Below are 115343 nucleotides of genomic sequence, written 5' to 3' on the forward strand. Positions count from 1 at the left end.
CAGAGTTATGGACAGCCCCTCTCCCGGCGTCGCTTCGCTCCGCCACCCTCTCCCCAGTGGGGAGAGGGGCTGGACGTGCCAACCAGTCCCGCGGCGCGTCGTCGACCAGCGTGTCGACGCCGGCGTCACGCCACCAGCGGATCAGGCTGGCCGCGGCTTCGCGGTCGATTAAAGCTGACGCCCCTACCATCGCCGATACTAAGGTCCCCGGTTGACGCTCGGGTCAACCGACTGCATCGGTTAACCGCTACCAGTCGTGGCCGAGGTGCGACGAAGCGGGGCCGTAACGAGGAACAGCGAATGAGCGAACGCGAAGCGATGCCCTATGACGTGGTGATCGTCGGTGCCGGCCCGGCAGGGCTGAGCGCAGCGATCCGCCTCAAGCAGCTTGCCGAGGCGAACGGGCAGGAACTGTCCGTCTGCGTGCTCGAAAAGGGCTCCGAAGTCGGGGCGCACATCCTGTCGGGTGCGGTCGTGGATCCCGCCGGGCTCGACGAATTGCTGCCCGACTGGCGCGAGACCTGCTCGCTCGCTCAGACGCCGGTGACCGAGAACCACCATTGGGTGCTGACCGCGCACAAGAAATACGAATTCCCGCACGCGCTGATGCCGCCCTTCATGAACAACAAGGGCACCTATACCGGCTCGCTCGGTAACCTTTGCCGCTGGCTGGCCGAGCGGGCAGAGGGTCTGGGCGTCGAAATCTTCCCCGGCTTCGCCGCCGCCGAAATTCTCTTCAACGAGGACGGATCGGTGAAAGGCGTCGCGACCGGCGACATGGGCGTCGCGCGCGACGGCACGCACAAGCCCGATTACCAGCCCGGGCTGGAGCTCCACGCCAGATACACCTTCTTCGCCGAAGGTGCGCGCGGGCATCTGACGAAAGAGCTGAAACGCATCTTCAATCTCGATGCGAACTGCGAACCACAGGTTTATGGAATCGGGCTGAAAGAACTCTGGGATATCGATCCGGCCAAGCACAAGCCGGGCAAGGTCGTGCACACCCAGGGCTGGCCGCTTACCGATGCCTGGGGGGGTGGTTTTCTCTATCATCAAGCGAACGGCCAGGTCGCGCTCGGCTTCGTGGTCGCACTGTCCTACAAGAACCCGCATCTGTCGCCGTTTCACGAATTCCAGCGCTGGAAGCACCATCCGGCGATCAGGGAAGTGCTCGAAGGCGGCAAGCGCGTGTCCTATGGCGCGCGCGCGATCAATGAGGGCGGCTGGCAGTCGGTGCCGAAGCTCGTCTTCCCGGGCGGTGCGCTGATCGGCTGTTCGGCCGGATTCGTGAACGTGCCGCGGATCAAGGGCAGCCATACCGCGATCAAGTCCGGCATGCTGGCCGCCGAAGCGGCGTTCGACGCAATCCGGGCCGAGCGCTCCGCCGACGAGCTTGCCGCCTATCCGGAGGCGCTGGAAAAGAGCTGGGTCGCCAAGGAGCTGAAGAAGGTCCGGAACGTCGAGCCCGCGATCGCCAAGTTCGGCGGCACGGTCGGCACGCTGGTCGCCGGCATCGACATGTGGATGCGGCAGCTTGGGGTCGGCCTGCCGTTCACCTTCAAGCACAAGCCTGACCACACCAAGCTGTGGCGCGCCGACCAGACGCCGAAGATCGACTATCCCAAACCTGACGGCGTGATCAGCTTCGATCGCCTGTCGTCGGTCTTCCTGTCGAACACCAATCATGAGGAAGACCAGCCGATCCACCTGACGCTGAAGGACGCGGACGTGCCGATCGGCTATAACCTGCCGGTGTATGACGAGCCGGCGCAGCGTTATTGCCCGGCCGGCGTTTACGAAGTGGTGGGACAGGACGAAGGAAATCCGCGGTTTGTGATCAACGCGCAGAATTGCGTTCACTGCAAAACCTGCGACATCAAGGATCCGACCCAGAACATCAATTGGGTCGTGCCGGAGGGCGGTGGTGGACCGAATTACCCGAACATGTAGCTTCTCGCTTGCTTTGGCCCTGCTCGCATCGTCGGGCGCGCAGGCGAAGAAGGTCACCGTTGCCGACTCTTCGTCGCTTCTGCAGGCCTATGCCCGGGCGCGGCTGGCAGGCTCGGACGGCGCTCTCGAAATGGCCGCGCGCGCCTATTCGACGGTGCTTGCTGCCCGGCCCGACGATGCCGAGATTGCGGCGCGCGCCTATCGCCAGGCGTTGATCGCGGGCGACTTTCCGCTGGCGCTGAAGGCGGCCGCCGCGCTCGACAAGGCCGGCGTGCTCCCGCCTGACGGGCAATTGCTGTTCCTGTCGCGCGCCCTGAAGGTCAAGGATTGGCCGGCTGCCAATGTCGCGCTGGAGGCGCTGGGCAAGGACGGCAGCTTCGATTTCATGGTCCCTGTGCTCCGCGCCTGGGTGGCGCAGGCGAGCGGGAAGGGCGACCCGTTCGCAATCCTCGACGCACCGACCGGGAGCGCGCTGACGTCGGCGCTGGGATCGGAGCAGCGCGCGCTGATCCTGATCGCGTCGGGCAAGCTCGACGATGCCGCGACAGTCGCGCAGGCTCAGGCGCTTGCCGCCGGCGGCGGGTCGGCGGCGCTCAAGATGGCGGTCGCATCGGCGCTCCAGAACGCGGGGCGAAAGGAGTCCGCGCTGACGCTGCTGCGCGGCGATGATCCGGTCATTGTCGCGGCGCGATCGCTGGTCGAAGCCGGTAAACCGCTGAACGTCGGCACGCGTGATGCGGCCGGCGGGATTGCGGCCCTGTTGGTGCGTGTCGGCGAAGCGATCCAGTCGGATCCGCGTTCGCCGGTCGGCCTGACCCTTGTGCGGCTCGCGACGTATCTCGATCCGACGAACGACGGCGCGACGGTGATGCTCGCGCGGCTCCTCGCCAATGTCGGCCAGCCGGAGTCTGCGCTCGCGCTTGCCGGGCAGGTCGGCCCCGATAGTCCTTATTCCGGCGCCGCAATCGACACCCGCGTCGGTATCCTGACCGAGCGCGGCCAGCGCGAGCAGGCGCTGGCGCTGGCTCAGGCCAAGAGCGATGGGCCGGACGCGACGCTCGCCGACATCGTGCGCACTGGCGACTTGCTCGAATCGCTGGACCGGCATGCGGACGCGGCCAAGGCCTATGATCGCGCGATCGCGCTTGCCCAGAAGACGCCCGAAATGGCCGACAAGCTGTGGAGCATATGGCTGCTGAAGGGCGGCGCGCTGGAACAGGGGGGCAATTGGGCAGAGGCGAAGCCGGCGCTCGAAAAGGCGGTGCAGCTTGCGCCGCTCCAGCCAGTCGCGCTCAATTATCTGGGCTATGCGCAGCTCGAGCGGCGGGAGAATGTGAAGGCCGCGCTGGCGATGATCGAGCGGGCGAGCCAGCTCAAGCCCGACGATCCGGCGATCACAGACTCGCTTGGCTGGGCGCATTACCTGGTGGGCGATGTCGCCAAGGCCATTCCGACGCTTGAAAAGGCCGTCCAGGCGCAGCCAGGGGATGCTACGATCAATGAGCATCTGGGCGATGCCTATTGGGCCGTTGGCCGCAAATACGAAGCGCGCTACGCCTGGAATGCCGCCGCGGTGTTCGCCGACACCGCCGATGTCGCGGCCCGGGCGAAAGCGAAGGCGGACGGCGGCTTCACCCCCGCGCTCGCCGCGAAATAGTTTTCGGCCGGAGTTGACCCGCTCTTAACCCGATTTGGGCAAAGAGCCGCAATGGCCCGGCGAGCGCACGCAATGACCGATTTCGATGCGGTCATAGTGAAGAACACGGCGCGCTTTCTGCTGCCGCTGGTGATCGCGAACAGTTGGGCCGCGCTCGTGGTGAGCGGCGTCGCCTGGAGCGAATTCTACCCGGTGCTGCTGCTGTTCGTGTCGACGGCGGCGATGTTGGGCGGCGGGCTCTATGTCGGCTGCCGGGGCGTGTACCGCGTGATCGGGAAGGGGCCTTTCCTGTGCATCGACAGCGCGGCCTGGGTTGCGCTTGGCGCTGGGTGCCTAATCCTGCTGCTGCCGGGCTTTGGCGCATTCAAGCAATTGCTTCTTTCGCAGCGCGGGTTCGTGTTCGATGCCGCCCTGGCCGGGCTGGAGCGCACAGTGTTGGGCGGCGCATCGGCCTGGCAGCTGACCCACGCGCTGTTCGGCAGCGTGTGGCCGACGCTGATCATCGGCCAAATCTACTCCTTCTGGTCGTTGATTTTCATGGCTTTCCCGATGGCCATTCCGTTCGTGACGCGCGACGGCAGTCGGCGCGCGCAGATGCTGATTGCGTGGGTGCTCGCCTGGCTCCTGATCGGAACCTTTGCCGCCTGGGTCTTCGCCTCCGCAGGGCCCTGCTATTACAACGACCTGGTCGGCCCGGACCCGAATTTCGCTGCGTTAAACGCGCGCCTTAGATCGATGGCGGCAGAGGCTCGCGCGGCAGGGCTGGAACTGAGTAACATCGAGTTCCAATCGATGCTGCTCAAGGCTCAGGCATCGGGCCGATATGCGCCAGCGGGCGGCATTTCGGCCATGCCGTCGATGCATGTGGCGATGGCGACGTTGATTGCGCTCGCCGGCTGGACCGCCCGGCGATCGGTCGGGCAAGTGCTGACCGCTTATGCCCTCGTGATCTGGATCGCCTCGATCCATCTCGGCTGGCATTATGCCGCGGACGGACCGGTCGCGGCCGTGATGATGCTGGGCGTGTGGCGCCTGTCCGCCCGGATCGTTCAGGCAATCGGCGGTGATCGGCAGGTGGATGCCACGCCGGACGCGGAGGCCTGCGTCGCCTGAGCTTGGCGTTCGCGCCAAGACTCGCCAGAAGCGCCGGCATGGTCAGTCATGCGCAATGCGAACCTGCCCCGGCAAAGATCAACCTGGCGCTGCATGTGCGGGAGCGCATGGTGGACGGCTACCATCGGATCGAAACGCTGTTCGCCTTCGCACGCGACGGGGACCGCCTGACCGTCGGGCCGGCAGATGGGCTGTCGCTGGATATCGAAGGGCCGTTCGCAAAGGGGCTGAGCGCAGGGCCCGACAATCTCGTTTTCCGCGCAGCCGAAGCGCTGCGGCAAGCGGCGGGTCTCCGGACCGGTGCCGCGCTCACGCTCGAAAAGAACCTGCCGGTTGCCGCGGGGATCGGCGGCGGATCGGCGGATGCAGCGGCGGCGTTGCGGCTGCTGGCGCGTTTCTGGGACACTGACGCACCGCTGGAGCCGATCGCGCGCGCACTTGGCGCAGATGTGCCGGCCTGTCTCGTCGGACGCACGGTGCGCGGCGAGGGCAGGGGAGAGGCGCTGACGCCGGTCGCAGCGGCGGAGCTGAGCGGCAGGCCTCTTCTGCTGGTCAATCCGGGCGTCGCGATGCTGACCGGTCCGGTGTTTGCGGCGTGGGATGGCGTCGATCGCGGGCCGCTCAGTTCGGGCGATCCGCTCGAGGTGGCGCGCGCGGGACGCAACGATCTCGAAGCTCCGGCAATCCGCCTCTGCCCGGTGATCGGCGAATTGCTGGTCTGGCTCCGCGCGCAGCAGGGGGCCGTGCTCGCGCGCATGTCGGGCTCCGGCGCGACCTGCTTCGCGCTCTTCGACAGCGCCGAACACTGCGCGCGTGCGGCCGAACAGGCACGGCGAAGCTGGTCCTGGAGTCTCGAAACGGCACTGGCCTGACCCGCGCGTTTCGCTTCGGCACAGGGCGCCTCCCTGGCATCAAGCAGGATCAAACACTTAGCTGTTGGCACGGCGATTGCTGATCAGGATCGAGCGGATCGGCGTGCCCGCCAGCATGGCCCGTCCGCCCCAGGTCCATGCGCGGCTTTTTTCGCGCATGCATTGGGCATGGGGGGCGGCGCCTGTTGCGTCGTCCCCCAAACCCCGTGACATTCGGCGCGTGACCGGGCAGCAGCCCTTTGTGAGCGAAGCCTATTCCATCCTGTCCGGCGATGCGGCCTCGGGCCTGCTGATCGTCGTCGATCACGCCTCCCGTACGATCCCGGCCGACATACAGCTCGGCATCGATCCTGCGCACGCCGAAAAGCATATCGGCTGGGACATCGGCGCCGCCGATCTGGGCGGCGCATTGTGCGAGCGGCTGGGCTGTCCCGGCCTGTTCGGCGCCGTCTCTCGCCTCGTCCTCGACCTGCACCGGGAAGAAGACAGTCCCGCGCTGATCCCGGAGGCGAGCGACGGGCACCATATTCCGGGGAACGCCGGGCTTGGCGAGGCGGATCGGGAGGCACGGATCGCACGTTTCTGGCGCCCATATCATGCCCGGCTCGCAGATATGGTGGCGGCGAACCGGCCGGCGCTGATCGCGGCCGTGCACAGCTTCACGCCGCGGCTGGAAACGGCGGACGGATCCGACCGTCCGTGGCAGGTCGGCATCCTCTACAATGGCGACGACCGCGCCGCCCGCCTCGCGATCGAGCAACTGCGCACAATGGGCTTCGAAACCGGCGACAACGAACCCTATTCAGGCAAGCTCCTGAACGCGACGATGAATCTGCATGCGGAGGCGCACGGCATCCCCTATCTTGCGATCGAGGTCCGCAACGACCTGCTCCGCGATGCCGCCGGCGTGGCGCGCTGGGCCGAGGTGCTGGAGCGCGTCATTGTGCAGTGCCGCAATGAGCTTGCGCCGGAGCAAGTCTTTCGGACATAGGCTTGCGCGATGAGCAGCCGTTTCGACAAGAACAAACTCCCGTCGCGCCACGTCTCGGTCGGGCCAGAGCGCGCGCCGCATCGCAGCTACTACTACGCCATGGGCCTCGATGAGGAGGCGATCGCGCGGCCGTTCGTGGGCATCGTCTCGGCCGGAAACGACTCCGCGCCGTGCAACACGACCCTCGATGCGCAGGCGGATGCCGCGCGGGCGGGCGTGGAGGCGGGCGGCGGCATGCCGCGGCGCTTCAATACCATTACGGTGACCGACGGTATCGCGATGGGCCACCAGGGCATGAAGTCGTCGCTGGTCAGCCGCGAGGTCATCGCCGACTCGGTCGAGCTCAGTGTCCGCGGCCATTGCTATGACGCGCTGGTCGGCTTTGCCGGCTGCGACAAGTCGCTGCCCGGCATGATGATGGCGATGCTGCGCCTGAACGTGCCCAGCGTGTTCGTCTATGGCGGCTCGATCCTGCCCGGCAGCTTCCATGGCCGCGACGTGACGGTGGTCGACGTGTTCGAGGCGGTCGGCCAGCACGCCGCCGGCAATTGCCCGCTGCAGGAGCTGATTGAGTTGGAGAAGGTCGCGTGCCCCGGCCACGGCGCGTGCGGCGGTCAGTTCACGGCCAACACCATGGCGTGCGTCGGCGAGGCGATCGGCTTGTCCTTGCCCAACAGCAACATGGTGCCCGCGCCGTACCGCGCCCGCGACGAAGTCGCGCGCGCGGCGGGCGCGGCGGTGATGGATTTGCTCGCCCGCAATCTGCGCCCGCGCGACATCTGCACCCGCGCCGCATTCGAGAACGCGGCGCGCGTGGTGGCGGCGACCGGCGGCTCGACCAATGCCGCGCTGCATCTGCCGGCCATGGCCAACGAGGCCGGCATCGAATTCGACCTGCACGACGTCGCGCGCGTTTTCAAATCAACGCCTTACCTGGCAGACCTGAAACCCGGCGGGAAGTATGTCGCGAAAGACATGTACGAAGCCGGGGGCGTCTACATGCTGATGAAGACGATGCTCGCCGGGGACCTGCTCGATGGCGAGTGCCTGACCGTCACCGGCCTCACGCTCGCCGAGAATATCGATCGCGTGACCTGGAACCCCGATCAGAAAGTGATCCGCGAGGTCTCAAACCCGATCACGCCCACCGGCGGCGTCGTCGGCCTCAAGGGATCGCTCGCTCCTGAAGGCGCGATCGTGAAGGTTGCGGGCATGCACCGGCTGCAGTTCGACGGCCCGGCCCGCGTGTTCGACTGCGAGGAGGACGCCTTCGCGGCCGTCGAGGCGCGGCAGATCGCGGAAGGCACCGTCATCATCATCCGCTACGAAGGGCCGAAGGGCGGCCCCGGCATGCGTGAGATGCTGTCGACCACCGCCGCGCTCTACGGGCTCGGCATGGGGGAGAAGGTCGCGCTGATCACTGACGGCCGCTTCTCGGGCGGCACGCGCGGCTTCTGCATCGGCCATGTCGGGCCGGAAGCGGCGGACGGCGGCCCGATCGCGCTGGTCGAGGATGGCGACACGATCCGTATCGATGCCGAGGTCGGGACAATCGACCTCGACGTGCCGGAGGATGTGCTGGCGGAACGCCGCGCCCGCTGGCAACCGCGCCGCAACGACTATCAGGCGGGCGCGCTCTGGCGCTACGCTCAGAATGTCGGGCCGGCGTGCAAGGGAGCGGTCACACATCCGGGCGCGAAGGCCGAGACGCACGTTTTCGCGGACATTTGAACGCACCGTCATTCCCGCGAAAGCGGGAATCCCGCTGCCTGCTTCCTTTGTGGCCTTCGTGCCTTTGTGCGAGCCCAACCTTCTTGTTATCTCGCACGAAGACACGAAGAACACGAAGAAGCGGGATTCCCGCTTTCGCGGGAATGACGATAGAGGGGCTCTGATGACAGCCCGCCCGATCCTCACCGCTGCCGAAATGCGCGCCGCCGAGGAGCGGGCGATCGCCGGCGGCACGCCGGTCGAGTTGCTGATGGAGCGCGCCGGCTTCGGCGTTGCGGAGGCGGCGTGGCGCTTTGCCGGGCCGCTCAAGACGCTGGTGTTGTGCGGCCCGGGCAATAATGGCGGCGACGGCTATGTCGCGGCGCGCTACCTCGCTCAGCGCGGGATGGACGTGCGGGTGGCCGCGTTGGGCGAGCCGAAGGCGGGGGCAGCGGCTGCGGCGCGGGCGGCCTGGGCAGGGCCGGTGGTGTCGATCGATGAAGCGCGGCCCGCACCGATCCTGGTCGATGCGCTGTTCGGCACCGGCCTGTCGCGCGGCCTTAACAACGCATTGGCGGCCCGACTGGCGAGCCTTGCAGAAGCCGCGCGCATCCGCGTCGCGGTCGACTTGCCGAGCGGTGTCGAGACCGACACGGGCGCACTGCTGACCGGGGTGCCTCGTTTCGACCTGACCGTCACCTTCGCGACGTTGAAGCCCGCGCACCTGCTCCAGCCGTCCGCGGCGCTGTGCGGGCGGATCGTGACGGTCGATATCGGCATCGAGGCACAGGCGCCGCTCACCGTCATCGGCCGGCCGGCGCTCAGGCCGCCGAGCCCGCAGGATCACAAATATACGCGCGGGCTGGTCGCGGTCATCGGCGGCGCGATGCCCGGCGCGAGCGAGTTGGCCGCACTCGGCGCGGCGCATGCCGGCGCCGGCTATGTTCTGCTGCTGGAGGCGGAGCCGCGCTTCGGCCAGCCGCACGCGATCGTCCGCCGGGTTGCTGCGGATCTGGCGAAGGCGCTGGCGGACCAGCGGATCGGCGCACTGGTGGTCGGCCCCGGTCTCGGCCGCGATGCCGATGCGGGGAAGGCTCTTCAGGCGGCGATCGAGAGCGGCCGCGCGCTGGTGATCGACGGCGATGCGCTGCACCTGCTCGGGCCGCGCCGGCTGACTGCTCCGGCAATCCTGACCCCGCACGAAGGCGAGTTCCGTGCGCTGTTTCCTGACGTGAAGCACGCGTCAAAGGTCGAGCGCGCCCGTGCTGCGGCCGCCCGAAGCGGCGCGGTGATCGTCTACAAGGGCGCCGACACCGTCGTCGCCGCGCCGGATAGGCGTGCCGCGCTGGCCGGCGAAGCCTCGGTGTGGCTCTCGACCGCAGGCACCGGCGATGTGCTTGCCGGCGCAATCGGCGCCATGCTCGCGCGCGGGCTGGCGCCGTTCGAAGCGGCGCAGGCCGGCGTCTGGCTGCACGGCGAGGCGGCCCGGCGCGCGGGCAAGGCATTCCTCGCCGACGATCTCGCCCGGCATTTGTCGGACTGTTTGTGAGCGATCCCGGCCTGATCGTGCGCGTCGCGGCGCGGGGGGACGGCGTGACCTTGGACGGCCGCTTTGCGCCGCTCGCCGCGCCCGGCGACCGGCTGCGCGCCGATGGCACCGTCGAGCCTGGGCCCCACCATCAGCTGCCGCCATGCCGTCATTTCCCGGAATGCGGCGGCTGCCAGCTCCAGCATCTGGATGACGAGACCTATGCCGGCTTCGTGCGCGGCCGGATCGCGAGTGCGCTGGAAGGGCAGGGGATGCCACTGCCCGAATTCGCCCCGGTCCATCTCTCCCCGCCGCGCACCCGTCGCCGCGCGAGCCTGAGCGCACAGCGAGCGGGCAAGCGCGTGCTGCTCGGCTTCAAACAGGAACGCAGCCACCGGATCGAGGACATGCGCGAATGCCATATCCTCTGCCCGGAACTGTTCGCGCTGGTTGAGCCGCTGCGTGGACTGCTCGGCATCCTCTTGCCCGATAAACGCACGGCGACGGTCAAGATGGCGCTGGCGGACCAAGGCGCGGACCTGCTGATCGAAGGGATTGCCGCCGACACGCTCGCGGGGATCGAAGCGCTGACCGCGTTCGCCGAGCTGCATCGCCTCGCACGGCTGTCGCTCGACGACGGCATGGGCCCGCAGACGCGCTGGGAGCCGGAGCTGGTGACGGTCACGCTCGGCGGGGCTTCGGTCCCGTTGCCGCACGACGCGTTCCTGCAGGCGACCGAAGATGGCGAAGCGGCTTTGCTCGGCGCGGTCCGGCAGGGCGTGGGCGACGCGCGGATCGTCGCCGACCTGTTCGCGGGAATCGGGACCTTCGCGCTCAACCTGCCCGGCAAAGTCTATGCCGCCGAAGCGTCGCGCGACGCCGTGCTGGCGCTGAAAGCGGCAGGGCGGGGCACATTCGTCGAACACCGCGACCTCTATCGCCGGCCGCTGACCACCGCGGAGCTCGACCGCTTCGAGGCCGTGGCGCTCGATCCGCCGCGCGCCGGCGCCGAAGTCCAGGCGCAACAACTCGCCGCCTCGACCGTGCCGCGGATTGCCTATGTCTCGTGCAACCCGGCAAGCTTTGCCCGCGACGCGAAGCTGCTGGTCGCGGGCGGCTACACGCTCGAGCGGATCACGCCTGTCGGCCAGTTCCGCTGGTCGACGCACGTCGAACTCGCCGGCCACTTCACCCGAAAATAGGGACAGTCCCTATTTTACGGACGCAGCAGGTGGATCGCCGCGTGCACTGTCAGCGCGACGAGACACAGGCTCGCCAGCATGAAGACAGAGAACCGCACGATGATCTTGTTGATGGTTGCCTGGACAAGGCTGTGGATAATTCTGAGGGCGACGTAGATCCAGGCGAGGATCAGGTTCAGCCCGTCGCCCAGTCCCATCAGCGCGAGCGACAAGGCGATCGCGTAGAAGATGGTCGGCTGTTCCATCAGGTGATTGTAATTGTCCGCTTTCCAGCGGACGTGCGGCGGCAGCGTCGCCGTCAGCTCGCCCGGGGCGCGATTGGGATCGAGCGGAACCCGCGCCGCCCGCATCGCCGGGATGCGCGTGGCATAGAGCCACGCCTGCATCACCAGCGACCAAGCGACCAGCGCGACGATCGGCGCGAGGATCGGGCTGTGCATCAGTGGAGCGTCCGCAGCAGGGCCATGATCGTCAGGCCCAGCAGTGCCACCGTCGAGGCTAGGAACAGCGGAAAGCGGAGCGCGATCCGGTTCGACGTCACCTGCACCAGGCTATGGACGACGCGGATGATCACGTAGGTCCACGCCAGCGCCACTGCGACCGCGCTGACCTGCCCAAGGATCGCGAGGATGCCGACGACCGCGTAGAACAGCGTCGGTTGCTCGACCAGGTGCGCGTAATTGTGCGACTTCCAGTTGACGTTCGCCGGCAGCACGGTTTCCAGGTCCTGGCCGCGACCCCCGACAGCTTTCGACATGTCGATTCCGGCAGCCTTCAGCGCCGGCAGCCGCGTCCCCGCCATCCAGACGAGCATCACGAGCGTCCACAGCACCAGCACCGCGGCCGGCGCGAGTATATCAGCCTTCATGTCATTGCCTCCCCGTTATGACGGGAACCTGCGTCAGCGCGAGGAGGCGGTCAAGCGATCAGCGCGCAGCGGCCGCCTTGGCGTCAGTAAGCAGCCGGTCGAGCGCCGCGCGATCGTAGGTTTTGCCGTGCAGCACGACCGTGCGGATCGCACGCGTCGCCGCGATGTCCGCGAGCGGATTGGCGTCGAGGACAAGGATGTCCGCGGCCTCGCCCGGGGCAAGCGCGCCGTAGCGGGCCGACTTGCCGAGGAAGGCGGGGCCGGTGATCACTGCCGAGCGCAGCGCCTGCGCGGGCGTGAGTCCCGCCTCGACATAGCGCGCCAGTTCGTCGTGCAGGCCCTGGCCGGGATAATTGAACGAGTTGAGATAACCCGCATCCGTCCCGGCCAGGATCGGCAGGCCCGCCTCGGCGACGAGCGGCATCAGCGAGGCGGTCAGCTCGTATTTGGCGTGGCGTCGCGCGACTTCCTCCGGCGTCGCCTTGGCCGCGCGCTCGATCCGCCAGTCATAGGTCTTGCGCAGCCCCGGGCCGATCAGCGCCAGGGCCTCGTCATGGGAATGATCGTCACGGTCGAGGTAAGCGAGAATGCGCGACATATTGAGCGTCGGCGTGACGTAGAGGCCTTGCGCGGCAAAGCGGCGATAGGCAGCCCTGGCGAGCGCGGGGTCGAAGCCGTCGACCAGCTTCGCCGACGCGTCGCCGTAGCTGATCTTGCCGGCTGCATAGTCGGCCGAAATCGCCGCCTCGTCGCGCGAGCCGGCCTTGATTAGATAGTCGAGATGCTCGATCGAACCGAGCCCGGCATCCGCGGCCTGCTGGATCGTCAGCGCATAGGGAATGTGCGCCGAGGTCTTCAGCCCGCGCGCTTTCGCGGTCTTCACGGCATAGAGGAAGATCTCGGGCTTCAGCGTGTTGTCGGTGATCTTGACGAAATCGACCCGCATTTCGTTCTGCAGCCGGTCCAGCGCGGCATCGACCTCGGCCGGCGTGCCGACTTCGATCGTGCCTTTCCAGATCGGTTTATAGCCTTCGAGCTTCGGGCCGGAGGTGAAGATCGTCGGGCCGAGCAGCTCGCCCTTCGCCACCTGGTCGCGCCACAGCAGCACGGAATCGCTGATATCCGCCGCGCAGTCGCGCACCGCGGTGATGCCATAGGCGACATAAACCGGCAGTAGCGCCTTGTTCTCGCCGATCAGCTCGTGCCCGCCGCCGAAATGGACGTGCATGTCCCACAGGCCCGGCATCACGAAGCGGCCGCGCGCATCGATCGAGCGCGCGGCCGTGTAGGTCCGGTCGATCTCTGCAGGTGCTCCGACAGCGACGATCGTGTCGCCCTTCACCGCGATCGAACGGTGCGGCACCGTCCCGCCGCCCGCGACGTCGATCAAAGTCGCGTCGCGGACGATCAGGTCGGCGGTTTCCTTCGCCGCCGCCGGCCCGGCAATAAGGCCGGCGAGCGCGGCAGCGAAGGCAAGCAGGCGCCGCATCAGCCGAAGATCTTGCCCCAGGCACGCTTGGCGCGGGTCTTCCAATGGCCGCGGTGATAGGCATCGCTGGCAAGGAGCGGCATTACGCTGCCGGCTTCGGCGAACACCATCTGCTCCAGGGCGGTGTCGACCTTGCCCCAGCTCGCTGCTTCCTTCAGCGTCGAGGACGAGCAGGCGCCGTCGCGCACGTCGGCCACCGTGATCTGCACCGCGTACTTGTGCATCTCGACGTCCTCATGGCCCAGGATTTCGGCGCAGACGACGGTGTCCTGGATGAAGTTCTTCGGCACGCCGCCGCCGATCATCAGCAGGCCGGTGGTGCCCGCCTTGATCTTGATGTCGGTGAGCTCGCGGAAGTCCGCGACCGCGTCGATCGACATGTACGGCTTGCCTTCCTTCATGCGCTCGACCTGGTGCTTGACCAAACCGAAGCCGGCCGAGGAGTCGACAAAGGCCGGGCAGAAGATCGGCACGTCATGCTCATAGGCGAGCTTGACGAGGCTGTTCTCCTTCTTGCCGTGCTCCTTCAGATACTTGCCCATCGCGCGAATGAACTCGCGGCTCGAATAGCCGCGCGGCTTCAGGCTGTCGGCGATGCGGCCAATCGTGTGGTCGCAATCCTGCAGCTGCTCTTCGTCGATATAGGTGTCGTAGATGCGGTCGATGTAGAGCGAACGCAGCGTGTTGTCGTCAGGGATTTCAAGCGCCTGATAGTGCTTGTGGCCAAGCCCTTCGAAGAAATCCATGTCGACGATCGAGGCGCCGGTGGCGACGATGCCGTCGACCATGTTCGAGCGGACCAGCTCCGCATACAGGTCCATGCAGCCGCCGGCAGAGGTCGAGCCCGCGATGACCAGGAAAATCGTGCAATCGGGGTCGGCGAGCATCTGGTTGTAGATGCCCGTCGCGCGCGCGAGGTCGCGGCTGGTGAAGCTCATCTTCCCCATCGCGTCGATAATCGGCCGCGCGTCGAAGCTCTTGATGTCGACATGCTCGACAGTCGTGGAGAGGAGCTCCGCCTTGCGGGTGTCGTTGGCGATGTTGTTCATCGGTTGCTCCGAATCATCCCCTCCCGCTTGCGGGAGGGGTTAGGGGTGGGAATGGCAAAGGTCGAGAGGGTGGTCAGGCCCACCCCCGACCCCTCCCGCGAGCGGGAGGGGAGAGCCGGTTACAGCGTCACGACGTTCGAGGCGACCTCTTCGGTCCCGGCGGCGTACAGCGACACCATTGGCTCGTCGGCGACTTCGACCGTCTCGGCGCGGCCGAAACCGTTGAAGCCGGTCCGCATCGCGCAGCCATAGGCGCCGAGCATCCCGATCTCCAGATAATCGCCCGCCTGCACGTCCGCCGGAAGCATGAACGGTCCTGTCATGTGGTCGAGATCGTCGCAGGTCGGACCGTAGAAGCTGAACGCCATCGGCTTGGCACGGCTGTCCGGCTCGCGCAGCAGGCTGACGGGGAAGCGCCAGCCGACATGCGCCGCGTCGAACAGCGCGCCATAGGCGCCGTCGTTGATGAACAGCTCGTCGCCGCGACGCTTTTCAACGCGCACCACCAGCGAGCTGTACTCGGCGCAGAGCGCGCGGCCGGGCTCCGCCCACAGCTCCGCCGAATAGCTGATCGGCAGGCTCTCGAAGGCGCGGTGGATCGTCTCGAAATAGAGTTCGAGCGGCGGCGGCTCCATGCCGGGGTAGCTGGACGGGAACCCGCCGCCGACATCGATCACATCGACCGTCACGGCCGCTTCGACGATCGCCTGGCGCACGCGCTCCATCGCCTGAGCATAGGCGTCGGGCGTCATCGCCTGCGAACCGACATGGAAGCAGATGCCGAGCGCGTCCGCCGCCTGGCGGGCCGCGAACAGCAGTTCCTTCGATTCCGACGGCGCGATGCCGAATTTCGAGGCGAGGCTGAGCTTCGAATGCTCGGACGACACGCGGAGTCGCACGCACAGCGTCAGGTCGCTCGCGCCCTCGGTCGCGCGGACGATCTTCTCCAGCTCTTCCATCGAATCGAGGGAAAAGGTGCGCACGTCGTGCTCGAAATAAGCCTCGGCGATTGCTTCCTCGGCCTTGACCGGGTGCATGAAGCACAGAACCGCCGCCGGCAGCGTTTCGCGCACCATCCGCACCTCGGCAATCGAGGCCACGTCATAATGCGTGACGCCGCTGTCCCACAGCAGGCGGATCAGATCGGGCGACGGATTCGCCTTCACCGCATACAGCGTCTTGCCCGGAAACTTCTCGACGAAGAATCGGGCGGCGCGCCGGGCGGCGTGCGGACGAATGAGCGTGACCGGATTTACCGGCCGAAGGGCAGTCGCTAGCCCCAGCGCGCTATGATGCTTGTGCAATTCAAGGGACCTCCAATTGCCTCGCGGCAGAGTTGCGAACAAAGCTGCCTTGCGGTGGAAGTCCCATGGGGCAGCGGGGCGCGATATATGAACGGCGGACCCCCCTGTAAAGCTATGAATTGGGGCCTGTTTGAAAACGGAGACAAAGCGTGATTTCAGGGCGACAGCCTGACCGGGCCGGCGTTGTTAGAGCATTGGAAAAGCTGGAGAAGATCGTTGCGCCCACGCCGCTGCTTCAAGCGGAGATTGACGGGCAAACTCTTTATCTGAAAGCCGAATCGCTGCAGCCGATGGGGGCATTCAAGCTGCGCGGGGCGTGGCACCGACTCAGCGATCTGACGGAACCCGAGCGGGAGAAGGGCGTGGTCGCCTTTTCGTCCGGCAACCATGCGCAGGGCGTCGCCTGGGCCGCGCGCCGGCTCGGCATCCGCGCGACGATCGTGATGCCTGCCGATTCCCCGAAAAAGAAGCTCGACAACACCCGCACGCTCGGCGCCGAGGTCGTGACCTATGACCGCATGACCGAAAGCCGCGAAACGATCGCCGCCCGCATCGCGGAGGAGCGCGGATCGGTGGTGGTACCGAGCTTCGATGACCCGTGGGTGGTCGAAGGGCAGGGGAGCGCGGGGCTGGAAGTCTGTCGCCAGATGGCAGCGCTGGGTCTTGCGCCGCCGGACCGGATCGTCACGCCTTGCGGCGGTGGCGGGCTCGCCTCGGGCCTGGCGCTCGCGGTGCCCGACGCGGAGATCGTGATCGCCGAACCCGAGGGCTGGGACGACATGACGCGTTCCCTGTCAGGGGGAGAAATCGTGCCCGTCGGCCCGAATCCGCCGCCGACCGCCTGCGATGCCCTCCAGACTTTGAAGGTCGCGCCGCTGACGTTCGATATCCTGAACGCGCGGGGTGCTCGCGGAGTATCGGTCAGCGAAGCGGAAGCGGGCGCGGCGATGCGGTGGGCGTTCGACAATCTGCGGCTGGTGCTGGAAGCGGGCGGAGCCGTCGCGCTGGGCGCGGTGCTGGCGGGCAAGGTCGAGCCGACCGAACGGATGCTGGTGATACTGTCCGGCGGCAATGTCGACGCGGACACGTTTGTCAGGATGGCGGGGCTATCAAATCCTCCCCTTAGAGGGGAGGTGGCGCGCGAAGCGCGACGGAGGGGTGCCGCCGGTGGAGAATGAAGCTCGAGCCCTGACACCCCTCCACCACTCGGCTTTGCCGAGCGGTCCCCCCTCCCCTTGCAGGGGAGGATTTTAGGTGACCGGTCCCTCCGCTCTGGTCCTTTCCGTGCTCATGATCGCGGCCGTCGCGCTGATCCTCGGCGGGGTCGCGCAGCTCAGGCGCGGAGAGAAGCGAGGCTGGCTGATGTTCGTTGCTGCCGTGGTGCTGGTCGGCAATGTCCTGATATGGACGGTTTAGGCGGAGGCCGCCGCGCGCTCCGGCAAATTGTCGAACACGCGGCGGATTTCCTGGAGCACGTCGACGGTCTTCTCCAGGTCCTCGTCCTGAAACTCCGACATCAAAGGCTCGATCTCGGGTGCCATCCGGGCGACGGACTCGGCATGGGTGGACCGGCCGGCAGCGGTGATGCCGATGACCTGGTCGTCGCCCTCGCCGATGCGCCCGATCAGGCCGCGCTGCTCGAGCGCGGCCAGGTGCACGTCGATTTCCTCAGTCGTCACCTGGAACATCCAGGCCAGGATCGATTTCCGCTCCTGTTCGCGGTTGTTCCGGATGAAGTAATTAAGCGCGCCGAACTGTCCGGCGGTCAGGCCGGAGGTCTCGATCGTGCCGAGGTGGTTGCGGACAAGATGCTCGACCACCGCAATCTCGGTGAACAGGTCCAGCAACAGCTTTTCGCGATCAGCCATGACGCGTCTCCGCGCAAAATCACCGGATCGGGCAGCTCGGATCCAGCCGGAAATCGAGATACTTGTCCACGCTTCCCATCAGCTGCGGCATTTCGTGCTCAAAGAAATGATTCGCGCCCGGGATGGTGTCGTGATGGATCGTGATGTGCTTTTGGGTGCGCAGCTTGTCGACGAGCTTCTGCACGGCAGACGGCGTCACGACTTCGTCCGCTTCGCCTTGGACGATGATGCCGGATGCCGGGCAGGGCGCCAGGAAGCTGAAATCGTACATGTTCGCGGGCGGCGCGATCGAGATGAAGCCTCGGACTTCGGGGCGGCGCATCAACAGCTGCATGCCGATCCACGCGCCGAAACTGACGCCGGCAACCCAGGTCTGCTGTGCTTCGGGGTGAAAGCTCTGCACCCAATCCAGCGCCGAGGCGGCGTCCGACAGCTCACCGACGCCGTTGTCGAACGTCCCCTGGCTCTTGCCCACGCCGCGGAAGTTGAAGCGCAGCGTCGCGAAGCCGCGCCGCGCAAAGGTCTGATACAGCGCCTGCACGATGCGGTTGTTCATCGTCCCCATGGCCTGCGGGTGGGGATGCAGGATCATCGCGACCGGCGCGCGGGGGCGCGGCGGCGGAGCAAAACGACCCTCGAGGCGCCCCTCGGGGCCGGGAAAAATAACTTCGGGCATAGCACCTTGATCGAAAATGCGCCCGGAATGGTGGCGCAGAGTTGCGGCGCTATATAGGATTGTCGCCGAAATTCGCAAACGAGTCCCACGTTGAGCCAGCGCCTCTATCTCGATCATGCTGCCACCACGCCGATGGTGCTGTCCGCGCGCGAGGCGATGCGGGCCGCGATCGCGCGCTGGGCCAATCCGTCGTCGCCCCATGCCGAGGGCCGCGCCGCCCGGGCGATGCTGGAGGATGCGCGCAGCCGAATCGCGAAAGCGCTTGGCTGGGACGGCGAGGTGATCCTGACGAGCGGCGCGACCGAGGCGATCCGCATCGCCCTGACCCGGACAAAGTGCGACGCGCGAATCATCTCCGCGGTCGAGCATGAGGCGGTCCACCGGGTCGCGAGCGACGCCTATTTCCTGCCGGTCCAGCAGGACGGAACCGTTCTGCCCGACGCGCTCACCGGACGATTGGGCGCCCTCGGGGCAAAGGCGCCGCTGGTGGCGATCCAAGCTGTGAACAACGAAACCGGCGTGTGCCAGCCGCTCGGCAAGCTTGCGGCCATTGTCCGGAAGGCCGGCGGGCTGCTGTTCGCCGACTGCGCGCAGGCCGCCGGGAAGGCAGCGCTGCCCGACGCCGACCTGATCGCGATTTCGGCGCACAAATTCGGCGGTCCGCCCGGGGTCGGCGCGTTGCTGGTGCGCGATCTGGGCGTGCTGGACGCGAGCGGAGGCCAGGAGAAAGGCTATCGGCCCGGCACCGAGAATCTGCCGGGCGTGGTCGCGATGGCGGCGGCGCTGGAGGAAGGCCGCGGCTGGGTCGACCGCGCCGCGGACCTGCGCGCGCATCTGGACGGCGCGATCGAGGCGGCCGGCGGCGAGGTCGTCGCCAAGCGTTCGCCGCGGCTGGCGACGATCGCGGCCTACCGAATGCCGGGCGTGGCGGCCTCGGCCCAGCTGATCCAGCTCGACCTGGCCGGCATCGCGATCTCGGCCGGCAGCGCCTGCTCGTCGGGCACGCTGAAGACCAGCCATGTGCTCTCGGCGATGGGCTGGGGCGAGGCGGAGGCGGCGCAGGTGATCCGCGCCAGCTTTGGCCCGGAGACCAGCCGCGCCGACATCTACCGCTTCGTCGAGGCCTGGAAGCGTATCGCGGACGGGGCGCGCAGCCGCGCAGCCTGATGAGTCCGATCTACCTCGACTATCAGGCGACGACGCCGCTCGCGCCCGAGGCGCACGCGGCGATGGAGCCTTGGCTGGCCGACAAATTCGGAAACCCGCATTCGCCGCACCGGATGGGGCGCGAGGCGAAGGCGGCGGTGGAGGTGGCGCGGGATCAAGTCCTCTCCTGTCTCCGTTCTTCTCGAGCGAAGTCGAGAGACGAATGTGCGGCGGAAGGGCGCTTCTCGACTTCGCTCGAAGCGAACGGGTCGTTGTTGTTTACCTCGGGAGCAACGGAGGCAGCGAACCTTGCCATCAAGGGCGCGGCATGGGCTGCTCCTGCTAATCGCCGCAAGATCGTCACGCTCGCGACCGAGCATGCCTGTGTGCTCGACACGGTGCTCTGGCTCGGCAGCCATGGCTTCGAGGCGGTGGTGCTGCCCGTCGGCCGCGATGGTCTGGTCGACCTGGACACGGTGCGAAACGCCGTCGACGAACGCACCGCGGTCGTCGCCGCGATGCTGGTGAACAACGAGATCGGCGTGATTCAGCCGGTCGCGGAGATCGGCCGGATCGCGCGAGACGCCGGCGCGCTGTTCTTCTGCGATGCGGTGCAGGGGCTCGGCCGCGTGGCGCTGCCGGACGCCGACCTGATCGCCGTCTCCGCGCACAAGCTCTTTGGGCCTAAAGGCATCGGGGCGCTCTGGGTGCGCGACGGCGCTGCGGTTGAGCCGCTGATGCACGGCGGCGGGCAGGAAGCCGGCATCCGCTCGGGCACGCTCAGCCCCGCGCTCTGTGCCGGCTTCGGCGCTGCGGCGGCGCTTGCGGAGGTGCGGCATGATGAAGATGCGGCGCATGTCGAACGGCTCTGGGCGCTGGCGACCGCAAAGCTCTGTGGCTGGACGATCAACGGATCGACCAGGCAGCGTTATCGCGGCAACCTCAACATCCGCGCCGACGGGCTGGACGCCGCACGGCTGATCTCGGACGTGCGCGGCGTCGCTTTCTCGGCCGGGTCGGCGTGCGCGAGCGGCTCGGGACGGCCGAGCCATGTGCTGAAGGCGATCGGCCTTTCGGATGCGGAGGCGCGGTCGAGCATCCGTCTGGGGTTCGGCCGGTACACGACAGAGGAAGAGCTGAACCGTGCGCTCGACCTGATCCTCGAAGCGGCGGCCGCGCAGGGGCTGAAGGCGGCGTGACGCGCGTGCGGTTCATCAGCGCGGATGGCTCGACCGTCCGCGAAGTCGACGCCGCGCCCGGCGAACGGCTGCTCGACGTCGCGCAGGCCGATGGCCAGCCGCTGGAAGGCACGTGCGAGGGCCAGATGGCCTGCTCGACGTGCCATGTGATCGTTGATGTCACGGATTTCGCGAAGCTGCCACCGGCGAGCGAGCCGGAAGAGGACATGCTTGACTTGGCCGCCGGCGCCACGCGACACAGCCGGCTCGCCTGCCAGATCTATCTGGGCGCCGATCTGGAGGAGCTCACGGTGCGTATTCCGTCCGAAGTCAGGAACATGCAACGGTGAGAGTGGCCGGATTGCTGGACGGAGTATCCGACGACGCACGGCTCGTCCAGCTCCTTGACAGCATCGATGACGGCTATGTCGCGGTCGACGGCGAATGGCGCATCCGGCTGTTCAACAGGGCCGCGGCCGAGTTCGTGGGGCGACACCGTGCCGAGCTGATCGGCCGCACTCTTTGGGAGGGTGTGCCCGAGATCGTGGGGACCGAGACGGAGCGGCAGCTCCGCCGTGCCGCGGCAGGCGAGAAGATCTGTTTCGAGACGCGGTCCTCCACGCGGCCCGACCGCGACGTGGTGATCCGCGCTGTCCTGCTGCCGGACCGGTCTCTCACCATCACGTTCAGCGATATCACCGAACGCACGACGGCCGAGCGCACCGCCCGGGAAAGCGAGGCGCGGTTCCGCCTGATCGCCGATTCCGCACCGGTGCCGATGTGGGTGACGTCGCTCGACCGCAAACGCTGGTTCGTGAACCGCGCCTATGTCGAGTTTCTGGGTGTCGGTTACGAGGAGGCGACGCAGTTCGACTGGCGCAGCGTCATCCACCCGGATGATATCGGCCGCATCCTGAAGGAGCAGGTCGAGAAGGAAGCGTCGCTTCAGCCGTTCATGCTCGAGGCGCGCTATCGCAAGACGGGCGGCGATTATTGCTGGCTTCGGTCCCATTCGCAGCCGCGCTGGGGGCCGGACGGCGAGCATGTGGGATTCATCGGCGTCGCGTTCGATGTGACCATCGCCAAGGATGCCGAACTGGAGCTGCAGCGTCAGGTTGCGGAACGCACGGCGGAACTGGAGGCGCTGTACACGCGGACGCCCACCATCCTGCAATCGCAGAGCGCCGACGGGCGCCTCGTCAGCGTGTCGGACCGGTGGCTGGAGTTCATGGGATTCGAGAGCCGCGAGCAGGTGGTGGGTCGGCCGGCCGTGGATTTTCTCTCGGACGGCGATCTGGAGCGCTATCGCCGCGAGGACTGGCCAGCGCTGCTGGCGGGCCGCGAAGTGAAGGACGCCGAATATCGTGTCGTGAAGCGCAACGGCGAGATTGCGGACGTGCTGATCTCGTCGCGGCCGTGGCACGACAGCGAGGGCCGGTTCGTCCGGACGATGGCGGCCATCATCGACGTTTCGGCGAGGAAGCGCACCGAGGAAGCGCTGCGCCAGGCGCAGAAGGTCGAGGCGATGGGCCAGCTGACCGGCGGCGTCGCGCATGACTTCAACAACCTGTTGGCGCCGATCATCGGCGGGCTCGACTTGCTGCAGCGGCGCGGCGTGGGCGACGCGCGGACGCAGCAGACGATCGGGTCTGCGCTGCAGGCGGCCGAGCGCGCGAAGACCCTGGTGCAACGGCTGCTCGCCTTCGCACGCCGCCAGCCGCTCCAGCCGTCACCGGTCGATGCCGGGCGCCTGATCGAAGGGATGGCCGAGTTGATCGGCTCGACCGTCGGGCCCCGCATCCGGCTTGTGCTGGACGTGTCCGACGATCTGCCGGCGTGCCTGGCCGATCCCAACCAGGTCGAGATGGCGCTGCTGAACCTCAGCGTGAACGCGCGCGACGCGATGCCGGACGGCGGTACGCTGACGATCGCGGCAGGCGTAGAGCAGGTCGACGAAGCTGCCCACGACCTGCGGCCGGGCAGCTATGTCCGTCTTGCGGTGTCCGACACCGGCTGCGGCATGGACGAGGACGTGGCGGCGCGCGCGATCGAGCCGTTCTTTTCGACGAAGGGAATCGGGCGCGGCACCGGGCTTGGCCTGTCGATGGTGCACGGCCTCGCCGCGCAGCTGGGCGGAGCCCTGCGGCTGAAGAGCGCGCCCGGCCAGGGCACCGAAGTCCAGCTTTGGCTGCCCTGCGCCGCCGCCCGGCCGGAGGCGAGTGCTGCCGGCCAGTCCCCGCGAACGGTGAACGGCGCAGGCGCGGTGCTGCTGGTCGACGATGAGCCGCTGGTCCGCGCGTCAACCGCGGATATGCTGGAAGACATGGGCTTCACCGTCGTGGCGCTGGAGTCCGCCGACGAGGCAGCGGCGCGGCTGGCGGATGGCCTTGCCGTCGATCTGATCGTGACCGACCACCTGATGCCGGGCATGACCGGGACCGAGCTGGCGCGGACGGTTCGGTCGACCCGGCCGGGCACGCCGGTCCTGATCATTTCCGGTTACGCCGAGGCAGGCGGGATCGAGAGCGATCTGCCACGCCTGACCAAGCCGTTCCGGCATGCCGACCTGGCTGCGATGCTGACGACGCTGCTCGGCTAGGCTTTTTCGAAAGCGGTAAGGATCGGGCAGGGACCCTTGGTGCCGGCCCCGCAATCGTCGGCAAGCCGGCTGAGCGCGTCACGCGCGGTTTGCAGCTCGGCGATCTTCACGTCGAGCGCTGCCACCCGTTCGCGTGCCAGCTGGCGCGCGCGCGGCCGGTCGTCGGTCGCGTCGAGCGCCAACAGATCCCCGATCTCCTGCAGCGTGAAGCCGGCCGCCTGTGCCGACTTGATGAAGCGCAAGCGTTTGACGTCTTCCTCGCCGTACCGGCGCACGCCGCCGCCCAGACCGTCTCCTTGCGGCCGCGGCGGTTCCGGCATCAGGCCGCGCCGTTGATAATAGCGGACGGTCTCCACGCCCACGCCGCCCCGAGACGCCAATTTCGCGATCGTCATCATGCCGATTGACTCCGTACCACGGTACGTATGCGACATAGTGCGAGCTCGATTCGCGAGCAAGCAAGGAGACGTAGCAATGACCATCGCGACCCAGAACGATCAGCAGGCCCAGTCCACAGTTGCGGGCGCGCATGCCGGCTGCAAGTGCCGTCCGTGCACCTGCAAGAACTGCGCTTGCTGAGACGGTCCGGCCGCGCTCTACGGAGCGCGGCCGATCCTTGTTCCGCCGATCATCTCCAAAGGACATACGTGCATATCCGTCTTCTCGCCGCCGTTTCGGCCCTGATACCCGCTGCGGCCTACGCCCATGACATGCCCGGCATGGCCCATGATGCTGGCGGGCAACCGATGACGATGGAGCACCAGCATCACGATGCTGCCGTTCCGTCTGCGCCCGATCACGCTGCAATGGGCCACGACATGGCCGGCATGGCTGCCGGACACGCAATGACCGGCACGCTTAGCGCGTACCCGATGACGCGCGATGCCTCCGGAACGGCATGGCAGCCCGATTCCGCGCCGATGCAGGCGATCATGGGCCAGGTCGGCGACTGGTCGACGATGGTGCACGGCTTTGCGGCGCTGACCTACGACAATCAGGGCGGGCCGCGTGGCGACGACAAGATATTCGTGTCCTCGATGCTGATGGGCATGGCCCAGCACCAGGCGGGCGCCGGCACGCTGACGCTGAAGGCGATGGGCAGCCTCGATCCGCTGATGGGCAAGCGCGGCTATCCGTTGCTGCTGGCGACCGGCGAGACCGCCGACGGCCGCACCGAACTGGTCGATCGGCAGCACCCGCACGACCTGTTCATGGAGCTGTCCGCCACCTACAGCCGCCCGCTGGCCGACAAATTGTCGGGCTTCGTCTACGTCGCACTGCCGGGCGAGCCGGCCCTTGGCCCGGCGACGTTCATGCACCGCTTTTCCGGCGTCGCGAATCCGGAAGCGCCGATTTCGCACCATTGGCTGGACAGCACGCACGTGACCTTCGGCGTTGCGACCGCGGGTCTTGTCTATGGCGGGCTGAAGCTCGAAGGCTCCGTCTTCACCGGGCGGGAGCCGGACCAGCATCGCTACGATATCGAACGGCCCCGTTTCGACAGCTGGTCGGCGCGGCTGACCTGGAATCCGACCGCGAACCTGTCGATGCAGGTCAGCCATGGATTCCTGCACAGCCCCGAGCAGTTGCACCCCGAAGAGGATGTGCGCCGCACGACCGCTTCGGTCACCTACAACCTTCCGGTGGGAGAGAAGGGCGCATGGCAGTCGACCTTCGCCTGGGGCCGCAACGATCCTTCGGGCGGCCATCATGCCGTCCCGACCGACGCGTTCCTGCTCGAAAGCGCGCTTCAACTGGATCGCTGGACGCTGTTCGGCCGCGCCGAGCGGGTCGACAAGGATGAGCTGTTCGGCGACGAGCATAGCGGCAACCCGCTCGCCGGCCGCGTCTTCACCGTCGGCAAGCTGAGCCTGGGCGGCTATCGCAGCGTGCCGGTCGGCAAGGTCGTACTCGATCTCGGTGGCCTTGTCAGCACCTACGACCTGCCGCGCGCGATCCAGGGCGAATACGGGTCGAGCCCCACCAGCTTCATGCTGTTCACGCGGCTGCGCGTCACGGGCTAGGGAACCTCTTCCCTTCACCCGGCATCCTACGCGCATGCCGGGACCGGGTCTTGCCCTTGCGACGATATGGCGTAGAGGCGCGGCCATGTCCGCGTTCCGGCGCCTCCCGGCTCAACACCGATCGATGATGCTGGTGCTGGCGCTCGCCATGTTGGTGAAGCTGCTGGTCCCGGTCGGCTGGATGCCCGTCTTCGACGGCAGCCGGATCGGGCTGGAGCTGTGCGGCGGTTATGCGCCGCCGCCGGTCGCCGCCCACGCGATGCATCACATGGGCGGCACGCACAGCGATCACAGCAGCCACGACAAGCACCGCGGGGAGCTGCCATGCCCCTACGCGGCGCTGGCCTTTGCGGCGACCGACGTGGATGCTCCGGTTTTCGCGCTGCGCCCCATTGAGCCGGACGCTGTCCTGTCATCCGCCCCGATCGTGCGGGTGGGCCGCGGACTGGCAGCGCCGCCGCCGCCCGCCACCGGACCTCCCGCCCTGGCCTGATCCGCGCCGCCGTTCGCGGCGGCTCTGCTGCGCCTGGCGCGGCTCAATCAGGTTCAGGAATATCGACATGCGATTTTTGACGGCTGCGGGCGCGCTCGGCGCGCTTGTCGCGGCCAATCCGGCGTTGGCGGACAGTGCGCCGCCGGGAACGATCGTCGTTACGGGCGACCGGCTCGAAGACGCGCAGGTGGCGACGACCCCTGGCGGGACCGACCTCGTCACTGCTGACGACTATCGCGACAAGGCTGCGGTGTCGTTGCGCGACGCGCTCGCCTTTTCACCGGGCGTCTACGCACAGCCGCGCTTTGGACAGGAAGTGCGGCTGTCGATCCGTGGTTCCGGCATCAGCCGGGGCTTTCACATGCGCGGGCTCACGCTGCTGCAGGACGGCATCCCGATCAACCTGGCCGACGACAATGGCGACTTCCAGGAACTCGATCCGCTGATCTTCGAGCGCATCGAGGTTTATCGCGGCGTGAATGCGCTGCGCTTCGGCGGCTCGACGCTGGGCGGCGCGATCAACGCCATCACGCCGACCGGCCGCACCGCGCCGGGCGTCGACCTGCGTGTCGACGGCGGCAGCTTCGACAGCATCCGCGGCAAACTAGCCGCCGGTTTCGCCAGTGGACCGGGGGACGGCTGGCTCGCCCTGACCGGCGACAGCTCGGACGGAGACCGGGAGCACGCCCGGCGCAACGCCCTGCGGCTGAACGCCAATTTCGGCCTGAAGCTGGGCGAAGGCGTCGAGACCCGGTTTTACGCAAGCGGCCAGTCGATCCGGCAGGAACTCCCCGGCTCGCTGCCGCTGGACATCGTGCTGACCCGGCCCAAGACCGGCGTCTTCCGCGGCGATCAGCAGCGCAATATCGACTCGATCCGTCTGCAGAACCGGACCACAGTCGATGTGGGGCCGGGTGCGTTCGAGTTCGGCGCGTTCCTGAACGCGAAGAAGCTCGATCATCCGATCTTTCAGGTCGTCGACCAGAAATCGACCGATTACGGCGTTTTCGCCCGGTTGAACCTGAGCACCGGACCCTTGTCGGTGCTGATCGGCACGACCGGCCGGTTCGGAACCGTCGCCTCGCGTCGCTCCGTCAACATGGACGGCCGGAAAGGGGCGCTCACCTTCGACGCCGGTCAGCGCGCGGAGACGATCGATGCCTATGGCGAGGCACGCTATCAGTTCGGCACGTTCAGCGTCGTGGCCGGCGCAATCTATACCCATGCCGAGCGGCGGCAGCGCCAGACTGTCCCGTCGCCGGCACTTGGCGAGGCGGATTACGACCAATTCTCGCCCAAACTCGGCTTGTTGTGGGAGCCGCGCGAGGCGCTGCAATTCTACGCCAACTATAGCCGCAGCCATGAACTGCCCGGCTTTATCGAGCTGGCGCAGGTGGCAAGTTTCGTGCCCCTGAAGGCGCAGACGGCCTGGACCGCAGAAGCGGGCGCGCGGGGCACGATCGGCCCGGCCCGGTTCGACGTCAGCATCTATCGCGCGACGCTGAAGGGCGAGATGCTGCAGTTCAACATCGACCCCGCCGCCGGCATTCCCGCCGCGACGTTCAACGCCGGCCATACGCTCCATCAGGGCATCGAGGCGGGGCTGGACCTCGACCTGACCCCGTGGGCGCGGCTGCGACAGGTCTACCAGCTGAACGACTTCCGCTTCCGCAGCGACCCGCAGTTCGGCGACAATCGCCTGCCCGTCATCCCGAAGCATCTCTATCGCGCCGAATTGCGGATCGGTGGCGATACGCTGAACGTCGCGCCTTCCCTGGAATGGGTGCCCCACGGCGCCTGGGCCGATTATGCCAACACGCTGCGCGTCGGCGGCTATGTGCTGCTCGGCGCGACCGCCGAGGCGCAGATCCGGCCGGGGCTCAGCCTGTTCGTGGATGCGCGCAATCTCACCAATCGCAAGCAGGTCGGGGATGTCTCGGCGGTCGTGAACTACGCCGCGCTGCCCGGCAGCCAGCAGGCGATTTTCTATCCTGTGGAGCGGCGCGCCATATTCGGCGGCCTCCGCGCCAATTTCTGAACGGAGGCGCGGGCATGACGTCGCTCTACCGCATCGTCTGGCGCTGGCATTTCTATGCGGGCCTGATCGTGCTTCCAGTGCTTGCCTGGCTAGCGATCACCGGCGGCCTTTACCTCTACAAGCCCGAGATCGAGCGGATCGTCTATCGCGACTGGATCACGCGCCCCAGCGCTAGGCCCGCGCTGCCGGCCGCGGAGGTGATCGGCCGCGTCGAGCAGGCGACGGGCGGCCGCGTGGCTCAGCTCGCGATCCCGGCGCGCGCCTCTGAGAGCTGGCAGCTCACGATCGCCCAAGGGGCAGGGCGGCGCACCGCGTTCGTCGACGCGGGCACGGGCCGCGTGCTCGGCATTACCGCGCGCGAAGGCGGCGTGATGAAGCTCGACCGCGACCTGCACAGCCTGGCGATCACCGGCCCGGTCGGCAACGCCCTGATCGAGATCGTCGCCGGCTGGGCGATCATCCTTGTGCTGACCGGCTTCTATCTCTGGTGGCCGCGTGGGGGCGCACCGGCGCTGGCGCTGAGGGGCGCGCCAAAGGGCCGCCTGTTCTGGCGCGACCTGCACGCGAGCGGCGGCGCTCTGGTCGGCGCCGTGATCCTGTTCCTGGCCATCACCGGCATGCCCTGGTCCGTGTTCTGGGGGAAACAGGTGCAGGGAGCGGTGGCGGCGAACGGGCTCGGCCGGCCCAAGGCGCCCGGTCCGCAGCCTTGGGAGCATGCCGAGCACGAGAAGGCCGCCTTGCCCTGGGCGCTCCAGGCGGTGGCGGCGCCGCACGCGCACGGGATGGGCGACATCGGCGCCGATCGTGTGTTGACGCTTGCCGCGGCGCGCGGGCTGACGCCGCCGCTCAGTCTTACGCGGCCGGCGGCGATGGGCGCGCCCTATCTGGTCAGCCGCACCGCGGAGCGGTCCGAAGACGCGCGCGTGCTCTACATCGAGCCGGCGACCGGCCGCGTGCTGCAGGATGCCGGCGCCGCGCAGTTCGGCGTCGGCGCGCGGGCGATCGAATGGGGCATCGCCGTCCACCAGGGCCAGGAATATGGCGAGGCCAACCGCCTCGTCATGCTCGCCGGCTGCCTCGGCACCCTGCTGCTGGCGCTGACCGCGCCGATCCTCTGGTGGAAACGCCGCTTCGCCCCGCCGCCGGCCCCGCTTGACACCCGCCGCGCGAAGGGCGTCGCGTTGATCATGCTCGCAATCGGCGCGCTGTATCCGCTCACAGGTGCGACGATGCTGGCGGCGCTGGCCGGTGACCGCGCCTGGCGCTGGCGGAGGGAGGCGTGAGGAGGACCTGGCCGCCGAAGACTGGCAACGAGCTACGGCGAAGCACGCCTGGCGAGCCCGGCGCGGCAGCGCCGACGGGTTCTTCATCCCGGCCAGTCCGGGACGAAGAACCCGTTGCGGTTGGCCTGCGATTTCTGAGCTGCTAGGCCCATTTGCGACCACGAACCAGTCCATGTTCTGTTGCGGTTGGCCTGCGATTTCTGAGCTGCTAGGCCTCGCTCGTGTTCGGCTTCCTTGGGGCGCTGTTGCGGTTGGCCTGCGATTTCTGAGCTGCTAGGCCACTTGCCGCCGATCACCAGCGAGTGACTGCGTTGCGGTTGGCCTGCGATTTCTGAGCTGCTAGGCCCGCGCTGTTGAACGCAGCATAGGCCGCCCGGTTGCGGTTGGCCTGCGATTTCTGAGCTGCTAGGCCGGATGTGTTGCTAAGTTCTTCTTGCCGAAGGACAAAGTGGCACATCCGGTCGAGCAGAATTGCTTCGCCACCTCAAAACATCGCCAGCTGATCGGGGTTTTTGCGCGGGCGCTTGCGGCGCTGGCTCGAGAATCGGACGATGTTTTCGTACTGCCGATCGGTGAAGGTGAGGACGTGAATTTCGCCTTTTTCCGGAAGATTGCGCTCAATGCGCTTGAGATGCGCCTGAAAACTGTCCTGGCCGTTGCAGAAGCGGGCATAGACTGAGAACTGACTCATTTCGAAGCCTTCGTCGAGCAGGAACTCGCGGAACTTTGTCGCTTCGCGCGACTGCTTCTTAGTGCCCACCGGCAGGTCGAACATCACGAAAATCCACATCAGCCTGTATCCGCTGAGATAGCTGGCCGGCTCAGCGCTCACGCCGCCTCGGCGAGGGTGGAGCGCGGCAGGCTGGCCCATTCGATCGGGCTCGGCGGATCGAACAGCGCGAGGGCAGGAGCGCCGGTTTCGAAACTGCGGGCGAGCGACTGAGCGAGGCGGGCCGCGGCCAGCGACACGGGCGACGCCTCGCCGTCTATGCGCAGGTCGAACGCGATCAGGCGAGCGAAGCGACGCTTGGTGGCGGGGTCGAGCGCCGTCACGCCATCCTGCACCATGCCGCAGACCAGCGCATCGACCAGCGGCCGGAACGGCTCCACCAGATCGTCGGCCAGCGCGAAGGCATTGCCGCGGTTGGCATGGTGGATGCCGATCGTCGGATGCAGGCCGGCGGCCACCACCGCGCGCGCGACCGACGCCCGCATCACCGCATAGCCGTAGTTCAGCAACGCATTCGCACCGGCCTGATCGCGGTCGCGCCGAAAGTCCGGGCCCATCAGCAGCGGCCAATAGCGCTTCGCCGCCTGCGCCTCGATATTGTCCGGATCGCCGGAACGGACGCGGCGGGCGAGGAAGTGCAGCGCGTCCGCTTCGCGGACGCCGCGCGCTTCCAGCAGCGACGCCTGGGCGCGGATCTTGGCGATGACGACGAGGCGCCACAGCTGCTTGGCGAGCGGACGCGAGGCGTTCCATTGGGCCTGAAGGCGCGCGCCCTGGGCGTGATGCCCCTCGAGCGGCAGGGTGACCGCCACGGGACTGTGGTTGGTGCCGCAGAACACGACGGGCGCGCCTCGCTCGGCGAGGGCGGCGACCAGGTTCGCGCTCCACGTCGTGCCATGGGCATGGACGATCAGCGCGTGAATATCGTCGAGCGCGACGCGGCCGACCTCTTCGCCGTCGTGGCTGACGACCATGAAGCCGCGAAACAGCGCCAGATGCCGGCCGTCGGTCGCGATGTCGACGATGCGGTCCATGCTTCCCCCTCAGGAGAAGCTAGGCAAATCAGCGGCTTTTGTCAGCGCGGACCGGGATCGAAAATCCTCCCTAATGGATCAATCCGCACTTGACGGGCCTTCATCTTCTTCAATCCACCAGCGGTAGGAGCAAAGAAGCGGAACGGGTCAGTCTCGTTCGAGTGGCGATCCTTTAGATTGCCAGTTTCCTTGTGCTCCACAAGGTTGATCTGGGTCGGCCAGATTTGTTTGACGACCATGATCTGGCGGGGCGCGCCGTCGCGCTCCACGGCAATCATATCATTTTGCCTGAGGCTCATCAGCTTCTTGGCGGCTGGATGAGGACGACGGTCGCTGTGGTCGCGCCTATGAGCCTCATACATCGTGACGACGTCCGATAGCCACTTGCCGTCGGGCATTCGCCAAATGTCGACGCGCGAATTAGCGTCTCCCTTGTAAGCCTTGAAAGGACGACCATCGCGGTCTGCGATGGGGATCACGGTCAACGGCTCGCGAACGCGGACGCGGCGGATGCCAGCGAACTGCGGATGTGTTTTGGCGAAGCCGGCGAGGGCCGCGTCATAGGCCTTGCCGCTCAGCCCATCGGTCGCCCGGTGCAGCGCTGAGCGAAGCGCAGGATCGGGAATTCGATCCGGATCGGAGATATCCGCGGGTTTCAGGCTCATCAGCGGGACGCGGTGGACGACGATCGGCGTTTTGCCATCGGCGGCGACATCGCCGGTCAGCCCATAGGCTGTGTCGTTATGCAGACGGCCAGCAGTCACGTCGCGGTTTTTCGGCGGCAAGCCTTTGCGGCCGTGATCGGGCTTGTGGCTGACGGTCACGCGGACGAGCTTTTCGCCAAGCTCCTCACGGAAACCCTCCCACGGCTGCGGCAAGTCCTCGAACAGTCGATCGAGGTCCTTGTCTTCGGCCCGTCCGGCGGTGCGGGCGATCTCCTGCATCAGGGCGCGCGTTGTGACCGCGACAACCGCAGCATCGATCGCGTGATGGCGATGATCGAGCCGGTTCTTCGGCGCATTGCTGTGTTCGTTGTCGACGAAATTATGGTCCGGAAGCAGGCTATTCAGGCCCCAGCGCCGGCGCAGCATCGCCGTCATCCGGCCGGGGATGACATAGACGCTGCCGTCGTCCTTGGTCGGGTAGAGGCTGGACAGATAGCGGCCAGCCAGCCGCGACAGATATTGCGTGTCGGTGAGCTGGCGGGCGATGAAGCCGCCGTCCTTTTCCACCCGCGCCATCGCGTCGGGGCCGAACCGCCATTGCTTCGATTTGTGCAGCCGCGCGACCTGGGTGGAGATGACGTCCCACCGGTCGGGATCGTGGACCCATTTCTCGTAGGGCGTTCGGTTGCCCTTGGCGCGGTTGCAGCTGCGGTGCGCGACGACCTTGTTGCCGGCGCTGTCGTCCAGTGAGCGCGAATAGGGAATGATGTGGTCGATGTCCGCCTCGCCGGCGAACAGCATCCGCATGCCGACCGGCTCGCCGCAATAAGGACAGCGGCGATCGAGCACTTCGCCGGGGTTCAGTTCCTCCCATATGCGCAGCAGCATACGATTGGCGCCGGTGTCCGGAATGCCTTCGCTCTGGAGCTTGGCGGAGCGGAGCTGCGCCGCCGCGGTGTCGCGGCGGATGCGGCGGTTATGCTCTTCCTTGTCCTTTTCGTTGAGCTTCAGCTCGCGGGCGAGCTCGACGACGATCTGGTCCGGGCGGCCATGGACCTTGATGATCGCGTTCACCAGCTTTTCCAGCTGGCGCAGGCCGATATGGACGGTCGGGTTGGTGATCTTGCCCCAGCGTTGCTCGGGCGGATCGTTCGGGTCCTGCGTGCCGGGCGGGATGTCGCGCGTCAGCAGCTCGCCGTAGTAGGGGAGCTGGGGCAGGATTTCGCCGGTGCGGTCGTCCGAATGATGCCAGCCAGCACGGCGGACGGCCTCATCATAGGTGATGACGTCCTTCTTCAGCTCTTCGAGAATGCGCGCGGTCGCGGTTGGTCCTAGCCGGCCGTAGAGTTCGGGCAGCGGCGCCCTAGCGGTCGCTAAGGCCTGCTCGTCGGTCAGCCCCCATTCGCCGGTCAGGAAGGCATGGAGCTTATCCGGGTCTTCCTCTTCGATGATCCGTTTGATGATCGCCCATTGCCGGTCGCGATCGAGATGCGGCCAGCGGTCGCCGAAGCGCTTCTTGTGGGCCATCACGGCATAGACTTCGTCGCCCCTCAGCCTGGTGCGGCTTTCGCTTGCCTTGTTGAAGCTCTGGCCCGGCGCCAGCTTCAGTCGCTTGGCGAGCGAGTCGAAGCTCCGTTCCTTGCGACTGCGGAGTTCGAGGATCAGCGCGTCGCGCTCGTCCATCGTCAGCTTGCGGTTCGGCGCGCCTGGCGTGGTGATCTCGAGCTGGTTGACCTCCTCGTAGAGCCTGCGTTCTTGGAACAGCGGATGCGCCTTGGGCAGGCGGCATTCGTTGTGGACGAAGGTGCAGACGCCGACTTCCTGCTCCTTCAGTGGGCGCTGGAAGAAGAGGATGTCGTGCAGCTTCTTGCGCGCTTCTTCGGTCAGCAGGGCAGGATGGTGCTGTTGCTGCCGCGACCAGATCGTGTCGAACTCATATTCGACATGCCGGCGCTGCGGGTAGAAATCATAGCCCTGCGCATCGCTGCCCATCCGCACCCGCTTGGTGTCGCGGCTGCTGAGGAACTGGCCCAGCGTTTCGGCGCCGCTTTCGGCCATTGCCTGGTCGAGCGCCTTGGCGCCGTTGGCGATCTTGCCGTCTTCGGCGTCCTTGGTCTTGCGTTCGGCCTTCCGGTTCGACTTGAAGCCGCGGCGCTGGTTCAGGTGGAACAGCGCACGGCCGATCTCGTGCGGCTCCAGCCGTTCGTCGAGCGCGCGGGCGCGGAGTTCATAGGGGTCGCGGTCAGCGAGCAGCTTGGCCGCGCTTTCGTCCGCCGGCATTAGGCCAAAGCGCTTCAGGGCCTTCAGGAACGCAGTCCGCCGCCCGAGATATCGGTCCCGCCGCCGCCGCATCGCCCGTGCGGCGCGCCGGTCGACCGCAAGCGAAGCGCCGGATTTCGGATCGCGCCCGTCACTGAAAATCCGTGCGCCGATATCAATGATGCGCCCTTTTCCGTCGCCGTCGTCTTCAATCAGGCACCAGCCGATGCTGTTCGTGCCGATATCGAGCCCAAGCCTTTTCATGTGCTTACCCCCTCGCGCTCATCTTTGCAGCGAAGGGATCGTTTCGCAATTGACTTCAGGCCCGTTTCGGACAAACCTGGCCGCCTCAGAAATCGCAGGCTGGCTGTTAACAAGCAGTTTGAACTGCACCAAATAAGGCGGGAGCTACGGCCCCCGTTTTTTCATCTGGGGGCGATCCGCCGGCGCGTGTAGAATTGATCCAGCAGGCCGGGATCGAGCGTGCGGGTCCGGTAATCCTCGAACGAGATGATCGCGGCGCCGCGGTCGCCGAGCGGAATGCGGGCCGTGCCGAACAGGCCGGCCGTCCCGCCGGTGCCGACGACGGCTCCCACTTCGCCGTGGATGCCGCCCGACGTGCCGCCGCCGAGCGCCGAGTTGAGCGCGGCATCGGCGGCGCGCTCGCTGCTGTTCGCGAGAATTTCTTCCTTTTCCTCTGGCGAGAGGCGGCGGACCTGGGACGGATCGAACGGTTCCGGGCTCTGTGCCGATGCGGCAGCGCCGAGGCCGATCGCGGCAAGCGCAAGCGTCGCAAGGAGAAAGGACCGGGTCACGAGCCGAGGCGTGTGCCCCCGAAGATGAAGCTCAGATGAACGGGATTTCCTTTTGTCCGGCTGCACTTGCGACCCGTTGTCGCGCGTAGCGACCTGGGCTAGGCGAGCCGCCGATGCGTTCGGCGTATTCCAGCTCGTCGGATCTGTATCGTTCTCCCGCCCGGCGACGCGCCCCGGCGCTTGCGCTCACGCTGGCCGTTCATCTGCTGCTTCTGCTGATGCTGCTGAAGCTGGCGCCGCCGGACTGGGTGCGTCACAAGCAGGAGCTGGGTCCGATCACGTTCCAGCTTGCGCCGGACGTGCCGAAGGCGGCGCCGCGGCCGCGCACGGTCCGCAAGGCCAGGAGCAGCGGCAAGGCGCCGGCCAAGGCGGAGGTCCAGCCGCAGACGCAGCTGCCGCCGGTCCCGGTTCCGGCGATGCCATACCTGATCCCCGGTCTCGAGCATTTCGACCTGCGACAGGTCCATTCGACGGCACCCGCGGCAGAGCTGGCCGACAAGGGGAGACCAGGGCCAGGACAGCGCGTCGGCATATGGGCCCGGCGAAGGCCCGGGCGGGGCGCACCTCTATTACGCCGAATGGTATCGGGAGCCGACCAGCGCCGAGCTTTCCTATTATCTGCCGCCCGGCCGCCATATCGGCTGGGGCATGATCGCCTGCCAGACGGTCGAGCGCTTCCATGTCGACAATTGCCGCACGCTGGGGGACTCGCCGCCGGGATCCGGCCTGGCGCGGGCGATCCGCGAGGCGGCATGGCAGTTCCTGGTCCGTCCTCCGCGCATCGACGGCAAGCCGATGATCGGCGCGTGGGTGCGCATCCGGATCGACTTTACGGAAGGCGGCGCGGCGGTCAGCTCGTCACGGCACTGATCCGCCATGCGCGCTGTTCGGCGGTGCATCCGGGGACGTCGTTGCAGCGGCGGAGCGTGACCTTGCCCTTGCGATCGAAGGCGGCGCCCGATTTGAGCCGGCCATAGGCGACGACCGGCACGTCGACATAGAGCGACCCGGCAGCGCCTTCGATCCGGCCGGGTGCGCCGATCTGTGCGTGGTATTCCGCATAGGTGCCGAAGCCGGCAGCGAAGGACTCTTCGCTCTTGCCGCTCGCCTTGCCGCTATCGGACCAGAGCGCCCGGGCCTCGGGGTATTTGCCGGCCTCGATCAGCGCATAATAGGTCTGGACGACCTGCGCTGCGCCTTGGGCGCTGGTCTTGTCGAACGGCGCTTCGGAGACGGGCGTGCGATCGTCCGCGAGGCCGCCGGGCGTGCCGGGGGCAGGCGGCTCGACGGAGGCCGGGGAAGCGGTTGCTGTGGGCATGGGCGATGCCGCCGGGATCGCTGGACTGGGCAAGGGTGTCGCTTCGGTCTGGTCGGGTGTCGTGGGTGCGTTGCACGCAGAAAGGATGGCGAGGAGAAGCGGGGCGGCGGGTTTCATCGAACGGGAAACTCGTTGCCTCCGGTTCGGCTCCGCCCGGCCCGGTGGACGCTTGACTTCCCCCTGCAAACGGCCATCTTGATCGGGCAATGACGACCCATTTTTGCCTTTTGCGCAACGAGTTGCATGCCGAGAGCAGTACGGCACGCCTCTTTGCCCCGGACCGCGCGGCTCGCTGAGCCGGGCGCGGACCGGGGGTGATCGCCGGGCGGGCTGAGGCTCGCCCCTGCCGCGGCCGGATGCGGCCGCTCTTCCCTGCATCGAAACGAGCGCGGTTTCGCGCCGCAGCCTTCGTGCGGGGCGCTGGTGATGGAGGCACAATGTCGGATCGTTTCCTGGTCGAGTTCGAACGCCGGGCAGTGGGTGTCGCGGTGCGCGTGGCGGGCGGGTTTCGCTTCTTCGCATCGGACCCGGATTTCCACATGCTGGAAGGCAGCGTCTTCCCGCGCGTGCGGAGCCTGATGGGGCAGGTGACGCGGGCGGGCCGGGCGCGGCAGCGCCGACGCCGCACGCTCAGTCCGCAACCAGCCTGAGCCGGGAGGTGCGTGATGCTGGAGAGCGTTGCACTCGCCGCGCATGGCCAGGCGGAACTCTGGGCCGCGCTGCACAAGGACGCGGCGTTCCACCTCGCCGCGTGCGAGCGGCACTGCCTGATCGCGCTGGCGCTGTCTGCCGACGACGATGTCGCGGCGCATCTGCTGCTGAAAAAGGTGAAGCTGGCGCGGATCGTCGCGCGCCGGGCGCTGCCGCCTGACGTTGCCCGGCTCGACAGCAGGGTGGCGTACCGGCTTGGCGGCCAGCAGGCAGGCGAGGTCCGGCTGTGCCGCCCGCCTGCGGTCGAATGCGGGGGCGTGGACGTTGCCGGCCTGCTCGGCGCCGGGCTGATCGGGCTGGCGGCGGGGCAGTCGGTGCTCTGGCCCGGCAGCGATGGACGGCTGGCGACACTGGAGGTGCTGAGCGTGCGTTGAGAGGGGCTTAGGCGGCGGCCTTGCGCCGTTCGGCAAGCTCCTGATTGAGCATTTCCGCGAGCAGGAACGCGAGCTCCAGGCTCTGCGCCGCGTTCAGGCGCGGGTCGCAATGCGTGTGGTAGCGGTCGGCGAGCGATTGTTCGGTCACGGCCACGGCGCCGCCGGTGCATTCGGTGACGTTCTGGCCGGTCATCTCGCAATGGATGCCGCCGCCGAAGCTGCCTTCCGCACGGTGGACGGCGAAGAAGCCGCGGACCTCGGCCAGGATGCGCTCGAACGGCCGCGTCTTGTAGCCGTTCGCGGCCTTGACGACGTTGCCGTGCATCGGATCGCAGCTCCACACGACCGGATGGCCCTCACGCTGCACCGCGCGAACAAGCTTCGGCAGGCCGGCTTCGATCCGGTCATAGCCGTAGCGCGTGATCAGCGTGATGCGGCCGGGATCGCGTGTCGGATTCAGCGCGTCGAGCAGGCGCAGCAATTCGTCAGGCTCGAGCGTCGGGCCGCACTTGATGCCGATCGGATTGCCGATCCCGCGCATGAACTCGACATGCGCCGAGCCCTCGAAGCGCGTGCGGTCGCCGATCCAGAGGAAGTGCGCGGACGTGTCGTACCAGTCGCCCGTGAGCGAATCCTGCCGGGTCAGCGCCTGCTCGTAAGGGAGCAGTAGCGCCTCGTGGCTGGTGTAGAAGGTCGTGCCCTTCAGCTGCGGCACGGTGTCCGGGTTGATGCCGCAGGCAGCCATGAAGTCGAGCGCTTCGCCGATGCGGTCGGCGAGGTCGGTGTACTTCCTGGTCCAGGGGCTGCGGCCCATGAAATCGTGGGTCCAGCGATGGACCTGGTGCAGGTTCGCATAGCCGCCGTTCGCGAACGCCCGCAGCAGGTTCTGCGTCGCCGCCGACTGGCTGTACGCCTTCACCATCCGCTGCGGATCGGGTGCGCGCCCCTCCGGCGTGAAGGCGATGTCGTTGACGTTGTCGCCGCGATAGGATGGAAGCGTGACGCCGTCCTGCTCCTCGGTATCGGACGAGCGCGGCTTGGCGAACTGGCCGGCCATGCGGCCGACCTTCACGACCGGCAGCTTCGACGCGAACGTCAGCACGACCGCCATCTGCAGGATCACCCGAAAGGTGTCGCGGATGTTGTTCGGGTGGAACTCGGCGAAGCTTTCCGCGCAATCGCCGCCCTGGAGCAGGAAGGCTTTCCCCTCGGCCACTTCGGCGAGGTCGCGCTTCAGGTCGCGCGCTTCGCCGGCAAAGACGAGCGGGGGATAATGACGCAGCTCCGCCTCGGCCGCCGCGAGGGCGTCCGCATCGGGATAGTTCGGGAGCTGGCGAGCCTCATGAGCGCGCCAGCTTTCGGGAGTCCATTTCCGCGCCATGATCCTTTCGCAATTGCGGAAAGGGCCACGGGATTGCAAGCCAAGTCCGGCTATCGCGCTCACCGATTTCGCTTTCTCGCCCACAACGGGGGAGGGGGGCAGGCGGGCCGGCCGCGGCTCCCGCGCTTCGCGTAATGGGCGCCTCTCCAGACCGACTGGGACACGCAAGCGGGGTTTCGCTACACGTCCGGAACGGAAGGCCGGCGCATGCGCTTGGCAATGCCGATGAACGGGAGAGTTTCGATGAAAATGCGTATTGCGTTCGGCCTGGCGGCGGCAGCGACTATGGCTCTGACCGGGGTGCCCGCCGCGGCCCAGGGCGCGAACGAGGATGTGAAGTGCCTGCTGGCCGCCAACCTGTTCGTGAAGGCCGAGAAGGATCCGACCAAACACCAGATCGCGGTGCTGTCGTCCTATTTCTATCTGGGGCGCGTCGATGGCCGCCTGTCCGGCGCACAGCTGACCGCGGCGATCAAGGCGCAGGCACCGACGATCACGCCCCAGGCCGCAGGCCCGATCATGACGGCCTGCGCTAAGCGGCTGCAAAGCGCGGCGATGGCGGTGGAGACGATCGGCAAGTCGCTCACCGGCAAGAAATAGCGGCTGCCCGATCGCTGTGATCGGGGTTGACACTAATGAGAATGATTAGCAATAGCGGACCCCAGAGCAAAAAGGGGTTCGTTGAATGCGTGTGTCTGCGGTCGCTGCGAGCGGCGCTTATCTGGCTTTGGGCTGCATCGGGTTCCTCGCGACCGCACCGGCGTGCGCCGCGGAAGGGGCCGACGCGACGATGCTGGCCGATGCGGATATGCAGGCGATTGTCGTCACCGGGCAGCAGGGCCGGGACCTCGAAAGCCCCAAGTCGGTCGCGCCTCTGCTCGACACGCCGCAGACGGTGACCGTCATCAGCGACCAGGTGCTGCGCAAGCAGAATTTGCTGACGTTGCGCGATGCGCTGGCGACGATCCCGGGCATCACGTTCGGGGCGGGCGAAGGCGGCGGCGGCTATGGCGACAGCATTAACCTGCGCGGCTTTTCGGCCAACAACGACCTGACCCAGGACGGCGTTCGCGACAGTGCGCAGTACAGCCGCACCGATCCGTTCAACCTTCAGCAGATCGAGGTGTTCAACGGCGCCAACTCGGTGTTCAACGGCTCCGGATCCGTCGGCGGCACGATCAACCTGATATCGAAGCTGCCCCAGCCCGATGACCTGACGATCGTCCAGGGCAGCGTCGGCAGCGACGATTATTACAGGGGCACCGTCGACGCGAACTGGCGCGCAAGCGACCTGATCGCGGTGCGGCTGAACGCAACGATCCATCGCAATCACGTGCCCGGCCGCGATGTGGAACGCTACAAGCGCTGGGGCATTGCGCCATCGGTGACGCTGGGCATCGGCGGCCCGACCAGCCTGACGCTCGCCTATCTGCACCAGAAGGACGACAATACGCCGATCTATGGCGTTCCCTATTTCAAGAACCAGCTGAACGACGGCTCGCTGCCGGGGACCAGCCCGACAGACTATTATGGCTATCGCAACCTCGACCGGCAGGACATCACGGTCGACCGGCTGACGGCGATCTTCCGGCATGATTTCGGCGGCGGTGCGGAGGTGCGCAACCTGACGCGCTGGCAACGGGTCGCCCAGTACAGCCAGACCAGTGCGCCGCAGGGGACCTTCTGCCTTGCCGAAACCGGGCGGCAGCCGGTCTCCGCCGGTGCCGACGATCCGGTTGGCGCGCCGTGCCCCACGGGGCTCGCGCCGGGCTTCTGGCAGCCGTCCGGCCCGCGCGGGCTGGTGCGCGACCAGGACAACCAGCTGCTTTACAACCAGACCGACCTGCGCTGGGTAACAGGCGAGAAGGGCGGGGTGCGGAATACGCTGGTCGCCGGCGCGTCCTTCACCTGGGAGGATTACCGGATCGAGACGGCGTCGCTGCCGCGGCTCGCCGACGGCTCCGCCGCGCCGCTGCGGATCGAGCGCATCGTCGACCCGGTGACCGTCTATGACGGGCCGATCAATTTCACTGTGACCGCGCACTCGAAAAGCGAGACGCGAAACCGGGCGGTGTATCTGTTCGACAATCTCGAGATCGGGAAATTCGAGCTGAACGGTGCCGTGCGGTACGAGCAGAACCGGGCGCAGTTCCGACCGATCCCGCTGCCTTTCTACGCGCCGGGCGAGCGGGTGCCGGCCGCGGACGAGCTGGCTGTGCAGCACAGCAATGAGAATCTCTTTTCGTACCGCGTCGGCGCCGTGTTCAAGCCGGTCGAGACGGTCAGCCTCTACGCCTCATTCGGCAACTCGAAGACGCCCTCCTCAGCAACCGTGCGGCTCGGCTGCACCAGTGGACGGGGCGATACCTTCGTTAATTTCTGCGACGTCGCGCCGGAAAAGGCGCGGAATTACGAAATCGGCGTGAAGGCGGACCTGTTCGCCGGCCTGCAAGCGACCGCGGCGCTGTTCCGCAACGAACGCACGAACTTCCGCGTGCCTTCCAACGATCCGGCGCTGCCGGCGGGCTTGCAGGTACTCGACGGACGGTCGCGCGTGGACGGCGTCGCGCTGGGCCTGACCGGCACGATCGCGGAGGGTTGGACGGTGTTCGCCAACTATACCTATCTCGACAGCAAGGTGCTGCAGAGCGTGTCCGACTCCTGCCTTGCCAATCCCGGCAGGGATTGCAGCAACAGCGCCGCAATTCGCGATCCGCAGCGCGGCGACGAGCTGGTCCAGACGCCGAAGCATTCCGGCAGCCTGTTCACCAGCTATCGTTTTCCGTTCGGGCTCGAGCTCGGCTACGGCTTCACCTACCAGGGCAGCTTCGCGCTCAACCAGCGAACGCTGCTGCAGCGGACCCAATACCGGTCGGACGATTACCTGGTGCACCGGCTGTATGTCGCTTACCCGGTCGTGCCGGGCCTGACGGCGCAGCTGAACGTGCAGAACGTGACCAACGAGCATTATTTCACGTCGATCCGCAACAATGTGAACGCCAGTTCGGGCGTGATCACCGGCGGCTGGGCGGCACCGGGCGAGACGCGCTCGGCGGTGTTCAGCCTGATCTATAGCTTCTAGGCTGCGGCCCATGATGATCGCGATCCCCGATGTGCTGAACGCCGAACAGGTTGCGCGGGTGCGCGCGATTATTGACGCGGCGGAATGGGTCGACGGCAATGTCAGCTCCGGCCGGCAGGCGGCGCTCGCCAAGCGCAACGAGCAACTGCCCGACGACAGCGCCGCTGCGCGTCAGGCAGGCGGGATCGTGCTCGACGCGCTCGGCCGCACGGCCTTGTTCATTGCCGCTGCGCTGCCCGCCAAGGTGCTGCCGCCGATGTTCAACCGCTATGCCGGCGGCCAGGCGTTCGGCACGCACATCGACAATGCGATCCGCATCAAGGGCGATTTCCGGATGCGCGCGGACTTATCGGCGACGCTCTTCCTCGAAGACCCGCAGGCCTATGACGGCGGCGAGCTGGTGATCGAGGATGCGTTCGGGACGCACAGCGTCAAGCTGCCGGCCGGGCATCTGGTGCTCTATCCGTCGTCCAGCCAGCACCGCGTCGAGCCGGTCACGCGGGGAGTGCGCACCGCGAGCTTCTTCTGGATCGAAAGCATGGTCCGCGACGATGCCGCGCGGCGCACCCTGTTCGAGCTGGACGGGGCGATCCAAGCGCTCGGCGCCAGGGTGGGGCAGGGCGATGCCGCGATCGTCCAGCTGACCGGCGTGTATCACAATCTCTTGAGACGGTGGGCAAACAGTTGAGCAAGGTCGAGCTTCGCAACATTTGGTTCAGCGTGCACAAATGGGCCGGACTGCTGCTTGGCCTTCTCATCATCCCGCTGAGCCTGAGCGGATCGGCGCTGGTGTGGCACGACTGGCTGGACGCGCAGGTCAACCCGCAGCGCTACGCCGTCAGCGGGCCCGCGACGCTGCCGCCCAGCCGCTATGTGGCGGCCGCCCAAGCCGTGCTGGCGCCGGGCGAGCGGATCGCGTCGCTGCGCTATCCGGAGGGAGGCGAGGGACCTGTCGTGATCGGCGCGGTGTCGGCCAGGGTGGGGCCGCCGCAGCGGACCAACATCTATTTGGGTGGCGCGACCGCGCGCGTGCTCGACAAGGCCGGATCGAACGAAGGCGCGGTGCGGGTACTGCATCGGCTGCACGGCAGCCTGCTGGTGCCGGGCATGGGGCGGCAGATCGTCGGCTGGATCGGCGTCGCGATGCTGACCTCGTCCCTGACCGGCCTGTGGCTCTGGTGGCCGCTGACCGGCAGCGTCCGGCGCGGTTTTCGCTGGAAGCGCCGGCCGCAATTCGATGCCAACCTGCACCACCAGCTGGGCTTCTGGATCTGCATTCCGCTCGCCATGCTGAGCCTGACCGGCGCCTGGATCAGCTTTCCGGCCTTCTTCGGATCGATTGTCGGCGAAAGGGCGGGGCAGCGCCCGGCGCCGGCGGTGCCGCTCGCCGAACCGGTGCAGCGGGTCGACGAGATTGTGCGCGGCGTGGGCGGGCAGCCGATTGCGATCACCTGGCCGACGGACAAGAGCCCGGCTTGGAAAGTGACGCTGGTGCAGGGCGACGCCGAGGTCGCGGACGCGAGCGGCGCGGTGACGACCCGCGCGCCGCAGCCGGAGACGCTCGCGCGCACAATGCGCCGCTGGCACGACGGCACCGGCATGGGCCCGGTGTGGCAGGTCGCAATCTTCCTCGGCGGGCTGATCCCCGCGGTGCTGGCGGTGACCGGCGCGACGATGTGGGTCGGCAGCCGGAAATGGCGCAAGCGGCCGGTGCGGAAGCTGGCGCCGGCGGAGTAGGGCGTTCCTGTCTCTTGAGGGAGCTGGGAGAGGGTGGTTGGCCGTGTACCACAGCACCCTCTCCCCGCTCAGGCCCGCAGGCCTGAGTCGCCCACTCCCCTGACGGGAGAGGGTTTAGCGTCCCAGCAGCACTCGGGCCTGGCCCGCGATCTGGGCCAGCATCGCCGCGTTCGGCGATGTGGTCGCGCGGGCGCGATGGATCAGGTCACGGAACTGAGCGACGCGGTTCGCCTGACGCTCGAGCCAGTCATTGGCATAGGCCTGCGGGTCCTTGGCGTCGGCACGGGCGAGGAACTCCAGGCGCATCTGCTGGAAATCGCGCGCGAGGCCCGCCGCCAGCAGCCGCTCCCACGGATCGCTGGGGCTGAGGCGATTGGCGGTCGCCTGGGCCCAGTCGAGACCGAGCGCTTCGCCCAGGCTCGTGAAGGCGCGGGTGAGCACGACTTCATCGGTCTTCGTCTCGACGCCCAGCGTGGCGAGGCCAACGGCGCCGTCCATTTCGTAGAGCTGGGCGACGCGGCGGACGAGCTCGGCGGGAGCGCCGGCGTCGATGAGGCGCTGCGTGAGCGCCGCCGACGAGGCCTGAGCTTCCTCTTCGAGCAAGCCCTCGAGATTGGCCTCCAGACGGGCGATGCCGGGACCGAGCCGCGCGACCAGCTCGCCGGGAAGCGTGCCGGGCTCAGCGGAGCGCAGCAGGTCTGCCATCTGCGCCCGGACTCCGACGGAAAGGGCGTCGAGCAATGTGATGCGCGCGGCCTCGCTCATCGGTGCGACATCGATCGCGTCCCACAGGTCGCGGAGGCCATAGAGACGAGCCGCAGCGACGAAGGTCGCGGCCAAATCGCCGAGCGCTGCGCCTTCCTCCTCGGCCAGCTCGAACGGGTGGATCACGCCCAGTCGGTTGACCAGGCGGTTGGCGATCTTGGTTGCCAGGATTTCACCACGCAGCTGGTGCTGCTCGATCGCCCGCGCGTACTTCTCCCGCATTTCAGGCGGGAAGGCGGCAAGGAGATCAGGCACGAGGCTCGGGTCGTCGCCCAGACGCGCGGTTTCGATCGCGTCCTGCAGCGACAGCTTGGCGGTCGAGATCAGCACGGCCAGTTCCGGCCGGGTCAGCCCGCGTCCCTCCTGCGCGCGGCGCAGCAGCTCGTCGTTCGCGGCCAGGCCTTCGACCGCGCGGTCGAGCCTGCCTGCCGCCTCGAATGTCTCGATCAGTCGGACATAGGCGGGGAGCTCATCCGTCGCGCTGCTTTCCGCGATCGACAGCGCAAGCGTCTGGTGCCGATTGTCGTCGAGCACCAGTTCGGCGACGTCATCGGTCATCCGGGCGAGTAGCGCGTTCCGATCGTCGAACGCCAGCCGGCCTTCGTTCATCTCGCGGTTCAGCGCGATCTTGATGTTGACCTCGTTGTCCGAGCAATCGACGCCGGCCGAATTGTCGATGAAGTCGGTATTGATCCGCCCGCCATGCGCCGCGAAGGCGATGCGACCGGCTTGCGTGACGCCGAGGTTTGCGCCCTCGCCGACGACGCGGGCACGAAGCTCCTCGCCATTGACGCGGAGCGCATCGTTGGCGGGATCGCCGACCTCCTGGTTCGATTCCGCGCGCGCCTTCACATAAGTGCCGATGCCGCCGAACCAGATCAGGTCGGCCGGGCTCTTCAGGATTGCCGAGATCAACGCGGCGGGTTCAAGGGAGTCCTCGCTGATGCCGAGCGCTTCCTGAGCCTCGGCCGACAGCGAAATCGTCTTCGCGGTGCGCGGGAACACGCCGCCGCCCTTCGAGATCAGCTTCTCGTCATAATCCGCCCAGCTTGAGCGGGGCAGGTTGAACAGGCGGTTGCGTTCCTCCCAGCTCGCCGCCGGATCGGGATCGGGATCGATGAAGATATGACGGTGGTCGAATGCAGCGACCAGCTTCAGCGCCTTCGACAGCAGCATGCCGTTGCCGAACACGTCGCCCGACATGTCGCCACAACCGACGACGCGGATCGTGTCGGTCTGGACGTCGACGCCCATTTCCGCGAAGTGGCGCTGGACCGAGACCCAGGCGCCCTTGGCGGTGATGCCCATTGCCTTGTGGTCGTAACCATAGCTGCCGCCCGACGCGAAGGCGTCGCCGAGCCAGAAGTTTCGCTCAAGCGCGATCGCGTTGGCGACATCGGAGAAGGTCGCCGTGCCCTTGTCGGCGGCGACCACGAAATACGGATCGTCGCCGTCGCGCGCGACCACCTGCTCGGGATGCACCACCTTGCCGGCGACGATATTGTCGGTGACCGAAAGCAGCGAGCGGATGAAGATGCGGTAGGATTCCGTGCCTTCCGCCAGCCAGGCGTCGCGGTTCGTGGCAGCGCTCGGCAGATGCTTCGGGAAGAAGCCGCCCTTCGCGCCGGTCGGTACGATGACGGCGTTCTTCACGCGCTGCGCCTTCATCAGGCCCAGGATCTCGGTGCGGAAATCGTCGCGCCGGTCGGACCAGCGCAGCCCGCCGCGGGCAACCGGACCGGCACGCAGGTGGATGCCCTCGACCCGGGGCGAATAGACCCAGATCTCGCGCCACGGCACCGGGGCCGGCAGGCCCGGCACCTGATGGCTGTCCAGCTTGAACGCCAGAGCTTCGGCCGCGGCAGGCGAGTAGGCATTGGTCCGCAGCGTCGCGGCGACGACGCCGCGGATCATCCGCAGGATGCGATCGTCGTCCGCCGCCTGCACGCCGGCCAGTCCGGTGTCGATGCAGGCCAGCGCCGCGTCGGCCGCGCCCTCGAAGCAATTTTCGGGGTTATGGCGTGCATCGAACAGGTCGATGATGCCGCGGGCGACGGCGGGCGCGCGGCGCAGCGCGTCGACCACCGTCTGCAAGCCGTAGGACAGGCCGGTCTGGCGCAGATAGCGGAACCAGGCCCGGAACAGCACCGCCTCGTGCGGCTGCATCGAGTTGGTGACGACCAGGCGGTTGAACTGATCATTCTCTGCCGCACCCGACAGCACGGCGGCGATTGCCGGCTCGATCACGTCCGCGCGGGCCAGCAGCGTGTCCGGAACCTGGCCTTCGTCCAGCTCCAGCAGGAAATCGGAGATATCGCCCAGGCCTTCGTCGAGTGTCGCGGGCACTTCCTCCATCACGCGGAAGCCGAAATTCTCCAGCGCCGGGACGGCCGAGGAAAGCGGCACCATTCCGCCGACATTGAAGATCTTCAGCCGCAGCTGGCGCGGTCCGTCCCGATCGAGCCGGTGCAGGCGGACAGCGCGTGCGCCCGGAGCTTCCAGCTCCGCCAGCCGCAGCACGTCCAGAGCCGCTTCGGCGGGAGTGTAGCGGCCGCGGTAATAGGCCGGGAAGTGGTTCGCATATTTGAGCCGCAGCCGCGCCGCACGGCCGCTGTCGACATGCTCGGCCAGAGTCGCCTCGATGGCCGGCGCCCAGCCGCGCACCATTTCGCCGATCCGTTTGTCGAGCGCCTCGGCATCGGGAAGCCGGCCCTGACGAATATCCAGCGTGTAGCGAATGAGGGCGAGGTCGCCGCTTTCGAGCGCGATGCCCCAGTTCAGGATCTTCGCGTCGGCCGAATCGGCGAGCATGCGGCCGATCGTTACCCGTCGCGCGGTGGTCAGCTCCTCGCGCGGCAGCCAGACAAAGGCGAACACGTGGCGATCCAGCGCCCCCGCTACCGTCACCAGCTTGGGACGCGGCCGGTCGGAGAGCGACATGAAGTTGAGCGCCAGCCGTTCCAGATCGGCCGGGGTGAAGGCGATCAGCAGATCATGCGGCAGTGTCGCCAGCGCATGCGCCAGCGCCTTGCCGGCGTGACCGGCCGGATCGAAGCCGTATTTTTCCTGCAGCGCCGCAAGACGGGCGCGAAGGATCGGAATCTTGTTCGGCGGAGTCGCCAGCGCGGCGCTGGTCCAGAGCCCGGCATGGATCGACATCGCGACGATCTTGCCGCCCTCGCGGCGGGGCAGCAGGATCAGGTCCAGCGGCGCGCGGCGATGAACGGTCGCGATCAGGTTCGACTTGATCAGCAACGGCGCCTCGCCGCCATTTTCGAAATAGTCGAACGCGCGCATCAGCGAAGCCTGGGCGAGCAGATATTTGTGCGCGCCCGTCCTGGAGATCCCGAGCGCATCCGACTTGGCATTGGCGCGGTCGCGCACTTCGTGGCCAAGCTGGGTGAAATGATAGTCGAGGAACCAGCGCAGCAGCGCCGCGCCCTCGCCATCCTCCATGCGGTCGGCATCGGCCTTCATCGCCTGCTGCATGGCCGGCCAGTCCTGGACGGCGGCGCGGACATCGGCGAGCGCTGCCTCGATCTCGTCGCACAGCGTCCGGCGCAGCTTTGCGTCGGCGCGTTCGACTTCCATGTAGATCATCGATTCGCGACGGCCGCTCTCGTCGCCTTCGACCAGGCCCAGCAGCTTGCCGGCATCGTCGCGGCGAACGCGCAGCACGGGGTGAAGCACGCGGTCGATCGACAATTCGTGCGCCGTCACGGTGCCAGCGACCGAATCGACCAGGAACGGCATGTCGTCGTTGACGATCGCCAGCCGCATGAAGCGGCGGCCATGGCCCACCGATTCCAGCCTGACCGAAGGCGTGCCGGGCGATCGCTGCGCCGCCGCTTCCGCCAGGAACCGCGCGGCCTCGGCCCGGGCTTCGTCGTCAAAGCCATCGAGCTCGCCGGGCAGGGCGCCCTTCACCAGGGCATGCATGATATCGGTGATAAGCTGTTGATCCGGCGTTTCCTGCCGGTCGCGCGTGGCCGTCGCCATGTAACTCCGCCTGCGATGTGAGCCCGTCGAAAGCGGGCCTGATGGCAGGCGCTATGCGCCGGGCCGACGACTATCTCAACCCCGCAAGGTCAGGCGGCGGCTTTGCAGAGCGCTTTGTCGATAAGAGATGCGTCGGTGACGGGCGCAAGCAGAGCGAGACGACCCGTGGCCGTGCGCCGGGCGACCAGGATCACAAACTCGTCGTCGCCGCACTCGAAATCGACTTCGGCCTTGGCCGGGACGGCCCGGAGCGTCGTGCGGGCCTGTTCGGCGCGATTCGGCTTCGAGGCCGGCGCGCGGAGCGCCCGCTCGACGCGAACCACGGCCTTCAGTCCGCCTTCGAAGCCGTTGAGATAGTCAGCGAAGTTGCCGCGCGCGATCCCTTCGCGACGGGCATGGCTGAGAGCGGCCGCATATTCAGTCAACCTGGTCTTGTCGTATGCGGCGCCGAACACGAGCTTCACGATCGGCGTCATCGGTGCGCGTGCCTGCGCGGTCACGCCTTCGGCTTCCAGCAACGCGGCATAAGCCTCGGGCTGCTCATCCGCCGCCAGCGCGAAATCATAGGCGCGGCCGATCGCCGCATAGAGGGCGGAATGGGCGCGGCCTTCCGACTGCTCGGCGCCTTCGGCGCTCAGGCGCGCGGCGGCGAGCCAGTGGTGAAGCAAATGGGTCTCAGGCTGCCGCTCCGCCTCCGGCCAGACCGGTGCCGCTTCGGGCGGGGAGGGGGCAGCGCCGAGCGCGCCCGCCACTTCGCGTTCGAGTTCGTCGCTGAGCGCATCGGGGGCGGCATGCTTCCAGTTGATGACGCCATAGACATAGTCGATCGTGTCGCCGTCCGACGAGAACGGCATCAGGATGCCGCGATAGAGCGTCGGCAAGCCGCGGTGATTGGTGAACTCCGCCTCGAACCCGATCGGCGCCCGGTTGGCGATGATCTGCATGCACGGATCGGTCAGCCGGGACACGAGCGAGCGCGCCGGCACGTCGGCGACCGTGCGGATGCCGTAGAGCATGTCGCATTCTTCCCGCAGCGCGCGGCCGAGATAGGTGACGGTCGGATTGTCGAGCTCACGGCTGAAATCAAGCAGCACGCTATGCGGGCCGAAATCGGAAATGCTGGCCGGATCGAGATCGTGGATCGACGGGCAGGCGCGGCCGTTCAGCAGCGACGTCCAATATTCATAGGCGCGGACATGCATCCGCCGCTCGCTCCCGCCGATCACCGGGGGCAGGAATTCGCCGGCGAAGTCGTCCTCGTCTTCATCGCGGTTGAAGTCGTATGCGCTGTCCATCGCCGTGCCCTTTTGCCCGACATGGTGTGCGGCAATGACGGTTAACGGCGCGTAAAAGACCCCAGGGTGTGTATCGAGTACACACCCTAGGCAAACGCCCAGCGCAGCGTCCGCGCGACGCCGGTGGTGCCGGCGCGGACCAGCGGCGTCAGCGGGCCGGGTCCGGCAAGGCCGTGCATCCGCCGCGCCCAGTCCGGCAGCAGGTCGATGGCGGCCTGCATCGTCAGCTTGTGGAGCGGCTCGGCGCTGGGCTTGTGCGCGCGTGTGCCGAGCACCAGCGCGGCCACCTCGCGGGTGCGCCCGTCGGCGATCAGCTCCGGGCGCATTGCCTCGATCAGCCGCTGCGCCTCGAGCTGGCTGCGCGGCACCGGATCGGCCCCCAGCGCTCCGCCGATCTGCGCCATTTCGGCGAAATAGCGGTCGCGGTCGGCGCCGCTCATTCGCGGCTCGGCATAGCGCCGCCAGCCGGCCAGGCAGCTGACCGCCTCCGTCACGTGCACCCAGGCGAGCAGGCGCGGATCGTCGGCGCGATAGGGCGTGCCGTCGGGCAGGGTGCCCGATACGTGCGCGTGGATCGCGCGGACGCGGGCGATCGCCCCGTCCGCTTCGTCGCGCGCGCCATAACTGGTCAGCGCGATGAACCGCGCGGTGCGGCGGAGGCGGCCAAGCATGTCCTGCCGGAAGTTTGAATGATCCCAGACCCCGGCAAGCACCGCCGGATGCAACATCTGCAGCAGCAGGCCGGAGATGCCGCCGACCATCATCGCGGTCACGTCGCCATGCACCCGCCACACCACCGATCCGGGCCCGAACAGCCCGTCCGGCCGCCGCACGACCGGCGTCTGCCCTGTCGCGCGATCGTTGAAGATCGACACGACTTCCGACGCGATCCGCCGCTTCAACAGCCGGGCGAACGGCAGGGCAGCGGCACCGGCATCGGGGTAACGCGCGGACATGGGCGAGAAGATAAGCGCAAACCAGCTTCTTGCCAGCGCCGATTCCCGCTGATAAGCGCCCGCCTCGCCCCGAGCCGCTTTAGCTCAGTTGGTAGAGCATCGCATTCGTAATGCGGGGGTCGCAGGTTCGAGTCCTGCAAGCGGCACCAGGGTTTTCACAAGGCATTCTCGAAACTTGCTGCCGAACGTGCTTTCGGATGGGTGGCCGCTTGGGTCCTGTTTGGGACGCTTTGGGCAGGAAAACGCGGCAAACCTAGGCTAATCCCAACACGCTACTCTGTCTCCGAGATGAGAAGCTCGTCAGTGAATCCGCGTCCAGCGCTCAGCCACGTCGGCCCCAGCGAACGATGCGAGGTGCAAACTCGACGCGGACGGGCTCGCCCTTTGCCTTTAGCTGGTCGTGGGACATGTCGATAAGCTGATCAATCATAGCGAGCACGCTTTCTTCGGTCATAAGAGACCGCTGGATCAGATTAGTAAAATAGCCAATGTGTTCGAGGCGCTCTTCCTTTTTGCCTTTCCGTCGTTTCGCGGTGCGGAAAGCCCCGCGCTGATCGAGCGAAACCTCAAAACCCCGCTCTCGAAGTGCACTCCAAATATGTCCGGGATTAAATAGGGAAACCACCAGAACGCGACCAAACAGGATGTCGCCTAAGACCTGTGTATCGATTGGCCATTGCGCAAACGGTAGGGTGTCGAAGGAAACTCGAAGTTCATCTTTCGAACTGCCGATGCTGCCGACGATCATACTATTATCAGGACTATCGGACTTAACGAGGCTGAGTGCCCTACTTTCCACGCCGGTGAGTAGCTCGTTAACAGGAGTTTCCTTACGCGGAAGATAGCGGTCTGACAGTCGAGACGTTTGCGACATTCGAAGAGCCCCCAGCAGCATCCCCTTTCCAGCTTGCTCCCATTCGAAACCGCGAGCGTGACTCCTTGCGACAACAGCTTCTAAGGCTTCATAATAAAAGCCGTTGTGCCTCGCATTTACCCTAGTGGTGGTTGAAGCCCGTGCGCGAGAAACCGCTTCCCCCATCCGATCGCGCTGCCGCTTCAATCTAGATTGCATGGCGGGTGTTAAAACCATCGGTTCCAAGCGCGTTCTCTTCGGCGAAACCTTATTTGCTGGCGGCTTTGGAAATGATTCCCGATCGCCCGCGATCAGCGTCATCGAAATTTGAATCGTATTCTCGTCCTGACGTCTGGTTTTTATTTCGCCTATGCAGGCGACCCGCGCCGTAGCGAGATCAATAAACGTGATGTCACCCAGGCGAAGGAACGACGTTGTGCCATGATAGATAAGTAGTTTGCCGTCCAAGCCTTGCATGTTCTCTAAGGTGAGCCGCTCCCCAACCGCCCCCAGTTTTGGCGGGAGGAGGAGTTGCGGCTGCTGCTTCAGATGTTCGGCGATAAGGTCACGGTCACCTTCGTAAAACGTCCAGGCGAAACCGTCGCCGATTGCTCTCGATAATGCCAGAACTTCCAGTAGTGCATCCGCGTAGCGAGCCAACTTCGCCATTCGGCGCGAAAACCAGCTTATCGAGAGTTTGGATTTGCGCGCAATGAGCCGCTTTTCTTCTTGTTTAATCGAACGGTAGCGATCCTCTACTTTGGCGATGACTCCCAGCAGGCGGGGCTGGAAGCGCAATACATCTGCTCCGACAATGTCCTTTTTCCCTCCGATGATTGAGGAAAGGGTCTCGAAGCAGCCGTGCAAGTCGGCTTCGGCCAAGTCGATCGTTTCGCGTATGGCCCTCTTGGAAATGGGAAGCGGTCGAATATTTGTTCCCCTTTTGACCCACTATACACGCGACGCCGCCGCGCTGTCATCCCGCAAACACTTCAGGCTGTTCGCAAGATGAGCCGTTTTGAACCGAGCCCCGCAAAGGGCTATTGCGGTTCGTTCCGCCAGCTAGCAAGGTTGCTTTGCCTCTCGTGAAAGCCGGGAGGTGGGACGTGGAAACCCCTTTTGAGACAACTCGGTCGCCTGTTTTGGAGGCCGTGTGGCATGCGCGTATGTCCAGCCAGCTTGCCGTAGCTACCCGGGTGCCGTTCAGGAGAGCTTGACCAGGTCCGACGTATCGAGACTATGAGCGCTCGGAGGAGGGCTCATGAACCGTCGAGAGTTTCTGGCAAATGCGGCGGCCCTTGGTTTGGCCGGGCTGTGGGCGGGAACCGGCAAGGCTGCTGCCTCGCGGGTCGCGTGGCGCGAGGATCGGTCGGCTTATCCGCAAGGCGTGGCGTCGGGCGACCCCGACGAACACAGCGTCATTCTGTGGACGCGCCGCCCGTTCGACCAAGGAACGCAGAATCGGCTTTGGGTGGAAGTCGCGCGCGACCCCGAATTCCGGCAGGTTGTCGCGGCGACGCACGCTCCGGTCCTGGCAGCCGCCGATTGGACGTGCCGGGTCCTGGTTGGCGGCCTCGCGCCGGCGACGGCCTATTGGTACCGCTTCACCGATGACGGCGGGCAGGGCAGCCGGATCGGCCGCACGATCACTGCCCCAGTCGCCATGGACCCGCGCCCGGTGCGCTTCGCCTTCGTGTCATGCCAGAGCGTTAATGAAGGCGCGCAAAACGCGTACCGTCGCATGATCTGGGAAGACGAGCGCGCAGCCCCGGACAAGCGCCTCGGCTTCGTGCTTCATCTGGGCGATTTCGTTTACGAGGTCGTCGAATATCCGGACGAAGTGCCGCATCGCTATTCCCGGACCGTTTACGACCTCGGCCGGGTGCCGGACGCGCGGAAGGTGCGGAACTTCCACGTCCCCACCACTCTCGACGGATATCGCCACGTCTACCGCGCGCATATCGACGATCCCGACATGCAGGATGCCCGCGCGCATTTTCCGTTCGTGTGTATCGGCGACAATCACGAATTCTCGTGGCAGGGCTGGCAGAGCTTCATCAAATATGACGGCAAGGTCGAGCCGGCACAGCCGCTGAGGGTCGCCGCCAACCAGGCCTGGTGGGAATATATCCCGTCCCGTGTGCGCAAGGCATCCGGCGCCGGCCTCGATCAATTCGGCCCGCCGGCCGTGTCCAAGGCGCCGATCACGACGTTCGATGATGACGGGTTCGGGGCGGAGCCCAACAACCGCACCGCCGTTGGCAGCATGACCGCCTATCGGGCGCTCCGCTATGGTCGGCATGTCGAGATCATCCTGACCGACTTCCACAGCTACAGGATGGAGGACCCGACCGGCCGGCCCGAGGCCGCGGCGTTCGATCTGCCCGATTTCCCGATGATGCTCCCGCAGGAGGTGCTCGAGACTCTGGACGGGGGCAGGGACTATAACGGGGGGCGGCCGCCCGGGGCGATCACGGTGGGCGACAAGACGGTGCCCAATTTCCGCAAGGATGAGCCGCGCGTCACCGTGCTCGGAAGCGAGCAGAAGAAATGGCTGAAGGAACGGCTGACCAGCTCGCGCGCGACGTGGAAGATCTGGGGCGCGACGAACGGTACGCTGGACATGCGAACCGATCCGCAAAACCTGCCGCCTGGGCTCACCAGCCCTTGGCCCGGCAAAACCTATGCGACGTTCGGTGGCGGCGACTTCAGCGCGGCGCGCAGCGAGCGTGCGGAGATTTACGACCTGGTCCGCGATCGTCAGCTGACCGGCTTCGTCACCGTATCGGGCGACCGGCATAGTTTTTGGGCGGGCTACGCCGCGGATGCCCTGCCGCCGGCCAAGTTCGACCCCGTGGGCGTAACCTTCATCACCGGCTCGATTTCGGCTCCCGGCCTGGCCGAAGCGCTGGAATATGGCCTCAAGGACCATCCCCTGCGGCCGCTGTTCGTGTCGCAGCGGCCGGGCGCCGCGCCAGAGGCGACCGTGAACCTGTCAATCAAGCGCGGCGTTCGTTCAGCGCTGGACTATGCCGCGCATGGCGACATCGATCGCGCGCGCGCCGTCACCAATCCCGATCTCGCGCCCCATCTCGAATTCGTCGACATGGGCGGGCACGGCTATGCTGTCGTCAACGCCGGACCCGATGCGATCGACACGGAGTTTGTGTGCATCCCGCGCCCGATCGCCCGAGCCGAGACTGCCGATGGCGGTCCGCTGCGCTATCGGGTTTCGCACCGGGCGCCCCTTTGGAAGCCTGGCGAGCGGCCGCGGCTGGAGCAGCACATCATCGAAGGCAACGCCGACTTATCGATCTGACCGTGGTCGCCCCGGCGCTCGTCCCCCGTGCGTTACAAATCAATCGTGAGATAGGCCGAGGCCGAACGCGCCGAGTTGGGGTAATAGGCGCCCGGCCCGGCTACGCCGAAACCGCGGGCGTCGAACAGATTGCCGATCTGAAGCCGTGCTGTCGCTCGGTTGCCGCCGATCGAAAATGCGTAGCGCCCGCCGAGGTCGAGCTGGGTCCGTGGTGGCACATCGACCGCGTTGTCGGTCGTGGCGGGCGTGCGGCCCCTCTGCGAAAGTGCGGCGTCGAACGACAGGCCGCGAACGGCGGCAACGTCCCAGTTCGCGTCCAGGTTGAAAATATGCGCGGGAATGCCGACGGGGTGGCGGCCGATGCGGCTCGCAGCATCGCGCGGAACCTGGACCTTGGCGTCGAGCAGCACTCCGCCGGCAACGATCCTCAGCCGGTCGGTCAGATTGCCCGAAAGCGAGAATTCCATCCCTCGGTTCCGCGTGGTGCCGATCGGCACATAATTGCCGGTTTCATCGAATCCGAAATAGGGGCGGCTGAGCTCGAACACTCCGGCAACGGCCTTCACGCGCGACGTCACATCGACGCGGACGCCTGCGTCCGTCTGCCGGGTGATGATCGCCGGCAATGCCTCGTTGCGGTTTGTCGCATTGGCCGGCGGCGAGCCGCTCTCTTCGAATCCGCGCGAATAGCCGCCATAGACGGCGACGCCATGAAACGGGAGTAGCGTCAGCGTGCCGTTGTAAAGCAGCGGCGACCAACGCGAGACGATCCTCTGGTCCGGCGTCACGCTCGATTTCCGATAGACGCTCTTCGACAGGCCGAAGCTCAGTTCGCCGACCCCTTTCCAGCGGCCGTCATAAGCGATGCCGTAGATCCACTGGCGCAGGCGGTCGTGCGACAGCGCCCCGAAGCGAAATTGCGGACGGGGCGTGTCGATGTCCTGGTAAATGGACGACGTTCCAATATCGATCTCGTCAGCGCCGCCGTAATCGCGCTCGGCCGTGCGTCCGCGCACGCTGAAATGCGCTGTATGCAGCCGCTTTCCTTCGGCAATCGTGTGCGTCAGCCGAACCTCGCCGCTGTTGCCGCTCTTGTTCACCGGCGGATCGGCGAAGATCGTCCGGCGGCCGGTGCCGTCTCGCCCGATGTCGGCGATCAGATAAGTATAGCCATTGCGCAGATGTCGCAGGGACCGGAACAGGCCGACCTGCAGCAGCCAGTCCGGCGAAAGGGATGCTGACGCCAGCACGCCAAAGTTGAAATGGGTGCGATTGATCCCGTTCCATCGTGGACCGGGATAGTGTCCCGGCCGCGGTTCAGGCGGCAGGAATTGTCCCGCCGGGATATAGACGATGGAGCTTTCGTCATCGATGTCCGTGAATGCGCTCCAGAAGGGCAGCACCTCGATTCCGGGCGACGGGTGCCATCGGCCGATCAGCGCTTCCGAATGATAATAGTTGCTGGTGCCGTCGGCGAAGTGGGTTCGCCCGCCATTCAGTCCGACGCCGAGCGACAGGGATGAAAGGACCGGCAGCGAGCCGTTCAGCTCGACGCCTGCGCTGCCATAGCTGTCGGTGTTCAGCAGGACCGATGCGCCGGGCCTGTCGGCGGGGCGCCTTAGCCTCTGGTCGACGATGCCGCTCGGCGCGGCGAAAGGATAACCCTGGGCCGAAAGCCCGACCTTGATCGATTGGGAATCGACGACAAGGCCGGACAGCCCGACGACCGGGGCGAAATACAGTCCGTCGATGCGGAGATTGCCGGCATCGGTCGGCGAAAAGCCGCGGACGTTGCCGGCGTCGTAGATTCCCAGGCTTTCGCGTCCGACGCTGTAGCCGAACGCATCCTGGGCCTGGGTGACGGCATTGTCGCCGGTCCGGCTTTGCGCTCGAAGAGCGCCGGGTGGGAACGCAAGGACAAGCGCTGACGCAACCAGCGGTACTGCAACGAATCTGGCCATCCGGCGAAGCTGGCCCTTGTCCGGACGCTTGCGGAATTACTTTGGGGCGAAGTGGCGAAATAGCCGGCGCATGCTCGTCAATGAACGCGAGAGCCTATGCGTCCAGGCGAGACGCGTAGCGGCGGCCGATGGGCAGTTCCGATCCGGCAATGCGCACCCGGCGATCGCCGTTTGTGCCCGCAACCGCCTCGATCCGGCGGCGGTTGACGAGATAGCGGCGATGGATGCGCACGAAATCGCACGACGCCAGCTCACGCTCCGCGGCACTCAGGGTCATCCGCCGGATCAGGGTTCGGTGGCCGATTTGCAGCTCGATGTAGTTGTCCGCGGCTGCAATCCAATCGATCGAGCCGGCGATCTGGACCAGATTCGCCGGTCCGGCATCCGCCTCGTTCCGCGCGGCCATCGCTCGTGCCGATCGCACGCTTCGTGCCCAGAGGATCAGGACGACGCCGGCGCCCAGCGGCGGGAGCCGCCGCAGCAGATTGAGCGCGACGGACCTGCTGGCGTTTCCGGCGATCGCATCGGCGGCGGCCTGCAACAGGATCGATGCGGCCGCGGTCGCCAGCAATGCCAGCAGCAACTGCCAGGGCCGCGAACCAAGCCGCTCTCCTGCCGGGGTTTTGCTCCATTCGAACAGCGCAAGCCAGGGAAGCACCGCTACCGCTGACCACAGGAAGCTGCCGGGCCATTCATGCGCGCCTGTCAGCAACCGCTCATAGCCGTGGCAATAGGCAGCCCCTGCGGCCCACACGATCAGGATGGTCGCGACCAGCGCCTGCCCATGCAGCGGGTACGCGAGCGTGGTTGTGAGCGGCCGTTGCTGTCGCAACCTGAGCATGCGCAGAGTTTAATCGGCTAAGCGGTGACTGTCACTCGGGTCCTATCCCGAACGATGTCGTCCGATCGTCAGCGTCACGCCGGCCACAGGATCTTCGCGCAGTTGAACCGGTGGTAGAGGGTTCCGATCAGGTTCTTGAGGTCGGCACGCTCGAACGGCTTCACCATGAACGTGTCGGCCCCAAGGTCGCGCGCGTTCTCGATCACGACCTGGTCGTCGGCGGCGCTCAGCATGATGATCACCGTCTGATCCAGCGCGCCGTTGCCGCGGATCGCCTCGACGAGCTCGAGACCATGCATTTCCGGCATGTTGTAGTCGGATATGATGATATCGGGCGTTTCACGCACGGCAGCGGCGAGCCCTTCGGCTCCATTCTCGGCGATATGAATCCGGGTGAAACCAAAAGCGGTGAGGGCGCGCAGCACCAGACGGCGCATCAGTTCGTCGTCGTCGACGATCAGCACCTTGAGCTGGTCCGGCGTCACCGACCCGCTGTCGTCATCCCAGGATTCGGGAATATCCGAGATGTCGTCATAGCTTGGCTTGGTCATGGCCGCGCTTTTACCGGAAATGCGTTTCTCTTCCCTTACCGGGGCCGGAGTGAAGCCGCCGGTCGCCGTTGGGGCTCGAATTTCCAAGGCACGGCGCGCTTAACCGGGATTTTACCGCACCTTGTTATCGGTCTCGATCAGCCGGGAGAGGGTCATCCGGGGCATTCAGCTCCGGAGGCCTCATCCGGTTCAAGAGGACGACGCCTTCATTCATCAAGCAGGAACAGGCGAGAGGGCAGTTCTGCCGAGCACGTGAGGGAAGAAGCTGAGCAACGACTATCATTCAGGCGCTGCTTCTCGGGTGGAAACGCCCGAACCCGATTTTGCGTCCTCGAGCGCGCAACGCGTCGATCCGCGGATTCCGTTCCTCGGCCATCCATTCGAGATCCGGGTGAGCGGCAAAGGCGGCTCGATCCGGCTGCGCGACTTGTCTTGCGGCGGCGCTTCCGGCCTGTGCGACGAGCCGCTCGATGTCGGCGCGTTCGTCAAGATCTGCTTCGCCGCGCAACACATCGTCGAGGCGGAGGTGCGCTGGGTGCGCCTGATGAACGTCGGCCTCAAGTTCACGCAGCCACTCGCGCCGGGCTTCGTGCGCCGCCTGCAGCAAGCGCACGGCACCTTCGTTACGACCCGCTCCAAGGCCTGAGCCGCGCGTCACCCGGCCGCGGAGCATGCGGTCGGCGAAGATTTTTGCATCAAGTCGTTTCGGCATACTGTAATATATGCCGTATGTGCCGGGCCTTTAGGCTCTAGGCGCTGCGTCTGTTGGCATCCGCTTCCCTGTACCCGACGAACGAAATGCGGCGGCCCTGATCCATGTGAGCGGAGGAAGCGCAAGTCGCGGTCAATGCTGCGCAATCCCAGGTTCTAACAGAATGGACAATCCTCTGTCGCTCCGGATCGAAGCATTTACTCGGCTCTCCCGTGAAGACAAGGCGGCGCTCGACCGCCTGGCGGCGCGCGCTGTTCGGGAAGTCGCACCTCGCCGCGACATCATTCGAGAAGGCGAACCACCGCGCGCGGTGCGCCTGATTCTCGAAGGATGGGCCTGTCGCTACAAAACGCTGCCGGACGCGCGCCGTCAGATCGTGTCGATCTTCCTGCCCGGCGATTTCTGCGATCTGAACGTCTATATCCTGAAGGAGATGGATCACAATATCGGCGCGCTCACACGCGTTCGCTTTACCGAGATCGGGCGCGACGCGATGGACGCGCTGACCAGCAACTATCCGCGGGTCACGCAGGCACTGTGGTGGCACGAACTGGTTTCGTCGGCCGTCCAGCGCGAATGGACCTTGAATGTCGGCCAGCGCACCGCGATCGAGCGGATTGCGCATCTGTTCGTCGAGCTGTTCCTGCGCCTTCAGACGGTGGGGCTTACGCGTCGCAACAGCTGCGAGTTTCCGTTGACGCAAAACGACATAGCCGAAGCGACTGGGCTGACGGCGGTTCACGTCAACCGAACGTTGCAGCAGCTTCGACGCGACGGTCTCATCATGCTCGAGCGCAAGGAACTGACGATCCCGGACCTCGACCGGCTGATGGACGTATCGATGTTCAATCCGAACTACCTGCATCTCGACCGCGAAGGACGCTATCTCGACGCCAATGACTGACGAGCGCGCCTGGCCGCCTGGCGAGGGCGAAATGGCCGAGCGAATCAGGACGTTCGACTGGGCGACGACGCCGCTGGGCCCGATCGAAGAGTGGCCGCAGAGTCTCAGGACGTCGGTCAACCTGCTGCTGGATTCCGCGAAGCCTGCTTATATCGGCTGGGGCCCCGAGCTGATCGCGCTCTATAATGACCCGTATCGTCCGGTCCTGGGGGATCGAAACGCGGATGCGCTCGGCCAGCCCTCTGCGCTCCTTTTTGCCGACATCTGGGAAGAGCTGGAGCCGCTGCTCGCCGAAACGCTTCGGGGAACGCCACACCATTTCGTGGAACGAAAACTTCGACTGGATGGAAAGTACCCCGAGACATCGGGATGGTTCAACATCGACTGGACGCCTTTGCGTGACGAAGCGGGCGATGTTGCAGGCTTTTTCGGAACGATCGCACAAGCCACCGATGCCGTGCTTGCCCGGGAACGACTGCGCGAAAGTGAGGAACGGCAAGCTTTTCTGCTCAAGCTGACCGATGCCTTGAGACCGCTCTCCGATCCAATCCGGATCGAGACCGTCGCAACGCGCCTGCTCGGCGCGCACCTCCACGCCACGCGCGCATTCTATGTCGACCTGGATCCCAGTGGAGACGGAATATCGCCCGTTGTGGGGTTCGAGACGGGCGCAGTGCCATTGCCCCGCGGACTGCGGCTTTCGGAGTTCGGCCCGCGATTGCTTGAGACCTATCGGTCAGGGCGCACGATGGTGGTTCGCGATGCGGAATCGGAACCCGAGTTCGAGCTGCAGCGCGACAGATATCGCGCGATCGGCACGCGCGCTGCCGTTGGCGTGCCGCTGGTGCGGTCCGGCCGGCTGGTCGCCGTGCTGGCCGTCCACCAGGCCGAGCCTCGCGATTGGACCGAGAATGAATTGAAGTTGATCGGCGCGGTTGCCGATCGCACCTGGACCTGGCTCGAACGATCCCGGTCCGATGCCGCGATGCGCGACAGCGAGGAACGTTACCGGCTGATCGTCGAAAACGCCCGCGATTATGCGATCTTCACGACCGATCCCGCCGGCGGGATCACCGACTGGCACGATGGTGCGGAGTCCGTGTTCGGCTACGCCGCAGCAGAAGCGATCGGACGAAACGCCGCGATGTTATTCACGCCCGAAGACATCGCAGCCGGCGAGGTTGAGAAGGAACTTGCGGTGGCGCGAACGCAAGGCAGTGCGCCGAACGTTCGTTGGCACGTGCGCAAGGATGGCGGGCGCGTGTTCATCGAGGGGCGCACGATCGCGCTTCGCGCCGACTCAGGCACTCTGCGCGGCTATCTCAAGATCGGCCAGGACGTCACCGAGCGCCGGTATTTCGAGCAAGCGCTGGCCGAGAGCGAGGAGCGATTGCATTCTCTGGTCGTCGGGATCCCGCAGCTCGTCTGGCGGGCGGGCGCACCTGCAAAATGGACCTGGGCGAGCCGCCAATGGTCCGAGTTCACTGGCCAGTCGGAGGAAGGGAGCCGCGGCCTTGGGTGGCTCGACAAGGTCCATCCCGCCGACCGCCAATCGGCCCTGGATTCGTGGGCAAAAGCGGTGGAGCACGACGGCTTCGAGGCCGATTATCGCATTCATCAGGCCGCGACCGACCGCTATTCCTGGTTCCAGACCCGAGCGACTCCGGTGCGGAATGCAGAGGGCGAGATTATCGAATGGCTGGGCACCTCGACCGATGTCGACGAACTTCGCACCCTTCAAAAGCGGCAGCAGCTGCTGCTCGCGGAGTTGCAGCATCGAGTACGCAATATCCTGGCGATGACGCGATCGGTGGCGCGCCGCACGCTCGAAACCGCGAACGACGTGAACGACTACGCCTCGCACCTGGAAGGACGGTTGAGCGCAATGGCGCGCACGCAGGCCGTGCTGACTCGAAACCCAGGGCAGGGCGTCGATCTCGAGGAACTTGTCCTGGACGAACTGGAGGCGCAGGCGGCCAGGGCCGATCAATATCGGTGCCGCGGTCCCGAAATCGCGCTTTCGCCGAAAGCCGCCGAGGTGTTGACGCTTTCCATTCACGAGCTCGCGACCAACGCCACCAAATATGGTGCCTTCGCCACGCCGAAAGGACGGGTGGACGTTCACTGGAAAGACGAGGAGCGAGACGACGCGCGTTGGCTTTGTCTCGTCTGGAGCGAACACGGATTGGACCTGGGCAGCTTCCCGGTCCGGCCGGGATTCGGGACGGAACTCATTACTCGCCGCGTGCCTTATGAGCTCCAGGGGGAAGGAGAGATTGAAATGCGTCCGCAAGGCGTTCGGGCCGTAATTCGCTTCCCATTGGCGGAGAGTAGGAGCATTCTGCAGACGGACGCTGACGTGAAGGAGGCGGCGAGATGACCAGGAGTGCCAGCTTGCGTGGAAAGCGCATTCTGGTCGTCGAGGATGATTATTATCTGGCGCAGGACACCCAGGATGCGCTCGAGCAGGCAGGCGCGCAGGTGATCGGGCCGTTTGCCAGCCAGCGCGACGCAATGGGCGCCGCCGATCCCGCCCGGATCGATTGCGCGCTGCTGGACATCAATCTGGGCGGCGGCCCATCTTTCGCCCTCGCCGAGACACTGGAGGGACGACGGATCCCGTTCCTGTTCGTCACCGGCTATGACGCGGACGTCGTTCCAGAGAAATTCCGAGCCAATCCGCGTGTCGAAAAGCCGATGCGGACCGTGGACCTGCTTGCGGCCGTCGAGGCGCTCGCCTGATAGCAACGCGTCCTTAGCTGCCGAACCGTTACTCCTCGCCCTATTCGATCCAGTCCCGCATGTCGGGCGTGTCGATCACCTTGTAGGGAATGCCGCGCGGGCCGAGGAACAGCGTCTCCATCTCCTTGCGCGTGAAAGGCCGGGAGCCAAGGCGGCCGAACACGGCGATCTGGCCGCCTTCCTCATCGACCGCGCGGTCGCGGTCGAGGCCCTTCGACAGCGCAACGGCGGGGGAGGGAGTCTTCGCCCAGGCGATCAGCTCCGGCATCGGCGCCGGGCTGAAGCCGTAGAAATTGGGTTGGCTCGCCGGGCTGGTCAGCTGGATGACTTTCAGCCCGTTCCGCCCGTCCGCGACATAGGCGAACAGCGATGCGTTGGTAGTACCGACGATCACGTCCTCGGCATCGTTCAGCTGGCCGCCGAACGTCTCCTTCTTGTAGATCACCGGCGCCATCGGACGCGTGACGTTCGCGATCACCAGCCCGTCCGCCTTGCCGGCGATGTAGAGGTAGGTGCGCGCGATATACATCTTGCGCGCGTCGGCGAGCGGGATCGTGCCCTGCGGCACCGGCACCGGCGCCAGCATGTTCGTCACATCGAACAGCTTCACGCCGGCCTTGTCGCTGACCCACAGATAGCGGAACTGGATGACCGAGGCGCGCGCGTCCTGCAGCGGCACTTCGGCGGCGAGCCTGGGATGCAGCGGGTTGTCGAGATCGACCACGGCGAGCCCACGCGCGGTCGTCACATAGGCGATGTGGCCGGCCAGCGTTATGTGGCGCGCGCCGTTCAGCACCCCGTTCGGGTTCCAGGTGACCGCCCGCTTCAGGAAGTTGTTGCGGAACTCGCCATCGGCCATCGTCGTCACGTTGACGAGGATCAGACCCTCCTTCGCGTCAGTCACCGCCGCATAGCTGTAGATCGGATGGAACGCCTGCTCCTGGTTCGCCTTGCGCATTTCAGGCGTGTTCTTCAGCGGATTGATCGGCTGGTTGGTCGGGAGCGCGACACAGGTCGCGTCCTCCGTGCTCACATGCGTGTCATGGCCGAGGCCCGAGAAGGGCGCGTTGATGATCGGTTCGGAAATGCCCTTATTGCCGATTGAGGCCACGTCATAGACGCGGAAGCCGCCTTTGCCCTCGGCGACATACATATATTCGCCGCGCAGCTGCAGGCAGCCGACCTTGTCGACCGTCGACTTGACCACGTTGCGGAACAGCTCCGGCGGATGCGTTTCGCCTGATACGCCCGGGCCCAGTCGCTCGCCGCGGATCCAGTCCTTCAGCTCGCGCCCGTTCCGCTCGACGTGCAGCTTGTAATAATCGGGGTAGGCATAGCGGTGGAGGTAGGAGCCGATCACCGCCTGCGGCTCGTCCCATTCCGTCACGCGCACCGCCTCGAACCCGCCGTCGAGACCGGTCCAGGCGTTCATGCCGACGAAGTTCACGAAATTGGTGCCGAGCAGCATCAGCTGCGTCATCGTCGCATTGTTGTCGTCGTTCGCGGACAGGTGGCAGTCCGAGCAGGTCTTGGTCTCGGTCTTCCGCACCGTGTGCGGGAAATGCGGCGCGAAGGCCTGGGACGAGAAGCCAATCGCGGAGATCGGTGGCTGCTGGACGTAGATCCGCTCGCGGTTGAGGTTCGTTGACGACAGGATCAGCGCGGAGGAGGATCGGACCGGCGTGATCTCATGCCCCTTGGTGGTCATGTGGATGCCCAGCTGGAACATCTGATCCCGCGCGACCTGCGGGTTGTAGGTCGCAAAGTTTCGCGTCTCTTCGCCCTCATATTTGTGGGAGCTGGTTTTCCAGTTCGCCTCGATCGGCAGATGGCAGCCGCCGCACGACGTCGTCCAGGACAGATGGCAGGTGAAGCACGCCATCTTGTCCTCGCCATGCGCGCGTTCGGCCTTGGGCACGCCGGTGCCGAACACGAACTTCCCGGTATCGGCGCCGCGGATCGACATCAGCTTGGCGCGCGCCGCCTTGGCATTGAAATGGGTCGAGGAGCGGTCGACCGAGTCCTTGACCAGGCTGACCCGCCATTCGAGCTTCGGATCGATCACCGAACGCTGGATCAGCACCCGCTCGCCATGCTCGTCGGTCGTCCACTCGAACCGACGCTGGCCGTCGCCGTTGCGGAGCAGGGCGAGATTGTTGCCGGCAGGCGGCGCGGCGGGGCCGGAGGTCAGCAGCGTCGGATAATTATCGACGGTGCCGTGGCAGTCCTTGCAGCCGATCTCGATCGCGTTCGCGACTTCGCCGTAGATCAGGCCGTTGCCGTGCGAATCCTGCGAGAAATGGCAGTCCGCGCACTGCATGCCCTTTTCGGCATGGATATCCATCATGTGGACGGTCTTGCCGGGATTGGTGCCGGGCTCGACGAATTTGCCTTCGCCAGCCTTGCGCCACTTTTCGGGATCGTCGGGCGAGACCTTGTTGCCGTCCTTGTCGAGCAGGTTGCCTTCGCGGTCGCGCTTCAGGACCGCACGGAAATTCCAACCATGGCCGTGATAGTCGGCGAACTGCGTGTCCTTGAGCAGCGGATTGAGGTCGTAGACATTGCGCAGGAATTCGAGATTGCCCCAGAGCCCGCGCGCCGCGGCGGCTTCGGGGTTGCGCTCATTGGTCGCACGCACCTCGGCTGCAGTCGGATAATGCTGGTTCTTGAAGATGCGCTGATAGTCGGCGTCCGACATATCGGCGGGCTTCGGCGCCTTGTTCTCAGGGCCAGGCCACATGAACGGCGCGTCGGACTCGTAATCCCACATCGTGTAGCCGAGGTACGAGTTCAGGAAGATGTTCGGCTGGTGCATGTGGCAGTTCATGCACTGCGCGGTCGGGATCGCACGCGTGAACGTGTGATGGATCGGGTGTCCCTTTTCATTCCCGCTTTCGGTCGCGCCATAAGCCTTGATGCCGGCATGGGTCGGCTCGAGCTTGCCGGCGATCGTCGGATCGACAGTCGCGGTCTGCCCGTCGCGGCCATATTGGGCATAGGTCAGGCTGTGCCGCGGCTCGCGGTCGTTCGCATAGACGACGTGGCAGCCCGCGCAGCCCGACTGGCGATAATCGCCGGGCTGGTCGTTGGTCCCCATGAACCACATGAACGGGTCGTTGAGACGCGTCTTGTGGAGGTTGAGCGCCGGGATCGCGACGCGCAGGCCGGTGCCGGGCCCGCGGTTCGATTGCTTGAGGTCTGGCCGCCCCGGCTCGTCCAGCCGCTGAACCGATCCGGAGGGGTTCGGCAGGCCGATCTCTGCAAAGCCCGAGCCGATCACGCGGCCACCGCGCTCGAACACCCGGAAGATGTCGGCCGGCGGGATCACCGTCCAGGTCGGCAGCGGATAGAGCACCGGCAACGCGCCGCGCGCCTTCTGCGCGTCGGTCACGGTCCCCGGCGGATTGCCCGGCGATTTGACCATCGCGGGCTCGCCGGTGCGGGTATAGGCTTCCCCCAGGATATAGTTTTTGAAGGGCAGGACGCCGTTATTGTACGATGCGCCGCCAAGGAACATCGAGCCCGTCGCCATGATCGACCGCTCGCCCGCTTCGATCGTTTCCATGTGGCAGGCGCCGCACGCCTCGCGCGCGACGCGATAGTCGGACGGATTGACGAAACGGATGAACTCCGGGCTCTCGCGATTGAGCAGCGTGTAGCTCTGCTTCGGGTTGGCCGAGGACGGCCAGTGCCAGCTTTCCGGATAACGCGGCAGCACGTGCGCCTTGTCGCGCAACGCGACGTAGCGCGGATCGGTCGGTGCCCATTTCGGATCGACCGCGTCCGCGATCGGCGTGCCGCCATGGCAATCGACGCAGGCCAGCGCGACCGCAGGCGTCGCATGCATCGTCGGCTGGTCGGACGCCGTGTGGCAGTTGGTGCATCCCGCATTCAAGCGCGCCATGTCCGCAGGCGTGCGGTCGCGCGGGGCTGGCGCGAACACCGGATAGGTGCGGGCGACCGGCTTTTCCTCGGAAGAGGCGCTCAGCTGCGGTCCGATAAGCGCTGCAGCCAGCAGGCCCAGGCTTGCAAGAAAGGCGTAGATCGCGCGCATCAGTAGGTCAGGATCGCGTTGAGGAGGACGGAATAGAAGCGGTGATCGCGGGGCTGGCTCGCGAACAGGTCCTTGAAGCCGTCTCCGGGCTGCAACAGCGCGCCGGACAGACGGAACACCAGGTTCTGGTTGGCCTTGGGCCGCCAGGTCGCCGCCGCCGACAGGTCATAGCCGATGGACTTCGGGATGCTGCCCTCGACGCGCAGCGCCTGCAGGACCGCGGTGTTCGCGAACCACAGGTGATTGGCGTTCAGCGTGAAGCGGGTCGTCGGGCTGATGTCGAAATCCGCCCCGGCGCCGACCAGGATCGTGCCCGGATTGTTGAAGTTCGACTGGCCCTGCTCCTTGGAGGAGCGCAGGTCGGCGAGCAGGCCGTTGCGGCCGTTCACCACCACCGCGCGGCCGCCGCCGGCGAACGGGATGCTCTGGCGAATCCAGTAGCTGGTATCCGCGCCGGCGAAGATCGGATTCTCGAAAATCGCGTCGAACCCGCCTTCGGTGTTGTTCCGCGGGTTGCCGTCGCCGCTGGCATAAAGGCCGGACAGGCGCACCCTGATCCAGTCGAAATCCATGCTCGGTTCGGCTGCGATGAAATAGGAGCGGATCTTGGCGGGCTTGGACGTGAAGAAGCTGTTCCGGTCCTGCCCGAACGCGCCATAGGCGGAGACCGTCAGGTTGACGCGCCCGAAATGGCCGTCGCCGTTATAGCCGACATAGACGACGTCATAGGCACGGCCGCGCAGGTCTCCCAGCAGGGCCGGGCGGACCGGGAAGCCATTGTCGTCCACTTCGATCCGGTTCTGCTCCCGGTTCATGTTGTAGATGATCGTCGCCTGGCTGGTGAAGCTGGGCACCGGCAGGTCCTGCAGATAGGCGTTGGCGACGAACACCCAGTCGTTGCGAGGCCGCTGGACCACCGAGTTCAGGCCGGAATTGGTGTCCTTCTCCAGGCGCCAGAAGGCGGCGAGATTGTACTGGAAGCGGTTGTTGTCGCGATTGCCGAACAGGCGGATGCCGAGCTGCTGGTCATTGAACAGAAAGCCGCGGAAATCCGACTGGAACGGCTGGATGCCGATGCGCAGCGAGTCGAAATCGTAGCGATCCGACGTGTTGCGCAGATGCTTGTCGATGAAGAGTTCCTGCACGCCCAGGAACTGGTCGAACCGGTGCGGCGGTCTGGATGGCTTGACCGACAGCACGCGCCGCTCTGGAACGGTTACGTAATTGAGGTTGTAAGCCAGGCTCACCCGATATTCGATCTCGGGCGGCTTGAAGGCGGTGTAGCCTTTGATCAGCGAAAAGCCGCCGATGAAGGTCTGCGACAGGACCAGACTGTACGGCCGGCCGAACACATTGTCGCTGTCCGGTCGCTCGGTCGTCTGGTTGCCGACGGGGATGGGGAAGCTGCGCGGCTCGACGATGGTGTCGGACGCGGCGTTGATGCTGAAGAACCAGTCCTCGTCAGCGAGGCCGAGGAACTTGGGCGTGCGGCACTTGGGCAGCCCTGCGTGCTCGCGCCGTTCCTGCTCCTCTGCGGTCGGCAGGCAGAGCGGGCGATCCCCTTTGTACGTATTCTGGTGATACGGATCGAGCGTGTCCTGCTTCACGAGCCCGAGCGTCTGGATCAGGCGCCAGCGGTCGGGCACCGGGAATTGGTTCGCGGGAAACGCTTCGGGGGGCGGCGCGCGAACGGCCCCCGGATTGTCCGCCGTCACCTTGTCCGGCAGCACGCGCTGGGCCACGCCGGGGCGGCGGCGACCCTCGATCAGGCCGGTGTCCGGCTGTTCCAGCGTTTCCGGCGGCGGCGCCGGCTCGGCGGTTGCTTCGGGCATCGCCTCGGGCGGCGGCGGCGCGCTCGCCTCCGGCGGCTGCGCCTGGGCAGCCAGCATCAGCGCGATCGGAAGGAGCGAGACGCCCGTCATATCCCCTGGCACACATTCTGGGCGGGGGTGTCGACAAAGGGCGCGAACGGGCAATTCACGTAGCGCAGCCGCACCTGCCGTCCGTCCGCCAGCGGAACCACGATCCGATCCGCCCGCATCTCGGGCGCGGCATGGCCGATCGTGCCGACCCGCTTGCCGCCGTTCGCGAGACCCAGGAAACTGATCATGTCGTCCTGGTCGATGCCGTCGCCGGAAACGCCGATGCCGCCGACCAGCTGCGTGCCGCGATAGATCGGCACCGATCCCGGGAAGATCTGGATGCCGTTCGCCAGCCGATTGTGGTTGGGCGTGACGTCCGGAAGCTTGGTGCAGCGCTGCGGCGTGTCGACGTTGCTCTGCAGCGTCAGATAGGCGAGGTGTTCCTGGACGTTGGGCAGGATCAGCGAGGACTGCAGGCCGGTCGAGAAGGGATTGAACTGCGCGATCGGCCGCGAGAAGGGCCCGTTCGGCCGTCCGACTTCGCCGTCCGGGAAGAACGGCCGTGACAGATTGCCGCCGGCGCGATCCGAAAAGGCGAAGGCGCCGGTCAAGGCGGTCGGATCGCCAAGGAAGTCGCGCACCCGCTGCACGAACTGGGGCACTTCGGGCTGCGTCGCCGCCATCAGCTGCGCGGCCGCGACCGGATTGGAGAAGAAGGCGGCCGTCCGCGCCTTTTGCAGCGACACGTCGGTGCCGAAGATCGGCGCGTCGGGTCCGCGGACGATGCCCAGGACATTGCCGTAGGTGTCGACCAGCGAAATCGTGACCTGGGCGCGGCTGTCGAGCGGCTGCCGGATCTGGCCGCGCGCGCGGCTCATGATCTTGAACGCTTCCTCGAGCACCGCGCGAACCTCTGTGGACGTCAGCGGCTGGCCGACCGCGCCGCCGTCGGTGCCGCCGCGGATCGGGTAGCGATCATTGCCCGATCCGTCGGTCAGGATGAACGCATCGGGATTGTCGAACTCGGCCGGGGTTGCCTTGCGAATCCCGGATGCCTCGGTGCCATAGGCAGTGCCGGCGACGATCTGCAGCGTCGCATAATCGCGCACCGGCGCCAGCGATCCGGCAATGCCGGCGATCGTCGGATAGCCGGGGGCCGATGCAGGCGTGCTCAAGAGCCCCGACGGGACCGCGTCGGTGTAGCGCAGAGACGTGCCGTCGACGGTGATGTGGTCGGCGCGGATCGCCTCGGGCGCTTCGAACCCGAACGTGGCCGCGAGGGCGATATATTCCTCGTCGTTGGTCTCGACATCGGTGATGTCGGGATCGAAGTCATAGACGCCGTCCGCCATCACGCCGACGCCGCCGACCAGCACGCCATTCTTGTAGAGGGGGAAGCCGCCCGCGTCGGCGGAGAGGCCCAGCGGCGAACGCTTCGGCCCGATCAGCGCGGCTGGCCCTCCCGTCGCGATGAAGCGGGTGTTGAGGTCGGAACAGGGAAGCGAGCTGAACTGCACGCCGAACAGCGGGCCGCTTTCGAGTCCCACTGCGTTGGGCGCCGGCGGGAAATGCTGCTGGACGATCTGGCTCGCCGTCCGTGTCGAAAAAGCGTTGGCGCCGGACGACAGATAGGCTCCGGTGATCGCCTTCGCGATCGCGCCGCCCTCGGCCGGCACAACCAGGCCCTGCAGATCGACATCCTGGCCATTCGGCGCATCGGCGATCTTGAGGTTCTGCGGCGCGCCGTTCATCCGGAAGATGGCGAGCACATTGCCGACCCGGTCGACCACCGAGATCACCGCCGGGCGATTGCGCGCCTTCGCCTCGGCGACGGCCTGGGCGATGATCTGCTGCACATCGGCAATGGACAGCGACTCCTGCGCCGGCGGCGTATAGACGGAGGTCGGCGTCGGGCTCGGCGGCGGCGTCGCGGCGGGCGAGGGCGAATTGCTCCCGCCTCCGCATGACGCAAGCAGCAGGGCGACGGCGGCCAGGGCTGCCGTCGATCGATGCGCGGCCAGGCCGCAGCTCAGAACGCTTCTCTGCATCAACGCAACGTCCGGATGGTCCGCGCCGCCCCGCCAAGTGCGCGGCGGAATTCGAGCGGACGGTAATCATTGGGGTCCTTCACCGCGGCGTAGGCGCGATTGATTTCGGCCCGGACCGAGCGCGCCGCGCCGCCGTCCACCGCGCGGGCGTTGACCAGCGCGTTCAGCAGCGTGTCGACGGCCATCACCGACTGCACGCTGCCTTCATAGTCGGTGAAGCGCGGGCTGATCGCGTCGCCGGCGATCGAGTCGATGATCGCGAACGTTTCCGCCTTGCCGAACGACTGCCGCGCAAAGGCGTCGGCGAGCGCGCCCGCCGTCTCGCGCAGCCGGGCCGCCGCGGCAACCGCGCTCGGCCGGTCCTTGGCCAGTGCCGCGTGGAAAGCGCGGGCATCGGCATCGAAGCGGCGGCCGAGTTCGGGCGCGACCACGCGCGCCGCAGCCGAAAGCATGATCATGTTCTCGTCGTTATAGGCCGGCATTCCGTCCGGGATCGGGCGCCCCGGATTGGCGATGTTGGTCGGCCGCGCCGAGGGCTCGTCCGAGATGCGGCGATGGCAGGTGTGGCAGTCGAAGAAATAGAATTCGGGGAACACGCCTTCGGTGCCGCGGCCCGGGTTCGAATAGAGCGTCAGCGAACGTTCGACCGCCATAGCCTGGCCGGTCGCCCACAGTCGCACGTCGTCGGTCCGGCCCTTGCGGCGGATATAGTCGGCGTCCTCGTTGTGGTGCTGCTGCAAGGTGGAGAACAGGTCGAGCTCGAACGCGATCCGCGGGTGGCCGGCCGCCATGATCCGGTGATTGACGAACTGTCCCGCGTCCGCGCTGCCGAAATGGCAGTCGAGGCAGACGCCGGCGCGCACTTTCGGGTTGTCGAGCGGAATCATGCCCTGGGCGAGGTTGCGGGCATGGCTGGCGCCGACGGTATAGTGGGTCTGGATCCAATTCTGCGCGCCGCCATGGCAGGCTTCGCAGCCGACGCCGTCGCTTTTCTGGAAGCGCGGCCCGCGGCTGGTCGCCGGGTCGACATGGCAGCCGAGGCACATCGGTGCGCTGGTTGGGTCGCCGATCCCGAGACGCGCCGCGATCGCCTGTCCGCGCGGGCCGGAGATCAGCCGCAGCGAGCGCGAGTGCGTGCCGCCCGCGGAAGAATCGTCCTGCCAGAGCTTGATCTCGTCCTGGCGAACGACCTTGCCGTCGCCTTCCTGACGGCCGTGGCAGGTCGATCCGGCGCAGCTGGCGACGCCGAGATGCATCGCCGAATCCCCGGCAGCAGCCTGTGCAGTGGACGGTGAGGTGCCGAAGGCAATGGCCAGGGCGGCGAGCGCCAGTCCAAGGCACAGGCAGAATGCCAGACCGGCTGCTGCACGTGTGCGCAGGCTCGCAAATACCCCACTCATGCTTCGCGCTGGCCCCCCATCAACCGGTTTATGGCGTCGCGACCCGCCGGTTTTGTTTCGGCCATTTATGCGAGCAAGCTGCGCCGGTGGCAAGCGGGTCCGAAATGGTTTCGGCGCATATTGCCAGCCGAATCGGCATTGGCGCATAAGGGAACAAAGCGCTGGAGGCAGCTATGCAAGGCGACGCGGGATCGGGTCTGGCCTGGGCGACGGGACACCTTCAGTATCTGTTGCTTGTGATCGCGATGCTGCCCGCGCGGCTCACGCAGGTGCGGATCGGCGTCGCGGCGGCGGCGGCGATGGGCATCCTTGCCAGCGGCCTCTTCTCCTTCCAGCCGGCTGCGCTGTTCTGGAACGTCCTGCTTTTGCTGGTGAATGCGGTGCTCTTGCTCCAGTTCGCGCGCAGCAATGCCGCGGTCCGCTTCAGCGCCGATGAAGAGCCGATGCTCGACGCGTTGCTGAGCGGCCTGCCACGGACCCGGGCGCGCCACTTTCTCGATCAGGGCTTCTGGCTGACCGGTCGGGCTGGCGAAGCACTGATTCGCCAGGGAGAGCCGGTGACCCATCTTTTCTATCTGGCGAGCGGCGATGCCTGCGTGACGAGCGGCGGCAAGCAGGTCGGGCGCCTGGGCGTGGGCGACCTGATCGGCGAAGTGACGGTGTTGTCGGGCGACACGGCCAGTGCCACCGTTACCCTCGAGACAGCTGCCCGCATGTGGTGCGCGCCGGCCCAATCGCTCCGGCTGTACCTCGATGCTCATCACGACGTCCGCCACGCCGTCGAGCTGAGCTTCGCCGCGGCGCTCCGTCACAAGCTCCAGGAGATGAACCGCGCGGTGGCGCAGGCGGGCGGGCTCGGCTAGCGCACCCGCCGCTGGTTCAGCACCTCATAGGCCATCACCGCCGTGGCGACCGCGGCGTTCAGGCTGTCCGCCTTGCCGAGCATCGGCATCTTCACCAGCAGGTCGCATTCGCCTTCATAGGCCTGCGGCAATCCCTGCGCTTCGTTGCCGACCAGAATGAAGGTCGGCGCCTCGTAACGCGGCGCCTGGTAATCGGTATCGGTCCTGAGGCTCGTGCCGACCAGCTGGCCCGGCCCTTGCCGCAGCCAGGCGACGAATGTCTCCCAGCGCGTGGCGGCAATGGCCTGCGTGAAAAGCGCGCCCATGCTCGCCCGCACGGCTTCGACGGAAAAGGGATCGACGCAGTCGTCGACCAGGATCAGCCCGCCGCCGCCGACGGCATCGCTGGTGCGTAGGATCGTGCCGAGATTGCCCGGATCGCGCAGTGCCTGGGCGACGATCCAGATGCCCGACGCGCTCCGATTCAGCCGCTCCAGCGGCGTCAGCCGGTCGCGATAGACGCCGACCAGCGTCTGCGGGTTGTCCTTGCCCGATAGCTTGGACAGGATGTCCGGTGTCGTCTCGATCACGTCGCCGCCGGCATGTTCGGTCGCGGCGATCAGGCCCTGCGCCAGGGGGTGGCCGACGCCATCGTGCGCAAAGAACAGCATCTCCGGCAGTGCACCCGCCTCGCGCGCCTCGGTCAGGATGCGCAGGCCTTCGGCGAGGAACAGACCTTCGCGCCTGCGATGCTTCTTGTCGCGCAGGCTCCGCACCCGCTTGACTGTCTCGTTCGAAAATCCCGTGATCTGACGCAGCGGCTCAGTCCTCGCCGAATTTGTTCTCGACCAGTCCGGCGAGCTGCGCGACCGCCTCTTCGGCGCCGTCGCCGCTGGCGCTGATCTCGATCTCGTCGCCCATCGCCGCGCCCAGCATCATCAATCCCATGATCGAAGTGCCGGTGACGCTCGCGCCGTCCTTGCGCACCTCCACCTTGGCCGGAAGGCCGCTCGCCAGCGTCACGAACTTGGCGCTCGCCCGCGCGTGAAGGCCCCGCTTGTTGGCGATGTAGACGGTCCGGACGATCTCGCTCATGCCGCCTCGCCGAGCACTTCCGATGCGACCGAGATGTATTTGCGGCCGGCCTCGCGTGCGGCGGCGACGGCATCCTTGACGTTCATCGACCGTCGCGCGCCTTCGAGGCGGATCAGCATCGGCAGATTGATGCCGGCGATCACTTCGACCTTGCCCGGCTGCATCAGCGAGATGGCGAGGTTGGAAGGGGTGCCGCCGAACAGGTCCGTCAGCACGATCACGCCGCGGCCGGCATCCACCTTGCGAATGGCCTTGGCGATATCGCCGCGGCGCACTTCCATATCGTCGTCCGGGCCGATGCAGATCGACTCGACGGCGGTTTGGGGGCCGACGACATGCTCCATCGCAACCACGAATTCTGCGGCGAGCCGTCCGTGGGTCACCAGCACAAGTCCGATCATTTCCGTCTCAAAATCCTTCAGCGAGCCCCAGTACCTGCCCTAAGCTCTTCAACCGCGTCGCGTGGCGCGGTGGCGAGGTCGCGATGTGCGACCGTGGGCGAAAATCCCGCATCGCGCAACCGGCGAGCGACACGCTCGGCCACGTGCACCGACCGGTGTCTCCCTCCGGTACAGCCGAAGGCGACCGTGACATAGGCTTTCCCTTCGCTCGCATAGCGGGGGAGGAGCGTCAGCAGCAGGTCTTCGATCTGGACGACCGCCTGCTCATAAACCGGGTCCTCTGCGATATAGTCGCCGACCGGAGCATCCAGGCCGGTCATCGGCTTCAGATCGCGGTCCCAATGAGGATTCCGCAAAAACCGCATGTCGAACACCAGGTCGGCATTGCGCGGCAGTCCGCGGGCGAAGCCGAACGACGTGATCGTCAACACCGTCTCCGTGCCATGCTCCTCGCCAAAGCGGGCGCGCAGGTCGTGCTGCAGCGCGGCGCGGCTGAGCTGGGTGGTGTCGACGAGATAATCGGCAGCGTCGCGCAGCGGCCTCAGCAGCTCGCGCTCACGCATGATGCCGTCGCTGGCCGGCCGGTCGAGGGCGAGGGGGTGAGGACGCCGCGTCTCGTCATAGCGCCGCTCCAGTTCCGCGCCCGCACAATCGAGGAAGAGCATCGCCACATCGTAATGCGCGCGCTGGCGCAGCTTCGCGACCCGGCGGATCACGCCTTCAGCATCGAACGCGCGCGTGCGGCTGTCGATGCCGATCGCGAGCGGCCGATGGTCGCGCGTGGCACCTTCGGCCGGCGGCGTGTCGAGCAGCCGGTCGAGCAGCTTTAGCGGCAGATTGTCGACGACTTCCCAGCCCAGGTCTTCGAGCGTGTTGAGCGCGGTCGATTTTCCTGCGCCCGACATGCCGGTGACCAGCAGGATGCGTTCGGGATCGAGCCGCTCGTTCATTGCCTCAGCCCCAATTCGCGCAACGCCAGCTCGGCCTTGATCGGGGCGACGGCCTCGAACGGATCGAGCGCAACCGCCGGCACGCCGATTCCGCACAACTCCCTGCTGCGCGGTTCGGGCATGCGCTCGATCGGCGCGCCGAGTTCGATCAGCAGGGACACGGGCATGGGACTGCGATGGGCCATAGCCATGATTCCCAAGCCGCGCACCTCGATTTGCCCGGCGATCGTATCCGGTGCGGCCGCGATGAGCTGTCCGTCCACCGCGTTCAGCCTCACCTGGTCGTCGCTGACCAGCGCCGCGCCGCGATCGATCAGGCGCAGCGCCAGGTCGGACTTGCCCGCGCCCGATTCGCCGGTGATCAGCACTGCGCGACCGTCAATCGCGACGCAGCTGGCGTGGAGCAGCACGCTCATGGCGCGCCGACGGCGGGCAGGCGCAGGATGAAAGCGGCCCCGTGCGGGCGTTCCTCCTGCGTTTCGACCTCCAGCGTACCGCCGTGGCCGTCGCTGATCGCGCGCGCGATCGCCAGGCCAAGACCCGAATGGCTCGGATTCTCGTCCGAACGGACGCTGGTGAAGCGGCGGAAGATCGACTCGCGCAACTCCGGCGGCACCCCCGGTCCCTGGTCCTCGACCCGCACGATCACTTCCGAGCCCGAGCGTGTCGCGGTGATCTGGACCAGACCGTTATCGGGGGAGAAGGAGATCGCGTTGTCGAGCAGGTTCTCGACAATCCGCGCCAGGCGGAATTCGTCGCCGCGAGCGACAGCCGTGTCGACCCGCGGCCGCGCAAAGGCGACCTGCACGCCGCGCGGATTGGGGCCACGCATCTCCCGCTCGCGCAGCATCGTCTCGATCACGCGGCCAAGATCGATCGCGTGAAAGCGCGCGCGCGACAGCTCTGCATCAAGACGCGACGCCTCGGCGATGTCGGTGATCAGCCGGTCGATCCTTCGGACGTCGTCCTGGATGATTGCCATCAATTGCACGCGCTGACCGTCGTCGGAAACGCGCTGCAGGGCATCGGCGGCCGATCGCAGCGAAGCAAGCGGGTTCTTCAACTCGTGCGTCACGTCGGCGGCAAACGCGTCCGTCGCGTCAATTCGCTGGCGCAGCGCCTGGGTCATGTCGCTCAGCGCCTGGGCGAGCGAGCCGATCTCGTCGCGGCGGCTGGGCAGGCGGGGCACCGTCACTTCGCGATCGCGGCCGAGCCGCACTCGCACCGCCGCGCGCGCCAGCCGGCGCAACGGGCGCACGATCGTCCGCGCAAGGAAGAATGAGAGCGCGATTGACAGGGCCGACACGACCAGCAGCAGCACGCCCAGCCGGAACCGCTCGGCACGCACGATCCGCGTCACGTCGCGCGCGTTGGTCGTCAGCAGCAAGCCGCCCGCCGGCGCGGGCGCCGCGGCCGTGATCATGAAGGTCCGGTCAGGCGCAAAGCTTTCCCCGCCGATCGCGGAGCCGGTCTGCAGCGCTCTCCTGAGCTCGGGCCAGGCTGCCGCGCGGTCGGGGTTGGGCTCGACATAGTCGCGCGGCGTCGCGGCGCGGGCGACGAAGTCGATCACCCGGTCCAGAAAGCGCGCGGCATGGCGCTGCCAGGATTCCTCTGCCGGATCGCGGAGTACGTAGTTCGGGCCGGATATCCGCCAGCTGTCGGCCTGCAATTCGCCGTCCGGCCCATACAGCCGCAGGCGTGACCCGGTCCGTTCGCCCATCCGCGCGAGCAGCGCCGGCACGTCGGCGGGTGGCGCGACGGCGATCGCCTCGTCCATCAGGCTCAGTTCGCGCACGGCGCGGGCGATGCGAAAGTCGATCAGCCGGGCGCGATAGCTTTCCAGATAGAAGAAGCCGCCGGCGAGCAGGGCGAGCGCGAACACGTTGACCGCCAGGATTCGAGTCGTCAGCGAAACGCGCCCCGACCAGCGGAGCGGCGGTTCGACGGCCTCAGGCCTCGGCGAAGCGGTATCCGGCGCCATAAAGCGTCTCGATGCCATCGAATTGCGGGTCGGTCTGGCGGAATTTCCGCCTCAGCCGCTTGATGTGGCTGTCGATCGTGCGGTCGTCGACATAGACGTCTTCATGATAGGCGGCGTCCATCAACTGGTTGCGCGATTTGACCACGCCCGGCCGCTGCGCGAGCGATTCGAGGATCAGGAACTCGGTGACGGTCAGCGTCACGTCCCTGCCTTTCCAGGTCACCCGGTGGCGCGCCGGGTCCATTTCCAGGTCGCCGCGCACCAGCGGCTCGCTGATCGGTTCGTCGGTCGCGGCCTGCGGTTTACTGAGCTCGACCCGGCGCAGAATCGCGCGGATGCGGGCGATCAGCAGCCGCTGCGAAAACGGTTTCGAGATATAGTCGTCGGCGCCCAGCGCGAGGCCGAGCGCTTCGTCGAGTTCGTCGTCCTTCGAGGTGAGGAAAATGACCGGCAGCGCACTCTTCTCGCGCAATCGCCGCAGCAGCTCGAGCCCGTCCATCCGCGGCATCTTGATGTCGCACACGGCGATGTCCGGCGGATTGTCGAGCAGCGCCTTCAGCGCCGCCTCGCCGTCCGAATAGAGACGCGTGACGAAGCCCTCCGACTGGAGCACGATCGACAGCGAGGTCAGGATGTTCCGGTCGTCGTCGACCAGGGCGATCGTGGCGGCCATCACGCTTGGCTAGTCGAACCTGTCTCGCTGGGCAACGCCGTGATGGGCCGGACGACCAGCGCGCCGTCTTCGCTTCCCACCACGCGCATACAGGTGCCGGCAGGCGAGTCCGGGCCGCGGACGTTCCATTCGCTGTCGCCGACCCGGGCGCGGCCGTGGCCGTTGACGATTCCCCGGGTGAGCTCGACCGTTTCGCCGACCAGCCGCGCAGCGCGGTCATTGAGCAGCGGGTCGGCCGAAGGGACCGGATTGACCGCATACCAGCGTCGTCCGCCCAGCGTCGCCGCCACGGCTGCCACCGCGAACAGGATCAATTGTGCAGGGAAGGGCAAGTCGGCCGCGAACGTCACCAGGCCGGTGATCGCCGCCGCGACCGCGACCCAGACCAGGAACACGCCGGGCAGCAGCAGTTCGGCGACGCCCAGGACGACGGCGACGATCAGCCAAAACCAATAGGAGTCCACACCCAACGGCATCAGGCCTGCCCCTCGAACGGACCTTTGCGCGACCGCTCGATGGCGGCGGGTGGCGGCGGCGCCTCGCGGCCCAGCGCCTCGCGCGCCAGCTCGCCGATGCCGCCCAGCGTTCCGATCAGCTGTGTCGCCTCGACCGGGAACAGGATCGTCTTGGCGTTGGCCGATTCCGCGAACTTGCCCACCGCATCGACATATTTCTGGGCGACGAAATAGTTGATCGCCTGCGTGCTGCCGGTCTCGATCGCCTGGCTGACCATCTGCGTCGCCTTGGCTTCGGCTTCGGCTGAACGCTCGCGCGCTTCCGCGTCGCGGAACGCCGCCTCGCGACGGCCTTCGGCCTGCAGGATCTGCGCCTGCTTCTCGCCCTCGGCGCGCAGAATCTCGGACGCGCGCAACCCCTCGGCCTCGAGGATCGAGGCGCGCTTGTCGCGTTCCGCCTTCATCTGCCGCGCCATCGCGTTGGAAATGTCGGCAGGTGGCCGGATATCCTTGATCTCGACGCGGGTGATCTTGACGCCCCACGGGCTCGTCGCGTGGTCGACCACCGACAGCAGCCGCGCATTAATCTCGTCGCGCTTAGACAGGAGTTCGTCCAGGTCCATCGATCCCATCACCGTGCGCAGGTTGGTCGTCGTCAGCTGCATGATCGCCATATAGAGATCGGACACCTCATAGGCCGCCTTGGCCGGATCGAGCACCTGGAAGAACACGACGCCGTCGACCGCGACCATCGCATTGTCCTTGGTGATGATCTCCTGGCCCGGAATATCGAGCACCTGCTCCATCATGTTCACCCGCCGGCCGACGCGGTAGAAGAAGGCCGGGTAGAAGTTGAACCCCGGCTTCGCGACCGTCACGAACCGGCCGAAATGTTCGATCGTATATTCATAGCCTTGGCGCACGACCTTGACGCTGGTTGCAAGGTAGAACAACGCCAGGACGAGGATGAAGAATGCGGCTGTAACGGCCATGTTGCCCTCCCGATGCCTGGATGATGCGACGCATCCTGTGCTGGTTCCAGCGGAATCGTGAGCGGCTACCCTAGCATCCGCACCCGCGCGCGGTTACATGGCCCGCCAACCTTCGACTCGGGAGCTTTGGCGCGCGCATGGACATCGAACTCGGTCTCACTTTCGACGATGTCCTGCTGAAACCCGCCGAATCCGAAGTCCTGCCCAGCGCCGCCGACACGCGAACGAAGCTTACTCGCGACATTTCGCTGAACATCCCGATCCTGTCGTCGGCGATGGACACGGTGACGGAAGCCGAGATGGCGATCGTGATGGCGCAGCTGGGCGGCATCGGCGTGCTTCACCGCAACCTCTCGGTTGAGGAGCAGGCCGCGGCCGTGCGCCAGGTCAAGCGCTTCGAATCGGGCATGGTCGTAAACCCGATCACGATCGCGCCCTCCGCCACGCTTGCAGAGGCGCAGGCCTTGATGGCGGAAAACCGGATTTCGGGGATTCCCGTCGTCGAAAGCTCGGGCAAGCTGGTCGGCATTCTCACCAACCGCGACGTTCGCTTTGCCGAAAACCCGAAGCAGCCGGTCTCCGAGCTGATGACGCGCGACAATCTCGCGGCGGTCCCGGCCGACGTCAGCCAGGACGAGGCGCGGCGCATCCTGCACCAGCGCCGGATCGAGAAATTACTGGTCGTCGACGACGCCTATCGCTGCATCGGCCTGATCACGGTCAAGGATATCGAGAAAGCGGTCCTCCACCCGAACGCGACCAAGGACGCCAGCGGACGGCTCCGCGTCGCCGGCGCGACGACGGTCGGCGATGCCGGCTTCGAGCGGACCGAAGCGCTGCTGGATGCCGAGTGCGACCTGATCGTCATCGACACGGCGCACGGCCATTCGAAAATGGTGGCGGACTCCGTTGCCCGGGTGCGCAAGCTCTCGAATGCCGTCCAGATCGTCGCCGGCAACGTCGCGACGGCCGAAGCGACGCGGGCCCTGATCGATGCCGGCGCAGATGCGGTGAAGGTCGGGATCGGCCCGGGCTCGATCTGCACGACGCGCGTCGTCGCCGGCGTCGGCGTGCCGCAGCTCTCGGCCATCATGGATTCGGCGAAGGAGGCGGCCAGGTCGGGCGTGCCCGTGATCGCCGACGGTGGCCTGCGCACCTCCGGCGATCTCGCCAAGGCGCTGGCGGCGGGCGCGTCGAGCGTGATGGTCGGCTCGCTGCTCGCGGGCACCGCCGAAGCACCGGGCGAGACGTTCCTGTACCAGGGCCGCGCCTACAAGGCCTATCGCGGCATGGGCTCGGTCGGCGCGATGGCGCGGGGGTCTGCGGATCGCTATTTCCAGCAGGATATCAAGGACCAGCTGAAGCTCGTCCCCGAAGGCATCGAAGGACAGGTTCCCTACAAGGGGCCGGTCAAGGACGTGATCCACCAGCTCGTCGGCGGCGTGAAGGCCGCGATGGGCTACACCGGCTCGCGCACGATCGAAGAGCTGCAAAAGCGCGCCCGGTTCGTGCGGATCACCAATGCCGGCCTTCGCGAAAGCCATGTCCACGACGTCAGCATCACGCGTGAAGCACCGAACTATCCCACGCAGTGATCGTCTGAGGTGACTCCGTCCGCCCGCTTGCAGTCGGCGATCGAGCTGCTCGACGCGATCATCACTGCCGCTCGCGGTGCGGGTCCGGCGGCGGACACGGTGATCGCCGCCTATTTCAAGACACGGCGCTATGCCGGGTCCGGCGATCGGCGGGCGATCCGCGAGCTTGTCTATCTGGCGATACGGCGCGCAGGCGAGCGACCTGAGAATGGGCGGGCGGCGATGCTCGGTCTTGCCGAAAATGAGCCCGACCTTCGCGACCTGTTCGACGGTTCGCCGCATGGGCCTGCGCCAATCGCGAACGGGGAGTCGCCTGCTCCCGCATCTGCCGTTCCAGCGTGGCTGGCGCCCAGACTCGCCCATGTCGACACCGGCGCGCTGCTGGAGCGGGCCCCCCTGGACCTGCGCGTCAATCGGCTGAAAGCCGACCGAGGTGATGTGCTGGATGAGCTGCCCGGCGCCGCTCCGACCCGGTTCGCTCCGTCGGGCCTTCGCCTCGCCGATTCTCTGCCGGTCGAGCAGCATCCGCTCTGGCGGGATGGCGCGGTCGAGGTGCAGGACGAAGGCAGCCAGCTGATTGCGCTCGCCTGCCGCGCTCAACCGGGCGAGACCGTGGTCGATCTCTGCGCCGGCGCCGGCGGCAAGACACTGGCGCTTGCTGCAGACATGGGCGGGGAGGGGCGGCTGATCGCCTGCGATACCGATCGCGGTCGGCTGTCGCGCCTGCCGCCGCGCGCGGAGCGGGCCGGCGCCGCGAACATCGAAACGCGCTTGCTCGATCCGAACCGCGAAGCGGAAGCGCTTGTCGATCTTTTGGGCGTGGCGGACTGCGTGCTGGTCGACGCGCCCTGCTCCGGCACCGGCACCTGGCGGCGAAATCCGGAAGCGCGCTGGCGCCTGACGCCGGACCGGCTGGGGCGGCTGACGAGCCTTCAGTCGCGCCTGTTGGAGCTGGCTGCGACGCTTGTCCGGCCCGGCGGGCGCCTTATCTACGCCGTCTGTTCGCTGCTGGACGAGGAAGGCGCTGACCAGGTTGCAACGTTCCTGGCCGCGCATCCGGGCTGGCGCGCTGCACGGCCATTCCCGGCGCCGGGAATCGATCGCGGCGCCGGCGTGCTGCTTTCGCCAAGCACGGACGGCACCGACGGCTTTTTCGTCGCGAGCATCGAAAGCCCGTGCTAGAAAGCAGTCAAACTCTGTTGGAGAGGTTCTGATGCGTTTCGTGCCCGTCGCCCTTGCCGCCGCCATTGGCGTCGCTGCTCTGTCCACGGCCGTGATGGGCCAAAAGCCCGACGCGCAGATCGATCCGCGTTCGGTCGCCATTGTCGAACAGGCGCGCGCCGCACAGCATGCCGGTAATCTCGAGCAGGCGAACGACCTGCTCGAAAGCGCGCTTGCGGTCGATCCGAAGAACCGCACCGCGTTCATGGCCCTTGCCGAAATCGCCAAGGCCCAGGGGCTGCCGGGCAAATCGATCCGCTTCTACCGTGAAGCGCTGGAGCTGGAGCCGAACGATCTCGCAGCGCTGGCCGGTCAGGGCGACGCGCTGGTGCAGAAGGGTGCAGTGACCAAGGCGCGCGAGAATCTCGCCAAGCTGAAGAAGCTGTGCACCGCCACCTGCCCTGAGGAAGCGCGCCTGGCCGCTGTGATCGAGAAGGGCCCGCCGCCGGCAGTGTTGTCCGCCCAGGCGAGCAGCAAGGTCCCGACGCCCGGAGAAGAGCAGAAGACTCGCAAGCCTGAATAGGCGCCGCGCGCACCAGACCGGTTTCGATGGCAACGCGTGCACATCCCCCCTTGCTGAGCGCGACGACGGGCGCCGAGCCGCCGCGCGCAATGCTCGGCATCATCGCGGGCGCTGCGCTTGTCTCGGGAGCCTTGATCTTCCTGCTACTGGGGACCCCGGCGCTTGCGCTCGGCTTCGCCTGCGGGGCAGCCGCGGTCGGCGGCCTGTTCCTGTTTTCGCGCGCGAATGCCGCGGCGGCGCCGGTCGAACGGTCTGTCCAGGATTGGGCACTGACGCGCGCTGCGATCGAGCGCGACTCCGCCGCGGTCGCGGTGACGGATCGCCAGGGCAGGCTCGCCTGCGCGAACGAGATCTACGGCAGCTGGTTTCAGGGTTTCCGCGCCCCGGGCGAGCTGTGGCTGCCTAACACCGCCACGGCCCCGCTACTCGAGGCTGAGCAGACAGCGTGGCGCGAAGGCTCGGCCGTGATCGAGCGGTTGCAGCGGGAAGCGGGCCAGCTTCGCGTCGAAGTCGAGCGCGCCGGCGCGGGCGAAGATCACCTGGTCTGGCGCTTCCGTCCCGTCTCCAGCGTTGATCTGGTCAATGAAGCGCGGCGGCTGATCGGCTCGGCGGCGGGCGAGCGGCTGGGCGAAGCAGGGATCATGGGCGTGCTGATCGGCGCCGATGCGCGCATCCGCGGCGGCAATCGCGCCTTCGCCCTTCGTGCCACCGGCTCGGCCGAGGCTGCGATCGAAGGCCGCGATCTCGCGACCATGCTGACGATCGACAAGCGCGGATTGATCCGGTTCGAGCGCGAAGGCCCGACCGGCGGTCCCGTGCGGCTGCTGCAGGTCCCGCTTGATCCGGACGAGCGCGGTGGTTCCACGCTCGTCTTCCTGATCGACGACGACGGCGCGCCCCGTCTCGGCGAGGGCAGCGCATCGAGCCACATCCAGACGCTGCTGTCGATGCTGCCGCTGGGCTTTGCGCTGGCCGATCGCGACGGACGGCTGCTGTTCCTGAATGAGGCGTTCGCGCGTGCCGCCGGGCTCGAATCGGACGCCCATCCTGTCTACCCCAGCGACCTTGTCGTCCGGGAAGACAAGGCGGCGGTCGCAGACACCGTGCGCCGCTTCGCCTCCGGGCCGCCGATGTCGGGCGACATCGCGGTCCGCCTGCAGGCGCGCCCCGACGAGCCAGTGGCCCTGTCGATCGCCGGCGCGCGGGGGCTGGGCGACGCGGCGGTGCTGCTGTCGCTGAAGGACAATGCCGAGGAGTCGAAGCTCAAGCGCCAGGTCGCACAAGCCACCAAGATGCAGGCGGTCGGCCAGCTCGCGGGTGGCGTCGCGCACGATTTCAATAATATCCTGACCGCGATCATCGGTCACTGCGACCTGATGCTGATGCGCCACACGCCGGGCGACAGCGACTATGACGATATCCAGCAGATCCGTGCCAACTCGAACCGCGCCGCCAGCCTGACGCGCCAGCTGCTCGCCTTTTCGCGGCAGCAGACGCTGCGTCCGCAACTGCTTCAGCTCCCCGACGTCATTTCCGAAGTCTTCAACCTGCTGAAACGCCTGCTGGGCGAAACGGTGACGCTGAACGTCAAGCACGGCCGCAACCTGGGTCCGGTTCGTGCCGATCCGGGCCAGCTGGAGCAGGTGATCGTCAATCTTGCGGTCAACGCGCGCGATGCCATGCCCGAAGGCGGCACGCTGACGCTCCAGACATACGCCGTCGCTGCCGCCGACGTACGGCGGATGAAAAGCGAGATCATGCCGACCGTCGACTATACGGCGCTCGCGATCACCGACACCGGCACCGGTATCCCGACCGACCTGCTGCCCAAGATTTTCGAGCCTTTCTTCACCACCAAGGAGGTCGGCAAGGGCACGGGTCTGGGCCTCTCGACGGTGTACGGCATCGTCAAGCAATCGAACGGGTTCATCTTCGCCGATTCGGTGGTGGGGGAGGGGACAAGCTTCGTCATCTACCTGCCGGTCCACAAGGCGGAGGCAAAGCCCGCCGCCGCGCCCGCGCAGCCCAAGGAACGGCCGGCCGAGCTGTGGGGCAGCGGCACCATCCTGCTGGTCGAGGACGAAGCGATGGTGCGCGCCGTCGCGGAGCGCGCGCTGACCCGCCAGGGCTATAAGGTCGTGACTGCGGCCAATGGCGAGGAAGCGCTTGAGTGCCTCGAGGCGGGCGAGACGTTCGACCTGCTGATCTCCGACGTGGTGATGCCGACGATGGACGGGCCGACCCTCGTCCGCCATGCCCGCGTCAAATATCCCGACCTGCCGATCCTGTTCATGTCGGGCTACGCCGAAGAGCAATTGCGCAAGTCGATCGATATCGAGCGCGTCGCGTTCCTGCCCAAGCCCTTCTCGGTCCAGCAGCTTGCAGAGGCGGCGCGAACGGCATTGGCGGCGAAATGATTTTTCTTTGCGTGGAACCGTTTGCCGCGATATCGGCGGCGCCATGAGCGCAGGGCCCGCAATCCTCGTCGTCGAAGACGAGCCGTTGATTTCAATGATGCTTGAGGATTTCCTCGACGCCCTCGGCTACCGCCTTGCCGGCGCGGTCGATGACGTGTCCGAAGCGTTGCGCCACGTGGAGGCCGGGGGCTTCGACGCGGCGCTGCTCGACGTCAACCTGCGCGATGGCGAGACGTCGTGGCCCATCGCCGATGCGCTCAGCCAGCGCGGTCATCCGTTCGTGCTCGCCACCGGCGGCGGCAACGATGCCGTTCCGGAACGCCATGCCGGCGTGCCGGTGCTCAGCAAGCCCTACACGCTCGACGGGGTGCGCGAGGCGTTCGAGACCTTGTTGAGCAATTAAAACGTTCCACTCTTGTTCTTGCGGAACAGATAGGATACGTAAGCTCCCGTTGAACGCGTTTTGCGTTCCGCTTAGGGAGGCTATGCATGGCGGCGCAGCTCAAGATCGTCGATTCCGATAAAGCAGGGAATATGGACAGGCAGAAGGCTCTCGAAGCGGCTTTGGCGCAGATCGACCGCGCGTTCGGCAAGGGTTCGGCGATGAAGCTGGGCAGCCGCGAAGCAATGCAGGTGGAGGCGATCTCGACCGGATCGCTGGGGCTCGACATCGCGCTCGGCGTCGGCGGCCTGCCGCGCGGCCGGGTGATCGAGGTCTATGGGCCGGAATCGTCGGGCAAGACCACGCTTGCGCTCCATGTCATAGCCGAGGCGCAGCGCAACGGCGGCACCGCGGCGTTCGTCGACGCCGAACACGCGCTCGATCCCGTCTACGCGAAAAAGCTGGGCGTTGATATCGACGAGCTGATCGTGTCGCAGCCGGATACCGGCGAGCAGGCGCTGGAGATCACCGATACGCTGGTCCGCTCCAACGCGATCGACGTGCTGGTGGTCGATTCGGTCGCCGCCCTGGTGCCGCGTGCCGAGATCGAGGGCGAGATGGGCGACAGCCATGTCGGCCTGCAGGCGCGGCTGATGTCGCAGTCGCTGCGCAAGCTCACCGGCTCGATCAGCCGCTCGCGCTGCATGGTGATCTTCATCAACCAGCTGCGCATGAAGATCGGCGTGATGTACGGCAATCCGGAGACCACGACCGGCGGCAATGCGCTCAAATTCTACGCCTCGGTCCGCCTCGATATCCGCCGCACCGGCCAGATTAAGGACCGCGACGATATCGTCGGCAACACGACTCGCGTGAAGGTCGTGAAGAACAAGGTCGCGCCGCCGTTCAAGCAGGTCGAATTCGATATCATGTACGGCGAGGGCATTTCCAAGATCGGCGAGATCCTCGACCTGGGCGTCAAGGCCGGGCTGGTCGAGAAGTCGGGCGCCTGGTTCAGCTATGATTCGATCCGCATCGGCCAGGGCCGCGAGAACGCCAAGCAATATCTGCGCGACAATCCGGAGCTCGCCGCCCGACTCGAAAAGGCGATCCGCGGCAAGACCGACGACGTCGCCGAAGCCCTGATGGTCAGCCCGGGCACGGGGGACGACGACGAGATGTGATGGAGGTGAGGCGCGCCTGGCGCGCCTCGCTTTATCTCACACGAAAACACGAAGGCACAAAGAAGGGCCCGCTTTCTCTTCGTGCCTTTGTGTCTTCGTGTGAGATAAATCGGCATACCCGCTCGCGCGGAAGTCCGGCTAGAGTGGCGCGAGAAGGGGAGACGCCATGCCAATCATCGTCCACCATCTCGAGAACAGCCGCTCGCAGCGAATACTCTGGATGCTGGAGGAGCTGGAGCTTCCCTACGAGGTGAAGCGCTACGAGCGGAACGCGAAGACGATGCTCGCCCCGCCCGAGCTGCGGCAGGTCCACTCGCTCGGCAAGTCGCCGGTGATCCAGAATGGCGACACAGTGGTTGCGGAGACCGGCGCGATCGTCGAATATCTGGTCGACAAGGCTGACGGCCGATTGGGCCCGCCGCCTCACCGCGACGCGATCCTCCGCTACCGCTTCTTCCTTCATTACGCCGAGGGCTCGCTGATGCCGCCGCTGCTCGTGAAACTGGTGCTGAGCCGCGTGCCGCTTTTCGGCAAGGCCGCGCAGAAGCGGATCCAGCCGATGATCGACAATCATCTGAACTTCATCGAACGTGACCTGGCCGGCCGCGACTGGTTCGTCGGCGATGATCTGACGGCCGCGGACGTGATGATGAGCTTCCCGCTGGAAGCCGCCCGCCGGCGCGCGGGACTGGATAGCTCCCGCCCCAGCACGATCGCCTGGCTGGAGCGCATCCATGCGCGCCCGGCCTATCAGCGCGCGCTCGAGCGCGGCGGCCCTTACGCCTATGCCTGAAGCAGGGGCCGACCCGGCCCTTGTCGCCGCGTGGTTGGCGGCGCGCTCGATCTGCCGCGGCCTGCCTGCTCCGGTCCATGACCATGGCGGCCTGCGTGTCGACACGGGCCTGCCGACCGAATCCCGCCGCTACGTTTTCGCGCGTCCCGGTGCCGGCCTGACGGAGCTCGGCCGGACTGTCACCGATCACCTGACGGTGTTAAAACTCTGCGCGTCCCCCGACGTGATGCGCAGGTGGCTTCCGCCGCGCTGGTCGCTCGACGGCTCGGCCGCCTTAATGACGTGCGAGGCGACGATCCCCGCGCGGCCCTTACCGGCCGACTATTCCGTCGAACTTGGTCGCGACGGCGCTGCCTTGTCCCTGCGCGTGCTGGCGGCCGACGGTTCGCTCGCCGCGTCCGGCCACGCCGCCGAACATGACGGCGTGTTCGCGTTCGACCGGATCGTGACCGAACCGCCGCACCGGCGGCGCGGTCTCGGCGCGGCCGTAATGGCCAGCCTCGGACATGCCCGCGCCGATCCGGCGAGCCGCTTCGTGCTGGTCGCGACACCGGATGGCCGTGCGCTCTATCAGTCCCTCGGCTGGCGCGTCGAAGCGCCCTACACGACCGCGCGGCTGGCCTAGCGCCGCTCCGCCAGCGCGAGCTGGATTGCCAGACCGCCGAGCAGGGTCGCCGCGCACCAGCGGGCAGCGCGCCCGAACCAGGGAATGCGACCGAGCCTCACGGCGGTTCCGGCCGCACCGACGCCGATCACCGCGTTCACCAACGTTCCCACCAGGTCGAACCAGAGGCCCAGGCATAGGATCTGCAGCGCCGGTGCCTGCGCGGCGGGGTCGACGAACTGGGGAAGGAAGGCGAGGAAGAACAACGCCACCTTGGGATTGGTCAGGTTGATCAGCGCTGCGGTCCGGAACAGGCGCGCGGGCGCCGCGACCGCCTTGGCCTCCGGTTTCGGCGCGCGCAGCAGACCGACCGCGACGTACAGCAGATAAGCCGCCCCGACGAGCTTCAGCGCCTCGAACAGCGCCTGCGACGACATCAGGAGCGCGGACAGCCCGAGCACGGCCGCGACGATATGCCCCAGTGTGCCCGCGCCGATGCCCAGCGCGGCGATCGCGCCGGCACGTCGCCCGCCGCGGGCCCCGGCCGCGATCACGAACGTCATGTCAGCGCCCGGCACGACGTTCAGCGCAAGTCCGGCGGCCGCGAAGGCCGCGAAGCGCGGCCAGTCCGGCAGCAATTCATAGCCGGCGAGCGCGATCATCTCAGCCCCAGGTTTCGGCCGGCGGCGTCTCGGCGCGGCCGGAAGGCGCGGGCGCGGGCGCGATCTCCGGCGGCGCCTCGGGGTCGAGCTCGCCTTCCCAGCGCGCCACCACCACGCTTGCGACAGCGTTGCCGACCACGTTGGTCGCAGAGCGCCCCATGTCGAGAAAATGATCGATCGCGAGGATCAGCAGCAACCCGGCCTCGGGCAGATTGAACTGCGACAGCGTCGCCGCGATCACCACCAGGCTCGCGCGCGGCACGCCGGCGATGCCCTTCGACGTGATCATCAGCGTCAGCAGCATCGCGATCTGCGTGCCGAGGTCCAGGTGGATGCCATAGGCCTGGGCGATGAACAGCGACGCGAACGTCATGTACATCATCGAGCCGTCGAGATTGAACGAATAGCCGAGCGGCAGCACGAAGCTGGAAATGCGCGGCGGCGCCCCGAACCGGTCGAGCGCTTCCAGCGTGCGCGGAAAGGCGGCTTCCGACGAAGCAGTGGAAAAGGCGACCAGGATCGGCTCGCGGATATAGCGGGCGAGCGCGAACACGCGCCGGCCGATCACCAGGAACGCAAGCAGCCCCAGGAAAAGCCAGAGTAGCGCGAGGCCCAGATAAACGCTGCCCATGAAATAGGCGAGCTTGCCGATCACGCCCGGGCCCTGTTCGGCCAGTGTTGCCGCGACCGCCGCGAACACCGCATAAGGGGCGAAGCGCATCACATAATCGGTCACGCGCAGCATCACCGCGACCAGCCCTTCGCACGCCTTCACCAGCGGCGCGGCACGCTCGCCCACGGACGTGATCGCGACACCGAAGAACACCGCGAAAACGACGATCTGCAGGATCTCGTTGGTCGCCATCGCGTCGATGATCGAGGTCGGGAAGATGTGGGTGATGATCTTCGCCACGTCGAACGCGCTGCGATCGATGCCGCTGCTCTCCGTCGCCGGCGGCAGCGGCAGGTTCAGCGCGGCGCCGGGCTGCAGGATGTGCGAGAGGATCAGGCCGAGCGTCAGGGACATCAGGCTCGCGGCGATGAACCAGCCGACTGACTTGACGCCGACCCGCCCGAGCGCCGCCGTGTCGCCCATATGCGCGATGCCGACGACCAGCGTTCCGAACACCAGGGGCGCGATGATCATCTTGATCAGGTGCAGGAAGACGGTGGTGACGATCGACAGATAGCCGGCGATCGCTTTCAGCTGCGCCTGGTCGGCGATCGTGGCGTTCAGCACCCAGCCGACGATGATGCCAAGCACCAGGCCGGCCAGAATCATGTAGGTCAATCGTTTTGCCACGCAGCGCTCCTTCGCGCGCACGTGAAGGGCATCGGCGCGCCCCGGTCAACCCGTTGCGCCTGCGAACTATTGGTGGCAGCGTCCGCGCCGACCAGTCAACCGGGGAGGGCCGTGCCCAAGCTTGTCGGAATCGCCGCGGCCCTGCTGCTCGCTCCCGCCTGTCATGCGCGGGCGCTGGGGCCGGAGGACGTCGACCGCCTGCCGGCGAGCATGCCCACCGCCACGGTCCAATATGGTACCGGTCCGAACCAGAAGGGCGAGCTGCGGCTGCCGGGGGGCAAGGGGCCGTTTCCGGTAGCGATCGTCATCCATGGCGGCTGCTGGACCCGCGGACTCGCGACGACCCGCAACACCGCGCCGCTGGCCACCGCGCTCACGCGCAAGGGGATCGCGACGTGGAATATCGAATATCGCCAATGGGGCAATCCGGGCGCCGGCTGGCCGGGGACATTCCAGGACTGGGCCGCGGCCGCCGACCAGCTGCGCAGCCTTGCGCGACGCTATCCGCTCGATCTCTCGCGCGTCGTCGCGACCGGACACTCGGCTGGGGCGCAGGCCGCGCTCTGGCTCGCCGCGCGGCCACGGCTTCCGCTCGACAGTGAGATCCGTGGCCGTGACCCGCTGCCGATCAAGGCTGCGGTCGCCATCGACGGGCCCGGCGACCTCGCCGCCGCGGTCGACTCTCGACCGGAATTCTGCCGGCGCACGTCGATCGTACGGCTGATGGGCGGTACGTCGGCAGAAGTGCCGCAGCATTACCGGCAGGGCTCGCCGATCGAGGCGCTGCCGATCGGCGTTCCGCAATATCTGGTCGTGTCGGAATATCTGAGGCGCGAAGACGCGGCGGATTACGCCCGCGCGGCCGGCACCGACCTTGTCGAAATCCTCGCCCCGGCCAAGGCCGATCATTTCAACATCATCGCCCCCGGCGAGCCGCAATTCGCGGCCGTCGCGGCGCTCATCCAGAAGGCGTTCAAATGAATTTCACGCGTCGCACCCTGCTCGGTTCCGCAGTCGCCCTGGGCGCCCTCGCCGCAATGCCCGCCTTTGCCGACATCGACACGTCGGGCCTCACCAAGATGACCGGCGACATCGTGCCGATCGGCCGCGAGGAGCGGATGCGCCGGCTCGCCCGCGCGCAGGAGCTGATGCGCAAGAACGGCCTGTCCGCGGTCGTGATCGAGCCGGGATCGTCGCTGATCTACTTCACCGGGGTGCGCTGGCATCGGAGCGAGCGGCTGACGGCGGGAGTGATCCCGGTCTCCGGTGAGCCGCTGATCGTCACGCCTTTCTTCGAACGCCCGTCGGTGCAGGAGACGCTGGGCGTCCCCGCCGAAATCCGCGTCTGGCAGGAAGACGAGAGCCCGACCGCGGTCATCGCCAACTGGCTGAAGGAACGCCGGCTCGATCGCGGCCAGGTCGGCATCGAGGAGACGGTTCGCTTCTTCGCGAGCGACGGCCTGGGCAAGCTGCTGCCGGCGGTGAGGCTGGTCTCCGCCAATCCGGTTGTGCGCGGCTGCCGGATGCACAAGACGCCCGCCGAAATCGCGCTGATGCAGAAGGCGAACGACGTCACCATCGCCGCGCTGCGCTGGACGGTGCCGCGCATCCGTGAAGGGATGCCCCGCGACGAGATCGCCGCGATGATCGTGGCCGCGACCCAGGCGCTCGGCGGCCAGGCGGACGGCGCGCTGGTGCTGCTCGGCGAAGCGGCTGCCTATCCGCACGGCTCCGGCAAGCCGCAGATCGTGCGCGAGGGCGAGGTGGTGCTGATGGACTGCGGCTGCACGGTCGACGGTTACGCGTCGGACATCAGCCGTACCTTCGTCCCGGGCAAGGTGCCGGCCGACGTCCGCCGTGTCTTCGAAACCGTCGCCGAAGGGCAGCGGGTCGCGATGCGCACCGCCCGGCTCGGCACGCCCTGCGGCCAGGTCGACGATGCGGTTCGCGCATTCTACGAGCGCGAAGGCTATGGCCCCGGCTACAAGCTTCCCGGCCTGTCGCACCGCACCGGGCATGGCATCGGCATGGACGGGCACGAGCCGGTCAATCTGGTGCACGGCGAGACGACCCCGCTGGAGGTCGGCATGTGCTTCTCGAACGAGCCCGGCCTATATCTGCCCGGCAAGTTCGGCGTGCGTCTCGAGGATTGCTTCCACATGACGCCCGCGGGTCCCAAATTCTTCAGCGAGCCGCCCGCGAGCATCGACACGCCGGTCTGACATGGCTCCGGCCGCGCTCCTGGCTTTGGCGGCAGCGCTGGCGGGCGCGGCCGCCGACGATGCGCAGCTCAGGACGTGGAAGCAGGCCGCCCAGTCGGGCGATGCCGAGGCCGCCTATCGGCTCGGCCGCGCCTATAAGCTCGGCGATCCAGCGCCGCTGGATGCGGCCGAGGCGGAGCGGTGGTTCGAAAAGGCGGCGCGGCTGGGACTTCCGAGCGGCGAGGCCGAATATGGCCTGGTCCTCTATCAGAACGGCAAGCAGCACGAGGCGGTGCCGTGGCTGCGCAAGGCGGCCGAGCGCGGCGACCGCCGCGCGCAATATGCGCTCGGAACGATCCTGTTCAACGGCGTCGCCGCGCCGAAGGACGTGCCGGAAGCACGGCGCTGGATGCGGCGCGCAGCCAACGCCGGGCTGCCCGCGGCCGCAGAGGCGCTGGCAGTGATGGCGGAGCCGGTCTTGCCCGATCCGCGCGTCGATGTCGTTGACGTCGCGCCCGTCCGTCAGGCTACTCCCGCCAGGCCGGCGGCTGAGCGCTGGCGCGTGCAGGTCGGCGCCTTCTCCAGCCGCGCCAATGCGGAGAGGCTCTGGGCGCGGTTGAAGCCGGGCAAGCCTGCAGCGGTGGCACCCATCTTTCGTTCCGAAGGGCGTTTGACCCGGCTCCAGATCGGCCCGTTCGACACCGCGGCGGGCGCAGACGCCTTCTGCCGACAAGTCCGCAGCATCAGCAGCGACTGCTTTCGGATCAGCCCCGGATCTGGGTAAAGCAGATCGATCCGGTACCGGTATTCAAATGGACCAGCACCTTGCTTGTGATTCCTCTCAGGCGCGTGCCTTGAACATCAGCGTAATGCGCAGCTCCGGGCAAATGCGCGAGACTCCACGCGCCACATGGGGCAAATCGCCGGGGAAAACGACCAGTCGGTTGGGACGGGCGTAGGCAGTTGCGACGACATCTTGTCGCTCGCTATCGAAAAAGACCGTCTCGCCACCCCAGTTGGGCTCCCAACGAGCATGGCCGAAATAGAGCGCGGTAACATGGCCAGGGACATCGGCGTCGAGATGAACGCCGCCATCGGCTCCATAGGGATAGCCGTTTGCGTAGCAGCGGAGCAGCTCGTGTTCCGGAAGCACATTCGCGCGGATCGCCGCCCACATCGCGGCGATAGGGGGAGCATTTGCCAGTTCGCCTTCAATGGTTCCGACGCTCGCGTCCTCGGCCGCGCTATTCACCAGTCCGGCGAAATGCTTGTACCAATATCGCGGGGCTCCGGGACTTGGGTCCGAGTAGGAACCGTAGGCCCAACCCGGCCCTCGCAGATAGCTCGCCATTTTCTGATGCGATTCCGCAGCGAGGAAGTTGTCGATCACGCGTACTGACGAAGTCATGATGACCCAGCTCAATTTGTATCCGGTAGCGCCTCATACGCATCACGACATAATTTCTGATGAACCGGGAGGCGATCGCAGATGGAAGGGCGCCCCGCTGACACGACGGGCGCCGCCGGCTCTCTCAAGTGAAAACTGCCATTTTCTGGATGAGAGTGGAGGCCCGAGCCGGAATCGAACCGGCGTGCAAGGATTTGCAGTCCTCTGCGTAACCACTCCGCCATCGGGCCGGAGGCGCGCATTTCCAAGGTTTGCCGGTCGATGGCAAGCCTGAAAGCGACTCCCGGCCTCAATCAGCTGTCGGCAAGGTGCGCCGGCAGGCCCGGCGCCGGTGCGCGCAGGCGAAACAGCCCGCCGGCGTGCGGCTCCCGGGCCGCGCGCTCCGGCGACAACCCGCTCGAGGCGGTCGTGATGTAGATGTCCCGTAGATCGGGCCCTGCGAACGCGCACATCGTCGGTTCGCTGACCGGAAGGTGGATTTCGCGCTTGATGCTTCCGTCCGGCCGGAAGCGGATCACGCGGCCGCCGTCATATTGCGCGGACCAGTAGCAGCCTTCGCTGTCCATGGCCGCGCCGTCCGGCTGCGGCCCGGTGGACGGAAAACTGGCGAAGCATTGCGGATCGGATATTTGCCCGCTGCCCGCGTGGAAAGCGTAGCGGTCGATCCTGCGCGCGAACGAATCGGCGAAATAGAAACGGCGATCGTCGAGGCTCCAGTCGAGGCCGTTCGCGATCACCGCCGAGACGCCGGTTTCGCGGAGCTGGCCGGCTTCGAAGACATAAAGCGGGGTCGGCTCGGTCGCGGCATCGGGCTTGCGGCCGTCGAGCGGCTTGAACATCGTGCCGATCCAGAACCGGCCGTTGCTGTCGCACTTGCCCGAGTTGAACCGGTGCGTGAGCGGATCATAGGGTGGCGGCGCCAGCAGCTCGGACGTGCCGGCGGCAAGATCGAGCCGCATCAGTCCGGTACGGAGCGCCGCCAGCAGCGTGCCGCTGCGGCAGAGCGCGATCGCTCCCACCTCCGACGGCATCCGCCAGCATTCGTCGGTGCCGCTCGCGGGATCGAAGCGGTGGATCGCCGGCGCCTCGACATCGATCCAGTAGAGGCGCTGCTCCGCGACCGACCAGAGCGGATTCTCGCCGTTCCTGGCGCGGGCATCCAGCACCAGCTCTGGCGTGTCGCTCATGCCAGGCGCCCGGCCAGCAGCTCGGCGATGTGGCGCGTGGTCCGCCCGCCATGCGCCTCGATCTGCTCGCGGCAGCTGAAGCCGTCGGCCAGCACCAGCGTGTCCGCCGGCAGCTCCCGGACACGTGGCAGCAGCACACGCTCGCCGATCGCGCGGCCGACGCCATGGGTCTCCGCCGCCATGCCGAAGGCGCCGGCCATGCCGCAGCATCCCTGCGGCGGCCGCTCGACGGCAAGGCTGAGCCGGTCGAGCAGCGCCTTTTCCTTGTCGAAGCCGATGACGGCATGGTGGTGGCAATGGACCTGCACCAGCGCGTCGCCGCCCCGGTGCAGCGACGGGATCTGGTCGATCCGGTCGGCCACGAAATCGGCGAAATAGATCACTTGCTTCGATAGCTGGTGCGCCTCGTCGCGATCGGGGAAGAGGTTCGGCAATTCGTCCTTGAACACCGAGACGCAGGCCGGCTCGAGACCGACGACCGGCGTGCCGGCGGCGATCTCACCGGCAAGGGCTGCGAAGATGCGCTCCAGCCGCGCCCTGGCCTGGTCGAGGAACCCCCAATCGTACAGCGGCCGCCCGCAGCACAGGGGGACGCGCGGGATCGTCACCTCGAAGCCGGCGCGCTCCAGCACCTCGACCGCGGCAATCGCGGTTTCAGGGCGGAAGTGATTGTTGAACGTGTCCGGCCACAGCAGCACCCGCTCGCCGCCGATCGGTATTTTGTCGCGCTCGGCGAACCATCGGCGAAAACTCTGCCGGGCAAAGCGCGGCAGCGTGGCGTGGCCGTCGATGCCGGCGACCCATTTGCCGACCCTGTTCCCGGCCAGAAGATTTGCGATGCCCGGCGCATGATCCGCCACCCGCGCCCAGCGGTCGATCAGCCCCATCGAATAGGCTGCCCGCGGCCGTAGCCGGTCCTTATAGTGGTGTGCACGAAACTCGGCTTTCCAGGTCGCGACATCGACGCCGACCGGACAGTCCGCCTTGCACCCCTTGCAGGCGAGGCACAGCGACAGCGCGTCCTCGACCGCGTCGCTGCTCCAGCCGTCGTTGATGACCTCGCCGCGCGTCATCTCATGCAGCAGGTGCGCGCGGCCGCGGGTCGAATGCCTCTCCTCCCCAGTTGCGAGATAGGAGGGGCACATCACCTCGTCGCCGACCTGCCGCCGCCGGCATTTGCCGACGCCGACGCAGCGCGTCGTCGCGTGCGCGAACGAGCCATGGTCGGCGGGATAGCCGAACCAGGTCTCCAACGGCTCGGGACGGTAATCGGGCCCCAGCCGCAGATTGGAATCGACCGGGTAAGGCTCGATCGCCTTGCCCGGATTCATCCGGTTGCCCGGATCCCAGATCGCCTTGAATTCGCGAAAGCAGCGTAGCAGCTCCGGCCCGTACATGATCTCCAGCAGCTCGGCGCGGGCCTGTCCGTCGCCATGCTCACCGGAGAGCGAGCCGCCATAGCTGTGCACCAGATGCGCGGCGTCGCACATGAAGGCGCGGTAATTGGCGAGGCCCTTGCCGCTCCGGAAATCGAAATCGATCCGGCAATGGATCACCCCGTCGCCGAAATGGCCGTAGATCGCGGCGGTATAGCCGTGGCGGCGGAACAGCGCCTCCAGGTCGCGCAGGTAATCGCCGAGCCGGTCGGGCGGCACCGCGCTGTCTTCCCACCCCGGCCAATGCTCGGGCTGTCCCTGCACGAATGCGGTCGCACCCAGCGACGCTTCGCGCGCCGTCCAGATGCGCTGCTGCTCGTCGGGGCCGGAGAGGATGCGGCGATGCCCCTTGTGGCCGGAGCGTTTGACGATCCGGCGGACCTTCGCTTCGGCCTCGTCGCGCGTCTCGCCGCCCGCTTCGACCATCAGCCAGCCCTTGCCGTCGGGCAGCAGCGCCAGGCCGCCATGTCCGGCGTGCGCGCGCCGCACGGCCCGGAACAGCTTGTCGTCGAAACCCTCGATCGCGTCTGGCCCTTCGGCCAGGATCGACGGCACGGCATCGGCAGCGGCGAACACGTCGTCGAAACCGAGCAGCGCCAGCGCCTTGTGCGCCGGATGGGGCACCAGCGTCAGGGTCGCGTCCAGCACGATCAGGCAACTGCCTTCGGTCCCGACCACCGAGCGCGCGACGTTGAAGCCACGGCCCGGCAGCAACGCATCGAGATTCTCGTAGCCGGACACCAGCCGCGGGATCTTCGGATAGCGCGCCTCGATCAGCGGCCCCCAACGGTCACGGAGCGCGACCAGCGCGCGGAAGATATCGCCGCGCCGTCCCGCCTTTGCCGTGATGGCCGCCAGCTCCGCCTCGCGCGTGGGCCCGAGCTCCAGCACCTCGCCGTCGTAAGTGAGCACCGTCAGCCGCTCGACATTGTCGGCGGTGCGGCCGGCAGTCACCGAATGGACGCCGCAGCTGTCGTTGCCGATCATCCCGCCCAGCGTATTGTGATCGTGCGTTGCGGGATCGGGCCCGAAGGTCAGGCCGTGCCCCTTCGCCTCGTCGCACAGCCGGTCGAGGATGCAGCCCGGCTCGACCGTAGCGCGTCGCGCCGCCGGGTCGATCCCGACCACCCGGTGCAAGTGCCGTGAAAAGTCGATCGTCACCGCGGCGTTGCAGCCCTGGCCCGCCAGGCTGGTCCCGCCGCCCCGCGGCAGGATCGGCGCGTCGTGTTCGCGGCAGATGCGAACCGTCTCGATCACTTCGTCGCGGTTGCGCGGGCTCACCAGCCCGATCGGCACCTGGCGATAGTTGGACGCGTCGGTCGCGTAGAGCGCCCGCGCCTGGGCGCTGAAATCGACCGCATCGCCCAGCGCGCGCCTCAGGTCCTGCTCGAGCGCCTCGTGCGGCGCCCCCATCACACCAGCTCGCGGACCCTGTCGGACGCGATGGTGAGCGCGATCTTGCCGCGATTGGGCGTGCCCTTCGCCAGCGCCTCGGCCAAGTGCAGCGCCTGCTTGGCCTCGATCTTCGGCGGCATCGGCGGCTCGTTCGGGTCGACGACGGCCTCGATCAGGCAGGCGCCCGGCATGGCAAGCGCCTCGCGCAGCTGGGTGCCGCACTTGGCCGGGTCGTCGATCCGGATCGCGCGAATGCCGCAGCCTTCCGCGACGCGCACGAAATCGACCGGCTCCAGCTCGCAGCCATATTCGGGGTTGCCGAGGAAGACCATCTGCTCCCACTTGATCTGGCCGAGCGTGTTGTTCTTGATGACGATGATCTTCACGTCGAGGCCGTATTTCCTGAGCGTGACGAGATCGCCCATCAGCATCGCCATCGCCCCGTCGCCGATAACCGCGACCACTTGCCGGCCCGGATAAGCGACGGCGCCGGCAATCGCATAGGGCAAGCCGCAGGCCATGCTGGCGAGGGTTCCGGAGCAGCTGAACTTCATGTCGCCGCGCATGTCGACATGGCGCGCGGTCCAGGCGGTAATCGTGCCGCTGTCGGTGATCAGGATTGCGTCGTCGTCGATCAGCTTGTTGAGCTCGTGCGTGACGACCTGCGGCTTCATCGGCATGTCGGTGCGGGTGCCGCGATCGTCCATCAGCTCGCGCCACTTGCCCATCGCCTTCTGCGCGGTGTCGAGAAAATCGGTGCTGTCATTGGGTTTCAGCATCGGCAGCAGCTCGGCCAGCACGCGTTTGCTGTCACCGATCAGACCTGCCTCGACCGGATAGCGCAGCCCGACCCGCTTCGGGTCGATCTCGATCTGGACCGCGCGCGCTTTGCCCGGCTTCGGATAGAATTCGATATAGGGGAACGACGAGCCGACGATCAGCAGCGTGTCGCAGCTTTCCAGCGCTTCCTGGCTCGCGCGCGTGCCGAGCAGGCCGACGCCGCCGGTTGAATAGGGGCTGCGGTCCGGAATGGCACCCTTGCCCAGCAGCGGCATGCCGACCGGCGCCTTCAGCCGCTCGGCGACTGCCTCCAGCTCGGCGCGCGCGCCGATCGAACCGCGGCCGGCCAGGATGAACGGCTTCTTCGCCTGATTCAGGATCGCCGCGGCCTGCTCCAGTTGCTGGCGGTCGGGAAGCTGCCCGCCCCGCGCCATCATGTTCGACACATGATGCTTGATGTTGCGTTCGGAGCGCCGGGCCTTGTCGAGGGGCATCGACTGGATATCGACCGGGATCGTCACATGCGTCGGCTGGCGATAAGCGAGGGCGGTGCGGCAGGCCATCTCGACGACATTCTCGACATGGGTCGGCCCCATGATCCGCGCGCTGTACGCAGTCGCGTCCATGAACAATTTGTCGAGGTCGATATCCTGCTGCGTCCAGGTATCGAGCAAATCGTGATGCTGCATGCCGGTGATCGCGAGCACCGGCTGGCCGTCCAGCTTGGCGTCGTAGATGCCGTTCAGCAGATGGACGCCGCCGGGCCCGGATGTGGAGAGGCAGACGCCAAGCTTTCCCGTCCATTTGGCATAGGCACAGGCGGCAAAGGCCGCGACTTCCTCATGCCGCGTCTGGATGAAGCGGATCTGGTCCTGTCGGTTGCGCAGCGCCTCGAACACGCCGTTGATGCCATCTCCGGGAATGCCGAAGATCGTGTCCACGCCCCAGTCGATCAGGGTTTCGACGAGAATGTCGCCGCCGGTCATGGCCATTGCTGCTGCTCCTATCCGTCCAGTTGAGTAATGTATGCTGTCGCGGCGGGTTCCTCGGCTGATCGCCGTGGTGCGCCGAGGATCAGGCTCGGCGGAACCTTGGACGCGTCGGTCAGGCCGGTCAGCGCCATCGTCACGTCCATTTCGTCGCGGATCAGCTCCAGCGCCTTGATGACGCCATCCTCGCCGGCAGCGCCGAGACCGTAGAGATAGGCGCGACCGATCATGCAGGCGGTCGCGCCCATGCTGAGGAACTTGAGCACGTCCTGCCCCGACCGGATGCCGCTATCGGCCCAAAGCTCGACGTCATCCTTGCCGATCGCGTCGCGGATCGCCGGGAGTTGCGATGCCGTCGACGCCGCCCCGTCGAGCTGCCGCCCGCCGTGATTGGAAACCAGCACCGCGTCGGCGCCGGCCTTGATTGCCAGTTTCGCGTCGTCGGGGTCGAGCACGCCCTTGATGATCAGCTTGCCGCCCCAGCGTTGCCGCACCCAATCGATCGTGTGCCAGTCGAAGGTCGGGTCGAATTGGCTCTTCACCCATTCGGCCAGTTCGCCGAGATCGCCGGAATTCTTTACTTCATCCTTCAGGTTGCCGAACGTCCATTCGCTCGCGCGCAGCATCGGCAGCGCCCAGCCCGGATGGCTGACGATGCTCCAGATGTTCGCGGGCGTGAGCTTGGGCGGAATGCCGAGGCCGTTCTTGACGTCGCGGTTCCGCTGGCCCTCGACGTGCAGGTCCATCGTCAGCACCAGCGCCGAGCAGCCCGCCGCCTTGGCGCGATTGATCAGCGATTCGCTGATCTTGCGGTCCTTCATCAGGTAGAGCTGGAACCAGAAGGGCTGGTCGACCGCGCCGGCCACATCCTCGATCGAGTCCAGCGACATGGTCGAAAGGCAGAAGGGGACGCCGAAGCGCTGCGCCGCGCGTGCCGCCTTGATCTCGCCATTCGCGCACATCGATCCGCACAGACCGGTCGGGGCCAGGGCGAGCGGGATCGTCACCGGTTTTCCCAGCATCGTGCCGCCATGCTTGCGCTCGGATACGTTCAGCATGACGCGCTGACGAAAGCGGATCGCATCCAGGTCGCGCCGGTTCGCGCGCAGCGTCAGCTCGTCGTACGATCCGTTCTCGACATATTCGAAAAACGGCTTCGGCACGCGCTTCGATGCTTCGACCCGCAGATCCTCGATGTTCGTGTAGATGGTCATCGATCAAGCTCGCCGCGCTTTGCCATCTCGGCGATGCGGTCGCCGATCCGGCAGGCGAGCGCCTGGATCGTCAGCGATGGATTGACCCCGCCGGAGTTGGGGAACAGCGACCCGTCGCACACCCACAGGTTCGGGATCGCCCAGGTGCGCCCGTCGGCATCGACAACGCTGTCCTTCGGGTCGTCCCCCATCCGGCAGCCGCCCATCAGGTGCGAGGTATCGTGGGTGTCCCAGAGCTGGTGCGCGCCGCCCGCCGCCAGCACCTGGTGCATCGACTTGCGGCCATGCTCGATCAGCCGCCGGTCGTTCTCGGAATAGGAAAAGGTCACGCGCGGGATGCGGAGCCCGTACTGATCCTTTTCGTCGGCCAGCTCGACCCGGTTGTGTGCTTGCGGCTCGGTCTCGCCGACCAGCACCAGCCCGGCGGTGTGATTGTAGCGGGTCATTTCCTGCCGCAGCGCCGCGCCCCAGAGTCCGCGCGCTGCGAGCGTCTGCGCCCAGTCGGTCGGCAGCGGCCCCTGGCTCATGAACGCATAGCCACCGTGAAAGTCCTTGCCCTCGTCGGAGTAATTCCAATGCTCGGTGCCGGCCATGCAGGGGGGCGCCTTGTAGCTGCGGATCTCCTCGTCCAGCACGCCCCAGACGCCGGGCCCCGAATGGGTCATCAGATGCGTGCCGACCAGGCCGTTGTCGTTCGCGAGCCCGTCCGGGAATTCGGGGCAGGCGGAGTTCAGCAGCAGCCGCGGCGTCTCGATCGCATAGCCCGCGACGACGACGTGCCGCGCCTTCTGCTGGCGCCATTTGCCGCGCCGATTGTAGGAAACGCCGGTCGCGCGCCCGTCCTTGCCCATCTCGATCCGCCCGACCATCGCCAGGTCGCGGATTTCGGCACCCGCCGCGATCGCTCGGGGTACGAAGGTGACCAGCACGCTCTGCTTGGCGTTGGTCGAGCAGCCATATTTGCAAAAGCCGCGATAGACGCACGGGTGCGCCATTCCGCGCGGTGCGGAGAGGGTGGCGAGCGGCAGCGGCGACCAGTCGATGCCGATCCGCTCGCAGCCGCGCGCGAGCACCAGGCCCGACGCGTTCACGGGATGCTCGCGATACGGGTAGCGCTTGCGCCGCTTGCCCCAGGGGTAGCGAACCGGGCCGCTGATCTTCAGCGACTCTTCCGCTTCCTCGTAATAGGGCTCCAGCTCCTCGAAGCTGAGCGGCCAGTCGCGGCCATAGCCGAGCTTCGACCGCGACTTGAACCAGTCCGGCCGCCAGCGGAGCGCGATCATCGTGTAATGCACGGTGCTGCCGCCGACGCCGCGGCCACTATTGTTGCTGCCAAGCTGGATCGGGTCCGCGCCGCCGCTGATCCGCTCGTCGGTCCAGTAGAGATCGCCCTGTGCCGCTTCGTCGGACGCGAAATCCTCCAGCGGCCGCCAGAACGGGCCGGCATCGAAGGCGACGACGGAAAAGCCGGCTTCGGCGAGCTTGGCCGCCAGCGTGCCGCCGCCCGCGCCGGTGCCGACGATCGCGAAATCGACCTGCTCCGAATCGTCATAGCAGCGCATCTGCACCCACGCGCCGGGGCGGAACACGTCCGGCGCCCGCCCGTCTTGCGCACGCGGCTGGTCGATAGCGTCAAACATGCTGCTCTTCGGCTTCCCACGGGTCGCGCTCGTCAAGGCCCAGCCGGACATAGCCGCGTGGGCTCGCCGGGCCGCCAAAGCCGATCTCGCTCCACGCCGCCGGGTGGGAATAATAGACCGCGACGATTTCCTTCAGCAGCAGCTCGCTGAAGAAACGATCGGCGGGAAGGTCGCCCCACTGCCGTCCGTCAATCTCGCCCCGCTGCACCGCGCCGAGCAGCGCGTCCTGCGCGTCCGGCTCCAGGTCGCGGAAATCGGTTCCGTGCCGCTCGCGCGCTTCGCCCGCGATGCCGGCGAGCCCCTGCCGCCAGGCTTCGCGCATCGGCGGCATGCCGACATAGCGATATCCGGGCCGCCGGTCCTCGGCCAGTTTCTCGTCGATCCAGGGGACGATCGGCACCGGCGCCTCGCGCTCCGGCTGCGGCATCAGCCGCGCCGCGATCGCTTCCAGCAGCGTCCATTCGTCCTCGCTCAGGAACCGCCGCTCCGGTATCTCGTCCAGTCGCCGCTTGATGACTGCGCGGGTCTGCTCGTTCCACGACGGCGTGTCCCATTTCTTGAGCACGTCATAGTCCGGATATGGCGTCTTGAAGCCGCTCATCCGCGCCGCTCCAAGGCCGGCAGCAGCCCCAGCGCGGCGAGCGCGATGCCCAGGAACGCCGGCGGGGCGGGGAGGGGCGGACCCTGCAGGATCATCTGGCTCCAATTGTGCCAGCCGCCCATGTTCCGGTGGATGCCGTAGCTGTGGAAGATCGGTCCCGCGATGCCGAGCAGCGCCGTCCCGAGCAGCAGCGGCCGCGCGACCTGTGCCGCCTCCGGACTGACCGAACTCGCCGCCGTGACGGCGGCTGCGAGCGGCGGCAGCGTCACCGGCGCGAACATGAACGGGTTCTGGAACGCGCCGCGAAAATGCAGCAGTCCTGCTTCCGCGGCGGTCCCCAGCAGCGCCAGCGCGGCAACCGGCGCGATCCGCGCGGGAGCGGCAATCCCGGGATGCTCCGCCGCCAGTCCGAACAGCCCGGCCAGGCTCAGCGCCGCCGGCGCACCCAGGGGCGCTGCGTAGAACAGGTTCAGCATGTCGAACCCGCCCGCGCGCTTGCCGATATTGTAGCTGTGAAAGCCCACGCCCGCCGCGCCGACCGCCAGCGCCGCGCTGAAGACGTACGGTGCCGCCTCGTCCTCCACCGCCGTCATGCCGAGCGTCGCCAGCGCCAGTGTCGGCGCGACGAACATCGCCGGGTTCTTGAACTCACCGCGGTAATGCTCGATGCCGCTGTCGAGCAGCACCGCCAGCGACAGGATCGCCGCGCCGGCGCGCAGCCCGCGCTCGGCCGCCTTGCCAGGGTCGGCCGGTTCCGCTCGTCTCCAGAGCTTCCACGCCGCCGCGCCGATCAGGCCTGCCGCAGCGATGCCGCCCAAGCCGACCGCGATCAGCGGCCGCCGCGACGGCTCCGGGACAGGCTTGGGCATGCCCTGTCAACGCAGGCGCGCCGCACCGGGTTGCCTGTTCCGCAAACTTAATCCCGATTATATTTTCTCGCGCTCCCGTGCCCGGCTGGCCAGCATGAATCCGGCCCCGATCGCGGCCGCGCCGAGCGCTGCGATCCCGACTTTCTTCTTGTGCGCGCTGAACCACAGCTCTGCACTGCGATCGGTCGCTTCGTCGTCGAACCGGCCGTGCGCGCCATGGTCGCCAGGCACCGGCTCGAACAGATTGTCGCGGCGATCGGGCGACACCGGCTGCGGATCCTGCTGGCTTTGAAAGCCGGTGCGGCCCAGATACTCGTCGAGCAGCGGCGACGCGATCTTATTGCCCCAGACCGCCTGCACCGTCGGCCCGCCGACCAGCATCTCCTTGCGCGTCGAATGTGCCGCATCGAAGATCGCGCGCGCCGCGACCTCGGGCTGATAGACGGTGCCGACCGGGCGCGGCTCGCCCGGCAGCTTGGCCCGGATCCAGTCGAATTGCGGCGTGTTGACGCCGGGCAGCTGCACCATCGTCGCGCTGACGTCGGTCTTTTCGTGGATCAGCTCGCACCGGAGCGAATCGAAGAAGCCCTGGATTGCGTGCTTCGCGCCGCAATAGGCGGATTGCAGCGGGATGCCGCGATAGGCGAGCGCCGATCCCACCAGCACGATCTTACCCGCCCCCCGCGGGAGCATGTGCCTGAGCGCGGCGCGCGTGCCGTTGACCTGGCCCAGATAGGTGACCGCGGTGACCCGCTCATATTCCTCCGCCGTCACGTCCATGAAGCGCGCGAAGATGCCGGCAAAGGCATTGTTGACCCACACGTCGATCGGCCCGAGCTCCGCCTCGATCCGCGCAGCCGCATCGTCGACCGCCTTCGCATCGGACACATCGGCCTGCACGACCAGAGCGCGGCGTCCCGCCTCTTCCACTTCGCGCGCCGCGGCGTCGAGCCCGTCCCGGCCGCGGGCGATCAGCGCGACGTCATAGCCATTGGCGGCGAACTCCCGCACCGTCGCGCGGCCGATCCCTGCCGATCCGCCCGTCACCACCGCGATCCTAGCCATCGGCCGCACTCCTTTCGACAAAACGCTCGCCGCGCCGCACCGCGCGCAGCAGCAGTACCGCGCCGAAGCCGCCGATCGCCGCCCAGCTCGCGACCAGCAGCAGCGCCGTCGGAAGCGCCGGCAGCCCGGTCGGCGGCAGCAGCATCCATGCCGCCTCGACCAGCCGCATCGCTAGCGTGACACCGGCGATCGCCAGCATCCCCGCACTGCTCGATCGCACCGATGGGCTCAGCAGCGCGAGGAACGGCGCCACGAATTGCAGCGCGACAAGTCCCCACGTCACGAACACCCAGCCGGTCTCGGTCCGGCGCAGATACCAATGCACTTCCCGCGGAATGTCGCCGGACCAGATTACGATATACTGCATTGCGTGGAGATAGCCCCAGAACAGCAGCGCGGTGACGAACACGCCGGCCGCGGCGAGCGGCGCGTCATCCCGGGCGGGCAGCGCGATCAGCAGCGCGAGCGCGATTCCGCCGAGCCAGGTCCCGGCCATGAAGATCAGGCCATATTCCGACGAATGGAATTCGGGATGGATCGATTCCAGCCAATCGACCCCGGCCAACGACGCCAGCAGTGCGAACAGGATCAGCCCGCCCGCCGCGATGCCGTTGCGCACCTCCGGCGGCGCGCGCAGCATTCCCTGCTGCAATCCGACGAACACGCCGAAATAGATCACGGTCCGCACGATCCAGAATGCCGGGGACAGCCACACGCTCTTGAAGGCCGGCAGCGCGGCGGCGACGTGCGGGTCGGCCCAGGGATAGACCCAGCCGGCCCCGATCAGCACCGGCACGAAGGTGAGCGCGGTCAGCGGCAACAGCGTCGCGCCGGCGGCGAACGGCGCCTGGAGGAGCGGTCGCCAGCTGCCGCCGACCAACTGCACCATCATCAGCAGCGCAAGGCAGCCGAGCGGCACTTCCGCCCAGCCGACAGCCGCTGCCGTCCAGGCGGTCAGGGCGATCCGCGGCTCGATCAGCAGCCCGGCAACCGCGCCGGCGAGCCCGACGATGCCGACCACGAAGGCGTTCCGCTCGATGCTCATGGGGCCGCCTGCTGGGTCGACGTCTGGTTTCGTTGCAGCGCGCGGATATAGCTGACGATCGCCCAGCGATCGCGCGGCGGGACGCGATCGGCATAGCTGTACATCGCGCCGTGCCCGTGCGTGATCACGTCGTACAGATAGCGGTCCGGCGCGCTCAGCAGCCGCGGTTCGGCATAGTCCGGCGGGTGCGGAAAGCCGCGCTGGACGACGATCCCGTTCCCGTCGCCCGATCGCCCGTGGCACGGGGCGCAGAAGATTCCGAACCGCTCGCGTCCGCGCTCGACCAACGCCAGGCTCATCGGCGGGCGCTCGGCGAGCGGATCGACCGGCGCGGCATCTCGCGCGACTGTTCCCGCCGGGGGCGCCTGCACCACCCGGTCGTTGCGGAACAGGCTGCCGCGCTCCCATTCGGCATATTTGCGCTGATCCGTCATCCGCAGATTCTGCCCGCAGCCGGTGAGGAGGATGGCAACAAACAAAGCAACCCAACTCCGTTCGTTTCGAGCGAAGTCGAGAAACGATTTGCGCCGGAGCAAGCGCTTCTCGACTTCGCTCGAAGCGAACGGAATTCCTTTTCTCACGGCCGCACCGCCTCGATCGACCAGGCACCGAGCGAGCCCAGGAACCCACGCGTCCCGTCGCGGTCGAATTTGGGATCGTCCGCCTCGATATAAAGGAAGAAGCGGTCGTCCGACGCCAGGCTGAAGCGCGGTGTCCCGAACAGCGGATGATGCAGCCGCGGCAAACGGTTCATCCACAGCATGCCGATGATCGGGAACAACACCGCGCAGAGGATCATCAGCTCGAAATCAACGACGAAGAAGGCGGGAAGCGCGATCAGCGGCCGCCCGCCGACCTCGATCGGGTAATCGAAGTTCACGAACACCTGCACCGCCAGCGTCGCTGCGATCCCGACCGCGCCGCCGATGACGCTCAGCCAGCCGATCCGGTGATCTCGGATCGACAGCGCCTCGGCCATGCCTTCGACGGGGTAGGGGCTGAAAGCGTCGATGTGCTGATAGCCGGCCTCCCGCGCGCGCTTGACCGCGCCCAGCAGCGCATCGGCCGTGCCGAACTCGCCCAGCAGCCCCAGGATCGGCGGCTCAGCCATGGCGCGCCTCTTTCTTCTCGCGCGCCAGAACTTCCTTGTCCTCGAAGATCGAGATCGACGGGATATAGCGGATGAAGAGAAGGAAGGGCGTGAAGAACAGCCCGATCGTGCCGAGATAGGTTCCCCAGTCCCAGAAGGTTGTGTGATACTCGCCGAACGAGGAGACCAGGAAGTCTTTATAAAGGCTGGTGACCAGGATCATGTAGCGCTCCAGCCACATGCCGATCACGACCGAGGTGCCGATCAGGAACAGCAGCACCGGGCTCCGCCGCACCCGCTTGAACCACAGCCCCTGCAGCGGCACGAAATTGAACAGCACGGCGCCCCAGAAGCTCCATGCGTACATTCCGAAGAATCGATCGTAAGTGGTTGCGATCTCTCGCGCGTCGCCGGAATAGAAGGCGTCGAACACTTCGAAGACATAGCCATAGGCGGTCATCAGCCCGCTCGCGAGCAGGACCTTTGCCAGCACGTCCATATGCTGGTCGGTCACGATCTCCTTCAGCCCGAAGAAATGGCGGACCACCAGCGCGATCATCGCGACCATCGCAAAGCCCGAAAAGGCCGCGCCGAGCACGAAGTAAGGCGGGAAGATCGTCGAGTGCCAGCCGGGCACCTGGCCGGAGGCGAACAGGAGCGACACTTCACTGTGCACCGATACGACCAGCGGCACCGCGATCGCGGCCGTGGTGCGATACGCTTTTTGCCACCGGGCCCAGTGCCGCGCCGATCCGCGCCAGCCCAATGCGAAAATGCCGAAGAACACTTGCCAGCCGCGCTTCTTCGCGCGGTCGCGCACCGTCGCCAGGTCCGGGATCAGGCCGATGTACCAGAACAGCAGCGACACGGTTAGATAGGTCAGGACCGCCCAGATGTCCCATTCGAGCGGGCTGCGGAATTGCGGCCACACGCCCATCGTCGCAGGATAGGGGAACATCCAGTAGAAGAACCAGGGCCGCCCCAGGTGGATGATCGGGTAGATGCCGGCGCAGACAACCGCGCACAAAGTCATCGCCTCCGCGAAGCGGTTCAATGAGTTGCGCCAGTCCTGCCCCATCAGCAGCAGCATCGCGGAGATCAGCGTGCCGGCATGGCCCAGACCCAGCCACCAGACGTAAAGGTGGATCGCGAACGCCCAATTGACGGGGATGTTCAGGCCCCAGACCCCGACGCCCCAGGTCATCAGCCAGGTCACCGAGACGAAGAACAGCAGCAGCAGCGCCAGGCTGAAGATCAGCGCGATCAGCCAGGGCACGCGCGCGGGAAAGCGCAGCGGCACGCGGCCGATCTCGACGCTGACGTCGTGCAGCGACTGGTCGAGCGGAAGGATGGGTCGAGACGTGCTCGCCATCAGGCCTCCTCGTCCGCAATGCGCGCCAGATAGGTGGTGCGCGGCCTGGTATCGAGCTCTCCAAGCAATGCGTAATTGCGTGGGGACGTGCGGCCTTTGGCGACCGCACTTTCGGCGTCCTTCAGATTGCCGAACACGATCGCCTGGCTCGGGCACGCCTGCTGGCATGCGGTCCGGATTTCGCCGTCGCGGACGTCGCGGTTCTCGATATCGGCTTGCGTCACCGCGCCCCGGATGCGCTGCACGCAATAGGTGCACTTCTCCATCACGCCGCGGCCCCGGACCGTCACGTCGGGGTTGCGCTGCGCCTGCACCGACGGGGGCGCCTTGGTCGTATAATCGAACCAGTTGAAGCGGCGGACCTTGTAGGGGCAATAGCTTGAGCAGGTTCGCGTGCCGATGCAGCGATTATAGACCATCTCGTTGAGCCCGTCCGGCCCGTGCACGGTCGCGTGGACGGGGCAGCCCATCTCGCACGGGGCCTGCTCGCAATGCATGCAGGGCACCGGCTGGAAGTAAGTCGTCGGCTGCTCGGGCGGGCCGTCATAGTAACGGTCGACCCGCAGCCAGTGCATCTCGCGCCCGCGAGCGACCTGGTCCTTGCCGACCACGGGCACGTTATTTTCGGCCTGGCAGGCGATCGTGCAGGCGTTGCAACCGGTGCACAGGTCGAGGTCGATCGTCATCGCCCAGGCTGCGTTTTCCTCTTTCCAGCGCGGATAGAAGGACGCCTGGTCGCGTTCCTCCTCCTTGGCTGCGCGCGGGTGCGCGGCGGAGACGGTGCGCACGAAATCCTGGCCTTCCAGGGCGTGGTGCAGCTGCGTTGTTGCGAGCTTGTGCTGCCCGCCGGCCTTTTCGATCGACCCCTGCGTCGTCCAAGGCGCGGCGGCGGTTCGCAGCGCATATGCGTCATAGCCGATCCCGCTTCCGACCTGGCCCGCGCGCTTGCGGCCATAGCCAAGGAACAGGGTGACGCTTTGCTCCGGCTGGCCCGGCATCACCCAGGCCGGGCCGGTGATGTTCCGTCCGCCGGCCGAAACGCGGACCAGGTCGCCATTGCCGACGCCCAGCCGGTCGGCCAGCGCGACGCTCAGCGCGACGACATTGTCCCAGGTGACTTTCATCAGCGGCTTGCCCAGCTCCTGCAGCCAGGCATTGTTCGCGAACTGCCCGTTCCAGATGGTCGGATCCGGCCGGAACAGGATCTCGACCTCGCCGCCGGCCGCCGACGCGAGGGGCGGGGCAGGGGGAGCCTGGGCCGCCACCGGCGCGGCTGCGCTGTTCGGGACAATCCCGCTGCGCACCACGTCGCGCCAGGCCTGATCGTCGATCGGCCAGCTCGTGCGCACCAGCTCAAGAGCAGGCGCGGGGTCGCCGGTCAGTCCGGCGACGATGCTGTGCACGGAGCGCGTATCGTAAAGCGGGTCGACCAGCGGCTGGATGATGGTCGCGCTGCCGTCGATCGCGCGTGCGTCGCTCCAGTCTTCCAGCGCGTGCGGCAGCGGCAGATGCCAGTCGCTCAGGATCGCCGTCTCGTCCACATGCTGCCCGGCATGGATGCGAAGCGGCGCCCGGGCGCAGAGCTTCGCGAAATCCAGGTCGGCCGGGGCGGCATAGGCCGGGTTGGCGTCGAGCATGACCAGCGCGCTCACCCGGCCGGCGTCCAGATCGCGCGCGAGTTCGAGGAACGGCGCGCCCGCAAAGCGCACCGGTTCGATATAGCGAACGGCCGCGCCGCCGAGTGCCTCGTTGATCCTGAAGGTGAGCGCATGGACAGAAGCGGGGCAGTGCGCACCGGCCGTGACCAGACCGAGGCCTTGCTTCAGCGCCGCCGCGGCCTGACGCACCCACAATGTTTCCGGCCGGGTTAGTCCATCCTGCGCCGACCCGAGCCCCAGCTCCGCCGCGAGCGCGCTCGCCAGTACCGGAATGCGCGACGGAGGCACGGCCAGCCGTTCGGCTGCGGCGCTGCCCGTCTGCGTCGGCGTCGTCTCCGCCATATGCAGCCGCAGCCGCTCGCCGGCAGCCACGTTCGGGCCACGCCGCGAGGCCCAGGCGGCGACGTTCGGCACTTGCGCCGGGCCGGGGCCGAGCAGATCGTCATCAAGGCTGACCACCGTTCGCGCCGCCGCAAAGTCCGGCCGTACCTCGAACGCACGCTCGCCGGCGAGCGGATCGAACGAATGCACGCGAGCATTCGGCAGCGCCGTCGTCAGCGCGCGCAGCTGCCGGATCAGCGTCGGCGAGCTCGTTGGTCCGATCAGCAGCCGCAGCCCTTCGCCGCCGTTCGCGGCCCAGGCGCGGCGCATCCTGAGCATCATGGCGTCGTAATCGGCCCAGCTCGCCTCATTGCCGTGAAACAGTGGCGCCTGGCTGCGATCGGGATCGTACAGGTCCAGAATTGCCGCCTGGGTGAACAGGCTCGATGCGCCGCGGCTCATCGGGTGGTCCGGATTGCCGTCCAGCTTGATCGGCCGCCCGGCGACGCTGGTCGCGATCACCGGCTGAGCATAGCCGTCGAACGGGATCGCGGTCGCGTAACGGGCGATCTGGTCCTCGATGATGTCCTCAGGCCGGTTGACGAACGGCACCGCGTCGTCGGAGCGCTTCGGGCTGCACCCGGCCAGCCCGATCAGGCCCAGCGACGCGCCCATCACCTGCAGCAGCGCGCGCCGGTCGGTCAGGAACAGGTCGGCGACCGCGGGAAACTCCGCTTCCAGCGCCGCGCGGAAATCGTCCGTGCCCGCCAGCTCTTCGAGCCCGCGCCAGAGCCGCTTCCCGCTCACCGGTGGCACACCGCGCAATGGGTGAGCTGGTCGGGTGCCTTGATGTGGTAGAGCTTCATCAGCGCCTGCCCGAGCCCGCGGCGATCGGCCGGCGGGGTCCAGTCGGCCTCCAGCACGGCGTTCTGGGGCCGCAGATGCGGCGCGGGATTGCGGTGGCAGTCGAGGCACCAGTGCATTTCGAACGCCTTGGCGCGGTACATCAGCGGCATCCGGTCGACGCGCCCGTGGCACTCGAAGCAGCTGACGCCCTTGGCGATGTGAATGTCGTGCCGGAAATAGACGAAGTCCGGCACTCGCGCGACGCGCTTCCAGTTGATCGACCGGTTCTCGGCCAGGCTCTCCCGCACCGGCGCCAGCATCGGCGCCTGGGTCCAGAGCTGCGAATGGCAGGTCATGCAGACATGGGTCGCCGGAAACCCGGCATCGGCGCTCGTTTCGACGGATGTGTGGCAATAGCGGCAATCGATGCCCAGCTCGCCGGCATGATGCTTGTGGCTAAACGGCACCGGCTGCATCGGCGTACGCGCGACCTCCGTCACATATTGCGATCGCGCCACGCCGCCCGCCAGCAGCAGCGACCCGACCGTCCCCACCACCAGCGCGATCAGGACCGCGCGCAGCCAGGTGTCGGCAGTGGGTGAAAAGATCTGCGCCACCCGCGTCCTCGTGGAGCCTCACTGAATGGCCGACGAACGGCTCATACATAAGCTAAGTTCCGCGTCCGGTTCCCGGACGTGGAACGTTTTTTATTGAGGTCCGTTCGCTTCTCGATCCCGCTCGTTCCGAGGCGACCATTCATGTCCGAAGCTGCCCATGCGCAGGATTTCGAACGATCCGATGCGCCTCCCTGGCTGATCGTGGCGCTGGCCGCAGGGCTGGCGGCGACGGTGGTCGGACTGATGATCGTGCTCAGCCTGGTTTTCCCTCAGGCGCTGGTCGATCGCCCGAAAGGACCCGTCAGCGCTCTGCCGCCGGCACCGCGCCTGCAGGTCGCGCCCCGTGCCGATCTCGCCCGGACGCGCGCGGCCGAAGCGGCGCGCCTCCGCCGGATCGACGATGCCATGCGCGCCGTTGCGGCTCAGGGCTGGCGTTCATGAGGGCTGCACTCGCGGGGGTCTTGCTTGCCGCCGCCGCGCCTGCGGCCGCTACAGGATTGCAGCCCGCCCAGTTCGGTGCGCTCGCCTTCCGCCAGCACCCGGGCGCCCAGGTCCCGCTCGACGCCGTGCTCCGGGACGAAAGCGGCCGCCCGGTGCGGCTTGGCTCGCTCCTGGCGGGCAAGCCATCCGTGCTGGTGCTCGAATATCTGCACTGCCCCAATCTGTGCGGGCTCGTGCTTGCGGGGCTTGTTCGCGATCTGAAGATGGCGGGACTCCAGCCCGGCCGTGACCTCCAGTTCGTCGCCGTCAGCATCGATCCGAAGGAAGGCCCGGCCGATGCCGCCAAGGCCCGCGCCGGCTATATCGGCGCCGATACCGATCCGGCCGGCTGGCATTTGCTGACCGGCCCCGCGCCGACGGTCCGCCGCATCGCCGACGCGGTCGGGTTTCGCTACCGCTTCGATAAAGCGATCGGCCAGTTCGCGCATCCGGCCGGGTTCGTCGTGCTGACGCCGGATGGCCGCATCTCGCGCTACCTGCTCGGCTTCGAGCATGGTCCCGCGGCCCTCAAGGCCGCCGTCGCCGAGGCGGGCCGCGACCAGGTCGAGCCGCCCGCGCATCCGCTGCTGCTGCTCTGCTTCGGCTATGATCCGCAACAGGGCACGATCGCCTACACTGCGATGCAGGCGTTGCGCGTGGCGGCCTTCGCCGCCGTCGCGGCGATTGCCTATTACGTCCTGTCGGCGCTCCGCCGCGAGCGGGCCCGCTGATGCGCGGCTTTCCGGTCTGGCCGGTAGAGGCGGGCCATTATGCCGGGGAAATGGACGCGCTATTCATCGCGCTCGTCATCGTCACTGTCCTCACGGCCGGCTTCGTCTGTTTCCTGCTGATCTTCTTCGCCGCCCGCTACCGCGCGGGCCACGCCGCCGACCGCAGCCACACGATCGAAAAAACCTGGAAATGGGAAGTCGGCTGGACGACGGCCTCGCTGCTCATCTTCGTCGGGCTCGCCGTCTGGGGCGCGGACCTCTACCTGCGCCTCTATCAGCCGCCAAAGAACGCGGTGCAGATCTTCGTCGTCGGCAAGCAGTGGATGTGGAAGGCGCAGCATCCCGGCGGCCAGCGCGAGATCAACGAGCTGCACGTGCCCGTCGGCCGCGCGGTGCGGCTGGTGATGGCGTCGCAGGATACGATCCACAGCTTCTACGTCCCCGCGCTGCGCGTGAAGCAGGACGTCGTCCCCGGCCGCTATGAATCGCTGTGGTTCGAGGCGGACCGCCCCGGGCGTTACCACCTGTTCTGCGCCGAATATTGCGGCACCGATCACGCCCGGATGGGTGGCTGGCTGGTCGTGATGAAGCCGCGCGAATTCGCCGGCTGGCTCCGCAGCCAGGGCGGTCAGCCAACCTTGGCCGCCCAGGGGGAACAGCTGTTCCATTCCTTCGGTTGCAGCGGCTGCCATGGCCCGGGCGGGACGGTTCGCGCGCCCGATCTGAACGGCGTCTATGGCGGGCCCGTCGCACTCCAGGACGGCCGCGTCGTTACGGCCGACGAGCGTTACGTCCGCGATTCGATCCTGTTGCCCAAATCCGAAGTCGCTGCGGGCTATGACCCGGTGATGCCGTCGTTCGCCGGCCAGGTCGGGGAGGACGATCTCGCCAAGCTGGTCGCCTATGTCCAGTCGCTGGGCAACGCGCGAAAAGGGGCAAGCTGATGCACGGACCGCGCCCGAACTACCTGACGGCGGAAACGACGATCCGCTCCTGGCTGTTCAGCACCGATCACAAGCGGATCGCGCTCCTCTATTTCGCGTCGATCACCTTCTTCTTCCTGATCGGCGGCCTCGCGGCGGTGATGATCCGCCTGGAGCTGGTGACGCCGGCCGCCGATCTGGTGCGCCCGGACACCTACAACCGCCTGTTCACGATGCACGGCGTGATCATGGTCTGGTTCTTCCTGGTGCCCTCGATCCCGACCACGCTCGGCAATTTCGTGCTGCCGCTGATGCTGGGCGCGCGCGACCTTGCCTTTCCGCGGTTGAACCTCGCCAGCTGGTATTTCTACATCGCCGGGGGCGCGTTGACCGTGCTCGCGCTGCTGCTGGGCGGCGTCGACACCGGCTGGACCTTCTACGAGCCCTACGCGTCGGCCTTTTCCAACGGCTATGTGACGCTCGCGGTGCTCGGCATTTTCCTGTCGGGCTTCTCGTCGATCCTGACCGGACTCAATTTCATCGTCACCACGCACAAGCTGCGCGCTCCCGGGCTGACCTGGTACCGGCTGCCGCTCTTCTGCTGGTCGCTGTATTCGACCAGCGTGATCCTGGTGCTGGCAACGCCGGTGCTGGCGATGACGCTGCTGATGCTGGTCGCGGAGCGCGTGCTCGGCATCGGCATCTTCGATCCGGCGCTCGGCGGCGATCCGCTGCTGTGGCAGCACATGTTCTGGTTCTACAGCCACCCGGCCGTCTACATCATGGTGCTGCCCGCGATCGGCATCGTCAGCGAGCTGATCCCGGCCTTCGCGCGTAAGAAGATTTTCGGTTACAAGTTCGTGGCCTGGGCCAGCGTCGCGATTGCTGCGATCGGCTTTCTCGTCTGGGGCCATCACATGTTCGTGGCCGGCCAGTCCCTCTACGCCAGCCTCATTTTCTCGTTCCTCAGCTACCTCGTCGCGGTTCCGTCGGCGATCAAGGTGTTCAACTGGGTCGCGACGCTGCACAAGGGCTGGATCCGCTTCGACGCGCCGATGCTCTACGCATTCGGCTTTGTCGGCCTGTTCACGATCGGCGGCCTGACCGGCCTGTTCCTGGCCGCGCTCGCGATCGACGTGCACGTGACCGACACCTATTTCGTGATCGCCCATTTCCACTACATCATGGTCGGCGGATCGGTCAGCGCCTTCTTCGGCGGCCTCCATTATTGGTGGCCGAAGATCACCGGCCGCCTCTATCCCGAAGGCTGGGCGCGTGCCGCGGCGATCCTGATGTTCTTCGGCTTCAACCTGACCTTCTTCCCGCAATTCATACTCGGCTGGCTCGGCATGCCGCGCCGCTACGACGCCTATCCGCCGGAGTTTCAGATCTGGCACGTGCTGTCGTCGGCGGGCGCGAGCACCCTCGCAGTCGCCTACGCGATGCCATTGTTCTATTTCTTCTGGTCGCTGGTCTGGGGCCAGCGCGCGCCGGCCAATCCGTGGGGCGTGACCGGCCTCGAATGGCTGACCAGTTCGCCGCCGCCGCCGCGGAACTTCGACACGACCCCGGTCGTCATACGGGGGCCCTATGACTATGTGGACGGCCAGCCTCGGCCCCAAGCCGAGAATGTCTGAGGCGACCCCAGCCTTCCAGTTCGCTTCCGTGCCGCAGCAGCGCGAGGCGGCGACGCTCGGCATGTGGACCTTCCTGGCGACCGAGGTGCTGTTCTTCGGCGCTCTGATCGCCGCCTATTCGGCCTATCGCATCGCCTGGCCTGACGAAATCGCCGCGGCGGCGCGCCACACCAAGGTGGCGCTGGGCGCGATCAACACCGCCGTGCTGCTCACCAGCAGCGCCTTCATGGCAAGCGCCGTCGCGTTCGACGAGGCAAAGCGCCGCCGTCCCGTCGTGCTGTGCCTGCTCGCCACCGCAGTGCTCGGCCTGCTGTTCATCGGCATCAAGGGTTATGAATATTGCCTGGAGTATCAGGAAG

The 115343-nt window shown here is 66.8% G+C and carries 98 protein-coding genes, 2 tRNA genes, 1 pseudogene and 1 CRISPR repeat array (1 of these 102 running past the window's edge); of the genes and pseudogenes, 48 read left to right on the plus strand and 53 right to left on the minus strand.

Annotated features, from left to right (window positions below; all coding sequences use genetic code 11):
- A pseudogene (locus SCH01S_RS16905) lies at nt 1–190 on the minus strand (hypothetical protein); the annotation flags it as partial.
- A 110-nt stretch (nt 191–300) separates the two neighbouring features.
- Between SCH01S_RS16905 and SCH01S_RS02645 the strand changes: the two are divergent.
- The 8 genes from SCH01S_RS02645 to SCH01S_RS02680 all read left to right on the plus strand — a co-directional run bounded on the left by SCH01S_RS02645 (nt 301) and on the right by SCH01S_RS02680 (nt 11023).
- On the plus strand, nt 301–1950 hold the full coding sequence (locus SCH01S_RS02645; RefSeq protein WP_046347232.1) for an electron transfer flavoprotein-ubiquinone oxidoreductase: 1650 nt from the start codon (nt 301–303) through the stop codon (nt 1948–1950).
- 13 nt (nt 1951–1963) lie between these two features.
- Nucleotides 1964–3607, plus strand: a complete 1644-nt coding sequence (locus tag SCH01S_RS02650; protein WP_052733734.1) for a tetratricopeptide repeat protein — start codon at nt 1964–1966, stop codon at nt 3605–3607.
- Nucleotides 3608–3658: 51 nt separating this feature from the next.
- On the plus strand, nt 3659–4720 hold the full coding sequence (locus SCH01S_RS02655; RefSeq protein WP_046347233.1) for a phosphatase PAP2 family protein: 1062 nt from the start codon (nt 3659–3661) through the stop codon (nt 4718–4720).
- Nucleotides 4721–4758: 38 nt separating this feature from the next.
- Nucleotides 4759–5592 carry a 4-(cytidine 5'-diphospho)-2-C-methyl-D-erythritol kinase gene (locus tag SCH01S_RS02660; protein ID WP_046347234.1) on the plus strand — a complete coding sequence of 278 codons (834 nt, stop codon included), beginning with the start codon at nt 4759–4761 and terminating at the stop codon, nt 5590–5592.
- A gap of 220 nt (nt 5593–5812) precedes the next feature.
- Nucleotides 5813–6583, plus strand: coding sequence for an N-formylglutamate amidohydrolase (locus SCH01S_RS02665; protein ID WP_439645795.1), 771 nt, complete (start codon nt 5813–5815; stop codon nt 6581–6583).
- A 9-nt stretch (nt 6584–6592) separates the two neighbouring features.
- Nucleotides 6593–8314: a dihydroxy-acid dehydratase gene (ilvD, locus tag SCH01S_RS02670; RefSeq protein ID WP_046347235.1), complete on the plus strand. Its 1722-nt coding sequence runs from the start codon at nt 6593–6595 to the stop codon at nt 8312–8314.
- Nucleotides 8315–8477: 163 nt separating this feature from the next.
- Nucleotides 8478–9842, plus strand: a complete 1365-nt coding sequence (locus tag SCH01S_RS02675; RefSeq protein ID WP_046347236.1) for a bifunctional ADP-dependent NAD(P)H-hydrate dehydratase/NAD(P)H-hydrate epimerase — start codon at nt 8478–8480, stop codon at nt 9840–9842.
- On the plus strand, nt 9839–11023 hold the full coding sequence (locus SCH01S_RS02680; protein ID WP_046347237.1) for a class I SAM-dependent RNA methyltransferase: 1185 nt from the start codon (nt 9839–9841) through the stop codon (nt 11021–11023). Before SCH01S_RS02675 ends, SCH01S_RS02680 begins: the two co-directional genes overlap by 4 nt.
- 14 nt (nt 11024–11037) lie before the next feature.
- Here SCH01S_RS02680 and SCH01S_RS02685 read toward each other — a convergent pair whose 3' ends face one another.
- From SCH01S_RS02685 to SCH01S_RS02705, 5 genes are all read right to left on the minus strand, one after another.
- A complete protein-coding gene (locus tag SCH01S_RS02685; RefSeq protein ID WP_046347238.1) occupies nt 11038–11463 on the minus strand; it encodes an MAPEG family protein in 426 nt (141 codons plus the stop codon).
- A complete protein-coding gene (locus SCH01S_RS02690; RefSeq protein ID WP_046347239.1) occupies nt 11463–11891 on the minus strand; it encodes an MAPEG family protein in 429 nt (142 codons plus the stop codon). The genes SCH01S_RS02685 and SCH01S_RS02690 overlap by 1 nt, the downstream gene beginning before the upstream one ends.
- 58 nt (nt 11892–11949) lie before the next feature.
- The gene (locus SCH01S_RS02695; RefSeq protein ID WP_046347240.1) at nt 11950–13380 is read right to left on the minus strand and encodes an amidohydrolase family protein; all 1431 of its coding nucleotides are present in this window, start codon (nt 13378–13380) and stop codon (nt 11950–11952) included.
- Nucleotides 13380–14429, minus strand: coding sequence for a 1,9-bis(guanidino)-5-aza-nonane synthase (locus SCH01S_RS02700; protein WP_046347241.1), 1050 nt, complete (start codon nt 14427–14429; stop codon nt 13380–13382). Before SCH01S_RS02700 ends, SCH01S_RS02695 begins: the two co-directional genes overlap by 1 nt.
- A 119-nt stretch (nt 14430–14548) precedes the next feature.
- Nucleotides 14549–15733: a type III PLP-dependent enzyme gene (locus tag SCH01S_RS02705; protein ID WP_046347242.1), complete on the minus strand. Its 1185-nt coding sequence runs from the start codon at nt 15731–15733 to the stop codon at nt 14549–14551.
- Nucleotides 15734–15936: 203 nt separating this feature from the next.
- Between SCH01S_RS02705 and SCH01S_RS02710 the strand changes: the two genes are divergently transcribed.
- Nucleotides 15937–16911, plus strand: coding sequence for a threonine ammonia-lyase (locus SCH01S_RS02710; RefSeq protein ID WP_369385519.1), 975 nt, complete (start codon nt 15937–15939; stop codon nt 16909–16911).
- Nucleotides 16912–16987: 76 nt separating this feature from the next.
- A complete protein-coding gene (locus SCH01S_RS16300; RefSeq protein ID WP_157032777.1) occupies nt 16988–17149 on the plus strand; it encodes a hypothetical protein in 162 nt (53 codons plus the stop codon).
- Here the strand turns inward: SCH01S_RS16300 and SCH01S_RS02715 are convergent.
- The gene (locus SCH01S_RS02715; RefSeq protein ID WP_046347243.1) at nt 17146–17601 is read right to left on the minus strand and encodes a winged helix DNA-binding protein; all 456 of its coding nucleotides are present in this window, start codon (nt 17599–17601) and stop codon (nt 17146–17148) included. The genes SCH01S_RS16300 and SCH01S_RS02715 overlap by 4 nt on opposite strands.
- A gap of 19 nt (nt 17602–17620) precedes the next feature.
- Nucleotides 17621–18277 carry an alpha/beta hydrolase gene (locus tag SCH01S_RS02720; RefSeq protein ID WP_046347244.1) on the minus strand — a complete coding sequence of 219 codons (657 nt, stop codon included), beginning with the start codon at nt 18275–18277 and terminating at the stop codon, nt 17621–17623.
- Nucleotides 18278–18367: 90 nt separating this feature from the next.
- Here SCH01S_RS02720 and SCH01S_RS02725 point away from each other — a divergent pair, with 90 nt between their 5' ends.
- The 4 genes from SCH01S_RS02725 to SCH01S_RS02740 are packed head-to-tail and all read left to right on the plus strand — an operon-like array spanning nt 18368 to nt 23200.
- Nucleotides 18368–19444: a cysteine desulfurase family protein gene (locus SCH01S_RS02725; RefSeq protein ID WP_281174940.1), complete on the plus strand. Its 1077-nt coding sequence runs from the start codon at nt 18368–18370 to the stop codon at nt 19442–19444.
- Nucleotides 19444–20622 carry a cysteine desulfurase family protein gene (locus tag SCH01S_RS02730; protein ID WP_046347245.1) on the plus strand — a complete coding sequence of 393 codons (1179 nt, stop codon included), beginning with the start codon at nt 19444–19446 and terminating at the stop codon, nt 20620–20622. Before SCH01S_RS02725 ends, SCH01S_RS02730 begins: the two co-directional genes overlap by 1 nt.
- Nucleotides 20619–20951, plus strand: coding sequence for a 2Fe-2S iron-sulfur cluster-binding protein (locus tag SCH01S_RS02735; protein WP_046347246.1), 333 nt, complete (start codon nt 20619–20621; stop codon nt 20949–20951). Before SCH01S_RS02730 ends, SCH01S_RS02735 begins: the two co-directional genes overlap by 4 nt.
- Before the next feature lie 2 nt (nt 20952–20953).
- Nucleotides 20954–23200 carry a PAS domain S-box protein gene (locus SCH01S_RS02740; RefSeq protein WP_052733735.1) on the plus strand — a complete coding sequence of 749 codons (2247 nt, stop codon included), beginning with the start codon at nt 20954–20956 and terminating at the stop codon, nt 23198–23200.
- Here the strand turns inward: SCH01S_RS02740 and SCH01S_RS02745 are convergent.
- Nucleotides 23197–23595: a MerR family transcriptional regulator gene (locus SCH01S_RS02745; protein WP_046347318.1), complete on the minus strand. Its 399-nt coding sequence runs from the start codon at nt 23593–23595 to the stop codon at nt 23197–23199. The genes SCH01S_RS02740 and SCH01S_RS02745 overlap by 4 nt on opposite strands.
- 252 nt (nt 23596–23847) lie before the next feature.
- Here SCH01S_RS02745 and SCH01S_RS02750 point away from each other — a divergent pair, with 252 nt between their 5' ends.
- From SCH01S_RS02750 to SCH01S_RS02765, 4 genes are all read left to right on the plus strand, one after another.
- The gene (locus SCH01S_RS02750; RefSeq protein WP_157032778.1) at nt 23848–25224 is read left to right on the plus strand and encodes a hypothetical protein; all 1377 of its coding nucleotides are present in this window, start codon (nt 23848–23850) and stop codon (nt 25222–25224) included.
- 85 nt (nt 25225–25309) lie between these two features.
- Nucleotides 25310–25717: a DUF2946 family protein gene (locus SCH01S_RS02755; RefSeq protein ID WP_046347248.1), complete on the plus strand. Its 408-nt coding sequence runs from the start codon at nt 25310–25312 to the stop codon at nt 25715–25717.
- A gap of 67 nt (nt 25718–25784) precedes the next feature.
- Nucleotides 25785–27755 carry a TonB-dependent receptor family protein gene (locus tag SCH01S_RS02760; protein ID WP_046347249.1) on the plus strand — a complete coding sequence of 657 codons (1971 nt, stop codon included), beginning with the start codon at nt 25785–25787 and terminating at the stop codon, nt 27753–27755.
- Nucleotides 27756–27769: 14 nt separating this feature from the next.
- Nucleotides 27770–29038 carry a PepSY-associated TM helix domain-containing protein gene (locus SCH01S_RS02765; protein ID WP_046347250.1) on the plus strand — a complete coding sequence of 423 codons (1269 nt, stop codon included), beginning with the start codon at nt 27770–27772 and terminating at the stop codon, nt 29036–29038.
- 113 nt (nt 29039–29151) lie between these two features.
- Nucleotides 29152–29450: a CRISPR direct-repeat array (repeat unit 36 nt; unit sequence GTTGCGGTTGGCCTGCGATTTCTGAGCTGCTAGGCC).
- A gap of 72 nt (nt 29451–29522) precedes the next feature.
- Here SCH01S_RS02765 and cas2 read toward each other — a convergent pair.
- The 4 genes from cas2 to SCH01S_RS02785 all read right to left on the minus strand — a co-directional run bounded on the left by cas2 (nt 29523) and on the right by SCH01S_RS02785 (nt 34541).
- Nucleotides 29523–29909 (minus strand): CRISPR-associated endonuclease Cas2, encoded by a 387-nt coding sequence (gene cas2, locus SCH01S_RS02770; protein WP_217995399.1) that lies wholly within the window; start codon nt 29907–29909, stop codon nt 29523–29525.
- Nucleotides 29867–30802, minus strand: coding sequence for a type II CRISPR-associated endonuclease Cas1 (gene cas1, locus SCH01S_RS02775; protein WP_046347251.1), 936 nt, complete (start codon nt 30800–30802; stop codon nt 29867–29869). The genes cas2 and cas1 overlap by 43 nt, the downstream gene beginning before the upstream one ends.
- Nucleotides 30803–30843: 41 nt before the next feature.
- On the minus strand, nt 30844–33990 hold the full coding sequence (gene cas9 / locus SCH01S_RS02780) for a type II CRISPR RNA-guided endonuclease Cas9 (protein WP_046347252.1): 3147 nt from the start codon (nt 33988–33990) through the stop codon (nt 30844–30846).
- A 161-nt stretch (nt 33991–34151) separates the two neighbouring features.
- On the minus strand, nt 34152–34541 hold the full coding sequence (locus SCH01S_RS02785) for a hypothetical protein (RefSeq protein WP_052733737.1): 390 nt from the start codon (nt 34539–34541) through the stop codon (nt 34152–34154).
- Nucleotides 34542–35189: 648 nt separating this feature from the next.
- Here SCH01S_RS02785 and SCH01S_RS17400 point away from each other — a divergent pair.
- Nucleotides 35190–35411, plus strand: coding sequence for a hypothetical protein (locus SCH01S_RS17400; protein WP_052733738.1), 222 nt, complete (start codon nt 35190–35192; stop codon nt 35409–35411).
- Here the strand turns inward: SCH01S_RS17400 and SCH01S_RS02800 are convergent.
- Entirely contained in the window at nt 35392–35859 is a 468-nt protein-coding gene (locus SCH01S_RS02800; RefSeq protein ID WP_245612139.1) for a hypothetical protein, read from the minus strand. The genes SCH01S_RS17400 and SCH01S_RS02800 overlap by 20 nt on opposite strands.
- A gap of 437 nt (nt 35860–36296) precedes the next feature.
- Between SCH01S_RS02800 and SCH01S_RS02805 the strand changes: the two genes are divergently transcribed.
- Together SCH01S_RS02805 and SCH01S_RS02810 are read left to right on the plus strand one after the other, a co-directional pair.
- Complete coding sequence (locus SCH01S_RS02805) at nt 36297–36509, plus strand: hypothetical protein (protein ID WP_046347255.1); 213 nt, start codon at nt 36297–36299, stop codon at nt 36507–36509.
- A 15-nt stretch (nt 36510–36524) separates the two neighbouring features.
- Entirely contained in the window at nt 36525–36944 is a 420-nt protein-coding gene (locus tag SCH01S_RS02810) for a GreA/GreB family elongation factor (protein ID WP_046347256.1), read from the plus strand.
- Nucleotides 36945–36951: 7 nt separating this feature from the next.
- Here the strand turns inward: SCH01S_RS02810 and SCH01S_RS02815 are convergent, their stop codons facing one another.
- A complete protein-coding gene (locus SCH01S_RS02815; protein WP_046347257.1) occupies nt 36952–38325 on the minus strand; it encodes a class II 3-deoxy-7-phosphoheptulonate synthase in 1374 nt (457 codons plus the stop codon).
- A 243-nt stretch (nt 38326–38568) separates the two neighbouring features.
- Between SCH01S_RS02815 and SCH01S_RS02820 the strand changes: the two genes are divergently transcribed.
- The 4 genes from SCH01S_RS02820 (at nt 38569) to SCH01S_RS02835 (ending at nt 43144) form a co-directional block, all read left to right on the plus strand.
- Nucleotides 38569–38925, plus strand: a complete 357-nt coding sequence (locus SCH01S_RS02820) for a hypothetical protein (protein WP_046347258.1) — start codon at nt 38569–38571, stop codon at nt 38923–38925.
- A gap of 85 nt (nt 38926–39010) precedes the next feature.
- Entirely contained in the window at nt 39011–41407 is a 2397-nt protein-coding gene (locus SCH01S_RS02825) for a TonB-dependent receptor (protein ID WP_046347259.1), read from the plus strand.
- A gap of 10 nt (nt 41408–41417) precedes the next feature.
- Complete coding sequence (locus SCH01S_RS02830) at nt 41418–42095, plus strand: Fe2+-dependent dioxygenase (protein WP_046347260.1); 678 nt, start codon at nt 41418–41420, stop codon at nt 42093–42095.
- Nucleotides 42092–43144 (plus strand): PepSY-associated TM helix domain-containing protein, encoded by a 1053-nt coding sequence (locus tag SCH01S_RS02835; protein WP_046347261.1) that lies wholly within the window; start codon nt 42092–42094, stop codon nt 43142–43144. Before SCH01S_RS02830 ends, SCH01S_RS02835 begins: the two co-directional genes overlap by 4 nt.
- Nucleotides 43145–43258: 114 nt before the next feature.
- On the opposite strand, the gene SCH01S_RS02840 is transcribed toward SCH01S_RS02835, so the two are convergent.
- The 3 genes from SCH01S_RS02840 to SCH01S_RS02850 form a co-directional block, all read right to left on the minus strand.
- On the minus strand, nt 43259–47908 hold the full coding sequence (locus SCH01S_RS02840; protein ID WP_084689365.1) for an NAD-glutamate dehydrogenase: 4650 nt from the start codon (nt 47906–47908) through the stop codon (nt 43259–43261).
- 89 nt (nt 47909–47997) lie between these two features.
- On the minus strand, nt 47998–49203 hold the full coding sequence (locus tag SCH01S_RS02845) for a PAS domain-containing protein (protein WP_046347262.1): 1206 nt from the start codon (nt 49201–49203) through the stop codon (nt 47998–48000).
- A gap of 86 nt (nt 49204–49289) precedes the next feature.
- Nucleotides 49290–50159, minus strand: a complete 870-nt coding sequence (locus SCH01S_RS02850) for an oxygenase MpaB family protein (RefSeq protein WP_046347323.1) — start codon at nt 50157–50159, stop codon at nt 49290–49292.
- Between the two features lie 73 nt (nt 50160–50232).
- Between SCH01S_RS02850 and SCH01S_RS02855 the strand changes: the two genes are divergently transcribed.
- A tRNA-Thr gene (locus SCH01S_RS02855) sits at nt 50233–50308 on the plus strand.
- Nucleotides 50309–50481: 173 nt separating this feature from the next.
- On the opposite strand, the gene SCH01S_RS02860 is transcribed toward SCH01S_RS02855, so the two are convergent.
- Nucleotides 50482–51894, minus strand: a complete 1413-nt coding sequence (locus SCH01S_RS02860) for a hypothetical protein (RefSeq protein WP_046347263.1) — start codon at nt 51892–51894, stop codon at nt 50482–50484.
- A gap of 379 nt (nt 51895–52273) precedes the next feature.
- Here SCH01S_RS02860 and SCH01S_RS02865 point away from each other — a divergent pair, with 379 nt between their 5' ends.
- Complete coding sequence (locus SCH01S_RS02865; RefSeq protein ID WP_046347264.1) at nt 52274–54331, plus strand: alkaline phosphatase D family protein; 2058 nt, start codon at nt 52274–52276, stop codon at nt 54329–54331.
- 32 nt (nt 54332–54363) lie between these two features.
- Here SCH01S_RS02865 and SCH01S_RS02870 read toward each other — a convergent pair whose 3' ends face one another.
- The 3 genes from SCH01S_RS02870 to SCH01S_RS02880 all read right to left on the minus strand — a co-directional run bounded on the left by SCH01S_RS02870 (nt 54364) and on the right by SCH01S_RS02880 (nt 57684).
- Nucleotides 54364–56292, minus strand: coding sequence for a TonB-dependent siderophore receptor (locus SCH01S_RS02870; RefSeq protein WP_052733739.1), 1929 nt, complete (start codon nt 56290–56292; stop codon nt 54364–54366).
- Between the two features lie 94 nt (nt 56293–56386).
- The gene (locus SCH01S_RS15675; RefSeq protein ID WP_052733740.1) at nt 56387–57133 is read right to left on the minus strand and encodes a LytTR family DNA-binding domain-containing protein; all 747 of its coding nucleotides are present in this window, start codon (nt 57131–57133) and stop codon (nt 56387–56389) included.
- Nucleotides 57134–57207: 74 nt separating this feature from the next.
- A complete protein-coding gene (locus SCH01S_RS02880) occupies nt 57208–57684 on the minus strand; it encodes a response regulator (RefSeq protein WP_052733741.1) in 477 nt (158 codons plus the stop codon).
- 301 nt (nt 57685–57985) lie between these two features.
- Between SCH01S_RS02880 and SCH01S_RS02885 the strand changes: the two genes are divergently transcribed.
- From SCH01S_RS02885 to SCH01S_RS02900, 4 genes are all read left to right on the plus strand, one after another.
- A complete protein-coding gene (locus SCH01S_RS02885) occupies nt 57986–58330 on the plus strand; it encodes a PilZ domain-containing protein (RefSeq protein ID WP_046347265.1) in 345 nt (114 codons plus the stop codon).
- A 229-nt stretch (nt 58331–58559) separates the two neighbouring features.
- Nucleotides 58560–59300, plus strand: coding sequence for a Crp/Fnr family transcriptional regulator (locus SCH01S_RS02890; protein WP_046347266.1), 741 nt, complete (start codon nt 58560–58562; stop codon nt 59298–59300).
- Complete coding sequence (locus SCH01S_RS02895; protein WP_052733742.1) at nt 59293–61680, plus strand: PAS domain S-box protein; 2388 nt, start codon at nt 59293–59295, stop codon at nt 61678–61680. The genes SCH01S_RS02890 and SCH01S_RS02895 overlap by 8 nt, the downstream gene beginning before the upstream one ends.
- Nucleotides 61677–62042, plus strand: coding sequence for a response regulator (locus SCH01S_RS02900; protein WP_046347267.1), 366 nt, complete (start codon nt 61677–61679; stop codon nt 62040–62042). Before SCH01S_RS02895 ends, SCH01S_RS02900 begins: the two co-directional genes overlap by 4 nt.
- A gap of 40 nt (nt 62043–62082) precedes the next feature.
- On the opposite strand, the gene SCH01S_RS02905 is transcribed toward SCH01S_RS02900, so the two are convergent.
- Genes SCH01S_RS02905 through SCH01S_RS02920 form a run of 4 tightly spaced genes read right to left on the minus strand, consistent with a single transcriptional unit; the run spans nt 62083 to nt 71406 of the window.
- Nucleotides 62083–66096, minus strand: coding sequence for an LVIVD (locus SCH01S_RS02905; RefSeq protein ID WP_046347268.1), 4014 nt, complete (start codon nt 66094–66096; stop codon nt 62083–62085).
- On the minus strand, nt 66096–68018 hold the full coding sequence (locus SCH01S_RS02910; RefSeq protein WP_046347269.1) for a hypothetical protein: 1923 nt from the start codon (nt 68016–68018) through the stop codon (nt 66096–66098). The genes SCH01S_RS02905 and SCH01S_RS02910 overlap by 1 nt, the downstream gene beginning before the upstream one ends.
- Entirely contained in the window at nt 68015–70006 is a 1992-nt protein-coding gene (locus SCH01S_RS02915; RefSeq protein ID WP_046347270.1) for a heme-binding protein, read from the minus strand. The genes SCH01S_RS02910 and SCH01S_RS02915 overlap by 4 nt, the downstream gene beginning before the upstream one ends.
- Nucleotides 70006–71406 carry a multiheme c-type cytochrome gene (locus tag SCH01S_RS02920; RefSeq protein WP_046347271.1) on the minus strand — a complete coding sequence of 467 codons (1401 nt, stop codon included), beginning with the start codon at nt 71404–71406 and terminating at the stop codon, nt 70006–70008. Before SCH01S_RS02920 ends, SCH01S_RS02915 begins: the two co-directional genes overlap by 1 nt.
- A gap of 173 nt (nt 71407–71579) precedes the next feature.
- Here SCH01S_RS02920 and SCH01S_RS02925 point away from each other — a divergent pair, with 173 nt between their 5' ends.
- The gene (locus tag SCH01S_RS02925; protein WP_046347272.1) at nt 71580–72269 is read left to right on the plus strand and encodes a Crp/Fnr family transcriptional regulator; all 690 of its coding nucleotides are present in this window, start codon (nt 71580–71582) and stop codon (nt 72267–72269) included.
- Here the strand turns inward: SCH01S_RS02925 and SCH01S_RS02930 are convergent.
- The 9 genes from SCH01S_RS02930 to SCH01S_RS02970 are packed head-to-tail and all read right to left on the minus strand — an operon-like array spanning nt 72266 to nt 78795.
- Nucleotides 72266–73066, minus strand: coding sequence for a TrmH family RNA methyltransferase (locus SCH01S_RS02930; protein ID WP_046347273.1), 801 nt, complete (start codon nt 73064–73066; stop codon nt 72266–72268). The genes SCH01S_RS02925 and SCH01S_RS02930 overlap by 4 nt on opposite strands.
- 4 nt (nt 73067–73070) lie before the next feature.
- A complete protein-coding gene (locus SCH01S_RS02935; RefSeq protein ID WP_046347274.1) occupies nt 73071–73343 on the minus strand; it encodes an HPr family phosphocarrier protein in 273 nt (90 codons plus the stop codon).
- Entirely contained in the window at nt 73340–73744 is a 405-nt protein-coding gene (locus tag SCH01S_RS02940) for a PTS sugar transporter subunit IIA (RefSeq protein ID WP_046347275.1), read from the minus strand. Before SCH01S_RS02940 ends, SCH01S_RS02935 begins: the two co-directional genes overlap by 4 nt.
- Nucleotides 73745–73761: 17 nt before the next feature.
- Nucleotides 73762–74694, minus strand: a complete 933-nt coding sequence (rapZ, locus tag SCH01S_RS02945; protein ID WP_046347276.1) for an RNase adapter RapZ — start codon at nt 74692–74694, stop codon at nt 73762–73764.
- The gene (locus tag SCH01S_RS02950) at nt 74691–75110 is read right to left on the minus strand and encodes an HPr kinase/phosphorylase (RefSeq protein WP_046347277.1); all 420 of its coding nucleotides are present in this window, start codon (nt 75108–75110) and stop codon (nt 74691–74693) included. The genes rapZ and SCH01S_RS02950 overlap by 4 nt, the downstream gene beginning before the upstream one ends.
- Nucleotides 75107–76675 (minus strand): sensor histidine kinase, encoded by a 1569-nt coding sequence (locus SCH01S_RS02955; RefSeq protein ID WP_046347278.1) that lies wholly within the window; start codon nt 76673–76675, stop codon nt 75107–75109. Before SCH01S_RS02955 ends, SCH01S_RS02950 begins: the two co-directional genes overlap by 4 nt.
- Nucleotides 76644–77348 carry a response regulator transcription factor gene (locus tag SCH01S_RS02960; RefSeq protein ID WP_046347279.1) on the minus strand — a complete coding sequence of 235 codons (705 nt, stop codon included), beginning with the start codon at nt 77346–77348 and terminating at the stop codon, nt 76644–76646. Before SCH01S_RS02960 ends, SCH01S_RS02955 begins: the two co-directional genes overlap by 32 nt.
- Nucleotides 77348–77824 carry an NfeD family protein gene (locus SCH01S_RS02965; protein ID WP_046347280.1) on the minus strand — a complete coding sequence of 159 codons (477 nt, stop codon included), beginning with the start codon at nt 77822–77824 and terminating at the stop codon, nt 77348–77350. The genes SCH01S_RS02960 and SCH01S_RS02965 overlap by 1 nt, the downstream gene beginning before the upstream one ends.
- Nucleotides 77824–78795, minus strand: a complete 972-nt coding sequence (locus SCH01S_RS02970; RefSeq protein WP_046347281.1) for an SPFH domain-containing protein — start codon at nt 78793–78795, stop codon at nt 77824–77826. Before SCH01S_RS02970 ends, SCH01S_RS02965 begins: the two co-directional genes overlap by 1 nt.
- A gap of 137 nt (nt 78796–78932) precedes the next feature.
- Between SCH01S_RS02970 and guaB the strand changes: the two genes are divergently transcribed.
- The 8 genes from guaB (at nt 78933) to SCH01S_RS03010 (ending at nt 87535) form a co-directional block, all read left to right on the plus strand.
- Nucleotides 78933–80390 carry an IMP dehydrogenase gene (gene guaB / locus SCH01S_RS02975; protein ID WP_046347282.1) on the plus strand — a complete coding sequence of 486 codons (1458 nt, stop codon included), beginning with the start codon at nt 78933–78935 and terminating at the stop codon, nt 80388–80390.
- Nucleotides 80391–80399: 9 nt separating this feature from the next.
- Nucleotides 80400–81572 carry an RsmB/NOP family class I SAM-dependent RNA methyltransferase gene (locus SCH01S_RS02980; protein WP_046347283.1) on the plus strand — a complete coding sequence of 391 codons (1173 nt, stop codon included), beginning with the start codon at nt 80400–80402 and terminating at the stop codon, nt 81570–81572.
- Between the two features lie 31 nt (nt 81573–81603).
- Nucleotides 81604–82134: a tetratricopeptide repeat protein gene (locus tag SCH01S_RS02985; protein WP_046347284.1), complete on the plus strand. Its 531-nt coding sequence runs from the start codon at nt 81604–81606 to the stop codon at nt 82132–82134.
- 26 nt (nt 82135–82160) lie between these two features.
- On the plus strand, nt 82161–84551 hold the full coding sequence (locus SCH01S_RS02990; protein WP_052733743.1) for a hybrid sensor histidine kinase/response regulator: 2391 nt from the start codon (nt 82161–82163) through the stop codon (nt 84549–84551).
- A gap of 43 nt (nt 84552–84594) precedes the next feature.
- Complete coding sequence (locus SCH01S_RS02995; protein ID WP_046347285.1) at nt 84595–84954, plus strand: response regulator; 360 nt, start codon at nt 84595–84597, stop codon at nt 84952–84954.
- An 86-nt stretch (nt 84955–85040) separates the two neighbouring features.
- A complete protein-coding gene (gene recA, locus SCH01S_RS03000) occupies nt 85041–86117 on the plus strand; it encodes a recombinase RecA (RefSeq protein WP_046347286.1) in 1077 nt (358 codons plus the stop codon).
- Nucleotides 86118–86283: 166 nt separating this feature from the next.
- Nucleotides 86284–86910 carry a glutathione S-transferase family protein gene (locus SCH01S_RS03005; protein WP_046347287.1) on the plus strand — a complete coding sequence of 209 codons (627 nt, stop codon included), beginning with the start codon at nt 86284–86286 and terminating at the stop codon, nt 86908–86910.
- The gene (locus SCH01S_RS03010; RefSeq protein WP_046347288.1) at nt 86903–87535 is read left to right on the plus strand and encodes a GNAT family N-acetyltransferase; all 633 of its coding nucleotides are present in this window, start codon (nt 86903–86905) and stop codon (nt 87533–87535) included. The genes SCH01S_RS03005 and SCH01S_RS03010 overlap by 8 nt, the downstream gene beginning before the upstream one ends.
- Here SCH01S_RS03010 and SCH01S_RS03015 read toward each other — a convergent pair.
- Both SCH01S_RS03015 and SCH01S_RS03020 read right to left on the minus strand, forming a co-directional pair.
- Nucleotides 87532–88176 (minus strand): LysE family translocator, encoded by a 645-nt coding sequence (locus SCH01S_RS03015; protein WP_046347289.1) that lies wholly within the window; start codon nt 88174–88176, stop codon nt 87532–87534. The two genes, SCH01S_RS03010 and SCH01S_RS03015, sit on opposite strands and share 4 nt — an antisense overlap.
- A gap of 1 nt (nt 88177) precedes the next feature.
- Nucleotides 88178–89479 (minus strand): dicarboxylate/amino acid:cation symporter, encoded by a 1302-nt coding sequence (locus SCH01S_RS03020; protein WP_046347329.1) that lies wholly within the window; start codon nt 89477–89479, stop codon nt 88178–88180.
- 111 nt (nt 89480–89590) lie between these two features.
- Between SCH01S_RS03020 and SCH01S_RS03025 the strand changes: the two genes are divergently transcribed.
- The 3 genes from SCH01S_RS03025 to SCH01S_RS03035 are packed head-to-tail and all read left to right on the plus strand — an operon-like array spanning nt 89591 to nt 92464.
- Entirely contained in the window at nt 89591–90460 is an 870-nt protein-coding gene (locus SCH01S_RS03025; RefSeq protein ID WP_052733744.1) for an alpha/beta hydrolase, read from the plus strand.
- Entirely contained in the window at nt 90457–91701 is a 1245-nt protein-coding gene (locus SCH01S_RS03030; RefSeq protein WP_046347290.1) for a M24 family metallopeptidase, read from the plus strand. Before SCH01S_RS03025 ends, SCH01S_RS03030 begins: the two co-directional genes overlap by 4 nt.
- A 1-nt stretch (nt 91702) precedes the next feature.
- A complete protein-coding gene (locus tag SCH01S_RS03035) occupies nt 91703–92464 on the plus strand; it encodes an SPOR domain-containing protein (RefSeq protein WP_052733745.1) in 762 nt (253 codons plus the stop codon).
- A gap of 57 nt (nt 92465–92521) precedes the next feature.
- Here the strand turns inward: SCH01S_RS03035 and SCH01S_RS03040 are convergent, their stop codons facing one another.
- The 16 genes from SCH01S_RS03040 to SCH01S_RS03115 all read right to left on the minus strand — a co-directional run bounded on the left by SCH01S_RS03040 (nt 92522) and on the right by SCH01S_RS03115 (nt 111213).
- Entirely contained in the window at nt 92522–93103 is a 582-nt protein-coding gene (locus SCH01S_RS03040; RefSeq protein WP_157032779.1) for a 2OG-Fe(II) oxygenase, read from the minus strand.
- A gap of 141 nt (nt 93104–93244) precedes the next feature.
- Nucleotides 93245–93318 (minus strand) — tRNA-Cys (locus SCH01S_RS03045).
- Between the two features lie 63 nt (nt 93319–93381).
- Nucleotides 93382–94275 carry an SMP-30/gluconolactonase/LRE family protein gene (locus tag SCH01S_RS03050; protein WP_046347292.1) on the minus strand — a complete coding sequence of 298 codons (894 nt, stop codon included), beginning with the start codon at nt 94273–94275 and terminating at the stop codon, nt 93382–93384.
- Nucleotides 94272–97124 carry an FAD-binding and (Fe-S)-binding domain-containing protein gene (locus SCH01S_RS03055; protein WP_046347293.1) on the minus strand — a complete coding sequence of 951 codons (2853 nt, stop codon included), beginning with the start codon at nt 97122–97124 and terminating at the stop codon, nt 94272–94274. The genes SCH01S_RS03050 and SCH01S_RS03055 overlap by 4 nt, the downstream gene beginning before the upstream one ends.
- Nucleotides 97124–98878 carry a thiamine pyrophosphate-dependent enzyme gene (locus SCH01S_RS03060; protein WP_046347294.1) on the minus strand — a complete coding sequence of 585 codons (1755 nt, stop codon included), beginning with the start codon at nt 98876–98878 and terminating at the stop codon, nt 97124–97126. The genes SCH01S_RS03055 and SCH01S_RS03060 overlap by 1 nt, the downstream gene beginning before the upstream one ends.
- 11 nt (nt 98879–98889) lie before the next feature.
- Nucleotides 98890–100089 carry an alpha-hydroxy acid oxidase gene (locus SCH01S_RS03065; protein ID WP_046347295.1) on the minus strand — a complete coding sequence of 400 codons (1200 nt, stop codon included), beginning with the start codon at nt 100087–100089 and terminating at the stop codon, nt 98890–98892.
- Nucleotides 100086–101729 (minus strand): GMC family oxidoreductase, encoded by a 1644-nt coding sequence (locus SCH01S_RS03070; protein ID WP_046347296.1) that lies wholly within the window; start codon nt 101727–101729, stop codon nt 100086–100088. Before SCH01S_RS03070 ends, SCH01S_RS03065 begins: the two co-directional genes overlap by 4 nt.
- On the minus strand, nt 101722–102330 hold the full coding sequence (locus tag SCH01S_RS03075) for a gluconate 2-dehydrogenase subunit 3 family protein (RefSeq protein WP_046347297.1): 609 nt from the start codon (nt 102328–102330) through the stop codon (nt 101722–101724). Before SCH01S_RS03075 ends, SCH01S_RS03070 begins: the two co-directional genes overlap by 8 nt.
- Nucleotides 102327–103199, minus strand: a complete 873-nt coding sequence (locus tag SCH01S_RS03080; protein WP_052733747.1) for a hypothetical protein — start codon at nt 103197–103199, stop codon at nt 102327–102329. Before SCH01S_RS03080 ends, SCH01S_RS03075 begins: the two co-directional genes overlap by 4 nt.
- 57 nt (nt 103200–103256) lie before the next feature.
- Nucleotides 103257–104264 (minus strand): SDR family oxidoreductase, encoded by a 1008-nt coding sequence (locus SCH01S_RS03085; RefSeq protein WP_046347298.1) that lies wholly within the window; start codon nt 104262–104264, stop codon nt 103257–103259.
- Nucleotides 104257–105309 (minus strand): hypothetical protein, encoded by a 1053-nt coding sequence (locus tag SCH01S_RS03090; RefSeq protein ID WP_046347299.1) that lies wholly within the window; start codon nt 105307–105309, stop codon nt 104257–104259. Before SCH01S_RS03090 ends, SCH01S_RS03085 begins: the two co-directional genes overlap by 8 nt.
- Nucleotides 105306–105743 carry a c-type cytochrome gene (locus tag SCH01S_RS03095; RefSeq protein WP_084689370.1) on the minus strand — a complete coding sequence of 146 codons (438 nt, stop codon included), beginning with the start codon at nt 105741–105743 and terminating at the stop codon, nt 105306–105308. Before SCH01S_RS03095 ends, SCH01S_RS03090 begins: the two co-directional genes overlap by 4 nt.
- A gap of 143 nt (nt 105744–105886) precedes the next feature.
- Nucleotides 105887–106420, minus strand: coding sequence for a DUF3341 domain-containing protein (locus SCH01S_RS03100; RefSeq protein ID WP_046347300.1), 534 nt, complete (start codon nt 106418–106420; stop codon nt 105887–105889).
- A complete protein-coding gene (nrfD, locus tag SCH01S_RS03105; RefSeq protein WP_046347301.1) occupies nt 106413–107771 on the minus strand; it encodes an NrfD/PsrC family molybdoenzyme membrane anchor subunit in 1359 nt (452 codons plus the stop codon). Before nrfD ends, SCH01S_RS03100 begins: the two co-directional genes overlap by 8 nt.
- Nucleotides 107771–110557, minus strand: a complete 2787-nt coding sequence (locus SCH01S_RS03110) for a TAT-variant-translocated molybdopterin oxidoreductase (protein ID WP_245612140.1) — start codon at nt 110555–110557, stop codon at nt 107771–107773. Before SCH01S_RS03110 ends, nrfD begins: the two co-directional genes overlap by 1 nt.
- Nucleotides 110554–111213, minus strand: coding sequence for a cytochrome c3 family protein (locus SCH01S_RS03115; protein ID WP_046347303.1), 660 nt, complete (start codon nt 111211–111213; stop codon nt 110554–110556). The genes SCH01S_RS03110 and SCH01S_RS03115 overlap by 4 nt, the downstream gene beginning before the upstream one ends.
- Nucleotides 111214–111354: 141 nt before the next feature.
- On the opposite strand from SCH01S_RS03115, the gene SCH01S_RS03120 reads away from it, so the two are divergent.
- The 5 genes in view from SCH01S_RS03120 to SCH01S_RS03140 are tightly spaced (each overlapping or abutting the next) and all read left to right on the plus strand, a layout consistent with a single transcriptional unit that may run on beyond the window.
- The gene (locus SCH01S_RS03120; RefSeq protein WP_046347304.1) at nt 111355–111654 is read left to right on the plus strand and encodes a hypothetical protein; all 300 of its coding nucleotides are present in this window, start codon (nt 111355–111357) and stop codon (nt 111652–111654) included.
- A complete protein-coding gene (locus SCH01S_RS03125) occupies nt 111651–112424 on the plus strand; it encodes an SCO family protein (protein WP_157032780.1) in 774 nt (257 codons plus the stop codon). The genes SCH01S_RS03120 and SCH01S_RS03125 overlap by 4 nt, the downstream gene beginning before the upstream one ends.
- Nucleotides 112424–113368: a cytochrome c oxidase subunit II gene (gene coxB, locus SCH01S_RS03130; RefSeq protein WP_046347305.1), complete on the plus strand. Its 945-nt coding sequence runs from the start codon at nt 112424–112426 to the stop codon at nt 113366–113368. The genes SCH01S_RS03125 and coxB overlap by 1 nt, the downstream gene beginning before the upstream one ends.
- A complete protein-coding gene (gene ctaD / locus SCH01S_RS03135) occupies nt 113368–114984 on the plus strand; it encodes a cytochrome c oxidase subunit I (protein ID WP_046347306.1) in 1617 nt (538 codons plus the stop codon). The genes coxB and ctaD overlap by 1 nt, the downstream gene beginning before the upstream one ends.
- A protein-coding gene (locus SCH01S_RS03140; protein ID WP_046347307.1) for a cytochrome c oxidase subunit 3 crosses the window boundary here: on the plus strand, nt 114977–115343 show its 5' portion. The gene runs 266 nt beyond the window's last position; the window shows 367 of its 633 coding nt (coding positions 1–367); its start codon is at nt 114977–114979; the stop codon falls past the right edge of the window. Before ctaD ends, SCH01S_RS03140 begins: the two co-directional genes overlap by 8 nt.

Source organism: Sphingomonas changbaiensis NBRC 104936 (genome assembly GCF_000974765.1).
Classification (GTDB): Bacteria; Pseudomonadota; Alphaproteobacteria; order Sphingomonadales; family Sphingomonadaceae; genus Sphingomonas_B; species Sphingomonas_B changbaiensis.

Bases quoted from the DNA above. Each gene is read 5' to 3' on its own strand.
- SCH01S_RS02690 (WP_046347239.1), bottom strand. From the start codon at position 11,891: ATGAAGGCTGATATACTCGCGCCGGCCGCGGTGCTGGTGCTGTGGACG.
- SCH01S_RS02970 (WP_046347281.1), bottom strand. From the start codon at position 78,795: ATGGCCGTTACAGCCGCATTCTTCATCCTCGTCCTGGCGTTGTTCTAC.
- SCH01S_RS02870 (WP_052733739.1), bottom strand. From the start codon at position 56,292: ATGGCCAGATTCGTTGCAGTACCGCTGGTTGCGTCAGCGCTTGTCCTT.
- SCH01S_RS02675 (WP_046347236.1), top strand. From the start codon at position 8,478: ATGACAGCCCGCCCGATCCTCACCGCTGCCGAAATGCGCGCCGCCGAG.
- SCH01S_RS02830 (WP_046347260.1), top strand. From the start codon at position 41,418: ATGATGATCGCGATCCCCGATGTGCTGAACGCCGAACAGGTTGCGCGG.
- SCH01S_RS03060 (WP_046347294.1), bottom strand. From the start codon at position 98,878: ATGGCCATGACCGGCGGCGACATTCTCGTCGAAACCCTGATCGACTGG.
- SCH01S_RS02695 (WP_046347240.1), bottom strand. From the start codon at position 13,380: ATGCGGCGCCTGCTTGCCTTCGCTGCCGCGCTCGCCGGCCTTATTGCC.
- SCH01S_RS02910 (WP_046347269.1), bottom strand. From the start codon at position 68,018: ATGACGGGCGTCTCGCTCCTTCCGATCGCGCTGATGCTGGCTGCCCAG.
- SCH01S_RS02895 (WP_052733742.1), top strand. From the start codon at position 59,293: ATGACTGACGAGCGCGCCTGGCCGCCTGGCGAGGGCGAAATGGCCGAG.
- SCH01S_RS02715 (WP_046347243.1), bottom strand. From the start codon at position 17,601: ATGGCTGATCGCGAAAAGCTGTTGCTGGACCTGTTCACCGAGATTGCG.
- cas1 (WP_046347251.1), bottom strand. From the start codon at position 30,802: ATGGACCGCATCGTCGACATCGCGACCGACGGCCGGCATCTGGCGCTG.
- guaB (WP_046347282.1), top strand. From the start codon at position 78,933: ATGGACATCGAACTCGGTCTCACTTTCGACGATGTCCTGCTGAAACCC.
- SCH01S_RS02865 (WP_046347264.1), top strand. From the start codon at position 52,274: ATGAACCGTCGAGAGTTTCTGGCAAATGCGGCGGCCCTTGGTTTGGCC.
- SCH01S_RS03095 (WP_084689370.1), bottom strand. From the start codon at position 105,743: ATGACGGATCAGCGCAAATATGCCGAATGGGAGCGCGGCAGCCTGTTC.
- SCH01S_RS02925 (WP_046347272.1), top strand. From the start codon at position 71,580: ATGCAAGGCGACGCGGGATCGGGTCTGGCCTGGGCGACGGGACACCTT.
- SCH01S_RS15675 (WP_052733740.1), bottom strand. From the start codon at position 57,133: ATGCTCAGGTTGCGACAGCAACGGCCGCTCACAACCACGCTCGCGTAC.
- SCH01S_RS02760 (WP_046347249.1), top strand. From the start codon at position 25,785: ATGCGATTTTTGACGGCTGCGGGCGCGCTCGGCGCGCTTGTCGCGGCC.
- SCH01S_RS03030 (WP_046347290.1), top strand. From the start codon at position 90,457: ATGAATTTCACGCGTCGCACCCTGCTCGGTTCCGCAGTCGCCCTGGGC.
- SCH01S_RS03120 (WP_046347304.1), top strand. From the start codon at position 111,355: ATGTCCGAAGCTGCCCATGCGCAGGATTTCGAACGATCCGATGCGCCT.
- SCH01S_RS02995 (WP_046347285.1), top strand. From the start codon at position 84,595: ATGAGCGCAGGGCCCGCAATCCTCGTCGTCGAAGACGAGCCGTTGATT.
- SCH01S_RS02965 (WP_046347280.1), bottom strand. From the start codon at position 77,824: ATGCCGTTGGGTGTGGACTCCTATTGGTTTTGGCTGATCGTCGCCGTC.
- SCH01S_RS02840 (WP_084689365.1), bottom strand. From the start codon at position 47,908: ATGGCGACGGCCACGCGCGACCGGCAGGAAACGCCGGATCAACAGCTT.
- SCH01S_RS03015 (WP_046347289.1), bottom strand. From the start codon at position 88,176: ATGATCGCGCTCGCCGGCTATGAATTGCTGCCGGACTGGCCGCGCTTC.
- SCH01S_RS02950 (WP_046347277.1), bottom strand. From the start codon at position 75,110: ATGAGCGTGCTGCTCCACGCCAGCTGCGTCGCGATTGACGGTCGCGCA.
- SCH01S_RS02845 (WP_046347262.1), bottom strand. From the start codon at position 49,203: ATGGACAGCGCATACGACTTCAACCGCGATGAAGACGAGGACGACTTC.
- SCH01S_RS03050 (WP_046347292.1), bottom strand. From the start codon at position 94,275: ATGAGCGACACGCCAGAGCTGGTGCTGGATGCCCGCGCCAGGAACGGC.
- rapZ (WP_046347276.1), bottom strand. From the start codon at position 74,694: ATGAACGAGCGGCTCGATCCCGAACGCATCCTGCTGGTCACCGGCATG.
- SCH01S_RS02685 (WP_046347238.1), bottom strand. From the start codon at position 11,463: ATGCACAGCCCGATCCTCGCGCCGATCGTCGCGCTGGTCGCTTGGTCG.
- ctaD (WP_046347306.1), top strand. From the start codon at position 113,368: ATGCACGGACCGCGCCCGAACTACCTGACGGCGGAAACGACGATCCGC.
- SCH01S_RS02915 (WP_046347270.1), bottom strand. From the start codon at position 70,006: ATGCAGAGAAGCGTTCTGAGCTGCGGCCTGGCCGCGCATCGATCGACG.
- SCH01S_RS02730 (WP_046347245.1), top strand. From the start codon at position 19,444: ATGAGTCCGATCTACCTCGACTATCAGGCGACGACGCCGCTCGCGCCC.
- SCH01S_RS03055 (WP_046347293.1), bottom strand. From the start codon at position 97,124: ATGGGGGCGCCGCACGAGGCGCTCGAGCAGGACCTGAGGCGCGCGCTG.
- SCH01S_RS03070 (WP_046347296.1), bottom strand. From the start codon at position 101,729: ATGTTTGACGCTATCGACCAGCCGCGTGCGCAAGACGGGCGGGCGCCG.
- SCH01S_RS02960 (WP_046347279.1), bottom strand. From the start codon at position 77,348: ATGGCCGCCACGATCGCCCTGGTCGACGACGACCGGAACATCCTGACC.
- SCH01S_RS02765 (WP_046347250.1), top strand. From the start codon at position 27,770: ATGACGTCGCTCTACCGCATCGTCTGGCGCTGGCATTTCTATGCGGGC.
- SCH01S_RS02825 (WP_046347259.1), top strand. From the start codon at position 39,011: ATGCGTGTGTCTGCGGTCGCTGCGAGCGGCGCTTATCTGGCTTTGGGC.
- SCH01S_RS03035 (WP_052733745.1), top strand. From the start codon at position 91,703: ATGGCTCCGGCCGCGCTCCTGGCTTTGGCGGCAGCGCTGGCGGGCGCG.
- SCH01S_RS02880 (WP_052733741.1), bottom strand. From the start codon at position 57,684: ATGACCAAGCCAAGCTATGACGACATCTCGGATATTCCCGAATCCTGG.
- SCH01S_RS02745 (WP_046347318.1), bottom strand. From the start codon at position 23,595: ATGACGATCGCGAAATTGGCGTCTCGGGGCGGCGTGGGCGTGGAGACC.
- SCH01S_RS02940 (WP_046347275.1), bottom strand. From the start codon at position 73,744: ATGATCGGACTTGTGCTGGTGACCCACGGACGGCTCGCCGCAGAATTC.
- SCH01S_RS02755 (WP_046347248.1), top strand. From the start codon at position 25,310: ATGTCCGCGTTCCGGCGCCTCCCGGCTCAACACCGATCGATGATGCTG.
- SCH01S_RS02985 (WP_046347284.1), top strand. From the start codon at position 81,604: ATGCGTTTCGTGCCCGTCGCCCTTGCCGCCGCCATTGGCGTCGCTGCT.
- SCH01S_RS02820 (WP_046347258.1), top strand. From the start codon at position 38,569: ATGAAAATGCGTATTGCGTTCGGCCTGGCGGCGGCAGCGACTATGGCT.
- SCH01S_RS02660 (WP_046347234.1), top strand. From the start codon at position 4,759: ATGGTCAGTCATGCGCAATGCGAACCTGCCCCGGCAAAGATCAACCTG.
- SCH01S_RS02700 (WP_046347241.1), bottom strand. From the start codon at position 14,429: ATGAACAACATCGCCAACGACACCCGCAAGGCGGAGCTCCTCTCCACG.
- SCH01S_RS03080 (WP_052733747.1), bottom strand. From the start codon at position 103,199: ATGCCCAAGCCTGTCCCGGAGCCGTCGCGGCGGCCGCTGATCGCGGTC.
- cas9 (WP_046347252.1), bottom strand. From the start codon at position 33,990: ATGAAAAGGCTTGGGCTCGATATCGGCACGAACAGCATCGGCTGGTGC.
- SCH01S_RS02810 (WP_046347256.1), top strand. From the start codon at position 36,525: ATGCTGGAGAGCGTTGCACTCGCCGCGCATGGCCAGGCGGAACTCTGG.
- SCH01S_RS17400 (WP_052733738.1), top strand. From the start codon at position 35,190: ATGATCGCCTGCCAGACGGTCGAGCGCTTCCATGTCGACAATTGCCGC.
- SCH01S_RS02920 (WP_046347271.1), bottom strand. From the start codon at position 71,406: ATGAGTGGGGTATTTGCGAGCCTGCGCACACGTGCAGCAGCCGGTCTG.
- SCH01S_RS02990 (WP_052733743.1), top strand. From the start codon at position 82,161: ATGGCAACGCGTGCACATCCCCCCTTGCTGAGCGCGACGACGGGCGCC.
- SCH01S_RS03100 (WP_046347300.1), bottom strand. From the start codon at position 106,420: ATGGCTGAGCCGCCGATCCTGGGGCTGCTGGGCGAGTTCGGCACGGCC.
- SCH01S_RS02645 (WP_046347232.1), top strand. From the start codon at position 301: ATGAGCGAACGCGAAGCGATGCCCTATGACGTGGTGATCGTCGGTGCC.
- SCH01S_RS02805 (WP_046347255.1), top strand. From the start codon at position 36,297: ATGTCGGATCGTTTCCTGGTCGAGTTCGAACGCCGGGCAGTGGGTGTC.
- SCH01S_RS03010 (WP_046347288.1), top strand. From the start codon at position 86,903: ATGCCTGAAGCAGGGGCCGACCCGGCCCTTGTCGCCGCGTGGTTGGCG.
- SCH01S_RS02655 (WP_046347233.1), top strand. From the start codon at position 3,659: ATGGCCCGGCGAGCGCACGCAATGACCGATTTCGATGCGGTCATAGTG.
- SCH01S_RS03125 (WP_157032780.1), top strand. From the start codon at position 111,651: ATGAGGGCTGCACTCGCGGGGGTCTTGCTTGCCGCCGCCGCGCCTGCG.
- nrfD (WP_046347301.1), bottom strand. From the start codon at position 107,771: ATGGCGAGCACGTCTCGACCCATCCTTCCGCTCGACCAGTCGCTGCAC.
- coxB (WP_046347305.1), top strand. From the start codon at position 112,424: ATGCGCGGCTTTCCGGTCTGGCCGGTAGAGGCGGGCCATTATGCCGGG.
- SCH01S_RS02955 (WP_046347278.1), bottom strand. From the start codon at position 76,675: ATGGCGCCGGATACCGCTTCGCCGAGGCCTGAGGCCGTCGAACCGCCG.
- SCH01S_RS03005 (WP_046347287.1), top strand. From the start codon at position 86,284: ATGCCAATCATCGTCCACCATCTCGAGAACAGCCGCTCGCAGCGAATA.
- SCH01S_RS02890 (WP_046347266.1), top strand. From the start codon at position 58,560: ATGGACAATCCTCTGTCGCTCCGGATCGAAGCATTTACTCGGCTCTCC.
- ilvD (WP_046347235.1), top strand. From the start codon at position 6,593: ATGAGCAGCCGTTTCGACAAGAACAAACTCCCGTCGCGCCACGTCTCG.
- SCH01S_RS02905 (WP_046347268.1), bottom strand. From the start codon at position 66,096: ATGCGCGCGATCTACGCCTTTCTTGCAAGCCTGGGCCTGCTGGCTGCA.
- SCH01S_RS03065 (WP_046347295.1), bottom strand. From the start codon at position 100,089: ATGACCATCTACACGAACATCGAGGATCTGCGGGTCGAAGCATCGAAG.
- SCH01S_RS02900 (WP_046347267.1), top strand. From the start codon at position 61,677: ATGACCAGGAGTGCCAGCTTGCGTGGAAAGCGCATTCTGGTCGTCGAG.
- SCH01S_RS02850 (WP_046347323.1), bottom strand. From the start codon at position 50,159: ATGTCCGCGCGTTACCCCGATGCCGGTGCCGCTGCCCTGCCGTTCGCC.
- SCH01S_RS03075 (WP_046347297.1), bottom strand. From the start codon at position 102,330: ATGAGCGGCTTCAAGACGCCATATCCGGACTATGACGTGCTCAAGAAA.
- recA (WP_046347286.1), top strand. From the start codon at position 85,041: ATGGCGGCGCAGCTCAAGATCGTCGATTCCGATAAAGCAGGGAATATG.
- SCH01S_RS03090 (WP_046347299.1), bottom strand. From the start codon at position 105,309: ATGAGCATCGAGCGGAACGCCTTCGTGGTCGGCATCGTCGGGCTCGCC.
- cas2 (WP_217995399.1), bottom strand. From the start codon at position 29,909: ATGGGCCAGCCTGCCGCGCTCCACCCTCGCCGAGGCGGCGTGAGCGCT.
- SCH01S_RS02935 (WP_046347274.1), bottom strand. From the start codon at position 73,343: ATGAGCGAGATCGTCCGGACCGTCTACATCGCCAACAAGCGGGGCCTT.
- SCH01S_RS02720 (WP_046347244.1), bottom strand. From the start codon at position 18,277: ATGCCCGAAGTTATTTTTCCCGGCCCCGAGGGGCGCCTCGAGGGTCGT.
- SCH01S_RS02800 (WP_245612139.1), bottom strand. From the start codon at position 35,859: ATGCCCACAGCAACCGCTTCCCCGGCCTCCGTCGAGCCGCCTGCCCCC.
- SCH01S_RS03085 (WP_046347298.1), bottom strand. From the start codon at position 104,264: ATGGCTAGGATCGCGGTGGTGACGGGCGGATCGGCAGGGATCGGCCGC.
- SCH01S_RS02815 (WP_046347257.1), bottom strand. From the start codon at position 38,325: ATGGCGCGGAAATGGACTCCCGAAAGCTGGCGCGCTCATGAGGCTCGC.